The sequence below is a fragment of the Micromonospora sp. DT233 genome (genome assembly GCF_049841815.1).
Classification (GTDB): domain Bacteria; phylum Actinomycetota; class Actinomycetes; order Mycobacteriales; family Micromonosporaceae; genus Micromonospora.
On sequence record NZ_JBNCLB010000010.1, the window covers coordinates 99,380 to 193,286 of the forward strand.

At 73.9% G+C, this 93,907-nt stretch carries 77 protein-coding genes and 1 tRNA gene; 37 read left to right on the top strand and 41 right to left on the bottom strand.

Translation table 11 applies throughout. From position 1 onward, the window contains the following. Window positions 1-97 precede the first annotated feature (97 nt). The gene (locus ACLQ2V_RS20870) at window positions 98-277 is read right to left on the bottom strand and encodes a DUF4236 domain-containing protein (protein ID WP_425720212.1); all 180 of its coding nucleotides are present in this window, start codon (window positions 275-277) and stop codon (window positions 98-100) included. A 252-nt stretch (window positions 278-529) separates the two neighbouring features. On the opposite strand from ACLQ2V_RS20870, the gene ACLQ2V_RS20875 reads away from it, so the two are divergent. Further along, window positions 530-1,276 carry a flavin reductase family protein gene (locus tag ACLQ2V_RS20875; RefSeq protein WP_425720213.1) on the top strand — a complete coding sequence of 249 codons (747 nt, stop codon included), beginning with the start codon at window positions 530-532 and terminating at the stop codon, window positions 1,274-1,276. On the opposite strand, the gene ACLQ2V_RS20880 is transcribed toward ACLQ2V_RS20875, so the two are convergent. Both ACLQ2V_RS20880 and ACLQ2V_RS20885 read right to left on the bottom strand, forming a co-directional pair. Next, window positions 1,209-1,664, bottom strand: coding sequence for an RrF2 family transcriptional regulator (locus tag ACLQ2V_RS20880; protein ID WP_425720214.1), 456 nt, complete (start codon window positions 1,662-1,664; stop codon window positions 1,209-1,211). The two genes, ACLQ2V_RS20875 and ACLQ2V_RS20880, sit on opposite strands and share 68 nt — an antisense overlap. Window positions 1,665-1,798: 134 nt before the next feature. Beyond that, window positions 1,799-2,995 carry a helix-turn-helix domain-containing protein gene (locus ACLQ2V_RS20885; RefSeq protein ID WP_425720215.1) on the bottom strand — a complete coding sequence of 399 codons (1,197 nt, stop codon included), beginning with the start codon at window positions 2,993-2,995 and terminating at the stop codon, window positions 1,799-1,801. A gap of 214 nt (window positions 2,996-3,209) precedes the next feature. Here ACLQ2V_RS20885 and ACLQ2V_RS20890 point away from each other — a divergent pair, with 214 nt between their 5' ends. Beyond that, entirely contained in the window at window positions 3,210-3,986 is a 777-nt protein-coding gene (locus ACLQ2V_RS20890; RefSeq protein ID WP_425720216.1) for a glucose 1-dehydrogenase, read from the top strand. A gap of 95 nt (window positions 3,987-4,081) precedes the next feature. Here the strand turns inward: ACLQ2V_RS20890 and ACLQ2V_RS20895 are convergent, their stop codons facing one another. Next, entirely contained in the window at window positions 4,082-4,513 is a 432-nt protein-coding gene (locus ACLQ2V_RS20895; RefSeq protein WP_425720217.1) for an SsgA family sporulation/cell division regulator, read from the bottom strand. Window positions 4,514-4,787: 274 nt separating this feature from the next. On the opposite strand from ACLQ2V_RS20895, the gene ACLQ2V_RS20900 reads away from it, so the two are divergent. After that, complete coding sequence (locus ACLQ2V_RS20900) at window positions 4,788-5,363, top strand: TIGR02611 family protein (protein WP_425720218.1); 576 nt, start codon at window positions 4,788-4,790, stop codon at window positions 5,361-5,363. Window positions 5,364-5,449: 86 nt separating this feature from the next. Next, a tRNA-Val gene (locus tag ACLQ2V_RS20905) sits at window positions 5,450-5,521 on the top strand. A 126-nt stretch (window positions 5,522-5,647) separates the two neighbouring features. On the opposite strand, the gene ACLQ2V_RS20910 is transcribed toward ACLQ2V_RS20905, so the two are convergent. The 3 genes from ACLQ2V_RS20910 to ACLQ2V_RS20920 form a co-directional block, all read right to left on the bottom strand. Continuing rightward, window positions 5,648-6,118, bottom strand: a complete 471-nt coding sequence (locus ACLQ2V_RS20910; RefSeq protein WP_425720219.1) for a tyrosine-type recombinase/integrase — start codon at window positions 6,116-6,118, stop codon at window positions 5,648-5,650. Window positions 6,119-6,585: 467 nt separating this feature from the next. Further along, window positions 6,586-7,782, bottom strand: coding sequence for a hypothetical protein (locus ACLQ2V_RS20915; RefSeq protein ID WP_425720220.1), 1,197 nt, complete (start codon window positions 7,780-7,782; stop codon window positions 6,586-6,588). Window positions 7,783-8,141: 359 nt separating this feature from the next. After that, on the bottom strand, window positions 8,142-9,221 hold the full coding sequence (locus ACLQ2V_RS20920) for a helix-turn-helix domain-containing protein (protein WP_425720292.1): 1,080 nt from the start codon (window positions 9,219-9,221) through the stop codon (window positions 8,142-8,144). A gap of 174 nt (window positions 9,222-9,395) precedes the next feature. Here ACLQ2V_RS20920 and ACLQ2V_RS20925 point away from each other — a divergent pair, with 174 nt between their 5' ends. From ACLQ2V_RS20925 to ACLQ2V_RS20940, 4 genes are all read left to right on the top strand, one after another. Then, entirely contained in the window at window positions 9,396-10,565 is a 1,170-nt protein-coding gene (locus ACLQ2V_RS20925) for a helix-turn-helix domain-containing protein (protein ID WP_425720221.1), read from the top strand. Window positions 10,566-10,751: 186 nt separating this feature from the next. Beyond that, a complete protein-coding gene (locus tag ACLQ2V_RS20930) occupies window positions 10,752-10,916 on the top strand; it encodes a hypothetical protein (protein ID WP_425720222.1) in 165 nt (54 codons plus the stop codon). Between the two features lie 10 nt (window positions 10,917-10,926). Beyond that, the gene (locus tag ACLQ2V_RS20935; protein ID WP_425720223.1) at window positions 10,927-12,102 is read left to right on the top strand and encodes a helix-turn-helix domain-containing protein; all 1,176 of its coding nucleotides are present in this window, start codon (window positions 10,927-10,929) and stop codon (window positions 12,100-12,102) included. A gap of 2 nt (window positions 12,103-12,104) precedes the next feature. Continuing rightward, complete coding sequence (locus ACLQ2V_RS20940; RefSeq protein ID WP_425720224.1) at window positions 12,105-12,284, top strand: hypothetical protein; 180 nt, start codon at window positions 12,105-12,107, stop codon at window positions 12,282-12,284. 14 nt (window positions 12,285-12,298) lie between these two features. Here ACLQ2V_RS20940 and ACLQ2V_RS20945 read toward each other — a convergent pair whose 3' ends face one another. After that, window positions 12,299-13,402: an FUSC family protein gene (locus ACLQ2V_RS20945; protein ID WP_425720225.1), complete on the bottom strand. Its 1,104-nt coding sequence runs from the start codon at window positions 13,400-13,402 to the stop codon at window positions 12,299-12,301. A gap of 229 nt (window positions 13,403-13,631) precedes the next feature. Here ACLQ2V_RS20945 and ACLQ2V_RS20950 point away from each other — a divergent pair, with 229 nt between their 5' ends. The 5 genes from ACLQ2V_RS20950 to ACLQ2V_RS20970 all read left to right on the top strand — a co-directional run bounded on the left by ACLQ2V_RS20950 (window position 13,632) and on the right by ACLQ2V_RS20970 (window position 17,159). Next, complete coding sequence (locus ACLQ2V_RS20950) at window positions 13,632-14,318, top strand: Type 1 glutamine amidotransferase-like domain-containing protein (RefSeq protein ID WP_425720226.1); 687 nt, start codon at window positions 13,632-13,634, stop codon at window positions 14,316-14,318. 158 nt (window positions 14,319-14,476) lie between these two features. Beyond that, window positions 14,477-14,671, top strand: coding sequence for a DNA-binding protein (locus tag ACLQ2V_RS20955; protein ID WP_425720227.1), 195 nt, complete (start codon window positions 14,477-14,479; stop codon window positions 14,669-14,671). A gap of 156 nt (window positions 14,672-14,827) precedes the next feature. Further along, on the top strand, window positions 14,828-14,971 hold the full coding sequence (locus ACLQ2V_RS20960; protein ID WP_425720228.1) for a hypothetical protein: 144 nt from the start codon (window positions 14,828-14,830) through the stop codon (window positions 14,969-14,971). Between the two features lie 139 nt (window positions 14,972-15,110). After that, complete coding sequence (locus tag ACLQ2V_RS20965) at window positions 15,111-16,406, top strand: cellulose binding domain-containing protein (protein WP_425720229.1); 1,296 nt, start codon at window positions 15,111-15,113, stop codon at window positions 16,404-16,406. A 78-nt stretch (window positions 16,407-16,484) separates the two neighbouring features. Continuing rightward, complete coding sequence (locus tag ACLQ2V_RS20970; RefSeq protein ID WP_425720230.1) at window positions 16,485-17,159, top strand: HNH endonuclease family protein; 675 nt, start codon at window positions 16,485-16,487, stop codon at window positions 17,157-17,159. A gap of 30 nt (window positions 17,160-17,189) precedes the next feature. On the opposite strand, the gene ACLQ2V_RS20975 is transcribed toward ACLQ2V_RS20970, so the two are convergent. Then, window positions 17,190-18,140 (bottom strand): DMT family transporter, encoded by a 951-nt coding sequence (locus tag ACLQ2V_RS20975; RefSeq protein WP_425720231.1) that lies wholly within the window; start codon window positions 18,138-18,140, stop codon window positions 17,190-17,192. A gap of 215 nt (window positions 18,141-18,355) precedes the next feature. On the opposite strand from ACLQ2V_RS20975, the gene alr reads away from it, so the two are divergent. From alr to ACLQ2V_RS21000, 5 genes are all read left to right on the top strand, one after another. Beyond that, the gene (alr, locus tag ACLQ2V_RS20980; RefSeq protein WP_425720232.1) at window positions 18,356-19,504 is read left to right on the top strand and encodes an alanine racemase; all 1,149 of its coding nucleotides are present in this window, start codon (window positions 18,356-18,358) and stop codon (window positions 19,502-19,504) included. Window positions 19,505-19,618: 114 nt separating this feature from the next. Then, entirely contained in the window at window positions 19,619-20,281 is a 663-nt protein-coding gene (locus ACLQ2V_RS20985; protein WP_425720293.1) for a M23 family metallopeptidase, read from the top strand. Window positions 20,282-20,442: 161 nt separating this feature from the next. Then, window positions 20,443-20,763, top strand: coding sequence for a putative quinol monooxygenase (locus ACLQ2V_RS20990; protein ID WP_425720233.1), 321 nt, complete (start codon window positions 20,443-20,445; stop codon window positions 20,761-20,763). Then, a complete protein-coding gene (locus ACLQ2V_RS20995; RefSeq protein WP_425720234.1) occupies window positions 20,760-21,986 on the top strand; it encodes a cytochrome P450 family protein in 1,227 nt (408 codons plus the stop codon). The genes ACLQ2V_RS20990 and ACLQ2V_RS20995 overlap by 4 nt, the downstream gene beginning before the upstream one ends. 53 nt (window positions 21,987-22,039) lie before the next feature. Continuing rightward, window positions 22,040-22,723 carry a TcmI family type II polyketide cyclase gene (locus ACLQ2V_RS21000; protein WP_425720235.1) on the top strand — a complete coding sequence of 228 codons (684 nt, stop codon included), beginning with the start codon at window positions 22,040-22,042 and terminating at the stop codon, window positions 22,721-22,723. Window positions 22,724-22,807: 84 nt separating this feature from the next. On the opposite strand, the gene ACLQ2V_RS21005 is transcribed toward ACLQ2V_RS21000, so the two are convergent. Further along, window positions 22,808-23,956, bottom strand: a complete 1,149-nt coding sequence (locus ACLQ2V_RS21005; RefSeq protein ID WP_425720236.1) for an NB-ARC domain-containing protein — start codon at window positions 23,954-23,956, stop codon at window positions 22,808-22,810. Between the two features lie 195 nt (window positions 23,957-24,151). Here ACLQ2V_RS21005 and ACLQ2V_RS21010 point away from each other — a divergent pair, with 195 nt between their 5' ends. Both ACLQ2V_RS21010 and ACLQ2V_RS21015 read left to right on the top strand, forming a co-directional pair. Next, complete coding sequence (locus ACLQ2V_RS21010; protein ID WP_425720237.1) at window positions 24,152-25,183, top strand: hypothetical protein; 1,032 nt, start codon at window positions 24,152-24,154, stop codon at window positions 25,181-25,183. A gap of 142 nt (window positions 25,184-25,325) precedes the next feature. Then, window positions 25,326-25,559: a hypothetical protein gene (locus ACLQ2V_RS21015; protein ID WP_425720238.1), complete on the top strand. Its 234-nt coding sequence runs from the start codon at window positions 25,326-25,328 to the stop codon at window positions 25,557-25,559. A 32-nt stretch (window positions 25,560-25,591) separates the two neighbouring features. On the opposite strand, the gene ACLQ2V_RS21020 is transcribed toward ACLQ2V_RS21015, so the two are convergent. From ACLQ2V_RS21020 to ACLQ2V_RS21030, 3 genes are read right to left on the bottom strand one after another with little or no spacing between them, the layout of a single operon-like run. Continuing rightward, the gene (locus ACLQ2V_RS21020) at window positions 25,592-26,161 is read right to left on the bottom strand and encodes a DUF3105 domain-containing protein (RefSeq protein ID WP_425720239.1); all 570 of its coding nucleotides are present in this window, start codon (window positions 26,159-26,161) and stop codon (window positions 25,592-25,594) included. Beyond that, window positions 26,158-27,381, bottom strand: coding sequence for a hypothetical protein (locus ACLQ2V_RS21025; protein ID WP_425720240.1), 1,224 nt, complete (start codon window positions 27,379-27,381; stop codon window positions 26,158-26,160). Before ACLQ2V_RS21025 ends, ACLQ2V_RS21020 begins: the two co-directional genes overlap by 4 nt. After that, window positions 27,378-28,481, bottom strand: a complete 1,104-nt coding sequence (locus ACLQ2V_RS21030) for a HesA/MoeB/ThiF family protein (RefSeq protein WP_425720241.1) — start codon at window positions 28,479-28,481, stop codon at window positions 27,378-27,380. Before ACLQ2V_RS21030 ends, ACLQ2V_RS21025 begins: the two co-directional genes overlap by 4 nt. Window positions 28,482-29,286: 805 nt before the next feature. Between ACLQ2V_RS21030 and ACLQ2V_RS21035 the strand changes: the two genes are divergently transcribed. From ACLQ2V_RS21035 to ACLQ2V_RS21065, 7 genes are all read left to right on the top strand, one after another. Then, the gene (locus tag ACLQ2V_RS21035) at window positions 29,287-30,588 is read left to right on the top strand and encodes a hypothetical protein (RefSeq protein WP_425720242.1); all 1,302 of its coding nucleotides are present in this window, start codon (window positions 29,287-29,289) and stop codon (window positions 30,586-30,588) included. 26 nt (window positions 30,589-30,614) lie between these two features. Beyond that, entirely contained in the window at window positions 30,615-31,706 is a 1,092-nt protein-coding gene (locus ACLQ2V_RS21040) for a transporter substrate-binding domain-containing protein (protein WP_425720243.1), read from the top strand. Between the two features lie 11 nt (window positions 31,707-31,717). Continuing rightward, on the top strand, window positions 31,718-32,926 hold the full coding sequence (locus ACLQ2V_RS21045; RefSeq protein WP_425720244.1) for a hypothetical protein: 1,209 nt from the start codon (window positions 31,718-31,720) through the stop codon (window positions 32,924-32,926). Continuing rightward, entirely contained in the window at window positions 32,923-35,181 is a 2,259-nt protein-coding gene (locus ACLQ2V_RS21050) for a tetratricopeptide repeat protein (RefSeq protein ID WP_425720245.1), read from the top strand. The genes ACLQ2V_RS21045 and ACLQ2V_RS21050 overlap by 4 nt, the downstream gene beginning before the upstream one ends. A 34-nt stretch (window positions 35,182-35,215) precedes the next feature. Then, on the top strand, window positions 35,216-36,688 hold the full coding sequence (locus tag ACLQ2V_RS21055) for a VWA domain-containing protein (protein WP_425720246.1): 1,473 nt from the start codon (window positions 35,216-35,218) through the stop codon (window positions 36,686-36,688). Window positions 36,689-36,700: 12 nt separating this feature from the next. After that, window positions 36,701-37,510 carry a TetR/AcrR family transcriptional regulator gene (locus tag ACLQ2V_RS21060; RefSeq protein WP_425720247.1) on the top strand — a complete coding sequence of 270 codons (810 nt, stop codon included), beginning with the start codon at window positions 36,701-36,703 and terminating at the stop codon, window positions 37,508-37,510. Between the two features lie 123 nt (window positions 37,511-37,633). Further along, window positions 37,634-38,503 carry a S1 family peptidase gene (locus ACLQ2V_RS21065; protein WP_425720248.1) on the top strand — a complete coding sequence of 290 codons (870 nt, stop codon included), beginning with the start codon at window positions 37,634-37,636 and terminating at the stop codon, window positions 38,501-38,503. Between the two features lie 19 nt (window positions 38,504-38,522). Here the strand turns inward: ACLQ2V_RS21065 and ACLQ2V_RS21070 are convergent, their stop codons facing one another. The 8 genes from ACLQ2V_RS21070 to ACLQ2V_RS21105 form a co-directional block, all read right to left on the bottom strand. Beyond that, the gene (locus tag ACLQ2V_RS21070; protein ID WP_425720249.1) at window positions 38,523-39,485 is read right to left on the bottom strand and encodes an anti-sigma factor RsbA family regulatory protein; all 963 of its coding nucleotides are present in this window, start codon (window positions 39,483-39,485) and stop codon (window positions 38,523-38,525) included. Further along, on the bottom strand, window positions 39,482-40,321 hold the full coding sequence (locus ACLQ2V_RS21075; protein WP_425720250.1) for an MEDS domain-containing protein: 840 nt from the start codon (window positions 40,319-40,321) through the stop codon (window positions 39,482-39,484). The genes ACLQ2V_RS21070 and ACLQ2V_RS21075 overlap by 4 nt, the downstream gene beginning before the upstream one ends. A 49-nt stretch (window positions 40,322-40,370) precedes the next feature. Beyond that, window positions 40,371-41,417 (bottom strand): TAXI family TRAP transporter solute-binding subunit, encoded by a 1,047-nt coding sequence (locus tag ACLQ2V_RS21080; protein ID WP_425720251.1) that lies wholly within the window; start codon window positions 41,415-41,417, stop codon window positions 40,371-40,373. Continuing rightward, on the bottom strand, window positions 41,414-41,806 hold the full coding sequence (locus tag ACLQ2V_RS21085) for a roadblock/LC7 domain-containing protein (RefSeq protein ID WP_425720252.1): 393 nt from the start codon (window positions 41,804-41,806) through the stop codon (window positions 41,414-41,416). The genes ACLQ2V_RS21080 and ACLQ2V_RS21085 overlap by 4 nt, the downstream gene beginning before the upstream one ends. Next, window positions 41,803-44,613, bottom strand: coding sequence for a nitrate- and nitrite sensing domain-containing protein (locus tag ACLQ2V_RS21090; protein WP_425720253.1), 2,811 nt, complete (start codon window positions 44,611-44,613; stop codon window positions 41,803-41,805). The genes ACLQ2V_RS21085 and ACLQ2V_RS21090 overlap by 4 nt, the downstream gene beginning before the upstream one ends. Window positions 44,614-44,666: 53 nt before the next feature. Continuing rightward, complete coding sequence (locus ACLQ2V_RS21095; protein WP_425720254.1) at window positions 44,667-45,686, bottom strand: TAXI family TRAP transporter solute-binding subunit; 1,020 nt, start codon at window positions 45,684-45,686, stop codon at window positions 44,667-44,669. Next, a complete protein-coding gene (locus ACLQ2V_RS21100; RefSeq protein ID WP_425720255.1) occupies window positions 45,683-47,953 on the bottom strand; it encodes a TRAP transporter permease in 2,271 nt (756 codons plus the stop codon). The genes ACLQ2V_RS21095 and ACLQ2V_RS21100 overlap by 4 nt, the downstream gene beginning before the upstream one ends. Before the next feature lie 1,133 nt (window positions 47,954-49,086). Beyond that, window positions 49,087-49,845: a thioesterase II family protein gene (locus ACLQ2V_RS21105; RefSeq protein WP_425720256.1), complete on the bottom strand. Its 759-nt coding sequence runs from the start codon at window positions 49,843-49,845 to the stop codon at window positions 49,087-49,089. 383 nt (window positions 49,846-50,228) lie between these two features. Here ACLQ2V_RS21105 and ACLQ2V_RS21110 point away from each other — a divergent pair, with 383 nt between their 5' ends. After that, window positions 50,229-54,101: a ricin-type beta-trefoil lectin domain protein gene (locus ACLQ2V_RS21110; RefSeq protein WP_425720257.1), complete on the top strand. Its 3,873-nt coding sequence runs from the start codon at window positions 50,229-50,231 to the stop codon at window positions 54,099-54,101. A 218-nt stretch (window positions 54,102-54,319) separates the two neighbouring features. Here the strand turns inward: ACLQ2V_RS21110 and ACLQ2V_RS21115 are convergent, their stop codons facing one another. Further along, on the bottom strand, window positions 54,320-57,229 hold the full coding sequence (locus tag ACLQ2V_RS21115) for an AAA family ATPase (RefSeq protein ID WP_425720258.1): 2,910 nt from the start codon (window positions 57,227-57,229) through the stop codon (window positions 54,320-54,322). A 511-nt stretch (window positions 57,230-57,740) separates the two neighbouring features. Continuing rightward, on the bottom strand, window positions 57,741-60,584 hold the full coding sequence (locus ACLQ2V_RS21120) for an AAA family ATPase (protein ID WP_425720259.1): 2,844 nt from the start codon (window positions 60,582-60,584) through the stop codon (window positions 57,741-57,743). 1,389 nt (window positions 60,585-61,973) lie between these two features. Between ACLQ2V_RS21120 and ACLQ2V_RS21125 the strand changes: the two genes are divergently transcribed. Continuing rightward, entirely contained in the window at window positions 61,974-63,383 is a 1,410-nt protein-coding gene (locus ACLQ2V_RS21125; protein ID WP_425720260.1) for an AMP-binding protein, read from the top strand. A 15-nt stretch (window positions 63,384-63,398) separates the two neighbouring features. On the opposite strand, the gene ACLQ2V_RS21130 is transcribed toward ACLQ2V_RS21125, so the two are convergent. Next, window positions 63,399-63,857: a cold-shock protein gene (locus ACLQ2V_RS21130; RefSeq protein WP_425720261.1), complete on the bottom strand. Its 459-nt coding sequence runs from the start codon at window positions 63,855-63,857 to the stop codon at window positions 63,399-63,401. Window positions 63,858-64,027: 170 nt separating this feature from the next. Between ACLQ2V_RS21130 and ACLQ2V_RS21135 the strand changes: the two genes are divergently transcribed. Beyond that, a complete protein-coding gene (locus ACLQ2V_RS21135) occupies window positions 64,028-64,690 on the top strand; it encodes a 4'-phosphopantetheinyl transferase family protein (protein ID WP_425720262.1) in 663 nt (220 codons plus the stop codon). Between the two features lie 48 nt (window positions 64,691-64,738). Here ACLQ2V_RS21135 and ACLQ2V_RS21140 read toward each other — a convergent pair whose 3' ends face one another. Together ACLQ2V_RS21140 and recD2 are read right to left on the bottom strand one after the other, a co-directional pair. Further along, the gene (locus ACLQ2V_RS21140; protein ID WP_425720263.1) at window positions 64,739-66,145 is read right to left on the bottom strand and encodes an acyl-CoA synthetase; all 1,407 of its coding nucleotides are present in this window, start codon (window positions 66,143-66,145) and stop codon (window positions 64,739-64,741) included. 67 nt (window positions 66,146-66,212) lie between these two features. Then, window positions 66,213-68,471 (bottom strand): SF1B family DNA helicase RecD2, encoded by a 2,259-nt coding sequence (gene recD2 / locus ACLQ2V_RS21145; protein WP_425720264.1) that lies wholly within the window; start codon window positions 68,469-68,471, stop codon window positions 66,213-66,215. Between the two features lie 101 nt (window positions 68,472-68,572). On the opposite strand from recD2, the gene ACLQ2V_RS21150 reads away from it, so the two are divergent. Next, window positions 68,573-69,082, top strand: a complete 510-nt coding sequence (locus tag ACLQ2V_RS21150; protein ID WP_425720265.1) for a mycothiol transferase — start codon at window positions 68,573-68,575, stop codon at window positions 69,080-69,082. Window positions 69,083-69,157: 75 nt separating this feature from the next. Here ACLQ2V_RS21150 and ACLQ2V_RS21155 read toward each other — a convergent pair whose 3' ends face one another. The 3 genes from ACLQ2V_RS21155 to ACLQ2V_RS21165 are packed head-to-tail and all read right to left on the bottom strand — an operon-like array spanning window position 69,158 to window position 71,494. Next, window positions 69,158-70,207, bottom strand: a complete 1,050-nt coding sequence (locus ACLQ2V_RS21155; RefSeq protein ID WP_425720266.1) for an NAD(P)-dependent alcohol dehydrogenase — start codon at window positions 70,205-70,207, stop codon at window positions 69,158-69,160. A gap of 48 nt (window positions 70,208-70,255) precedes the next feature. Further along, complete coding sequence (locus ACLQ2V_RS21160; protein WP_425720267.1) at window positions 70,256-70,936, bottom strand: Pr6Pr family membrane protein; 681 nt, start codon at window positions 70,934-70,936, stop codon at window positions 70,256-70,258. 54 nt (window positions 70,937-70,990) lie between these two features. Continuing rightward, a complete protein-coding gene (locus tag ACLQ2V_RS21165; RefSeq protein WP_425720268.1) occupies window positions 70,991-71,494 on the bottom strand; it encodes a DinB family protein in 504 nt (167 codons plus the stop codon). A gap of 138 nt (window positions 71,495-71,632) precedes the next feature. Here ACLQ2V_RS21165 and ACLQ2V_RS21170 point away from each other — a divergent pair, with 138 nt between their 5' ends. Both ACLQ2V_RS21170 and ACLQ2V_RS21175 read left to right on the top strand, forming a co-directional pair. Then, complete coding sequence (locus tag ACLQ2V_RS21170) at window positions 71,633-72,550, top strand: DUF72 domain-containing protein (RefSeq protein WP_425720269.1); 918 nt, start codon at window positions 71,633-71,635, stop codon at window positions 72,548-72,550. Window positions 72,551-72,648: 98 nt separating this feature from the next. Continuing rightward, complete coding sequence (locus ACLQ2V_RS21175; protein ID WP_425720270.1) at window positions 72,649-72,846, top strand: GTPase activator; 198 nt, start codon at window positions 72,649-72,651, stop codon at window positions 72,844-72,846. A 358-nt stretch (window positions 72,847-73,204) separates the two neighbouring features. On the opposite strand, the gene ACLQ2V_RS21180 is transcribed toward ACLQ2V_RS21175, so the two are convergent. From ACLQ2V_RS21180 to ACLQ2V_RS21200, 5 genes are all read right to left on the bottom strand, one after another. Further along, window positions 73,205-74,446 (bottom strand): cytochrome P450, encoded by a 1,242-nt coding sequence (locus tag ACLQ2V_RS21180; protein WP_425720271.1) that lies wholly within the window; start codon window positions 74,444-74,446, stop codon window positions 73,205-73,207. A gap of 143 nt (window positions 74,447-74,589) precedes the next feature. Further along, window positions 74,590-75,210 (bottom strand): hypothetical protein, encoded by a 621-nt coding sequence (locus ACLQ2V_RS21185; protein WP_425720272.1) that lies wholly within the window; start codon window positions 75,208-75,210, stop codon window positions 74,590-74,592. Window positions 75,211-75,300: 90 nt separating this feature from the next. Then, window positions 75,301-76,185 (bottom strand): alpha/beta fold hydrolase, encoded by an 885-nt coding sequence (locus ACLQ2V_RS21190; protein WP_425720273.1) that lies wholly within the window; start codon window positions 76,183-76,185, stop codon window positions 75,301-75,303. Between the two features lie 67 nt (window positions 76,186-76,252). After that, window positions 76,253-77,476, bottom strand: a complete 1,224-nt coding sequence (locus ACLQ2V_RS21195; protein WP_425720274.1) for a glycosyltransferase — start codon at window positions 77,474-77,476, stop codon at window positions 76,253-76,255. Window positions 77,477-77,712: 236 nt separating this feature from the next. Further along, on the bottom strand, window positions 77,713-78,969 hold the full coding sequence (locus ACLQ2V_RS21200; protein ID WP_425720275.1) for a hypothetical protein: 1,257 nt from the start codon (window positions 78,967-78,969) through the stop codon (window positions 77,713-77,715). A gap of 218 nt (window positions 78,970-79,187) precedes the next feature. Between ACLQ2V_RS21200 and ACLQ2V_RS21205 the strand changes: the two genes are divergently transcribed. After that, window positions 79,188-81,287, top strand: a complete 2,100-nt coding sequence (locus ACLQ2V_RS21205) for a DNA gyrase/topoisomerase IV subunit B (RefSeq protein WP_425720276.1) — start codon at window positions 79,188-79,190, stop codon at window positions 81,285-81,287. A 50-nt stretch (window positions 81,288-81,337) separates the two neighbouring features. Continuing rightward, window positions 81,338-83,827 carry a DNA gyrase/topoisomerase IV subunit A gene (locus tag ACLQ2V_RS21210; protein WP_425720277.1) on the top strand — a complete coding sequence of 830 codons (2,490 nt, stop codon included), beginning with the start codon at window positions 81,338-81,340 and terminating at the stop codon, window positions 83,825-83,827. A 560-nt stretch (window positions 83,828-84,387) separates the two neighbouring features. On the opposite strand, the gene ACLQ2V_RS21215 is transcribed toward ACLQ2V_RS21210, so the two are convergent. From ACLQ2V_RS21215 to ACLQ2V_RS21225, 3 genes are all read right to left on the bottom strand, one after another. Next, the gene (locus ACLQ2V_RS21215; protein ID WP_425720278.1) at window positions 84,388-85,026 is read right to left on the bottom strand and encodes an alpha-ketoglutarate-dependent dioxygenase AlkB; all 639 of its coding nucleotides are present in this window, start codon (window positions 85,024-85,026) and stop codon (window positions 84,388-84,390) included. A 9-nt stretch (window positions 85,027-85,035) separates the two neighbouring features. Further along, complete coding sequence (locus tag ACLQ2V_RS21220) at window positions 85,036-86,109, bottom strand: PseG/SpsG family protein (protein ID WP_425720294.1); 1,074 nt, start codon at window positions 86,107-86,109, stop codon at window positions 85,036-85,038. A 192-nt stretch (window positions 86,110-86,301) separates the two neighbouring features. Beyond that, window positions 86,302-87,627 (bottom strand): polysaccharide pyruvyl transferase family protein, encoded by a 1,326-nt coding sequence (locus ACLQ2V_RS21225; RefSeq protein ID WP_425720279.1) that lies wholly within the window; start codon window positions 87,625-87,627, stop codon window positions 86,302-86,304. Window positions 87,628-88,000: 373 nt separating this feature from the next. Between ACLQ2V_RS21225 and ACLQ2V_RS21230 the strand changes: the two genes are divergently transcribed. Then, a complete protein-coding gene (locus ACLQ2V_RS21230) occupies window positions 88,001-89,218 on the top strand; it encodes an acyltransferase family protein (protein WP_425720280.1) in 1,218 nt (405 codons plus the stop codon). A gap of 164 nt (window positions 89,219-89,382) precedes the next feature. Next, on the top strand, window positions 89,383-90,174 hold the full coding sequence (locus ACLQ2V_RS21235; protein WP_425720281.1) for a hypothetical protein: 792 nt from the start codon (window positions 89,383-89,385) through the stop codon (window positions 90,172-90,174). 123 nt (window positions 90,175-90,297) lie between these two features. Here ACLQ2V_RS21235 and ACLQ2V_RS21240 read toward each other — a convergent pair whose 3' ends face one another. Genes ACLQ2V_RS21240 through ACLQ2V_RS21255 form a run of 4 tightly spaced genes read right to left on the bottom strand, consistent with a single transcriptional unit; the run spans window position 90,298 to window position 93,750 of the window. After that, window positions 90,298-91,008: an ABC transporter permease subunit gene (locus ACLQ2V_RS21240; protein WP_425720282.1), complete on the bottom strand. Its 711-nt coding sequence runs from the start codon at window positions 91,006-91,008 to the stop codon at window positions 90,298-90,300. A 3-nt stretch (window positions 91,009-91,011) separates the two neighbouring features. Beyond that, entirely contained in the window at window positions 91,012-91,971 is a 960-nt protein-coding gene (locus tag ACLQ2V_RS21245; RefSeq protein WP_425720283.1) for an ABC transporter ATP-binding protein, read from the bottom strand. Next, window positions 91,968-92,843 (bottom strand): ABC transporter permease, encoded by an 876-nt coding sequence (locus tag ACLQ2V_RS21250; protein WP_425720284.1) that lies wholly within the window; start codon window positions 92,841-92,843, stop codon window positions 91,968-91,970. The genes ACLQ2V_RS21245 and ACLQ2V_RS21250 overlap by 4 nt, the downstream gene beginning before the upstream one ends. Continuing rightward, the gene (locus ACLQ2V_RS21255; RefSeq protein ID WP_425720285.1) at window positions 92,836-93,750 is read right to left on the bottom strand and encodes an ABC transporter ATP-binding protein; all 915 of its coding nucleotides are present in this window, start codon (window positions 93,748-93,750) and stop codon (window positions 92,836-92,838) included. The genes ACLQ2V_RS21250 and ACLQ2V_RS21255 overlap by 8 nt, the downstream gene beginning before the upstream one ends. Window positions 93,751-93,907: the final 157 nt, after the last annotated feature.

Genomic DNA, 93,907 nt, shown 5'->3' on the forward strand with positions numbered 1-93,907 from the left:
TTGGGGGGGGGGGGGGGGGGGGGGGGTGGGGGTGGGGGGGGGGGGGGGGGGGGGGGGGGCCCGCCCCCCCCCCCCCCCCCCCCCCCACTCCCGGAGGTCACGCCCGGGACTTGTCCTGCTTCCACGACAGCGGGCCGGGCAGGTCGACGCGGTGTGCCTTGGCCTTGGAGTTCCACGACCAACGGCCGATCTTGATGCTCCACGAGGAGAAGCCGTTCTCGGTGAAGTTGAGGATCAGCGGACCGTACTTCTTGCGCTTGCGGAACATCAGGCCCATCGCGGGCCTCCCTTCATCGTCGTTACCTGCCCTGTCGCGAATGAACATGCCCGAACCGCCGATTCGCGAAACCCCGTCACCGTCCGGACTGGACCGCGCGGCTGGCCGGGCCGTGCAATCTCCACCAAACGGGTGGGTGATGTGGGGGCGTGATCCGCTGGTGAACGCCGTGTCTACACCCGTCGGATGACTGTCTTCCCAGCAGGTGGAAGATCGTTGACCGGCCGCGCGGCGCGCGGGCAGCATGAGTCCATGTCGCAGCGGGACGAGCTTCGCCGCACGGTGCGCTCGCACGTGGAGCTGGCCCGCCCACCGCAGCGGCGCGGCGACGGGGTGCCCACCATGGACCGGTCGACGGCCGGGGCCATCGAGCTGCGCCCGGTCGACACCGACCTGCTCGGGGCCCTGCTGCGCCGCCGTGCGGGCACCGTCACCGTCGTCACCGCCCCGGGGCTTCCCGTCCGCCGAGGCCGCGCCTCACTGGCACCGGCCGGCTGCACCGCCACCTCGTTCACCTCGGCGTCGTCGGATCCGCCGCTGGTGTCGTTCTGCCTCGACCGGGCCTCGTCGAGCCGTCCGACGATCGAGCGCACCGAGCACCTGGCCGTGCACCTGCTGCCCTCCGGCCAGCGTGAGGCCGCCCGCGCCTTCGCCGCCGAGGTCGACCGCGCCTTTGTCGACGCCGCCGAGGCCGCCCGCGTCTTCGCCGCCGCCGATGCCGGCCGGCGCGCGGGGCGTCCGGGTTGGACCGTCGGCCCGTTCGGGGTGCCGCTGCTCGACGCGGCGCTGGCCGTGCTGCTCTGCCGGGTGGTGCACCGGGTGACGGCCGGCGCCCACACCGTCGTCATCGCCGAACCGCTGGCCCTCGGGGCGGGGCAGGGCGGCCCGGGTCACCGGGCCCAGGCGGGCGCGCGGTGCCGGCGGGCCGACGTCAGCGGGGCTGCCAGGCATCCGGGCGGGCGATCAGCCGCCGCACGTGACTCGGCAACCGGCCACTGATCATCTCCGCCAGGCTGACCTCGTCGACCACCTGCCGCACCGCCGCCCGGACGGCCACCCAGAGCCGGGGCAGGTTCTCCGCCGCCCCCTCGTAGCTGGTCTCCTCGGGGCGCATCCCGCGCACCCCGGCCAGCGGGCCGTCGACCGCGCGCAGGATCGCGCCGATGCTGACCTCCTTCGGCGGTCGGGCCAGCGTGTAGCCGCCCTCCGCGCCCCGCTGGGCCCGGACCAGCCCGGCCCGGCGCAGGTCGGCCAGGACCGCCTCCAGGAACTTGCGCGGCATGTCCTGCTCCGCCGCGATGGCCTGGGTGGAAAGCAGGGAAGGGTACGCGGTGGCCAGGCTCAGGGCCGCCCGTACCGCGTAGTCGCCGCGCGCGGAGATCTGCACCCCCTCATCATGCCCGCCCCGACCGGCCCGGCGGGGCGGTGGGCGGCGGGGGGCCGTACCGCCGGGCCCGCCGCCTTGTCCTGCCACCCCGTCGCCGTAGGCGGCCGGTCACGGCCGTTGCGGTACGGCGCCGATCATGGCCGTTGCGGTACGGCGGCCGCCCGCGGTCGTGGCGCCACGGTGGCCGGCCGCGACTGCCCCGGGGCGGTGGCCGGGCGCGACTGCGCCGGGGCGGTGGCCGGCTGCGGCTGCGCCGGCCCGGGGGCCGTTGCCGTTCGCGGGGCCGGTCGGCCCCGGGCCGCCCGGAACGCGCCCGGACTGACACCCGCCTCGCGAGTGAAGAAGCGGCCGAAGTTGGTCGGCTCGGGGAAGCCGAGCCGGCGGCCGATCTGGGCGATCGGCTCGTCGGTGGCGGCCAGCAGCCGGCTGGCCTCCAGGGCCACCCGCTCGTCGATCACCTGCTTCGCGCTGCGCCCGGTCACCGCCAGGCAGGCCCGGGTGAGGGTACGCACCGAGCAACCGATCAGCGCCGCGTAGTCCTCCACCCGGCGGGTGTGCCGGTAACCACGCTCGACCGCGTGGCAGAGCTGCTGGAAGGTCCGATTCTCGGCACGCGACCGCCCGGCCCCCGTGGTGTCAACTGCCCCCGTGCCGTCCGGCGCGGTGGGGATAGTGGCGTCCGGGGCGGCGCGGGCCGTGGCGTTCGGCGCGGTGGGGGAGAGCAACGTGAGGCGTAGGAGCAGCACGGCGAGGCGGTGGCGCAGCAGGGCGCGGGCGGCGGGCACGTCCGGTTGCCGGCGCACGTCCACCGCCAGCCGGGTCACCTCGTCCAGCATCTCGTGCCCGTCCTCGCCGGTGAGCTGCCGGTACGTCGGCACGACGCCGTCGTCGTCGACGTCGAGGGCCGGATCTCGGGGCAGGGCGGCGGGCGTCCAGCGCAGCACCACCGCGTCGAGCGCAGCCCCGAGGCAGCGCAGCACCTGGCCGGGGCGGGTCCGCAGCAGCGTGCCGGGTCGGCAGGGCAGCGGCCGGAAATCCACCTCGACGGTCCCGTGGCCGCCGGTGACCAGGACGAGGAGTTCCGTGTCGAGCAGGACGGGACGCCGCCACTGCGGATCCGGGGTCAGGTCGCCGAGCGCGAGGGCGGCGATGCCGACGGCACGGGCGGCGGCGGCAGGCTCGGCGGCTGGGGCGGTCGCGGGGGCGGGGCCGGCGGTGTCGGTCCCGGGCGCGGGCGCGGGCGCGGGCGCGGGCCGGAGTTTCGCCAGGCCAGAGCGGGGCGTCGACTGGTCGGCGGGGCTTGCCGGGGAGGATTGACCGGAGGGGACCATCGCCTGCGACGGTAGCCCGCGTCCGAGGCGGTCGCATCCCGACGCCAACCGGCGTCGGCCGCGCTCGGTGGGGGCGCGGTCTCGGGCTGGCGCGCGGGCTGCGGCGGTTCGCCCCTCGGTGCTTGTCGGCGGTGCGGCGGCGGATTAGGTTACCGATCGGTAGCGCCTTGGTCCGGCGGACCACCGGCGGCCCCGCGACGGCGATGGGATGGGCATGACGGATCTGTTCTCGGTCGAAGGCAAGACTGTGCTGGTCACGGGGGGCTCACGGGGCATCGGGCTGATGATCGCGCGGGGCTTCGTGCGGGCCGGCGCGGACGTGATCATCTCCTCCCGGAAGGCGGACGTCTGCGCGGCGGTGGCCAAGGAGCTCTCCGCCGAGGGTCGCTGCGCGGCGATCCCCGCCGACCTCGGCCACGACGAGGGGGCCGAGGGGCTGGCCGCGGCAGTCCGGGAGCGGGTGGAACGGCTCGACGTGCTGGTCAACAACGCCGGGGCCACCTGGGGTGCGCCGCTGGAGTCGTATCCGCCGGCCGCGTTCGACAAGCTCTGGGCGGTCAACGTCAAGGCCGTCTTCCGGCTCACCACCGCACTGCTGCCGGCGCTGCGCGCGGCGGCCAGCGAGGACGACCCGGCCCGGGTGATCAACATCGGCTCGGTCGACGGCATCCGGGTGCCGGCGATGGAGGTGTACGCGTACTCCGCGACCAAGGCGGCCGTGCACATGCTCACCCGCAGCCTCGCCCACCAGCTCGCCGGCGAGCGGATCACGGTCAACGCGATCGCGCCGGGGCCGTTCGAGAGCAAGATGATGGCCTTCGCCCTGGACGACCCGGACTCCCGGGCGGCCGTCGCGCAGCAGGTCCCGCTGGGCCGGATCGGGCGCCCCGACGACATGGCGGGCACCGCCATCTACCTGTCGTCGAGGGCCGGGGCGTACCTCACCGGCGCGGTCATCCCGGTCGACGGCGGGCTGACGACGCACGGCTGAGGGCGCACGGCGGGGCGCTGTGGGCGTACCACCGGGTTGAGAAGGTCGGAGCCGCGCGGACTCGGCAGATCCGCGCGGCTCCGGCTCGGTGCTGGTCAGCGGCCGGCGAGCAGCCGGTTCACCGCCGTGTCGACGTCCAGGTGGTCGGCCTCCCGGCCGCGCGGGACGACGACGTACGTCCGCCGCAGGAAGCGCACCAGGACGCTGCGCGGCACCTCGAACAGGGCGTTGCCGTCGGGCGACGACAGCGCCAGCGCGACGAAGTCGCCGCGCGGGGTGGCCCACGGCCAGACCCGGACGTCGCCGATACCGGCCGGCTCGTCCAGGCCGGTGACCAGCAGCTCGCGGGCGAAGGACCAGCTCACCGCCTCGCCGCCGGCAGACTCGGCGTGGAACAGGACATGGACCGCATACGGATCAGCAGGGTCGTAACGCAGGCTGGCACGCACCGGCAAGGCGGTGGCGTCAGGCGCGACGAGCCTTAGCGACGTCTCGACCTCTACGGTCGTCGGTCGAATGACACTCATGGACGTTCTCCCCCCGGCACCGCTGCGGAACGCGCGTGTCCCGCTTTTCCCATACTCAGGTGCTACTCCTGGCTACGCTCCGCCATACGCTGACTTCACCCAGTGGTGGGAAGGGGGTCGGAAACGCCGCTAGAATGTGAAAATTCTTGTACGATATCCGGTTTTGCCCAGTGGTTGATCCCGCCCGGTGTCGGGGTTGTTCAGACGTCGACTTACTCCGGTAACGTCCAGTGGTCCGATGGAGTGACGGGCCGGGGCGGCACTGGGAGACGAAATGGTCACGAACCGTTCCTCAGTGGATGCCTCGGCCCGGCCCGGCCCTCCGAACGGAGGGCTCCGCGCAGCCGAAAGGCGGAGGTGCGCAGTGCCCGAGGAAGAGCATGGCCGGGGTGGCCCGGACGGCACCGACAGCCCGGCGGTCGGCGGCGGGACGGCGGTCGCCGAACGCCGCCGGGGACGCCTGCGGCAACGGGTGCACACCACCCTCGACCTGATCCGGTCCAACCCCACCGGCCGCGTCACCCTCAAGATCGCCGTCTCCGTCGCCGGGGCGCTCGTCGTCGCCGTCGGCATCGCCCTGATCCCGCTGCCCGGCCCCGGTTGGCTGCTGGTGATCGCCGGGCTGGGCATCTGGGCCGTGGAGTTCCACTGGGCCCGCCGGCTGCTCGCATTCACCCGAGGGCACGTGCAGCGCTGGACCCGGTGGGTCACCCGCCAGTCGCTGCCGGTGCGGTTCGTCCTGGGCGCCGTGGGCCTGGTCTTCGTCTCCGTGGTGGTCTGGCTCTCGCTCAAGTACAGCCTGGGCATCGACCTGGTGGCCCGGGTGCTGCACTACCTCGCGACGCACTGACCGAGGCGCGGGCCGGCGCACCGGCCGGGGTGCCGACCCCGGATTCGCGGTCCGGTGACCCGATCGGGTAGAGTCAACGGCGCTGAGGGCGATTAGCTCAGTGGGAGAGCGCTTCGTTCACACCGAAGAGGTCGCTGGTTCGATACCAGCATCGCCCACTCTCAGTTCCGCAGGTCAGAGGCCGCTTCCCGGGTTCGGGAGGTGGCCTTTCTGCTGGTGTCCAACAGCGCAGTACGGCAACGGTGTCAGCGACCGAGCGAGTCGCCCAGACGCTTGAGGGCTTCTCAGATCGCCTTAGACGAGGCATGGGTGTAGATCTCCAACGTCACGGAGAATCGGGCATGCCGGAGGATCTGCATGGCGACTCTCGGGTAAACGTCGAGGTCGGCGAGCAGCGTTTCGCCGGTGCGGCGGGCGTCGTAGACGGTGATCGACTTGACTCCCGCCCTGTCGCACCGGGTCTGCCAGGAGCGTTGGAGGTTACGCGGCTCGATGGGTATGCCATAACGGGTGGTGAATACGAGGTCGGATTCCTGCCATGAGTTTCGGCGGCCTGTCGTGCCCCGTCGCGTTGTTCGCTTCGCAGTTTGAGTGCGGTCACCAGATGTTGGGAAACGAGGGCGTCGGATGCCTGGGTCTTGGTGTCGCGGTGGAGCAGCTTCCCCCGGATGCGTTGTAGCTGCCGGCCGATGGTCAACTTTCTGGCGTCGAGGTCGATGTCTTCCCAGGTCAGCCCCAGCGTCTCGCCCATTCAAGCTTGCGTCAAGCCGTCTTGGTGCGGCGGACCGGAAGGCGGCACGCCCTCAACCGAGCGGGTCAATGGCAGACGGGACGGCGGCGCATTATGCGGCTGCCTGGGTTCAACGGCCGATAGGACGCTGGCCGGATTGGGCACCGCATGATCCGCAGGCGTAGAGATGCTCAGAAACCCCGGTCCAGTATTGGTTACAGCCGCAGCTTTCGCACCACCCCTCAGTCTCGACATCCTGAGCGAAGAGCGGACGGGCCGAGGGGTGACCACGCAGGCTCCCGCAACCCTGGCACTCGTACACGAGTTCATCAAGTTCAGCGTGTCGAGTGCTTCCCATGCACCCCTGGCAGAAGGCCGGCACGTAATTCACTCCGTGACCCTACCGCGCTGGAGCGAGCGACCATCTGGGTGACGACGGGTGCGATCGGTAAGGGATGACCACGGACATCGGTGGCCGACTGGCGACTGTACCTAAATCGCTCCTCGGCGGTAGTAGGTCGGCGATTTCAGGCAGAGCTGGCAGGCGAGAACCAGTGGTTGCCCAGCACGCCCAGGCGGCTTCTCGCCGCAGCACAGGGATAGGTTCTCCACCTCGGGCGAGTCACCCTGGGCCATGGCCCTTCCGTACCGGCGCTCGCAGGCTCGTTTACTTGTCCCGTCGCGACGCGGGGCACTTCCACTCTCGGCCAATTCCACGGTTCCGCCCCGCTCGGCGACGACCTCAGGATGGTCGCCGGCCGGGATCCAGTTGACGCGGTCGCGGTGCCGGTACGGTAGCCAGGAGCCGTGCAGGATGCCCTCCAGCAGATGGTCGAGGTGAGGGCGCGGACCACACGGGAACACGGCGGTCGTGGCGGCTTTCTGGCGACTGTAGCTGCGGGGGTTCAACGTCGGGTAGAGGTGCAAGCGCCCGCACGGTACGGCCTTTCGGGTGACTGGGCAGCGACTCGTGCCAGTCCAGAGGTCCGCCCACCCACACCTCTGCGTCTCGAACGTGATGGCACCTGTGCCGATCTCTAGCCGGGGCGCGGCCAGGTATAGGCGGTAATCGCCGAGGGCAGGCACAGACAGGTGCGGTACCGGGTGCAGGAACGTGATGTCGTCGGCGCCACGGTCCGTGGTCCACACCACACGATCGCCGGTCTTGTGGAGTGCCCGTTGTCGGGCCTGGATGGTGCGCGGGGTCTCCTTGGAGTGCTGGATTTCGCCGGCCACGGTCAGCGCGGGGCCGACGGCCAGGACGTCCGGGCGGCGACGGGCGCGTGGCCGCCAAACCTCGACCTCCACTGTGCCGCCGGAGGACTCCCACGTGCGGGCCTTGCGCTCCTTGAGCGCCTTGTGGGTGTCGGTTTCGGGCTGATGTTCCGGGTGCGGCGAGCGGCCATCCTCATGGCGAAATATCGGGCCGTACCGTCCCTCTACGAAAGTCAGCCAGACCGGTGCACGAGGAAGTCGTTGTTGGGCCTGATAGCGCATGCAGAGCAGGCAGAGCAACTTTTTACCGCCGATCCCATGAGGGCGATCTTTGACAAGGCGGTCGCGAAGATCAGGCTCGTCGGGGTGCCCCCAGGCGGGCTGGCGTGGCTGCAACTCAATCATGGCGGACACGTAGAACACGCCGTCGTTGTAGGCGAGCGGGTCGAGTTGTTGCCAGACAGGTTGGGTCACTGGTCCCCCAAAGCGGCGGAGCTTCTGATTGCTCAGCCGAGTGAATCGGCAGAGCTGCATAGGTTGTCCTCCGAGGGTAACGGTCATGTCTGACAGTTCTCGCGAAGTACTACGCCATCTGAGCACGACCCAGGTCGCAGCCTGAAAACTTAAACCGCAGGTCGGTCCTCCTGGCTCGTGGCTGGTGAGCAGGTATCGGGGCGCTGTGGAAGCTGCCGACAGCAACGGTGACAGCGAGAGCCGGGACGAGGAGATCGCCGGCGGTCTGACCCAGACAAGCGCTCGAGGTTGCGATCATCGAGAGCATGCCGAACAGAGTTCGTAGAAGTTGCAAGCGATGGGTCTGTGTTCCTGTTGAGTCAGTGGGACCGGCGTGCGGCTTGTTCGACTTCTCGTAGGACGAGGCTGAGGGTCTGTGAGCGGCGGTCTGCGGGGAGCGTGGCCCATGCTCGTCGGGCGTGTGTGAGTCCGCCGGGGCGGTCGCCTGCTTTGGTCATCATGAGTGCGCGGTGTAGTTCGATGTGGGTGGCGAATCGGGTGAGCGTTGCGGGTCGGAGTCGGTCGGCGTCTGTCTGGGCTTGCTCGCCGGGGCGGACCATGCCGAGTCGGGCGTAGAGCATCGATCGGAAGGTGGCCATGCGCCAGGCCGGCACGGCGGCGTCGGAGATTTCGTCGTCCGGTGAGCCGGTGAGGTCGAAGACGCGTCGGGCGTCCTGGTCGGCGGCGATGGCTGCGGCGGTGTCGCCCCGGGCGGCGGCGACGTGTGCGCGGGCCATCAGCGCCTGAAGTCGGCCGAGGGAGGGGCGGTCGGAGAGGGCGAGTGCTTCGTCTGCGTACCGCTGGGCGGTGGGGAGGGCCGCGCCTTCGTAGGCCAGGGCGATGGCGGCCCGGCCGCGTACCCAGACTCGGACGGCCAGGTCGTCGGAGCGGTCGGCGGCGATGCGGGCGGTGTCGTACCAGCCGATGGCCTCTGCCGGGTCCTTGGTGGTCTTGCCGTAGGTGGTGAGTGCGCGGGCGGCAACGGCCCACATCGTCGGGGTGTCGAGTTGTTGTTGCAGGACGACGAGGTCGCCGGCGAGGCGGGTCTGTAGGGAGTCGGCCCCGATTTCCATGTAGTCGCGGCCGTACTGGTCGACGCGGTCTCGCCAGCGGTCCTCGTCGTCTCGTTGTCCGGCCAGGGCGGCGGTGAAGCCGGAGCGGATGAGTTCGTTGGCGGCGATCGGGCCGATGGTGGCGGCGGCGAGGAGGTCTCTGCGTTTCACGTCCGGGTCTCCCAACGCTCGCGCGTAGGCGAGCACGATGTCCGGCGTCGCGGTCCGGCGTCCCGCTTCGACGTTGCTCAGGTGCGAGGCGGAGTAGCAGGTGCGGGCCGCGATGGAGGCCAGCGTAACTCTCGCCTCAATGCGAGCCTGCCTCAGTTGTGCGCCGAGGTCATCCATCGGTCCCCTGCTGAAAGCGTCCGGAAGCATCGAAGCAATTCCACATCGTAGTCGTGCCATCGCCCCAGCGTTCGACTTCACCTAGGTCACGATCTATCATTTCCCATGCACTGTCGGTAGTGGTTGTCTGCTGATGAGAGCTGGTGCGGTCGTCCTTCCTCTAGTGGGAGCGTCGTGGTGTCGTACGTCGATCCGCGGTTCGGGGCCCGGTTGCGGGCGCTGCGCGCCGACCGGGGTCTGTCGCTGCGGGCGCTCGGGCAGCTCGCGCACCGGGGCAAGAGTCACGTGCACGATCTGGAGACGTCCACCAAGGCCCCGACGCCCGAGACGGCCCGTCATCTTGATGAGGTCCTTCGGGCCGGCGGTGCGCTCGCGCGGCTCGTCGGTCAGCCTGTCGACCATGACGCCGAGGCCGATGACCTGCCCGCCCGCGTGCGGGCCAGCGACGTCAGCGCCGAGACGCTCGCCCGGATCGAGGCGAGCGTCGACGACCTGGCCAGCGCGTACGCGACGACCCGGCCGGTGGACCTGCTCCCGCAGGTGCGGACGCACCTGGCGTATGTGGGCCGGCTGCTCGACGGTCGGGGGACGCTGACGCAGCGGCGGCGGCTGATCATCGCCGGCGGCTGGCTGACGGTGCTGCGGGCGACGGTGCACATCGATCTTCAGCAGCGGTCTGCGGCAGGTGCGCACCTAGTCGCCGCCGCCACCCTCGCCGACCATGCCGAACACGCGGAGATTCAGGCGTGGTGCCTGGAGACCCGGGCGTGGGACCTGCTCACCCAGGGCGAGCATCGGCAGGCGATCGGCCTGTCTCAGCAGGCCCAGCGGGTGGCACCTCGGGGGAGCTCGGCGCAGATCCAGGCGACGGCCCAGGAGGCGCGGGCGTGGGCGCGGGTGGGTGACGTGCGGCGGACCCGTGACGCGCTGGACCGCCTGGAACGGCTTACCGCGAACCTGCCCGTGCCGGAGCGGGCCGAGCACCATTACCGGTACGACCCGACGAAGGCGCTGGCATACACGGCGACGACGCTGTCGTGGGCGGGCGACCCGGCTGCCGAGCAGGTGGCCCGGGTGGCGTTGGCGGAGTTGGACCCGCGCGGGGACGGGGGCGACCGGCCGAGGCGGTCCGCCTCTGCCCGACTCGACCTGGCGTTGGCGCTGGTGGCCGCCGGCCAGCCCGACGAGGCCGGCGCGGTGGCCGCCGAGGCGATCCGGTCCGGGCGGGTGGCCCCGTCGAACTGGTGGCGGGCGCGCGAGGTGCTCCGGCGGGTCGAGCAGACCGGCACGGCGGAGGCGTCGGTGCTGCGCGAGGTGTACCAGGCGTACCGACCCGCCGACTGATAGAGGACAGCCGCCCTGGCCAGCGGACACCCAGCACCTTTGCGTGACCGTCTGATCGCTCGATGCTGTGTTCGAGGGTGGGATCAGCGCACACCAGGTGGCCGCGACCCGCTCGGAGCCGGGCGCGGTGGTGTCGGTCCTTCCAAGAGCACGCCGCCGCGCCCTCACACAGTGGAGGTGGGGCAGATGGGTGACGCCGAGCCGGTCGATGACCGGGGCGAGCAGGTCCAGGCGGCGGAGCGGGAGGCCGCACGGCAGCGCATCCTCGCGCAGGCTGAGGCGGAGCGGATACCGGTGGAGGAGACAACCCGGGCGGTACCCGATCGGCGGTGGCGTCGTGGGCAGCGGTGAGGTGTTGCCCGTGGGTAGGCGGGTGGCGTACTGGCGGGGGCGGCGGAAGTTGTCGCAGCAGGTCTTCGCCGATCGGTTGGGCAAGTCGAAGAGCTGGGTGGACAAGGTCGAGCGGGGGGTGCGGTCGCTGGACAAGGTGTCGACGCTGCGCGACATCGCCACCGTCCTGCGGATCGACACGGCGGTGCTGCTCGGCCGGGACGCTCAGCCCGCCGACGTGAGCGAGCGGGTCGAGGGCGTGGAGCGGATCCGGGAGGCGCTGTCGACGTACGAGATCGCCCTTGGTCGGCCGGCGGGCCGCCGTGTCGTGCCGGTGGGGCGGTTGGTGCGGGACGTGGAGCATGCGTGGGTGTTGTTCCAGCACGCCCGGTATCCGCAGGTGATCGCCGTGGTGCCGGGCCTGCTGGCCGGCGCGCAGCGCGTCCACGCCGACAGCCCGCACGCGGGTCGGGGGCTGTTGGTGGGGGTGTACCGGGTGACGGCGGCGCTGCTGGTCAAGCTCGGGGAGGCGGACCTGGCGTGGTTGGCCGCAGACCGCGCGATGACCACCGCCACCGGCAATCCGGTCCTCGTGGCGACTGCCACCGTTCAGCTCGGTCAGGCGCTGCGCGCGGGCGGGAGGACGCGGGCGGCGAAGTCGGCGGCGCTGGCCGCCGCGTACCGGATCGCCCCGCCCGACCCCGGCGCGGGTGGCCCCGCGGAGGTGTCGCTGTGCGGGACGCTGCTGGTGCAGGCCGCGTTGGCGGCGGCCCGGAGCGGCGACGACCACAGCGCCGCCGATCTGCTCGACGAGGCCGCCGACATGGCCGCCCGCGTCGGCGAGGGCCACGACCATCACCGGACCGCGTTCGGGCCCACGGCGGTGGACCTGGCGCGGGTCGCCGCCGCCCTCGAGCTCGGCAACGCGGCCGAGGCGGTGGCCTGGCACGAGAAGACCACCGGGCGGGACGCCTGGCGGTGGCTGCCCGTCGAACACCGCGCCGCCCACCTCATCGACGCCGCCCGCGCCTACCTGCACACCGACGACCCCGCCACCGCCGGCCGCAGGCTGCTCGACGCCGAGCGGACCGCGCCGTCCGAGATCCGCCACCGCCCCGCCGGGCGGGGCGTCCTCGCCCAGGTGGTCCGCGACCCGGCCGCACCCGCCGCGACCGTCCGGCTTGCCGCCGAACTCGGGATCACCTGAGCATGACCGGACCGTTTTTGACCCTGGCGCAGATCCGCAACCGACTGATCCTCACCGCCCGAACGGTCCTGCGCCAGCACCGGCCCGGACCCGACGGCCGCTGCCGGGTCTGCCGCATCCAGGACTGCCCGGTGGCCACCGCCGCCCGCAACCTGCTGCTCGGCCTTTCGCGGCAGCCGTGAGGAGCGTCCGGGGGTCACGCCCGGCTCAGACCGAGCGCCTCGTCCACCCGGTCCAGCACTGTCACGTCGTCGTGGCCGACGCCGCGCAGCAGGTCGATCGCGGTCGCCCGGATCTGCCCGACGATCATGGTGACCGGCAGGGGTGGGTCGGTCCGCAGCAGGCCAGCGGCGATCCGTACCGCCTCCAGGGCCGCCGCGTCGGCCCGCTGCGCGTGCCGGTCGGCGTCGGTGCCGCTGAGGTCGCGGGCCAGGGCCTCCCCGGCGGACCGTACGGCGGTGGTCAGCGCGTCGATCGAGGCGCCCAGCTCCGGCGGCGTGGCGGTGTGCCGGCGGGTCAGGGTCGAGCCGGCCCGGGCCAGCACCCGGATGTTGCGGGCGGCATAGTCGAGCTGCCGCAGCGTCGCCTCCACCTCGACGAGCTTGCCCAGGTGCCTGCGGCGCAGCCCCAACCGCAGCGTCTCACCGGTGGCGAGTACGGCGGCCTGTAGCTGGGCGACGCAGTCGTCCACCTGCCGGGCCTGGTCCAGCGCGGCGCGGGCGGCATCCTCGTCGCAGTCCCGCAGCGCCACGTTCACCTGGGCCAGCAGGTCGGCCAGGTCGGTGTAGCTGCTCCGGGCCTGCGCCACCAGCGGCGCCAGCGGGTCGCGGGCGGCCATCAGCTGGCTGGCGGCCAGCGCCACCGCACCGCCGATGAGCGCGTCGACGAAGCGGAACGGCATCAGCGTCCCGCTCGGGGCGGCGACCACGACCAGGTACATGGCCGAGACGGTGGCCTGCACGACCAGGGCACGGCGGGCCCCTATCGCCACGAGCGTCGTGGTGGTCAGCAACAGCACCAGCAGGACCGTCCCGGAGCCCGGGCCCAGGGCGTACACCAGCACCTCCGCGACGAGCACGGCGGCGGCCACGGCGAGCAGGATCTCGACGGTCTGCCGCAGCCGTCGCCCGCGGGACTCGCCGAGCACGACGAGCGCGGCGGTCGGGGCGAAGAACGGGTCCGGGTGACCGATCACCACCGCCGCCACGAGCCAGGCGACCACCGCAGCGGCGGTCAGCTCGACCACGGTCATCCCGTCGCCCCGCAGCCGCGCGACGGCGTTGCGCCTCCAGGTCCGCACCGGCGGCACCCCCATCCCCGGGCGGACCGGGACCGGCCGCCGATTGATCTTCCGCGAGGAGGGCCACTACCCTGGCCGTGACCTGCCCAACCGCTCGGGTGGCGGACGGCACGCGAGCGTTTGAGCAGGTCACGGCCACAGTCGCCGGCCCTGCGTTGGCGAGCCGGGACGTTGGTGCCGATGGGTAACATGATGGCCGTCCTGCGGTGGCCTCAGGAGAGCGGATTTGATGAAGTTCCTTCTCACGTCGGGGGGCGTCTGCAACCCGAGCATCTCCGACGCGCTCGTCGACCTGCTGGGCAAGCCGATCGCCGAGGCCACGGCCCTGTTCGTGCCCACCGCTGTCCACCCCTTCCCCGGCGGGGGCGAGAGGGCGTGGAAGGCGATCCACGGCCAGGCTTCGATCCCGCTGACCCAGCTCGGTTGGAAGTCCCTGGGGCTGTTGGAGCTCAGCGCGCTGCCGACCATCCGAGAAGAGAACTGGGTCCCGGCGGTCCGGGAGGCCGATGCCCTGCTGGTCTGGGGCGGCGATGTGCTGTACCTGACCTACTGGCTGCGCCAGTCGGGCCTGGCCGACCTCCTGCCGTCGCTGAGTGACACGGTCTATGTGGGGGTCAGCGCCGGGAGCATCGCGGTCACCCAGTACAACTGCGACGCCGAATTCGACCTTCAATTCGTCCCCGACGACAGCGACATGGCGCAGGGTGCCGACCGGGCGTTGGGGCTGGTCGATTTCACGCTGTATCCCCACCTCAATCATCCGACCATGGAGGACACCGACCTGTCCGACATCCAGAAGTGGGCGTCCGGAATCCCGGTCCCGACCTACGCCATCGACGACAACACCGCCATCAAGGTGGTCGACGGCACCGTCGAGGTCGTCTCCGAAGGTGACTGGCAACGGATCAACCCCTGACCGAGCCGTCCCTACAGCCGGGCCAGCCCTGCACAGGGCGGCGGGTCCACAACGACGAACGGCGGCAGCGGCACGGTACGGCGGCCAGGTAGGTGATCGGCGGGGCGAACGGCGTCGTCGACCGGGTCGGGTCGCAGGTTTCGCCTAAAATCAGCGGCGTGAATTCGCCCCTGGACACCCTGCCGAAGATCGGTGCGCCGGCGACGCGCGCCCTGAACAACGCCGGCTATTCGGCGCTGCGGGACCTTGTCGGGGTGCCGCGCGCGGAGTTGGCCAAGCTGCACGGCATGGGGCCGAGAGCGCTCGGGATCATCCAGAGCGCGCTGGAGCAGCAGAATCTGAGCCTGGAATAGGCGCGAGGAGTGCACCATCGCCGTGAGGGCAGGCCGAGGCTGCCCGAGGTATGCCAAACGTCACCGGCTGCTAGCGTTCGCCGCCTTTGGAACCCTTTTTTCGCCAGCGTCGTCGATCACCGACCGGTTCGTGAGGTACGGGTCGAGCCGTTCCTGATGGCCCGACACCCGCTGCCGGTCGCGCAGGTCCGGCACCCGTGGCAGGGCTGCGACGAGTGGTTGCTGCTGCTCTCCGCCGTCCGGTACGAGCATTCCCAGTTCACGGCGGTACGTCCGGTCGCGCCCTTGCCGACCCGGTAGCCGCACGCCGCATGGCACCGAAGCCATTGACGCTCTTCGTTGTAGCGGTGATAGTGACTGCAGAGAGAACTCCCGTCGGATCGCCCACCTGCCTACCGCCACGGCGGGGAGCGCCAGCGGGACACCGCTGGAGGGGTCGATGAAGAGAAAACCGAAGATCTACGCGGCACTGGTGGCCGCCATCGTCCCGGCCGCCGCCGTGATCATGGCACTCGGCGCGACGCCGGCCGACGCCGCGGTCGGCGGTTCCGGCCCTTACCCCGCCGACTACGAAACCTCGGCCACCCTGGCCAACCACACCATCTTCCGGCCGCAGACGCTTCCGGCGGAGCGCCTGCCCATCGTCGTCTGGGGCAACGGTGGCTGCTCGGCCAACGGCCTCTCGCAGGGCAACTTCCTCCGCGAGATCGCCTCCCACGGCTTCCTCGCCATCGCCAACGGAGCGCCGAACGGATCCGGCTCCACCAACGCCCAGATGCTCACCCAGTCCATCGACTGGGCGGTTGCCGAGAACTCCCGGCAGGGCAGCAAGTACTACGGCAAGCTCGACACGACGAAGATCGCCGTCGCGGGATTCTCCTGCGGAGGGCTGGAGGCATACGCCGTCTCCAACGACCCCCGCGTCACCACGACCGGCATCTTCAGCAGCGGCCTGTTGAACGATGCCGATGACTACCAGCTCAGGAGGCTGACCAAGCCGATCGCCTACTTCGTCGGCGGGCCCAGCGACATCGCGTACCCGAATGCCATGGACGACTGGGGCAAGCTGCCGGCCGGGCTGCCCGCCTTCATGGGCAACCTGAACGTCGGGCACGGCGGCACCTACGACCAGCCCAACGGCGGCGAGTTCGGCCGCGTGGCGGTGCTCTACCTGAAGTGGCGCCTGAAGGGGGACACCACCGCCGGGGCCAACTTCGTCGGCCCCGACTGCGGGCTGTGCCGCAGCCAGTGGACGGTCCAGCAGAAGAACCTGACCCTCGACGGCGACCCGCCGCCCACCAGCCCGCCGCCGACCAGCCCGCCGCCGACCAGCCCGCCGCCGACCAGCCCGCCGCCGACCAGCCCGCCGCCGACCAGCCCGCCGCCCACCAGCCCGCCGCCGACCAGTCCGCCGCCGACCAGTCCGCCGCCTACCGGGGCCCCCGCCTGCACCGCGGTCTATTCCGTGCAGGACCAGTGGAACGGGGGATTCGTCGCCACCGTCAGCGTCACCGCCGGAACCACCGCGCTCACCGGCTGGCGGGTCACCCTCAACCTGGGCAGCGGCGTGTCGGTCAGCTCGTTGTGGAACGGCGTTGCCAGCGGCACCAGCGGCACCATCACCGTCGTGAACCAGGGCTACAACGGGTCGTTGGCTGCGGGGCAGGCCACGAGTTTCGGCTTCCAGGGCACGGGGAGTGGCGGCGCAGCCACCGTCACCTGCACCGGAAGCTGAGGCGGCCCAGACAATCATCGATTGACATGATCGTCACTGGACGGTTACCGTCCACCTTCTGACGAAAGGTCCCCGCTCATGTCGGTCGTACCGTCTGTCGCTTTCCGTCCCCGGGCCCCGCGTCGCGTCGCCGCGGTCGCCGTCGCCGCCCTCGCCGGGATCAGCCTGGCCGTGGTGAACGCCCAGCCGGCCTCGGCCGGCCCGCCGGGCATTCCGTCGAAGGCGACGGCGCAGTCGCAGCTCAACGCCCTGACCGTGGCGGCGCAGGGCTCCTCCAGTGGCTACTCCCGTGATCTCTTTCCGCACTGGATCACGGTCAGCGGCAGCTGCAACACCCGCGAGCAGGTCCTCAAGCGCGACGGCACCTCCGTGGTGACCGACAGCTCGTGCGCCGCCACCTCCGGCCGCTGGTACAGCCCGTACGACGGGGCGAGCTGGTCGGCGGCCTCCGACGTCGACATCGACCACGTCGTGCCGCTGGCCGAGGCCTGGCGCTCCGGCGCCAGCTCCTGGACGACCAGCCGCCGGCAGAGCTTCGCCAACGACCTCACCCGTCCGCAGTTGATCGCGGTGACCGACAACGTCAACCAGGCCAAGGGCGACCAGGACCCTTCCACGTGGCAGCCGCCCCTGTCGTCGTACCGGTGCGCCTACAGCAAGATGTGGATCACGGTGAAGTACAACTGGGGCCTGACCCTGCAGTCCTCGGAGAAGTCCGCGTTGCAGACCATGCTCAACACCTGCTCCTACTGACGCCGGAGGGCTGAAGAGCCCGGCGCGGCCTCAGCGGCGCTCTCCGCTGCTGGCCGTCGCCGGGGCCTCGGCCCGTCCCGGGGGCGCCACGGCGGCCAGCTTGGCCACCTGCGAGGCGCCGACGCAGAGCAGCACCAGGACGGCCGCGACGAGGGTGACGGCGTCCACGGCCTGGCCGAGCAGAAGGCCGGCCCAGCCCACCGTGAGCAGGGGTTGAAAGAGTTGCAGTTGGCTGCCCTTGGCGATGCCGACCAAGGCGAGCCCCGGATACCAGGCGCAGAAGCCGATGAACATCGAGAATACGGAGACGTAGGCGAAGCCGATCCATCCGGCCCTCGACACCTCGCCTGCGGGGCTGAGCAGGATGGCGGCGATCGTCGCGGGCAGTGAGACGGGCAGCGTGATCAGCAGCGCCCAGGAGATGACCTGCCACCCCGGCACCGCCTTGGCCAGCCTTCCCCCTTCCGCATAGCCGAGCCCACCGGTCACCAGCGCCGCGACCAGGAAGAGGTCCCAGGGGCCGATGCCGTCGAATCCGTGCCGGAAGGTGAATACGGTGATCACGACTGCGCCGGCCGCGCAGGCAATCCAGAACAGCGCGTTCGGGCGTTCCTGACCGTGCAGTCTGCCGAAGATGGCCGTCGCCATCGGCAGCAACCCGATGACCACCGCGGCATGCGCGGAATCGGTGCCCCGCAGGGCGAGTGCCGTGAAGATCGGGAAACCGAGAACGACACCGAATCCGACGATCGAGAGGCTGCGGAGGTGTTGCCGACCGGGAAAGGGCGCCCGCGCCACCAGGAGGCAGGCCCCGGCCAGCACCGCAGCCACCACCGCCCGGCCGATCCCGACCGTCCAGGCGCTCAGATCCGCCACGGCGAGCTGGGTGGCGGGAAGCGTCAGCGAGAAGATGAGGACGCCCGCCCCGGCGAGAAGCAGCCCGGGGGCCCGCGACCCAGTTTTGTTCTCCACGGTCGACATTCGGAGATCCCCTCGCCGCCCAACCTGGACTCCGCGCGAGTCTAGGTGAATTCCGTCGATGCGCGGGGCAGGCGACAGCCGCGACCGCGCCGCGCAATCCCCGCATTCCGCAAATGACACGCTGATACCCTGGCCCCGAGTCGACGCTGCCGCCCGCGCGGGCGGGCACATCGACTCGGGCGGAGACGTCGAATCGCGCCGGGGGGCCTGTCACCGTGACCGTTGCCGCGCCCGACGCCGTCGACTCCCCGAACGAGGCCCGCATCGACCTGCGCGCCCTGGCCCACAACGTGCGTACCCTCCAGGACCGGGTGGGCGGCGCGGCGGTGATGGCGGTCGTGAAGGCCGACGCGTACGGGCACGGCATGGTGCCCTGCGCCGTCGCGGCGCGCGCGGCCGGCGCGCAGTGGCTGGGCGCGGCCCTGCCCACCGAGGCCCTCGAGCTGCGCGCGGCCGGCGTGCCGGGGCGGATCCTGACCTGGCTCTGGACGGTGAATGCCGACCTGACGCCGGTCGTCGCCGCCGACATCGACATCTCGGTCAGCGCGCGGTGGGCGCTGGACGTGGTCGTGGCGGCGGTCCGGCGCGCGGGCCGCCCCGCCCGCATCCACCTGAAGGCCGACACCGGCCTGAGCCGCAACGGCGCCAGCAGCGCCGAGTGGGGGCCGCTGGTCGACGCGGCGCTGGCCGCCCAGGCGGCCGGCGCGGTCGACGTGGTGGGGGTCTGGTCGCATCTGGCCTGCGCCGACGAGCCACGGCACCCGTCGGTGGCGGCCCAGCTCACGGCCTTCCGGCAGGCCGTGTCGGTCGCGGAGCGGGCCGGGGCCCGCCTCGAGGTGCGGCACCTGGCGAACTCCCCGGCGACCCTGCTGCTGCCGCAGTCGCACTTCGACCTGGTCCGGGTGGGGGTGGCGCTGTACGGGTTGTCGCCCGCCACCGCGCACGGCAGCTCGGCCGACTTCGACCTGCGGCCGGTGATGTCGCTGGCGGCGCGGCTGGCGGCGGTGCGGCAGGTGCCGGCGGGGACCGGGGTGAGCTACGGCCACCGGCACCGCACGTCGACGCCGACCACCCTGGGGCTGGTGCCGCTGGGCTACGCCGACGGCATTCCCCGGCACGCCAGCGGCCGGGGTCAGGTGCTCGTGGGTGCACACCGTCGGCCGGTCTGCGGCGTCGTCGCGATGGACCAGTTCGTCGTCGACCTCGGCGGGTCGGCCGCCGCGCCCGGCGACGAGGTGCTGGTCTTCGGGCCGGGCGACCGGGGCGAGCCCACCGCCCAGGACTGGGCGGAGGCGGCCGGGACGATCTCCTACGAGATCGTCACCCGGATCGGGGCGCGGGTGCCCCGGACGTACGCCCGCTGAGGCCGCGCCGGGCCCGGACCGCGCGGTGCGCACGGTCCGCGCCGCGCCGGGGCCGGACCGCGCGGTGGGCGCGGTCCGCAGGGCGCGCGGTGGGCGCGGGTGCCGGCACCTGTCATGCTCGGCAAGGTGAACACCGGCCACCCGAGAGGGCACCGCGTCAACCGTCCCGCCCGGCGCTGGATCGTCGGCGGTGTCGCCCTGCTCGCCCTGGCCGCCGCGCTGCTGGCCGTCGCCGTGCTCGTGGTGCCGCTGCTGCGGCCGCCGGGCCCGCGCCCACCGTTCCAGCTCCCCGTCGCCTGCGGTGAGACCTGGCAGCTCGGCACCTATCCCGGCCACGGCGAGTACGACGTCGACCTCTTCCCCACCAAGGGGGAGGCGTGGGGGCGGCCGGTGCTGGCCTCCGCCGACGGCGAGGTCACCGAGGCGGGGATCAACGGCGCGCTGGGCGGCCGTACGCCACAGGACCCGGACGGCCCGCGCGGCCGGGGCGGCGGTTACTGGGTGAAGATCGACCACGGCGGCCGGTGGGAGACGCAGTACCTGCACCTGCTCGAACCGCCGCCGGTGCGGGTCGGCCAGCGGGTCGTCCGGGGCGAGCAGATCGGGCGGGTCGGCAGCACCGGCGACTCGGGCGCCCCGCACCTGCACTACGAGCAGCGCCGGGGCTGGGAGAAGGTCGAGACCCACTTCGACGGGAAACCGTCCGGCATCACCGTCGACGACCGGGAGTACACGGTGCGGCGCAAGAGCAACAACTGCGCCCCCGGCCGGTCGTAGCCGTCGCCTGCACGGCCGGTGTCACCGGGGTGTCACCGGCCGCCCACACCGGTTGGCCTCCGGTGACGCCGGGGTGACGCCGGGCCGCAGAGACTTCGCTGGCATCACGTCGGCGAAGGAGAGCTCATGAGCGGAATGCGTCAGGCCCGGGAAGTGGCCCGATGACCACGGTACGCACGGTGTTGGCGATGCGGACCCGGCCGGGCTGTGAGCAGCGGTTCGAGGCGGCGTGGCGCTTCGCCGCCGAGCAGATCAGCACCCTCGACGGCTGCCTGCACCAGGATCTCGTCCGCGACGCCGACGACCCCCGCAGCTACCTGATCATCAGCGACTGGGCCGACCGCGAACGGCTGGACGCCTTCGGCCGCAGCGAACACCGCGACCACCTGCTGCGCGCGGTCCGCGACCTGCGCGAGTCCGCGCAGCGACACACCTATCAGGTCCTGTACGTCGTGCGCGGCGAGACCGGGGAGTCGCGATGACCGAGCAGCCCGTCCCCGCGTCGGAGCTCTACACCGACGCGTTCGCCGCCGACCCCTATCCCACCTTCGCCCGGCTGCGGGCGCACGCCCCGGTCTGCCCGGTCAGTTCGCCCCGGTTCGACTCGTACCTGATCACGGGGTTCGACGACGCGCGGGCGGCGCTGACCGACCCCCGGCTCTCCAAGGACCTCTACGGCCCCGACCGGCACTACCTGCGGCTCTTCGGGCCGAACTCCGAGGGCCTGAACAAGAACATGCTCAACTCGGACCCGCCGGAGCACACCAGGCTGCGCCGGATCGTGTCGCAGGCGTTCGCCCCGCGCCGGATCGAGGCGCTGCGGCCCCGGGTGGCGCAGCTGGTGGAGGCCCTGCTCGACAAGATCGCCCCCCGGGGCGAGGCGGAGCTGATGGGGGAGTTCGCCATCCCGCTGCCGATGATGGTCATCAGCGACCTGCTCGGTATCCCGGAGACCGACCACGAGCGGGTGCTCGACTGGACGCAGGTGATCAGGACGTCCGGGTCGGCCCACCGCAGCCCGCAGGAGGAACGGGCGGCGGTGCAGGAGGCGCAACTGCGGCTGCACCACTACCTCGCCGACCTGGTGCGCGCCCGCCGCGACCACCCGGCGGAGGACCTGATCAGCGCCCTGATCGCCGCCTGCGACCGGGACGGGGCGCTCTCCGAGGCCGAACTCGTCACCACCACGTTCCTGCTGCTCTTCGCCGGGCACCAGACCACCGCGGACTTCCTCGGCAACGCCGTGGTCGCCCTGCTGACCCACCCCGACCAGCTCGACGCGCTGCGGGCCCGGCCGGAGCTGCTGCCCGCGGCGATCGAGGAGCTGCTGCGCTTCGACGGCCCGCTGCCGGTGGCCAGCCCCCGGGTCGCCGCCGAGGACGTCGAGTACCGCGACGTACGCATCCCGCGCGGGTCGATCGTCGGCGTGGTGCTCAACTCCGCCAACCACGACCCGGCGCACTTCGCCGACCCGGACCGCCTCGACCTGGGCCGCGAGCGCGGCCCGCACCTCGGCTTCGGCCACGGCGTGCACTACTGCCTCGGGGTGTCGCTGGCCCGGATGGAGGCGCAACTCGCCCTCGGGGCCCTGCTGCGCCGGCTGCCGGGGCTGCGGCTGGCGGTGCCGGCGGGGCAGCTACGCCGGCTGCCGGCGGCGTCGCCGTTCCGGGGCCTGCTGGAGCTTCCGGTCCGGTTCGACCCGTGACGCCGGCAGCACCGTCCATTCGGTCAACGTCCAATCCATCGACAGGAGCAGCAATGGTCTTCCGATCCGTGATCGTGTGTCACATCGTGCCCGGCAGCGAGGGCACCGTCGGCGACGTCTTCGGCTACTACGACAAGACGACCCGACCGCAGGACCTCGGCGTGATCGGCCGCAGGCTGCTCTCCCTGGACGACCTCTACATCCACGTCATCGAGCGGAACATCGACCCGAGGACGTCGCTGGGCAAGGCCCGGGGGCTGCCCGCGTTCCAGCAGATCGCCGAGGCCATCGCCCCGTACGTCACCCCGTACCCGAAGGACTGGCAGAACCCGTCCGACTCCGTGGCGAAGGAGTTCTACAGCTGGGTGCCGGACGAGGAGGCGGCCCCGGCGGCGGAGGCCGGTGACGGGAACCTGACGGTCATCGTCGCCCGGATCAAGCCCGGCGCCGAACCCCACGTCGCGCGGGTCTTCGGCGAGTCCGACGCGGGGACCCTGCCGATCGAGCTGGGCGTCACCGGGCGCTGGCTCTACTCGATCGACGACGTCTACCTGCACCTGCTGGAACGCACCGACGCGGCGTTCGGCCAGGCCATGCGGGACAGCCACGACAAGCCGGCGTTCGCGCAGATCATGGCGGACCTGAACGCGTTCATCACGCCGTACGACCCGGAGACCTGGCGCGGCCCGGCCGACGCCGTGGCCAAGGAGTTCTACCGCTGGCGGGCCGAGGACTGAGCCCCGCCCCCCGGCGGCGGTGACGCCTCGTCGGTGGCCCGGCCGTGACGTCTCGCCGGTGGCCCGGCGGCCGGCGCGTGGCGGTCAGCCGACCGGCAGCCGGGGCATGTCGACGGGGTGGTGCACCAGCGCCGCCCGGCCCCGGTCCCGCTCGGCCGGTGCGCTCGGCCGGTGCGCTGTGGCGCTCGCCTCGACCAGGGCGGCCAGGCCGGGCACGTCCTGGGCGGTCGCCCGCTCCGCGGCGATCCGCAGGGCCAGCGGCCGTCCGCCGCAGCGGCGAACCAGCTCGTACGCCGCCCCGGGCTCCGCGTCGACCAGGTCGCCGACCAGCCCGCGCAGCAGCTCGACCCCGGCCTCGGTGCTCAGCGGACCCAGCACCAGCCGGCGTGCGCCGTGCCGCACGACCAGCTCGGCGAGGCTGTCCCCGCTGGTCACCAGCACCAGGCAGCCGGGCGAGGCGGGCAGCAGCGGGCGGATCTGCTCGGTGGTGTCCGCGTTGTCCAGCAGCACCAGGACGCGCCGGCCGGCCAACCGGGTGCGGTAGCGGGCGGCCAGGGCGGCGGGGGTGCCGGGCAGGTCGGCGGTGGCGACGCCGAGGGCGTTGAGGAAGGCGGTGAGCGTCTCCGTCGGAGACGGCGCCCGCCCCGGGCCGTCGCCGCGCAGGTCGACGTAGAGCTGCCCGTCCGGGAAGCGGGCGGCCACCCGGTGCGCCCAGTGCACGGCCAGCGCCGACTTGCCGATCCCGCACGCGCCGCTGATCAGCACGGTCGTCATCGCCTGTCGGGCCGCGCCCTCGGTCAGCAGGCCGTCGAGGACCTTGCGGGCCTGGCCCCGCCCGGTGAACGGCAACACGTCCGGGGGCAGCTCGCGGGGCACGGGGCCGATCATGACGGGCGCCCACGGCACCGTGGCGACCGGCTCCCCCTCGTCCTGGAACTGGCAGCGGCGGGCCTGCCGCCACAGCACCGCGAAGGCGTCGACGTCGCCGCCGAGCGCCCGCACGATCTCGCCCACCACCTCCCACCGGGCCGGGCGAGGGCGGACGAAGGCCGCGTGGATCGAGGTCGGGTTGATCCCTGCGGGCCGACCCGGCGCGCGGGTCAGCTGTTGCAGCCGGCGCAGACTCGGCTGGCCGGCGGCGAGGTGGAGCTCGTGCAGCTGCTCGTAGAAATCGGCCAGAGGACCCGTTGGTACGAGCGGACGGGTGAGCCGGCCCATCGGCGTTCTCCCCACATAATCGACGCTGGTCCGGAACTGATACCGACCTTCTATCACCCTTTGCGGTTGGTCAAGCACGATGCGTCATGTCACCGACACACTGTTAGCGACAGAATTAACGCCCCGGACCCGTTTCGGTCCTGTTGAGCTGGCCCTCATGCTGTGCTGGCGCTTCGACAAGCGCCAATGCACTTCGTGAAGGGAGAACGAATGCACTATCCGGACATTCGGCGGGCGGTCACCGTCACCGCGTCCGCCGCGCTCGTCGCGGCGATGACCCTGGTCGGGGCCGGCGCCGCGCAGGCCGCCCCCGACGAGCGCGCCGCCGGCGCGGCGACGGTCAGCACGGCGACGGCGGGCGTCTCCGCCGCCGCCCGCAGCGGGCAGGGCGTGGCCGACCAGGCCAGCAACTACTGGACCCCCGAGCGGATGCGGACCGCGATCTCGGCGGACACGCTGGTCGAGAAGGCCGACTCCACGTCCGCCACGGCCCTGGGCCCGAACGGCCCGGCCCGCTCCGTGCCGGCCGCCGCCCCCACCGTGTCGCGCAAGGCCGTGGACAAGAAGGCCGGCAGCGGCATGGGCACCAACGTCAACGCCTCCGCGACGGTCGGCAAGGTCTTCTTCTACAACCCGTCCAACGGCGGGAACTACGTCTGCTCGGCGGGCACGGTGAACAGCGGCTCCAAGCGGCTCGTGATGACCGCCGGGCACTGCGTGCACGGCGGCGCGGGCGGCACGTGGATGCAGAACTGGGTTTTCGTTCCCTACTACAACTACGGATCCGCGCCGTACGGCCAGTGGTCGGCGAAGTCCCTGACCACCTTCAATGCGTGGATCAACAGCAGCGACCTCAGCCGGGACGTCGCCTGGGTCGTCACGTGGCCGAACGCCTCCAACCAGTTGCTGGTCAACGTGGTCGGTGGTAACGGGATCATGGCGAATTACCCGTACCAGCAGTTCATCACCATTCTCGCCTATCCGGCGGCGCCGCCGTTCGACGGCGGGTGGCAGCAGTACTGCCAGGGCAACTCGTACCAGTCCGGCAACAAGATGGCGATGAACTGTGGCTTCACGGGAGGTTCCAGCGGATCGCCCTGGTTGCAGGGGTACAGCGACGCGACGACCCTGGGCAACATCGACGGGATCATGAGCACACTGGACGGCGCCGGGGTGAACCGGAGTTCGTACTTCGACACCGCCGTCTGGGACGCCTACAACTCGCTGGCGAACGTCACCTGATTCACCCGTTCGGGTAATCCCCGCCCCCGACCGCGATCCGCTGGATCCGGTCGGGGGCGGGGCGCGTCCAACCAACGGGTCGTCCGGCCGGGCGGCCGAGGACCGGGCCCGCTGGGGCCGGGCCCACGGAGAGGAGCCGACGATGAGGCGAAGCTGGGGCGTGGCGGTCGGGGCCGCCGTCGCCGTGCTGGTGGTGGCCGTGGTGGTGGCCGGGGTGGCGGCCCGCCGTTCCGGGCCGGCGCAGTCACCGGCGGGGCCGGCGGGCACCGGGGGCGACGTCGGCACGAGCAGCACGCGGCTGCCCACCCCGGACGGCTCGTACTGGGACCAGGGCCGGATGAGCAGCGCCGCGCCGGCCCCGATGCCCACCGGCTGACGCGACCGGGGAAGAGCACGGCCGTCAGGCCGTCAGGCCGGCACGCAGTCCGTCGCCCCGTGCTGCCAGGAGTGGTCGTAGCGGCCGGCGACCTTCGTGACGAAGTCGCCGATCGCCGCGACGTCGAGGCCGTCGAGGCGCTGCCAGCGCTGCCAGCCGCTGAGCCCGATGCCGTGCCCGAGCGCCGGGTAGGGGGCCACCACCACGTCACGGGGGTGCCGGCGGCCGAGGCGCTCCAGGGCGTCGACGTCGGCGGCGGAGGTGTCCGGGGCGTACTGGACCAGGACGTGCCCGTGCTCCAGGGCGTGCACCTGCAACTCCGCCGACACCGGCTCCCGGTAGACGCCCGGGGTGACGACGCGGGGGGAGTGCGGGCCCGACGTCGGCGGCACCGTGCGATAGGGGGCGTGCGGGGCGCCGTCGTACGCCACGTGCCGGTTGCCCTCGAACGCCGCCGGTGTGCCCGGCACCTGGTCGCAGCCCAGCGCGACGGTGTCGTCGGCCAGGCCGAGCGCCACCCCGAGCCCCAGGCTGGACATGGTGAGCACGCTCAGGGTGGTGACCACGACGCTGACCACCGTCCCCAGCCAGCGGCGGCTCACGCGGCGGCCCTGCGCGTCTGGATCCGGTTGCGCACGACCACCCCGAGGGGCAGCAGCACGTTGACCGCGGTGAAGAGCAACAGGGCGATCCCCTCCCACCAGTAGGAGCTGGCGAACGGCGCCCCCACGAGCACCCCCGCCGCCCAACCGAACGTGACCTTGGCGCTGGGCCAGAGGAAGTGCAGCAGGAACCAGGCCATCCAGATCAGCCCGGCCAGGTAGAGCAGCCGGTACCAGCGCGACACCCGCAGGTCCCGGGCGTGCGCGTCGCGCAGGATCGCCGCCTCCTGCGGGTCGAGCCGGCGCACCAGGCGCTTGAGCGACAGCCGGGTCACCTGGTGCAGGTTGCGGCAGCCGGTCGCGGTCGCCATCACCAGGTACATGTCGGTGCGCAGGTACGCCAGGGTCTGGAAGGCCAGCTTCACCGCCTGGCTGAACACCACCATGGCGAGGAAGCGGACCAGGCCCGGGGGCAGGTCGATCCAGCCGCGCGACCAGGCGAACCGGGGCGCGACCGCGCAGAACAGCAGCACGCCGTCGATCGCCATGCCGGCGAGGAACGGGCCGTAGCGGCGCTGCGGCGGCAACGCCCAGAGTCCCGACAGGTCGGTCTCCAGCACCGGGAAGATGCCCCGCCGCTCGACGCGCAGCCGCGACGGCACGCCGACGGCGGCCCCGGCCAGGGCGTGCCAGACCTCGTGCACGATCGTCAGGGCGATCACCACGACGTTGGTGATCAGCAGGCTGAGCACGATGTCGGGGAAGATGAAGGTGTCCTCGTACGTGGGCAGCAGCGACGGCTCGGCGGCGAACATGGCGGCGGTGGCGACGAGACAGCCGACGTAGAACGTCCAGGCGACCCGGCCGAAGAGCGGCCGGACCAGGCGGGCGGGCAGCCGCGAGACCGACCAGTACCGGCCCGCGCGGGGCGCGGCCGGCGCGCCGTCGCCGCTCGCGCTGCCGTCGATGATGCCGGCCTCGACGAGCACCTCGACGAAGTCGAGGGCGTCGACCGCCTCCCCGGTCTCGCGCTCCACCTCGGCGGCGGCCTCGGCGACGCTGCGCCCGGCGGCCAGCAGCCGCACCAGCCGGGCCCCGACCTCGGGTACGACCACGAAGGTGCCGCTGACCGGGTCGCCCACCACGTACTCGTCGGCGTCCTCCGCGCGGACGACGAGGTGGTCGACCCGGGGTCGGCTGTCGGCGTCCAGGGTGATCATCGTTCCTCCCCGAGCCAGCCGCAGGTGTCGCACTTGTGCCCGGGGGTCGGGTGCACCACGTAGTGGTAGGTCAGGTCGGTCAGGCTCAGGTGGTACATCCGGCCGAGCGTGCTGGCCGGGATGCCGCCGAGGTGGTGCACCGCGTCGAGGGCGGCCAGGTGACCGGTGAGGTTGGCCGACGGCGCGATCACCGCGTGGCCGGTGAACGCGAACAACTCCTCCGGCTCGACGCCGTGCCGGTCGCGGAGCCGGTCGTTGACGCTGGGCAGGCAGTCCTGGCAGCAGGTGCGGCCCGGCACGAAGAGCCCGACGACGGCCATCGGGCCGGCGTACTGGGCGATCATCCACGGGGTGCCGGTGCGCAGGGCGGCGGTGTTGGTCCACTCGCGGATGGTGTGCAGCGGCTGGTCGGCGCAGAGCACGAGCAGGTCGGCGTCGCGCATCAGCGCCACCATCGACTCGGTGGAGTCGACCCGGATCTCCTCCCCGGTGACCGTCACGTAGGAGTTCATCCGGCGCAGCCGCTCCACCGCCACGGCGAGCTTCGGGGCGCCGATGTCGTCCTCGGTGTAGAGGAGCTGGCGGGTCAGGTTGCCCGACTCGACCACGTCGAAATCGACGCAGTGCACCGCGCCCACCCCGGCGGCGACGAGCGAGGAGGCCACGGCCGAGCCGGTGCCGCCCAGGCCCACCACGACCACGCGGCTGGCCTTCAGCCGGGCCTGCACGTCGAAGCGGGACGCACGCGGGGTCAGGTCGACCCACGCGTGGTAGGTGAACGCCCGCTCGTAGCGCTCGACCTCGGCCGGGCTCAGGCTCGGCGGGGGCGGCGCGGCGGCGTCCTCGACGTACCCGGCGTCGATGATCGTCTCCAGCGCGTCGACCGCCTCTTCGGCGGTCAGCTCGGGGCGCTCGGCGGTCAGCGCCGCGACGATCTCGTCCCGGCTGCGGGTGCCGTCCATCAGGCGCAACAGCGCCCACAGGGACCCGTCCTCGTCGTCGATCTCCGCCCCGATGCCCACCTGCCGGCCGCCGATGTTGATCAGCGTCGGGGCCAGGCGTACCGGCTTGTGGATGCCCTTGATCCGTGGTCGCCGCATGCCCGCAGACCTCCCTGGTCGCGAAAAGGCGGCCGGGGCGCGGTGATCCGCGCCCCGGCCCTTGTTGGATCAGCCGCAGATGTCGTTGCGGCAGCCCGGGTCGATGATCGCGACCGTGGTCTCGAGCTTCTCGAGCTTGCGCACGACGACCTTGGCGGGCTTGCGCTTCATCTCGATCTTGTTGTCCATGGCGGCCTCCATCGAATTGAGCGGGATTGACGCGGCGTGCCCGCTCGCGTCGCCATAATTAGAGCACCGGTAATTGGTGGTGACAATAATTATCTGCGACTCAAAAAGATGTGTGGACATGCGGCGAATTCATTGTCTGGGGATGTCTTCGGGCAATAATCAGGTAAAGGCCGTGCGCGGGACGGTGTCGGCCGTAAAGATCCATTTCGGGGCGGTCGTCCAGGTAGGAGGGTGATCGCCCCCCGGCGAAAACAACGCGAACGGGGCACCGCACCCCGGATTCCTGGGCTCCGCGACCGGCTCGGCAATCTGGCCCGGACGGCGATTTCTGCAACGGCCCGGCCGGCCACCCGGGACACCATTTCGCGCCCGCCGGCGACAATGCTCCAATCGCATCGACGCGCCCGGACGTTCGTCTTCAGGTGTCGTCCAAGGGGATGAGGCGAGCGGGTCCGTCGGCGGTTGCCTGCCGTCGGATTCCAGACACGGTTGCGGCCATCGGGCCGCGTCTCTGCCATCCTGACCGTTCCCTGTCAGTGCCGGACCCGCGCCGACCAGGCCCCGTGCCGGCGAGCGGAACCGGGCGGGGGGAACGGGGGTTCGGATGACCGGACGTATGGAAACAGACCGCCGGGTCGAGGCGTCGTCGGCGGCGCTGACCCGCGGCGTGTCGCGCCCGGAGCAGGTCGGCTCGGCCCGGTGGCGGGAATCGCTGCGCACCACCCCGGCCAGGATCATCGGCGCCGGGCTGCTCCTGGCGGTCCTCCTCGTCGCCACCGCCGTGGTGGCCCTGGGTGCCCGCATGCCGGCGAGCACCCTGGGCGAAGCGGCCGCCGGCGTCGCCGCCCGGACCGGCACGAGCGCCCGCCAGATCTACGTCGGGCTGGCCGACGCCGACGCCGCCGCCGGCGCCGCGTTCCTGCTGCCGCCCGGCGAGGAGCTGTCGACCCGGCTGCGGGCCGACTACCGGCAGAAGATCAACGAGGTCGAGCACGCGCTGAACGTGTCGATGGGCGCGGCGGCCGACGACCCACGCCGCCTGGCTCGGCTGGCCACGATCGCCGCCCGGCTGCAACGGTACGAGGGGATCATCGCCGACGCCCTGGCGGTGGCAAAGCCGAGTGACGCGGTCAGCAACGAGCAGGTGCTCGCCGCCGCGTACGCCCGGGAGGCCTCCCACTACCTCTCCGCCCACCTGCTCCCCGCCGCCCAGGCGCTCTGGGACTACGACACCAGGCTGCTGCGCGAGGCCCGGGGGGAGGCCCGTTGGTGGGCGGCGGCCTCCCTGCTGATGCCGGCGCTGACGCTGGCGGCGCTGGTCGCCGTGCAGTGGTGGCTGTGGCAGCGCACCCGGCGTCGGCTCAACGTCGGCCTGCTGGTCGCCTCCCTCGGCGTGGTCGCCGTGCTGGCCATGGCGGTCGCCTCGTGGTCACACTGGCCGACCGCCGCCAAACGGTTCCCCGTCCTGGAGACGGCGATCGACGACCAGAGCGCCACCCAACAGCGGCTCGGCGCGTTGCTGTCGGGGCGCGCCGACATCTACCTCGGGCTCGGGGCGAGTGTGGACCCGGCCGGGCACCGCCGGGACTTCGACGACCGGCGGCTCTGCGACCCCCCGGACGGGGTCGACTGCACGACCCTCGCCCTCGTCTGGACCGCCCGGCAGAGCTCGCAGCCGGGCGCGTTCCGCTTGGCCGTGAACGCCGTGCTGGAGGGGGGCAGAGCCGGGGAGTCCTTCGACACCGCGACCGACACCCTGACCCAACGGCTCGACAGGGGCGACAAGTGGGTCGCGGCGGAGGTGACGAACCTGGAGACGGCACCGCGCCAGTACGGCGGGGAGGCGGCCTGGGTGGTGCTGCTCGCCGGCGTCGCGGCCCTCCTCGGGCTGCGACAACGACTGATCGAGTACCGGTGAGGGGCGCGGCGATGACGACGCGGGCGATGACAACAGTGGTGGGCCGGCGCACCCGGCGGAGCGGGTCGGCGCCGCTCCGGGCCGGGCTGGTCGGGGCGCTGCTGCTGGTCCCGGCGGCCTGCACGGCGGCCCCGCCGTCCCCGGCGGTCGCCCCGAGCGCCGTGCCGTCGGCCGTGTCGTCGGCCACGACCAGCGACAAGGCTTCCAACGACATCTGCACGGTGCGCAGCAGCTACCCGCCGAGCGAGACCCCGCCGGGCGGCGTCCACGAGCGAGGGCTGGTGGTGGGCGTCGACCCGTCCGACGCCACGATGAGCTACTGGAACGCCAAGGAGCAACAGTTCGAGGGCTTCAACATCGACCTGGTGGTGGCGCTGGCGGAGCTCATCTGGCCGAAGGAGGACCCGCGCAAGCGGATCACCTTCAAGATGGTGCCGCCCGGCGGGGGTGCCTTCGCGATGCTGGAGGCGGACCACCCGGACCGGGTCGACTTCATCGCGACCTCCCTGACGGCGTCCTGCGCGCGCGCCGAGCAGGTGCTCTTCTCCAACGACTACCTCGACTCCGGCCAGACGGCGCTGGTCCGCCGCCGGGGCGGCGACTTCACCGGCGCCCCGGAGTACGCGGGGATGGACCAACTCGGCGGCCGGAAGGTCTGCGCGGCGGCGCAGACCACCTCCCTGGCGGCGATCGCCGGTTACCGCACGGCGGGCGGCGAGCGGCTGGTGCCGGTGCAGGCCGCCCACCCGATCGACTGCCTGGTCATGCTGCGCCAGGGCCAGGTCGACGCGGTCAGCACGGACGAGAACATTTTGCTCGGCTTCGCCCGGATGGCCCCCGACACCGTGCTGGTGACCGAGCCGCCCCGGGACAACACCCCGTTCTGCCGGTACCACAACGGCAAGTCGCCGTGCACCTGGTTCACCGACGAGCCGCACGCCTTCGCGTTTGCCCGGGGCAACCCGGAGAGCCTGGAGCTGCTGCGCTTCGTCAACCACGCCCTGGAGTCCACCCGGGCCTCCGTGTGGGCGACGGCGCACCAGCGGTGGCTCAAGGGCCACCCCGACCGGGGCATGCCGAGTCCGGGCCCGGCGGTGACGTCGTGGCCGCCGGGCTGAGGGGCAGCCTGATGTCGGGAGGCGAGCGGATCGACGCGGTGCGGGCCGCGCGCGCTCTGACGTCCGATTGGCTGCTGGAGGCGCAGGAGCTGATCACCGGGGAGTTCGGCTCCCCGCTCACCGGCGTCACCGCCGGCACCGAACAGGCGGCAACCGACGAGCTGCACGTCCTCGGCTGCCTGTCGCTGGCCCTCGCCCCGGCCGACGACGCGACCGGTGCGGCGCACGTCGGGCCCGGACCGGGCGGTGCCGGTGCGGCGCACGTCGGGCCCGGACCGGGCGGTGCCGGTGCGGCGCACGTCGGGCCCGGACCGGGCGAGGGTGGGGCCGGAGCGGGGGCGGGACGGGCCGGCCACGACCGGCTGCTCACCGACCCGATCGAGGTGACGTTTCCCCCCGCCCCGGGCGGATCGCCCCGGGTGGAGTGGCTCACCCTCGACGAGATCGTCGCGGCGGCCCGGGAACGCCGGGGCACGATCCGGCGGTTGGTCGACGCGTACCGGGTGGCCATGCGGTTCGTGGATGCCGACCTCGACCGGCTGCGCCGGGAGATCGGGGAGCTGCGGCACCGGGCCGCGCTGGCCGGCGGGGACCCGGCGCTGCTGGACGGCCCCGCGACGCGGCTCGCCGGGTTGGCGCGGGAGGCGGTGGCGGACCCGGTGGGGTGCGGTCGCCCCGGCCCCTGGCGGGACGGCCTGGCCGGGCTGGCGGAGGAGTTGGCCGCGGTGCGCCGGGAGGTCGTCCCGGTCGCGGAGGACCCGGACCGGCTGCCGGCCCTGCAGCGGCGGCTGCGCTCGTCGGTGCGGCGCCTGCGCCGGCTCGCGGACGAGGCCGCCCGGGAAGGGCTGGGCGACGGCGGGGACCCGGTGGCCTCGCTCGACATCGACGGGCTGCTGGCGCGGGTCGCGGCGGCCCGGTCGGCGTCGCCCGCCGGCGGCACGCCGGTCGACGGCGAAGAGCTGGTCGCCGCCCTCGACCGGGCCATCGACCTGGTCGACGCCGCCCGGCGGCGGCTGCGCGGCCGGTGCCACCTGGAACTCAACGGACGCTTGGCGGCGTACCGGCAGCGTGCCGCCGACGAGGGCCGGGCCGAGCACCCCGACCTCGACCAGAGCTACCGCGACGCGCGGGACCGGCTGCGTCCCGACGGCTTCGCCGTGACCGCCGCGAGCCAGGCGGTCCGCGCCTACCAGCAGGCCGTGAACGAGGTGAGGCCATGACGTCCACGATGCGTTCCTGCGCGGAGCGCAACTGCTCCGGCACGACGGACCGGGACGGCTTCTGCCGGCTGTGGGGCCACCCGTGCCAGGGCCAGGTGTCGGCGGTGGGGTCACCGCCGGCACCGGTCGAGCCGCAACCGGCGGGCCCCGGCGACCCGGCCCCGTCGGCGGGCCCCGGCGACCCGTTCGTGTCGGCCGGCTCCGGCGGCTCGGCGGCCCCCGGCCACCCGGCGTCGCGCGATCCGTGGCGGTCCCGGTCCCGGCCGTGGGAGAACCCGGTGCTGATCCCGCCGCCCCGGGCGAGGGACCCGCTGGAGGCGGTGCTCGCCGAGCCGGTGGTGCCCGAGCAGGCCCGCTACTGCCCCCGGACCACCTGTCGCCGCCGGGTGCCCCGGGTCAGCGGATACTGCCCCAACTGCGGTGCCCGCTACTCGTTCACCCCGCCGCTGGCCAGGGGCGACGTGCGCGCCGGGCGGTACCGGATCGAGGGCTGCCTCGGCCACGGCGGCGTGGGCTGGGTCTTCCTCGCCCACGACGAGGACATGGACGGCAGTTGGCGGGTGCTGAAGGGGCAGCGCAACCCCGCCGACCGGGAGGCCGCGGCGGCGTTCGTCGCGGAACGGCAGGCGCTGATCGCGCTCAACCACCCCGGCATCGTCACCATCACGCACGCGCTGCGCCCCGAGGCCGACACCGACGTGGGCTACCTGGTGATGGAGTTCGTCAACGGCGGCACGCTGGAGGACGCCCGCCGCGCCATCGGCCCGCACGGGGGGCCGGCCGCCGTCGACGTGGCGCAGGCGCTGGGGTACGCCGTGCAGATCCTCGACGCCTTCGCGTACCTGCACGACCAGGGCTGGCTCTACTGCGACCTCAAGCCCGAGAACGTCATGCTGGTCGGCGGGGCCGGCGGGGTCGGCCCACTGAAGCTCGTCGACTTCGGCGCGGCCCGCCGCATCGACAACACCGTCAGCCCGCCCTGGGGAACGGCCGGCTTCGAGGCGCCCGAGGTGCAACGGCTCGGCCCGGCGGGGCCGAGCGTCCGCTCCGACATCTACACGGTCGGCCGTACCCTCGCCGCGTTGACCCTGACGGTCAGCTCGGCGGACCTGCGCCCCCTGCCGGCGGGGCAGGGCCTGCTGCGGCTGCCGCTGCCCGCCCGGCTCGACCCCTTCGCGCGGCTGCTGGCGCGGGCCACCGCCGTCGAGCCCGAGGAGCGCTTCGACTCCGCCGCGCAGATGCGCGAACAGGTCCGGGGGGTACGGCGGCAGGTGCGCTCGGCGGCCGACGGCATCCCCCGGCCCACCCGGTCCACGCTGTTCAGCCCGGCGGCCTGCGCGTTCGCGCTGCACGCCGACGCCGGCGCCCTCGACGCGGTGGAGGTCGCGCTCGGCCTGCCGACGCCGCTGGTCGACGGCGGCGACCCGGCGGCCGGCTTCCTCGCCTCGCTCGGCCCGGCGGAGCCCGCCGAGCTGATCACCCTCCTCGGCACCGCGCCGCAGCACACGGCCGCGGTCACCTTCCGGATGGTGCGGGCCTACCTGGCCGCCGGCCGGGGCGACGAGGCGGGGCCGCTGCTCGCCGGCTTCCCCGACGACCTGCGGGACTGGTCGCTGTGGTGGCACCGGGGCCTGGTGGCCCTGGTGGGCGGCGACAGCGAGGCCGCCCGGGACCACTTCGCCCGGGTGTACGGGTGGCTGCCCGGCGAGGTCTCCGCCCGCCTGGCGTACGCGGTGGCCTGCGAGTTCGCCGGCGACCACCGCACCGCCGCCGCGCACCACCGGGGAGTGTGGGAGACCGATCAGGGCGTGGTCGCCTCGGCCTTCGGGCTGGCCCGCTGCCTCTTCGTCAACGAGGGCCCGCGCGCGGCGGCAGCCGTCCTGCTCAGCGTGCCGGAGTCCGCCCGCGCCTGCGCGGTGGCGGTGACCTGCGCGGTGCGGATGCTGCTCGACGCCCCGGAGGACGGTCACCGGCTCGACGCCGCGCTCGACGCCGCCGCCGTGGTGGAGAAGCTGCCCGCGTTCGGCGAACGCGAACTGGTCGAGGCGTACATCCTGCGGATCGCCCTCGACAGCAGCCTCGACGATTCCCGACACGCCGACCGGCGGCTCTTCGGCCACCGGCTGGCCACCGGCCCGCTGAGCCGCGCCTTCGAACGCACCTGCCGCTCGCTGGCCGGGCGCACCGGCGACCGGCGGGAACGCATCGCGCTGGTCGACCTCGCCAACGCGCAGCGGCCGGTGACCTGGTGGTGACCCCGGCCGACGAACACGACGAAAGGAGCCCCGCGTGAGCACACCGGACGGGCTGCGCCTCGACCTGACCGCACACCACAGCGAGTACCTGCCGGCCGACGGCGGGATCGTCGACGTGGTGGCCGCCGTCCGGGCCGGGCCGGACGGCGGCCGTTCGCGGCACGACGGCCTCGCCGAGGTGATCCTGCTCGACTGCTCCGGCTCGATGGGGGCGCCGCAGGCCAAGATGCGGGCTGCCCGCCGGGCCACCCTCGCGGCAGTCGACGCGCTGCCCGACGGGGTGGCGTTCGCCGTGGTGGAGGGGACCAGCCAGGCCACGATGATCTACCCCAAGCAGCGGCGGCTCGCGGTGGCCGACGAGGACACCCGCGCCGGGGCCCGGCAGGCGGTGAGCCGCACCTCGCCGCACGGCGGCACCGCCATCGGCCGGTGGCTGCTGCTGGCCCGGGACCTGCTCGGCGCCCGGCCCGACGCGATCGGGCACGTCATCCTGCTCACCGACGGCCGCAACGAGTCCCAGCAGCCCGCCGAGCTGAAGGCGGCGGTGGAGGCCTGCGTGGGCCGGTTCACCGTGGACTGCCGGGCCATCGGCACGGCCAACGGGATGCACGACTGGGACGGCCCGGAGCTGCTCGTCATCGCCGACGCGCTCGGAGCGAACCCCGTCGTGCCGGTGGAGGACCTGGACCTGCTGGCCGGCGAGTTCGCCGCCGTGCTCGACCGCGCGCTGACCCGCCGCACCGCCGACGCCCAGCTGCGGGTACGCACCAGCGCGCTGGCCCGGATCCGCTTCGTCAAGCAGGTGTATCCGACCATCGCCGACCTCACCGTCCGGGGTGTCGCCGTCGGGGACCGCACCATAGACTTCCCGCTCGGCGCGTGGAGCCCGGCCGACCGGCGCGACTACCACGTGGCGTTGGAGCTCGACGCGATGAACCCGCAGGCGCGGCGGCGGGCCGGCTGGCTCAGCGTGCGGGTCGACGAGGCCGTGCCCGGCGACGAGACGCCCGTCGACGTGGAGTGGACCGACGAGATCGAACTCTTCTCCCAGGTGCACGAGACCGTGGCGCACTACACCCACCAGCAGGGGTACGCCGACGAGGTGCGGCTGGCCCTGGCCGCAGCCGGCGAGGGCCGGCTCAGCGACGCCGAGCGGCACCTCGGCCGGGCGGTGGCGCTGGCCCACGCCGGTGGCCACGAGGACAAGCTGCGGCAGCTCGAACGGCTCGTGGACATCATCGACGCCGCCGTCGGCGTGGTGCGCCTCAAGCCCGGCTTCGACCTGAAGCAGTGGCAGCCCTCGGCGGTGTCGGCGCCGCAGACGTCGGGCTGGGTGCCTGGCGGGCCGCCGGCCGGGTCGGGCCGTTCGGCGCCCGCGCCACACCCGGCCCCCGAGCAGCGGGTGCCCCCGTGGGAGCACTGCGGCCAGACCCACACCAGCCCGTACTGCGCAGAGTGCGGGGCGCACCACGAGTCGCCCGACGGGCCGCCGCCCGACGGGTCGTAGGATTGGCGCACCATGCCCAGTGAGCGCCGCGGAAAGCCGGACCCCGCCCGCAGCCTGGCCCTGCTCTGGCGCACCGGCGAGCCGACCGGCCGCGGTGCGGGCCCCGGGCTGAGCGTGGACCGGATCGTCCGGGCGGCCATCGACCTCGCCGACGCGGCGGGCATCGACGCGCTGACCATGCGCCGGGTCGCCGAGGCGCTGGGCGTCGCCACGATGTCGGTCTACACCTACGTTCCCGGCAAGGCCGAACTGCTCGACGTCATGATCGACACCCTGTACGGCGTGATGAGCCGACCGGCCGAGTCCCCCGAGGGCTGGCGGTCCCGGCTGGAGCGCATCGCCCGGGAGAACCTGGCGCTCTACCGCGCCCACCCGTGGCTGCTGCGCGCCGAGACGTCCCGCCCGGTGCTCGGCCCGAACAGCATGGCCAAGTACGACTACGAGCTGGGCGCCCTGACCGGCCTCGGCCTCACCGACGTGGAGATGGATGCGGTGCTCACCCTCGTGCTCGGTCACGTCCGCAGCGCGGCGCGGGCCGCCCTCGACGCGGTCAACCTGGAGCGCGAGACCGGGATGACCGACGCGCAGTGGTGGCAGGCGCACGCCCCCTGGCTGGAGCGCCTCGTCGCCCCGGGTCGCTACCCGACCGCCGCCCGGGTGGGCACCGCGGCCGGACAGGCGCACGGCACGGCCCACGACCCGGGTTACGCCTTCGAGTTCGGCCTCCAACGCGTGCTCGACGGCGTCGCGGTGGTGGTCGGCGAGCGCGTCGGCGGGGCCGCCGTGGTGGTCGACGAGCGCGGGGCCGACGTCGGCCGCTGACCGCCGCGCCGTCGCAGATCCGTCACCGCCGACCGGCCTGGCCCCCGTTCGGCGTATTGAACCGGGCGGGCGCGGGGCGGATGCTGTATTGCATCCATGTTCACCGATGTGTGGAGGCTTCGGATGCGTCGTTCCGCCCTGCTCGCCCTCCTGCTCGCCGTCCCCCTGCTGGCCCCACCGGCGGTCGCCCACGCCGCCGCGCCGGGCACCCCATCCGCTGCCGCCGCGCCGGACATCGCGCCCGCCCTCGCCCCCGTCGCCGGGCCGGTCGGCACCGCGTGGACCGTCGACCCGGCCACCGGCGTCAGCACCGTCGCCGTGGACGACACGGTCAGCGACAGCGCCCTGGCCGGGCTGCGTACCCGGCTGGCCGGCACCGGCGCGGTGGTCCACCGCGAACCGGGCCGGCTACGCACCCTGATCGCCGCCGGGCAGGGCATCCACGGCGGCGGCGGCCGCTGCTCGCTGGGCGCCAACGTCCGCAGCGGCAGCACCTACTACTTCGTCACCGCCGGGCACTGCACGTCGTTCGCCGCCACCTGGTACGCCGACGCCGCCGGCACCACGCTGCTCGGCTCCCGCACCGGCACCAGCTTCCCCGGCAACGACTACGGGATCGTGCGCTACGCCTCCTCGACGATCCCCCACCCGAGCGCCGTCTACACGTACCCGGGGTCGTTGCCCGTCACCGGCGTCGGCACGCCGGTCATCGGCCTGGCCGTCTGCCGCAGCGGCTCCACCACGGGCGTGCGGTGCGGCACCATCACCGGCCTCAACGCCACCGTCAACTACGCCGAGGGCTCCGTCGCCGGCCTGATCCGCACCAACGTCTGCGCCGAGCCCGGCGACAGCGGCGGCCCGCTCTACGTCGCCGCCACCGGCAGGATCCTCGGCATCCTCTCCGGCGGAACCGGCAACTGCACCTCCGGCGGCACCACCTACTACCAGCCGATCATCGAGATCCTGGCCGCCTACGGGGTGAGCATCCCCTGACCCGGTGGGTCGGGCGGCCTCAGGCGACGAAGTGCGGGTTCCCCGCCGTCAGCCGCAGCGTGTAGCCGCCCGGCCCGCGCTGGGAGGTGACGTGGTTGCAGGACTGGTGGGTGATCCAGAGGCCGAGCCCGCCCTCCGTGCCCTCGGTGATCGGCAGCAGCCCCGCGAACGGGGCCTTCGGCCCCTCGCCGCAGTCGGAGACCGTCACCACCATGCGGTCCGGCCCGGCCCAGAGCCGCAGGCAGACCGGCGACTGACCGTGGCGCAGCGCGTTGGTCACCGTCTCGCTGACCGCCACCACCAGATCCTCGATGTCGTCGCCAGGCAGCAGCCCCCGGTCGGCGGCGTAGACGGCGGCGCGCGCCTGCGCGGCCGTGGGCTGGGCCAACTCGATCGTCGGGGGCGTCGACTGGAGCGGGTCGGGCAGCAGCGGCCGGTCCTCCCGCAGGTACTCCGTCGGCTCCGTGTAGGTGGGGCTCGGCACGTGCCGGCCGTCCGGGGTGACGTGTCGGGGATGGGTGCGGGCCACGTCGTCCAGCACCGTCGAGGGCGTGACCCGGGTGTCGTACGCGCACATGCTCCAGAGCGGGAACTCGTCGTACGCGACGTTTATCGCCGACTCGTACCGCGCCCACCAGTCCCAGGTGACCCCGAGCGTGGTCCGGGGCAGCTCGCCGACGATGCGGATCTGCTGCGCCCCGGCGGCGACGTATCCGGCGAGCAGCTCCCGGTAGGCCCGGATGGCGCCGGCGGGCCGGGCGTAGACGTTCCCGCCGGCGAGGAAGGTGACGCCGCTGTCGGCCGGCAGGGCCCGGCGGAGCAGGGCGGTGTTGCGCTCGCCGAAGGAGACCACCGTCGGCTCGCCGGCGGCGACCCCGCCGAGCAGGAACGGCATGGTGATCGCCAGCAGCTCCTCGTCGGAGCCGTAGCAGGCCGCCTCGTGGAAGTAACCGCAATGGCCGGCGGCGGCGCCGGTCCTCATCGGGCCGCCTCCACCCGCAGGTCGGGTAGGTCGAGCAGGTCGACGAGGCGGGCCGTGGCGGCCCGGTTCGTGCGCAGCACCGCCACCGCGCCCAGGCCGCGGGCGTGCTCACCCAGGCGCAGCAGGGAGCGGTGGTCGACGAAGCGCAGGTGCGTCGCGTCGATCACCAACCGGCCGTCGACCGGCCGCAGGTCGGCCCGGTCCAGCGCGGTGGCCAGCAGGTCGTGGGTGGACTGGTCCAGCTCGCCGGCCAGGCCGGCCCGATCCTGGTCGGCGGCGTAGAGCCGGAACAGCACGTCGTCGGCGTTGCTGCGCGGGTGCAGGCAGGCCAGCTCCGCGACCGCCCCGGCGGCCAACTCCTGCGGGTCGTAGACGCACATCGCCGAGAAGGGGTGGGCTCGCATGTACCGGTCGATGAGGTGCTCGTAGCGGGTGAACGCCTCCCGCTGCCCGGGGGTGCGGACCAGCCCGGTGGCCTCCGCGACCACCCGCAGCCCGGTGTGACCGGCGGCCAGGGCCGCCTCGGTCGCCTCCGCGTAGGCCCGGACCTGGGCGGCCGGGTCGGCGACCCGGTCGTCGACGTAGGTGGCGTCCAGCGCCACGAGCCGGGCGGCCCCGTCGCGCAGGGCGTCGGTGAACCCGGGGACGGCGGCCAGCCAGACCAGCGCGGCGGCCGGGTCCCGCTGCGCCACGTACCACACCTGCTCGCCGGCGGCGAGGCCGGCGGAGAGGAACGCCCGGGCGGCGGCCTGGAAGGCGGCCGGGTCGTCGCGTCGCCAACAGACGTGGCCGGCGGGCGGCACGGGGCGCGCGTCGGCGTTCATGTACAGCCCCATGCCGTCATTGTAAGCCCACCGTCGGCCCGTCGGTCGAGGGTAGTGCCGGTCACCCGCGCTGGTAGAACCGGGACGCGCCGGGGTGCAGTGGGATCGGGTCGGTGTTGGCCGCGCCGCCCCGGTTGAAGTTGCGCCCCTCCGGGTGCACCGCACCCAACTCGGTCTGGTGGGCGAAGAGCAGCGCGGTCAGGTCGTACGCCAACTGGTCCGGCATGTCGGCGCTGACCAGGATCATGTTCGCCACCGTCACCGTCGGCACCGCCTTCGACGTCCCGTACGCCTTCGCGGGCAGGTCGGCGGTGGTGTAGACGGGCCCGTACACGGCGGTCAGCGGCTCGACCAGGTTGGCGATCGGCAGGAACCGGAACTTCCCCGGCGCGGCGGCCAACAGGTCGGCGATGCCCGGCGTGGGGAGCCCGCCGGAGAAGAACAGCGCGTCGAGGGTGCCGGCCCGCATCCGGGCGACGGTCTCCGGCAGGGAGAGCCGGGCCCGCTTCACGTCGCGCTCCGGGTCCACCCCGGCGGCGGCCAGCAGCCGGCTGGCGATGACGTCCGTGCCGGAGCGGGGAGAGCCGGTGGAGACGCGCTTGCCGCGCAGGTCGGAGAGGCCCTTGATCCTGGCGTCGGCGCGCACCAGCACGTGCGTGTAGTTGCTGTAGACCCGGGCCAACGCGCGGATCGGTTGGGGCCGGCCCTGGAACGCGTCCCGCCCGGCCGTGGCGTCCGCAGCGGTGTCCGCCAGGCTGAACGCGATCTCCATGTCGCCGCTGGTGACCCGGGTGATGTTCTCGCCCGAGGCACCGGTCGGCTCGGCGCGGGCCTCGTAGCCGGGCAGGTACCGGCTGATCAGGTCGGCGTACCCGCCGCCGAGCTGGTAGTAGACGCCGGTGGTGTTGCCGGTGGCGAGGAAGATGCGCCCCTCGTGCCAGGGCGTCGGCGGTGCCGCGGAGTCGGAGCCGCAGCCGGTCGCCAGCAGGACGGCCAGCATCGAGACCAGCGCGGTGACCACCCGCCGGGAGCGCCCGGGGGAGCGCGGCGAAGCCGTCGCCGCCGGTACGGCCCGCGCCGGGCGGGACGGGGTGCGGCGGGCGGTCACGACCGGGCCGCCGGTTCGAGGGCCTCGGCCACCCGTTGCACCAGCATCGCCGTCTCGTAGCCGATCTGGCCGAGGTCGCAGCCGGGCGCGGCCAGCACGCCGATCAGCGCCCGGTCGCCGACCGACATGACCAGCAGCACCCCGCCGTCCATGTCGACGATCTGCTGGCGTACCCGACCGGCGTGCATGAACCGGGCGGCGCCGATGGTGAGGCTCGCCAGGCCGCTGATCACGGCGGCGAGGTGGTCGACCTGGTCGGGGGTCAGGCCGGGGGAGGCGGCCAGCTTGAGGCCGTCCCCGGAGACGGCGAGGGCGTGGGCGACGTCGGGAACCTGGGTGGCGAAGCTGGCCAACAGCCAGTCCAGACCGCTGCTCGGCTGCGGATTCATGTGGTTCTCCTGGTGAGGTCGCTCTGCTGGCCCCGGCGCATCGCGGTCGCGACGCCCTCGGCCAGCGCGGAGAGTCGGGCCCGGACGAGTTCCGGGTCCAGCAGGTCGTCCGACTGCCGCGCGGCCGGCGGTGCGTCGGGCAGCGAGGGCGCGAGCTGGCTGCCCCGCACGCGCTGCGGCAGCGCCCCGCCGCCCGCCGCGCGCCCCGCCGCCGAGCCGCCGGCGGCCCCGCCGCTCGGGGTCGCGTAGGCGGACGTCCCGTGGCCCGCCCCCGCGCCGTTCGAGACCCCGTGGGCCGGCGTCGCCTGCCCCGGCGGCGTGCCCGGCGTGCCGTGCTGCCGTGCCGCGCCGGGTGGCGTGCCGTGCTGCCGTGCCGCGCCGGGCGGCGTGCCCGGCGTCCCGTATTGCCCTGCCGCGCCGCCTGCCGCGCCGCCGCCTGCCGTGGCGGCCGGGCCCGTGCGGGTGCGCCAGGCCGCGCCGTCGCTCCACGTCGGCCCGACGTTCCAGGCCGCACCGCCGCCGACCGGCAGCCCGGCGGGCGCGGCCGGCCCGGACTGCGCCCGCGCCCCCAGCACGGGCAGCGTCACCGTCGGGGAGTGCGGGGAGTGCGGGGAGTGCGCCGGCTCGGGGCCCGCCGTCAGCTCTCCGGCGACCGGCGTCGGCGGCCAGGCCGGCGGGGCTGCGGCGGACGTACGCGTGGGGGAGAACCAGGTCCCCGTCATCGACGGCCGCTGCGGCGTCGCCGGCACCGACGCCCGCTCCGCCGGTCGGACGGCGGGGGCCGCCCCGGCCCGGCTGACCACCCGCTCCGTCGGGGTGAGGGCGCTCTCCGGGAGCTCGACGGTGGCCATGGTGCCCGCGCCGGAGCTGAACAGCGCGACCCGGATGCGATGCCGGGCGGCCAGGTGCGCCACCACGTGCAGCCCCATGCTGCCCGCCGCGGCGCTGGAGAGCGTGCCCGGCGTGCGGAGCCGCTCGTTGATCTCCGCGAGCCGGCTCGCGCTGATCCCGATGCCCCGGTCGTGCACCCGCAGCAGCAGCCCGTCGAGCGTGCGCCGGCCGTCGACCCGCACCGGCGCGTGCGGCGGCGAGTAGGCGGTGGCGTTCTCCAGCAGCTCGGCCAGCAGGTGCACCAGGTTGCCCACGACCATCGCGTCGACGGCCACCGGCGGCAGGTCCGACTCGACCCGGGTGTAGTCCTCGATCTCGGCGGCGGCGGCCGTCACCACGTCGGCGATCAGATGCGCGCCGTGCTGCCCGCGTCCGGGTTCGCCGCCGGCCAGCACCAGCAGGTTCTCCCCGTTGCGCCGCAGCCGGGCCGCGAGGTGGTCGAGGGCGAAGAGCCGGGCCAGCGCGTCCGGGTCGGTCTCGTCGCGTTCGAAGTCGTCGAGCAGCCGCAGCTGCCGGGTGATCAGGGTACGGATCCGCCGGGCCAGCGCCTCCGCCATCCGGGTCATGTCGACCCGCAGCTCCGCCTGCTGCCCCGCCAGGCGCAACGCCGCCCGGTTGACGGTGTCGAAGGCGTCGGCCACCTGGGCGATCTCGTCGCGCCCCCGGGCGATGCCGGCGGTCAGGGCGAGGGCGGAGCCCTCCTCGTCCGCCTGGGCGTCGGCGGCACCCAGCGGCCTGCCGGGGCCGCCGCCGGCCGAGATGGCGGTGATCCGCTCCGGCAACTCCCGGTGGGCCATGGTCAGCGCGGCCGCCCGCAGCCGGCGCAACCGGCGGCTGGTACGCACCGCGAGCAGACCCGCGGCGACGAAGGCGAGCACGGCCACGGCCACGGTCACCCCGGCGCTGAGCCCGGCGTCGCGCCGGGCGTCGCCGGCCAGCTCGGCCGCCTGCCGGTCGAGTTGTTCGGACAGGCCCCGGCCCACCAGGTTGTACCGGCGGATCACCCCGCTCTGCGCCACGTACCAGGCGTCGCCGTCGGTGACCAGCGCCTCCGGGTTCTGCTCCGCGTTCAGGGCGCCGTCGCGCAGCCGGCGGGCGGTGGCGACGTCCTGGCCGTCGAGCAGCCGGTTGTAGATGGCCGACGAGTCGGGGCTGGCGATCCGGGAGAACTCCGCCTGCCGCTGCTCCTGCCCCCCGCGCAGCTGGGCCACCCGGGCCAGCTCGCCCGGTTCCAGCGCGCCCCGGGAGAAGATCGCCCGCAGCAGGTCCCGTTCCAGCGCGGCGAAGTGCTCCTGGGCGGCGACGGCGGCCACCTCGCGGGCCGCGTTCGCCAGGTCCGTGTCGCGCAGCTGGGCGGGGAGCGCGTCGGCGACGGCCAGCAGCGTCTCGACCAGGGTCACGTAGAGCTGGTCGGCGGGGCGGGGGCCGAGCGCCGACTCCCTTGCCTCGTCGAGCTGGGCGAGTTGGCCGTCCGCGCCGTCCAGCGGCCCGACCAGCGCCGGTGCCGCCCGCCGGGCGTCGTCGCGGGCCCCGCCGTACCGCTGCACCGCCGTGTCGACCCGTTGGCGCTGCGCGTTGACCAGCTCCCGGCCGGACGCGCCGCCGCGCTGGCGCAGCGCGACCGTCTCGGCCAGCTCCCGCTCCAGCTCGTGCACGAGTCGTACGGTCGCGGTGGCCGTGCCGGCGAGCACCCGGGCCCGCTCGGCGTCGGCGGTGGCGGCCAGGGCCGTGCGGGTCTGCAGGGTGCCGAGCACCAGCAGACCGACCGTGGCGATCAGGATCGGCGCGACCAGTTGGGTCCGCACCGACCACAACCGGTTGGTCCGGTCCGTGGGCCGGTGGTGCCGGCGTACGTCGGCGGTGCCTGGCTGCGGCACGCGGGCCTCCGGGGCGGTGGGTGGTGGGGTGGTGGTCATGGGGTGCCGCCGGGCCCGGCGTGGTGGCCGGGCCCGGCGGTGGTCGGCTCGGCTCAGCTCGCGCCGAGCGCGCTCAACGCGTTGGCGGCGCCCCGGTGCAGCGGCACCGGGTCGGTGCGGCGGGCGGTGTCCAGGCTGATCCCGGCGGCGGCCGGGCTGGCCTGGGCCAGGGCGTCCTTCTTCTCGAAGAGCACCTTGGTCACCGCGCAGGCGACGTTGGCGTCCAGGTTCTTGCGCACCAGCAGCACGTTCGGCACCACGATGGTCGGGGTGTCGGCGCCCGTCTTGTAGGTGTCCTTGGCGATGGTGCCCGCCTGGTACGCCGGGTTCAGCTCCGCCAGCTTCGGCAGCAGCGGGCTGATGTCGATGAACTTCACCTTCTCCCCGGCGGTGGTGAACAGGTCGGTGAGCCCGCCCGTGGGCACCCCGCCGGACCAGAACAGCCCGTCGATGCTGCCGTCCTTGATCCCGTCGACGGTCTTGGTGAGGTCCAGCCGCTGCGCCTGGACGTCCTTGGCCGGGTCGAGGCCGGCGGCGGTGAGCAGCCGCTCGGCGATGACCTCGGTGCCGGACTTCGGCGAGCCGGTGGAGATCCGCTTGCCCTTCATGTCGGCGACCGAGTTGATCCCCGAGTCCGCCCGCACCACGACCTGCGTGTAGTTGTCGTAGATCCGGGCCAGCGCCTCGACCGGCTGCGGCGCGGCGAAGCTGCCCTTGCCCTGCGCGGCGTTGACGGCGGTGTCGAAGAGCGAGAACGCGACGTCGTAGTTGCCCGCGACGAGCTGCTCGATGTTCTGCACCGACGCGCCGGTCTCGGCGGCGGTGCCGCTCAGCTTGCCGCCGGTGGCCGGCGAGAGCTGGTTGGCCAGGGCGTTGCCGACGACGTAGTAGACGCCCGTGGCGTTGCCGGTGGCGATGCCGATCCGGGTGTCCTTGTCGACGGAGCAGGTGATCTCGTTGGACGCGTCGTCCTGGGCGGCCCCGTCCTGCTTGCCGCCGCAGCCGCTGGTGCCGGCCGCGACGAGTGCGAGCGTGCTCGCGACGGCCGCGAGTCGTGCGCTGGTGCGCCTCACGTTGGTTCCTCCCTCAGTTCAGCCGGTCTCCCGGCCCGCGGTTCGCCGGACTGTGCGGCGATCCCGCGTCGGAACAGACAACCCGTCACGGTGGCGGCGGCAAGCGCGACGCCGACCGCGACGGGGACAGGTTCGAGCCAGAGCAGCGTCAGCCCGGCGATCGCGCCGAGGATCCGTTCGGGCCCACCGGCCCGGCCGACTCCGGGCAGCCAGCCGCCGGCGGCGACGGCGAGCAGTGCGACACCGAGTGCGGACGCGGCCGTGGCGAAGGCGATCCGCCCCGGGCCGCCGGTGGCCAGCAGTCCCAGCCCGTTCGGCGTGACCACGAACGCGATCGGCGCCAGGTACGCCGGTAGCGCGTACCGCAGGGCCTGCCACATGGTGCCGACCAGCCGGCCGCCGGTGACCGCGGCGGCGGCGACCGCGGCGAGCGCGGTCGGCGGGGAGACCTCCGAGAGCACGGCGAAGTAGAAGACGAACATCGCGGCGGCGGGGGCGGCGACCCCGAGGTCCAGCAGCGCCGGCCCGATGATCACCCAGCCGATGACGAAGGAGGCGGTGACCGGGACGGCCAGGCCGAGCAGGGTCAGCGCCACCGCCGCGAGCACGGCGGTGAGCAGGATGACGATGGTCGGATCGGTGCTGACCGCCTTCGCGCCGCCGACCAGCAGCGCGGCGGCCTGCGGCCCGAGGCCGGTCTTGGTGGTGGTGGCGGTGATGATGCCGGCCGCCGCGCAGACCGCCGCCACGGCGAGCACCCCGCGTACCCCGGCGACCGCGGCGGTGACCAGCCGGGCCGGGGTGAGCCGGTGGGTGCGGTCCAGGAAGGACAAACCCACCGCGACCAGGGTCGCGATGACCACCGCGCGGGTGGCCGAGAGCCCCACCGCCAGGCCGCCGATGATGACGAAGAGCGAGGCGAAGTGGTACCCGGAGCGGGCCAGCAGCCGCTTCGCCGAGGCCACCTCGATGGTGACCGGCCGGGCCCCGAACCGCCGGGCGTCGATCTCGACGGAGAGCAGGATGCCCAGGTAGTACAGGACCGTCGGGATGGTGGCCCAGGCCAGCACCCGCAGGTACGACACGCCCAGGTACTCGGCGATGATGAACGCGGCGGCCCCGAGGGTCGGCGGGGAGAGGATCGCCCCGACCCCCGCCGCCGCCAGCATCCCGCCGGCCCGCTCGGCCGGGTATCCGGCGCGGCGCAGGATCGGCCAGGTCACCGCGCCGATGCTGACCGTGGTGGCCGCCCCGGAGCCGGAGACCGTGCCGAGCAGGAACCCCGACGCCACGGCGGTGCGCCCGGCGGCGGTGCGGGAGCGGCGGAACGCGCCGGCGGAGAGCTCGACGAAGAACCGGCCCGCGCCCGAGAGGTCCAGCACCGCGCCGTAGATGGTGAAGAGCACGATGTACGAGGCGGCGACGTCCAACGGGGTGCCGTAGAAGCCGCTGTCGGAGTTGTAGAACGCGTCGACGAGTTGGGTGAAGTCCAGCCCCGCGTGGGCCACCGGCCAGGACTGGGGCAGCAGCCCGCCGTAGTAGCCGTAGCCGAGGAAGACCAGGCAGACCACGGGCAGCACCCAGCCGGTCGCCCGCCGGCACGCCTCCAGCAGCAGCAGGAGCAGCACCGTGCCCAGCACCACGTCGATCGGGGCGAGCAGGCCCTGCCGGTCGAGGAAGGCGTCGTACCCGCCGCCCCCGCCGCCCATCGCCAGCGGCAGCACCGGGTACAGGCAGACCACCAGGGCCAGCGCGGCGAGCGCCCAGTCCAGCCGGCTGGGCGACCCGCCGGCCGCCCCACCGCTGGCCACCGCGTCGGGCGTCGTCCCGTTGGGCGTCGTCCCGTTGGGCGTCGTCGCGTCGGATGTCGTCGCGTCGGGCGTCGCGTCGGGCGTCGCGTCGGGCGTCGCGTCCGTGGACGGGCGGCGCAGGGGCCAGGGGGTGCGCAGCCCGGCGGGGTACGCCAGGAAGACCAGTGGCAGCACGCCGGCGAGGAAGATGATCAGGTAGAACTTGCTGCCCTGGGACAGCGGTCGGAAGACCTGCCAGAGGCTGAGCAGCGCGACGGCCAGCGCGGCGGCGCTGAGCAGCACCCCGACCGGCCCCTTGAGCTGCCGGCCGGGCCGGTCCTCCTCGAACTGGGCGGCCAGCTCCTGGGCCTCGCGGGTGGCCCGCGCCACCTGCTCGCCGCTGATCCGGTGGGTGGTCTCCCCACCGGGGGAGTGGGAGGCGGTGCCTGCCCGTGGCGGGGGGACGGGCCAGTCCACCGTGTCGACCGCAAGGCGACTCGGGGCGTCGGAGGGCTCGGGACCGGTCGGCTCGGTCCCGTCGAATGATCGGTCAGACGATGACACGAAGCGGCACGTTACGCCTACTCGGCGGCAATAAGAACATAGCCTTCGATATTTTATGAGGGTTTTTTCGGGGGGCCCCGGCGGGGCGGCCGGGCGACCGTCTTTGCAACGTTTACCTTTTGGAAAACCTTAAGGAATCCATAAATTCGTCCGCCGAAGATTCGGCGGTCGGGCGCGCGCGTGGCGGGAACGCGCGAGCGCGGCGGGTCGCCCCGGAGGTGCCCCGCCCCCCACAGTGGAGGGCGCGGAGGGCCGCAGCGCGCGTGCCGTGACGTGCGCGTGGCGCGCGGCGATGCGGCCGCCCGAACGGGGCAACGCGGATGCGCCGGATACGGCACACTGGTCCGGCGAGTCCACAGTGCGCCGAATCAGCGCCTGGGACACGTCCGGCTGAGGCGCGTGGATCGGGTGGCGCGCGGGTCCGTGGTGCGCCGATTTCGCCGCATCTGGTTCGGTGATTCTCGGATTGGCCGCTGCGGATCCATACTGGGCCGGTTGGCCGGCGCGCGGATCCGTGTCGCCCCAATCAAGCGGCGCGTGCATTCATGCTGCCCGAATGACGCGACGCGTGGATTCGTCGCGCGCTGATCGGACACCCATGAATTGCTGACACCGGCTTGGTCGCCCGTGAGGTCCGGGGCCTCCGAGCGGCCGCCCCCCCGCACGACCCCCCCGCACGACCCCACCCCGACGGACGACCCCACCCCGCCGACCCCGAAACCCCTCCACAGCCCCAAGATCCGCGCATTTTCCCTGAAAATGCTGCCTCGATGGGGCGTCCAGCCAGCATTTTCCCCGAAGATGCGCGGATCTTGACCCCTCCGGGGAGGGGTGATGCCCCGCGACCGCGCCGGCCGCGACCGCGCCGGCCGCGACCGCGCCGGCCGTCAGCCGCGAACACGAGGGGCGGCAGCGGGTTCCGGGCGCGCAGGTGGTGGACCACCGCGCCGATCAGCTGGAGGATCAGGCCCACCCGCTGCGGCGATCCCGGGCGGCGCACTTGCTGCGTGGAAGGTGATGGCCCCGGCCGGCTCGCCGAGGAGGGGTCAGCGGAGCGGGGTGCGGGCCAGGGTCGTCGACACGGTACGCAGGACCGCCGGCTGGTGCTCCGTCAGGAAGAAGTGCCCACCCGGGAGGACCTGGAGGTCGAACGGGCCGGTGGTGTGCCGCTCCCACGCCTTGGCCTCGTCGACCGTCGTCCTCGGGTCGGCGTCACCGGTGAAGACCGTCACCGGGCAGGTCAGCCTCGGCCCCGGCACGTACTCGTAGGTCTCGGCCGCCCGGTAGTCGCTGCGGATCGCCGGCAGCACGGCGCGCAGCAGCTCGGCGTCGTCGAGCACCGCCGAGAGCGCGCCACTGAGCCTGCGTACGTCGGCCAGCAGGCCCTCGTCGTCGAGCAGGTGCACCGTCTCGTGCCGGGCGACCGACGGGGCCCGCCGCCCCGAGGCGAACAGGTGCGCGGCCGGGGTGCCGTGCTCGGCCTCCATCAGCCGGGCCAGCTCGAAGCCGACGCTCGCGCCCAGGCTGTGCCCGAAGATCGCCAGCGGCTCGTCCAGCCAGGGTCGGAGCGCCGCGAACACCCGGCGGGCCAGCTCGGGGACGCTCTCGACGCACGGCTCGTGGCCACGGTCCTGCCGCCCCGGATACTGGATCGCGAGGACCTCGACGGCCGGCGACAGCGCGCGGGAGACCGGGAAGTAGAAGCTGGCGGACCCACCGGCGTGCGGCAGGCACACCAACCGCCGGGCCCCGGCCGACGCCGGATGGAACCGGCGGACCCACTGGGCGTCGTCTGAGTCGGTCATCGAGACGCGATCCTTCCAGCGCTGGTGGTGCCGCGATTGCGGCGACCCGGGTGCGATCAGGACCCGGACGGTAGTCGCCCGCCCCCGCTCCCGGCCACCCTGGCGACTGCCATCCAGCGCTGCCGCAGGTCACGGCCGGGAGTTGAGGCGTCCCGACGGCGGGGCCGGGGGCCTGCGGCAGCGCGACGGCCGGACCGGCTCAACCTCGATCTTGCGCAGGACGTGAACCCGGGCCGGCCGTCGCCCGTATCGATGCGGGAAGTGTCCTACTTCCCGGGTGGTCGGCCGTAGTAGGACCTTGCTCCCGGCTCGTCCGGACGCGGGCCGGTCTGACCACTTCGTACGGTAAATGATCACCACCCTCGATCGGGAGAAGCGCCTGCATGAAACGTCTCCGAAAGCCGGGCATCGCGCCGCGGCACCGTCTCCTGCCGCTGGCCGGCGGGCTGCTGGTGCTCCCGCTGCTGGCCCTGACCGCCGCGGCGGTCACGCCGCGCCTGCTCGACCCGGACACCTCCTCGGCGGCCAGCCGGGCCGGTGAGCCCTCGGCCGCCCAGGCGCCCACCGGCCAGCCGGCCGCCCCCGCCCCGGCGCAGCGCGCGGACGCCGCACCCGCAGCCGTGCCGGTCGCCGCCGGACGACCCGCCGCAGGGCAGCCCACGACCGGGCAGCCCGCCGCCACGGCCAGTGCCGCGAAGGCCACCACCCCGCCCGGGACAGTGAAGGGCGTCGCTGCGCGAGCCGGTACGGAGATCTCCGGTAGCTACCTCGTCACCGTCGAAGCCGACGAGGCCGCCCGGATCCGCTCGGACGCGCGTGACCTGGCCGCCGACTACTCGGGCCGGCTCGGCGACGTCTGGACCGCAGCGCTGCACGGCTTCTCCGTACGGCTGTCGGCCGCCGACGCCGAGCGGCTCGCGCACGACCCGCGCGTGGCGTCCGTCCGGCCGGACCTCGTGGTCGCCGCCGCCGGCACCCAGGTCGGCCCCTCCTGGAGCCTGGACCGGGTCGACCAGCCCGGCCGCCCCCTCAGCGGCACCTACGACTACGACAACGACGGCGCCGGCGCGCACGTCTACGTCTTCGACACCGGCGTGCGCACCACGCACACCGAGTTCACCGGCCGGATCGGGGCCAGCATCCCCGGCACCGACCACGAGGACTGCGGCGGGCACGGCACCGCCGTGGCCAGCGCGGCCGCCGGCACCACCTACGGCGTGGCGAAGAAGTCGACCGTGCACCCCGTACGCGTGCTCGGGTGCGACGGCGCCGGTGCGGCCGCCGACGCGCTGACCGCGATCGACTGGGTCACCGCCAGCGCGCCCCGCCCGGCCGTGGTGAACATGAGCTGGTCCACCGGCGCGCAGGACGCGCTGGACAACGCGATCCGCGCGTCGGTCGCCGCCGGCGTCACGTACGTCATCGCGGCGGGCAACTCGAACAACGGCGCGTGCGAGACCTCGCCGCAGCGCGTGGCCGAGGCGATCGTGGTCGGCGCGACCGACGACCGGGACCGTCGCGCGGGCTTCTCGAACTACGGCTCCTGCGTCGACATCTTCGCCCCCGGCACCGACATCAGGACCGGTGCCTGGACGGCCGACGACGCGACGACGACCTCCGGCGGCACGTCGCTGGCCTCGCCGATCGTGGCCGGGGCCGCCGCCGCGTACCTGGCCGGGCACCCGTCGGCCACCCCCGCGCAGGTCCGCGACGCGCTGGTCGGCTGCGCCACCACCGGGCTGATCTCCGACCCGGGGGCCAACTCGCCGGACCGGCTGCTCAACGCGCGCTGCGGCACCCCCGCCATCACGAACCCGGGCGCGCAGTTCACGGCGGTCGGCCAGGCGGTGACGCTGCGGAAGATCAGCGCGCCGAGCGCGGTCCGCTTCGCCGCCACCGGGCTGCCCGCCGGCCTGTCGATCAACACCACGACCGGCGTGATCAGCGGCACCAGCACCACCGGCGGCACCAGCACCGTGCTGGTCACCGCCACCACCGCGGCCGGCGTCAGCACCAGCACGTCGTTCCGCTGGAACGTGATCCTGGGCCGGGGCGCGCTCGGCGGGCCGGGCTCGCTCTGCGTGGACAACACCAGCAGCAACACCACGGACGGCAACCCGCTGCAGCTCTTCCCCTGCGGGGCCAACAACAACGCGCAGATCTTCACCGCGCACGCCGACGGCCGCTTCGAGGTGCAGGGCAAGTGCATGACCGCCGGTTCCCCGGTGGTGCTGCGCACCTGTGCCGGTGCCACGACGCAGCTCTGGACCGCGCGCAGCAACGGCCAGGTGGTCAACCCGGCCACCGGTAGGTGCCTGACCGCCGCGTCCGCCGACTGGAACGCGCTGCTGTCGCTGACCACCTGCGGCACCGGAGCGCTCCAGGTGTTCCGGGCGCCGTCGGGCCTGGGCACGGACGTGGTCTCGGTGGAGAACCCCAACTTCCAGGGCACGGTCCGGGGCACCACGATCCGCAAGGCCGTCTTCGCCTCCAACCTGGACAGCACGCAGCGGCTCACCTGGTCGGCGACCCGGCTGCCCACCGGGCTGTCGATCAATGCCACGACCGGGATGATCAGCGGTACGGCCAGCACGATCGGGACGTACGCCGTCACCCTCACCGTGACCACCGAGGCCGGCCGGACCGGCACCGCCTCCTTCACCTGGCAGGTCGGCCACGGCCGGATCCTCGGCGTCAACGGCCGCTGCGCGGACCTGCCCAACGCCGACAACACGAACGGCCGCCAGATCCAGCTGCACGACTGCAACACCAGCACCGCGCAACTCTGGACGGCGCGCTCCGACGGCCGCCTCGAGGTGTTCGGCAAGTGCATCACCATCGCGGCCGACGGCGTCTCCGTCGTGCTGAGTGACTGCGGCACCGCGGCGGCGCAGGTCTGGGCCGTCTCCGGCGGCACGCTGCGGCACACCGCGACCGGGAAGTGCCTCACGGCCCCGGGCGGGGACAACGACGTCAAGCTCACGATCGACACCTGTGCCACCCGCGCCGGTCAGGTCTGGAACCTGCCGACCGCCCCGGTCGTGCTCGGCGGCATCGCCAAGCAGGAGTGGGCGACCACCAACGCGCCGACGCTCGCCGTCAGCGCGAAGTCGGCGCAGCCCATCAGCCGGTACGCGGCCACCGGCCTGCCGCCCGGCCTGACCCTGAACGCGGCGACCGGCGTGCTCTCCGGCACGCCCGCCACCATCGGATTCAACGAGGCGATCGTCACGGTCACCGACTCGGCCGGCGGCATCGGCGCCACGGCGTTCCAGTGGGTCGTCTTCCACGGCCAGATCCGCAATTCGAGCGGCTGGTGCCTGGACAACTCGCGCGGCGGGACCACGGACGGCAACCCGATCCTGGTCTGGTGGTGCAGCGACAGCGGCACCCAGCAGTGGGTGGTCCGCCCGGACGGCGCGCTGCAGGTGCAGGACGGCTGCCTGACCGCCGCCGCGCTCGTCACCCGCCGCACCTGCGACGGGGCGGTCGACAAGGTCTGGCAGGCGACCGCCAACGGCGAACTGCGCAACCCGGCCTCCGGCAAGTGCCTGACCGCGCCGTCGCTGGCGTACGACGTGCAGTTCACGATCGCGAACTGTGCGGCGACGGAGCTGCAGATGTGGGCGCTGCCCACCGCACCGCGCATCACCACGCCGATCCCGCAGCAGTCCGTCACCGGCAGGGCGGTGTCGCTGGCGCTCGGCGTCACGTCCAGCGGCGGGACGCCGACGGTCACCGCGACCGGCCTGCCGGCCGGCATGACCGTCTCCGGCACCACGCTCACCGGCACGCCGACCACCACGGGCCGGTACGCGGTGTCGGTGCGCGCCCAGTCGACGTCCGGCGTGGCCACCGCGTCGTTCGTCTGGCTGATCGTCGCGCCGGGCCAGGCCGGGCTGATCATCCACCCGGCCGGCTACTGCGTCGACGGTGGGGGCCCGAACCGCAGCCTGTGGCTGTACGGGTGCAACTACACCGGCGCGCAGCTCTGGACGATGCGCGCCGACGGCCGCATCGCGGCCGGGGACAGCTGCGTCATGCCGCTCGGCGGCGGCACGGCGTCCGGCACGCAGGTGGGCACCGCCACGTGCAGCAGCACGAACGCGGCGCAGGTCTGGACGGTCGAGTCCGGCAACGCGGTGAAGCACACCGCCTCCGGCCTCTGCCTGACCGCGCCCAGCCCGAACGACCTGGCCGGCCTCTACCTGGGGGCCTGCTCGGGTAGCGGGTGGACGCTGCCGGTCCGAGCCTGACAAGCGTCGGCCGGGCCGCAGCACGCGGCCCGGCCGACCGCCGCCCGGAACGTCCTGCGCGCCGCCGAGCAGGAGCAGCAGCAACCCGGCTGCTTCCGCCGCGCCTCCGGGTGCGTTTCATGTCGCCAGGGCAGCAACGACTGCACCCCAAGAGCTTTGCCTCGTACGCGATGAGGGGCGTCGCGGTGGGCGACCACCGCGACGCCCCCTCGGCCGGGTCAGGACGCGGCGCCCTGGGGCTGCTCCGTGACCGGCTCCGCGTACGCGACGAGCCGGGCCGGCAGGTCGGTGCGCCGCTTCACGTCGAGCTTGCGGTAGACCCGGGTCAGGTGCTGCTCCACCGTGCTCACCGTGATGAAGAGCTTGCTGGAGATCTGCCGGTTGGTGTGGCCCTGGACGGCCAGCGCGGCCACCCGGCGTTCGGCCTCACTGAGCCCGTCGTCGGGCTCCTGCCCCTCGGGGCTCACCGCGAACGCCGGGGGCAGCGGGTCGCCCGGCTCCCGCCGGATCAGCCGCTGGGCCAGCACCGAGGCGCCGCAGTCCTGCGCGAGCTGGTAGGCCCGGCGCACCAGCAACCGGGCCCGCGCCGAGTCGCCGGCCCGTTGCAGGCTCTGCCCGGTGTCGCCGAGGGCCCGCACCAGCTCCAGCCGGTCGCCGCAGCTCTGCAGCAGGTTGACCGACTCGGAGAGCAGCTTGCGCCGGTGCTCCGGGGCGGCGGTGCCGGCCAGCAGCCGCAGCGCCCGGCCCCGGGTCCGCTCGTCGACCCCGTGCGGCAGGCGGAGCTGCTCCTGCAGCAGTTGGGTGGCGTGCGTCTTGTTGCCGACGCTGAGCTGCACCCGGGCCAGCTCCAGCCGCCACGGCACCAGCCCGGCCACGTCGAGGCGCCAGGCGCGCATCAGCTCGCCGCACCGGCGCAGGTCGGCGTTTGCCGCGTGCGGCCGGCCCGCCGCCAGGTGATGCCGGCCCCGCGCGGCCAGGTAGTGCAGGCCCAGCGGGGTGCGGAACATCCCGTCCGGCACCGGATGGGCCAGCCAGCGGTCGGCCTCGGTGAACCGGCCCGCCTCCGTCGCGGCGGCGATCAGCGTGGCCAGCGGGGCGGCGATCGCCACGCCCCAGGCCGGGGCGGGGACGTCCGCCAGCGCCGCCCGCGCGTGCTGCTCCGCGCCGGGCAGGTCGCCGAGGCGCAGGGCCGCCTCCGCCCGTGCCGCCCGGACGACGGCACGCCAGACCGGGGCGTGCCGCACCGCCACCCGGTCGAGCAGCAGATCGCTCCAGGCCGCCACCCGGTCCGGGCGGCCCGCCCAGAGCAGCGCCAACAGCGGGGCCGTGAGCAGCCCGAGCGCGCCGTCGTCGGTGTGGTGCCGGTGCAGCAGTTGCTCGGCGGCGGCCACCGGGTCGTTCTCACCCGTCGGCATCAGCACCGCGCCGAGCACCGTCACCGCCTGAAGCTGCGGGCTGATCGTGGTCGGCGCGATCCCCACCCGGCTCCAGGTGCTCGGGGTCTGGCGTACGGAGGCCAACTGGTCGGGGTGGGAGAGGGAGACCAGCAGCTGCATGGCCCGCAACCGACCGGCGACGTTGGCGGTGGGCCCGTGGCCGCCCTCGGGGGAGAACCCGCTGACCGCCTCGGTGGCCTCCTCCGTGCGCCCCTGCCAGAGCAGGTACGGCACGGCGGAGAGCGCCGCGTCGGTGGACCAGCCGTCGGCGCGGGCGGCGTCCACCAGTTCGGTCAGGTGCCCGTCCACGGCCAACGGGTTGACCTGCCAGCGGGCGTTGACCAGCATCGCGGTCGTCGCCGCGCGCTGCTGCTCGTCGACCTCGACGCGGCCCACGAGCCGCAGGCAGGCCGATGCCATGTCCGGCCGGCCCGACGCCAGGGCGTGCGCGGCGGCGGTGGAGAGCACCGGCACCGCCCAGGCCGCCTCGGCCCATCCGGCGGCGATGAGGTGCTCGGCGACCACGCCGGCCTCGACGCCGTGCTCGTGCAGCACCTCTGCGGCCCGCCGATGCAGGCCGCGGGCCTCGGCGGAGGACATGTCGGCGAGGATCGCGCGGGTGATGCGAGGGTGGCGCAGTTGCTCGGCGTCCATCAGCCCGGAGGAACGCAGCACCCGCACCGCCGGGGCGGCGGACTCCGGCACCATGTCGAGCAGGTGACCGAGCAGTTCCGTGGGGGCGGGGCGGTTCAGCACGGCCAGCGCCTGCGCCACCCGGCGGACCGCCGGCTCGTGCCGGTAGAGGCAGCCGAGCACGGCCTGGTCGAACGCGTCGCCGTCGGACGGGCCGCCGTCGAGCGCGGTGCCGTCGAGTGCGGTGCCGTCGGACGGGCCGCCGTCGAACGCGGTGCCGTCGAGTGCGGCGGGGGTCGGGTCGTCGCCCGCCCCGGCTCGGCAGCGCTCGCCGATCAGCGCCCGGACGAGCAGCGGATTGCCGCCGGTCATCCGCAGGCAGCGCTCGGCGGCCCGCAGGGCGGTGGCCCCACCGTTCTCGTCGATCAGCCGGGCGACCCCGTCCAGGGTCAGCGGCGGCAGGCCGATCCGCGAGAAGTACGGCTGGCTGAGCAGCTCGGCGCGGAACTGCGGGTGCGGCGGTCGCTGCGTCGCGGCCTCGGCCAGCAACACCATGATCCGGGCGTGGCGCAGCCGGCGGGTGACGTAGAGCAGGCAGTGCAGTGACGCCGGGTCGGCGTGGTGCACGTCGTCCACGGCCAGCACCAGCGGCCCGGCGTCGGCGAGGTCGAGCAGTGCGGTGAAGAGGCCGTGCAACAGGGGCGCCCACCCCTGATCGCCGCCGACGTGCGGCCCGCCGGCCAGATCGCCGCCGGACTCCGACAGGGCGTGGGCGGTGTCGCGCATCAGGCCCTGAACCCGGCTCGCCACCTCGGGGTCGAGCCGGGCGCTGTGGAACAGCTGCCCCAGCAGCCCCAGGTGCAGGCCCCGCTCCGCCCGGGAACCCGCGGCGCAGAGCACCCTCCCGCCGGCGGTTGCCGCCCACTCGCCGAACGTCTCCAACAGGCTCGTCTTGCCGCTGCCCACCGCGCCGGTCACCAGCACGACGTGCCCGCGCGTCTGCTCCTGACAGGCCAGGAACGCCTCCCGGAGGCGGTTGAGCTGTTCCTCTCGCTGCACCAGCACCACTCGTGTCAGCCCTTCTCGTACGCGACGTCGAACCGGCGTCACCGCAACTGGCCGACGCCGCCCCCCAAAGCCGGACCGCCGCCCCTTCGCCACCGCACGCCCCACGGGCGGATGGCAGAGCGCACCGGGCGCCTGCCGGGTGGATCCGGACGATCCCCTGCCGAACCGCGCTCCCCAGCGAGCGATTCGACGTCCAAGCGAGTCTGGCACCGGGCCGGGGGTGCGACAACGGGCGCGAGACCCCATCGTTTCGCGGTCAAACCTGTGGGTGCGGGCGACGATTAGGGGTTGCCAAAAGCCCCAACAGGGGAGTCGGATCCGACCGGGTGGCCACCAGCACCGACCATCATGGACGGTGGGGGAGCGACGATCGGGATGACCGTGTCCTCCGGTCGGTGTCGCGCCGGGACCGGATCGCTCGTCCCGCCGTCGGACCCGACAGCGCCGAAGACACGGTAGGGCCGCCGACGACACCGGGCCGCCGACGGGACAGGGGCGCCGATCAGATCGGCCGGCCGCCGTCCGGGCCCGGGTGGGCGCGGGCGGTGCCCCGTCGGTCGGCCGGCGTCCCGGCGGGCCGGTTCAGCCGCAGCCGGGCGGAGAGCTCGTGTCGGGAGTTGACGTCGAGCTTGCGGTAGATCCGGGTCAACCGCTGCTCGATGGCGCTGACCGTCAGGAAGAGCTGCTTGGCGATCTCCCGGTTGGTGTGGCCCTGCGCCGCCAGGACAGCCACCTGGGTCTCGGTGTCGTTGAGCCCCGCCATCGGGATCGGCACGTCGACGCCGTCCTCGCTCGACCCGGGGCGGGCGACGGTGAGGCCGGGCTCCAAGGACGGGATGCCGCACTCCTGCGCCAGCGTCCGGGCGGCCCGCGTGACCTTGCGGGCCTGGTGAAGGTCACCGGCCTGCTGGTAGGCGTGCCCCAGGTCGGTGAGGCTGTGCGCCAGCTCGCTGCGGTCGCCGCACTGGCGCAGCAGCAGCACCGAGCTGCGCAGGTGGGGGATCGGGTCCCTGCCGTCCTGCGCCGCGGCCAACACCCGCAGGGCGACGGCCCGGGGCCGAAGGTGGGTGGGGGACATCCGGTGCAGCTCCTCCTGGACCAACTTCTCGGCCTGCCGGTGCCGGCCGAGCTGGAGCAGGGCCCGGGCCGCCTCGGTCCGCCAGGAGATCAGGGCCGGCAGGTCCAGCCCCCACGAGGTCATCAGCTGCCCACAGAGCTGGAAGTCGGCCAGGGCGCTCTCCGGGCTGCCGGACGCGAGCGCGTGCAGGCCACGGGCGTGCAGGTAGTGCAGCCCGAAGGGGGTTTCGAAGAGCCTCGGCGGCACCGGCACCTGCAGGCAGGCCGCCGCCGCGTCGAGCTCGCCCATCAGGGTCAGCGCGTGCAGCCGGATGGCCAGCGGTATCCCGATCACCACGCCCCAGCCCTTCGGGGAGAGCTGACTCAGGGCCTTCTCGGCCATCTGCTGGGCCCGGGGCAGGTCCCCGCGCCGGCCGGCGATCCCGGCGTCGAGGGCGGCGAGCATCGCCGCCGGGGTGGGCTGCCGGTTCGCGGTCGCGCGGTGCTCCAACCGGCCGCACCAGTCGCCGGCCAGGTCCAGCCGATCGGCGTAGATCATCGTGATCAGGGCGCAGACGGCGGTCCACATGTCCCGTTCGTCGTCGAGCCTGATCGTGGCCAGGGCCCGCTCGGCGCGCTCGACGGCGCCGACGTTGCCGCGTTGCAGGACCGAGGCGACCATGGTGATGCCCTGGAGCCGACGTTTGATCTTGGCGATGGTGAGTGGGTTGCGGCCGGCCAGGGCGAGCGTCGACCGGTCGACGCTGACGCCGGGGTAGAGGCTGGTGATCCAGCCGGTGGTGACGAGCAGTTCGGCGGCGGAACGCGGATCGTTGCTGTCGGAGCGGTCGCCGAGGTGGTGGACCAGCTCCAGGGCCCGGTCGAGCTCCCCGTGCCAGAGCAGGTAGTGGATCGGCCCTGCGGCGAGTCGGGTGCTCAGGTGCCCGGCCCGGACGGCGCTGGCCACGCCGATCAGGTGCGGGACCACGGCCTGCGGGTCGAGCCGCCACTCGGCGCGGGCCAGCGCGGAGCGGATCCGCGCCCGTACGTGGTCGTCGGCGCAGTTGCGGTTGGCGCGCCGCAGGAAGCGCAGCGCGCTGTCCACCTCCCCGTCGAGCAACGCCTGCTCACCGGCGTCGAGCAGCACCTGGGCCATCCAGGGCTCGCTGAGGTCGTCGGTGCGGGCCAGGTGCCGGGCGATGCGGCCCGGTGGCTCGCCGTCCTCGTGCAGCAGACAGGCGGCCGTGCGGTGCAGCCGGGCGCGCTCCTGCGCGGTCATGCCGTCGAGCACCGCGCGGCCGACCACCGGGTGCAGCCCGTTCTCGCCGATCAGACCGGCGCTGGTCGACTCGTCGATCGCCCGCAGGCTCGACTCCGAGCGGACGTCGATGAGCTGGGGCAGCAGGGTGCCGTGCCGGGGCTCCTCGGTCACCGCGAGCACCCGGGCGGCCTTGAGCACCAGGTACTCGCAGCGGTAGAGGCAGCTCAGCACGGCCTCCCGGAACGCCTCGCCGACCTCCGGCCGCTCCGTGCGGCGGGGGGCGGCCGCCAGGTGGTCGTCGGCGAGCGCCCGCAGCAGCAGGGGATTGCCGCCGCTGAGGCGGTGCGACTCGTCGGCGACGGTGCGGGCCGCCGGAATGCCGAGCCGGTCGGCCAGCACCTGGTACGTCCCGTCCCGGGTGAGCAGGGGGAGCCGGATCCGGTGCAGCCGCGCGGGTTGCAGCAGCTCGGCGTAGACCTCGGGGTGCCAGGGGCGGGTCCGGGGGGCCTCGGTCAGCACGATCAGCACGGGCAGGCCGGAGACGCGCCGGGCCAGGTAGTCGAGGCAGCGCAGCGACGGCACGTCGGCGTGGTGGACGTCGTCGACCGCGATGATGATCGGCCCTCGCGCGGCCAGCTCCAGCAGGGCGCCACCGATCGTCGCGGTGATCCGGGCCGGTCCGTCCAGGTCGTCGTCGGCCAGCTCGGCGCAGGCGAGAGCGGCCTCGTCGAGCAGCCGCCAGAGGCGGGTGCGTTCGTCGGCGTCCAGCGGTGCCGCCCGGATGAGTTGCCGGACGACCTCCAGGCCGACGGTGCGCTCGGCGCGGGAGGCGTTCGCCGCGAGAAGACGGACCCCGGACGCGACGGCCCGCCGGGCGAGGGCCTGCAGCAGGGCGGTCTTGCCGGCGCCGACACAGCCGGTCAGCACGGTGACCGGGCGGTCCTCGGCGAGCGGGTCGACGGGACGGAGCAGGCCGGCGAGCCGCTGCTCCAGAAGGCCGACCTGATCGGAGCGTTCGGTCAGCTCCATGGGCGTGGCCTCGGCTGGGGCGTGTGGTTCGCCGTCACCGGGTGCGCCGCCTTCCTTGGTCTGTCATCGCGCCGGGCCATGCTCGGAGACCGGCAATTCACTATCCGATCCGGTATTAGCAATATAGACAAACGTCATAAGGTAACCCGGATGCCATAGATTAACTTGAGTGACTGCGGCTTCCGTGCCGAGGCGCTACCGGCACCTTCGGCAATTCCCGGCACCTCGGGCCGCGTCCCTCCCGTCATCGACAGATGTGCATGATGGGAGTATGGCATTCTCCGAAATGGGCGGCAAGCGGAAGCTGCGTAAAGGATAGGCAACATCGGCGGACCGCCGTCGACCCCGCCGAGCGTCGACGAAACTGACAGCGCACCGTTGCCGGACCATTTCACAACGTAATACGCGAACTTTTCTCCGGTCGGTTGACGCCCTTCTTCGGCCTGCCGACAAATGCGCAGAAAGGTGCATGAGTCCGAAGTTGGCCGCCCCGGCCACCGCGCGGCGGCGGAGCGGGGCGGCGGTGCCCCGGCGGGGGCGGCGCGGTGCCCTGCCGGGGGCGCGGCGCGATGCCCGGCGGGACGGGCGCGGCGGGGCGTCGTGGCTGGCGGTGAGCCTGCGCCGCAGGCGTCCCGGCCCGTGCGGCGGGCGCGAACCGGGCGGTGGCCGTCCGCTCTCGGGCGCGAACCGGGCGGTCGCCGTCGGCTCGTGGGCGCGGTTCGGGCGGTGGCCGCCGGCTCGCCGCCGCGGGCGGGAGGGCGGCGACGGCGTACCCCCTGCGACGGCGTCGGCCACCCCTGGCCGATTCGGGTACTTGCCTAAAACTTGGAGGTTAACGGTAGATTACCCGTCATCCCGGCATGATCGACCGGGGTGCCGGGCGGAATATCCACGATAATCTGTTGAATGCACCAGGATTCCCCGGCGGATGATTGACAATTACCAGGGTGTCCGTGTCCGGGCGTCGGGACGACATCGCGACGGCCGGGCCGGTCGGGGATGTGGCGGCGGTGCGCTGATCGACGGAGCCCGGGGCCAGTCGGGCTGGGTTTTCGTCCGGCGCGTCCCCCGGAATTGAGGAAGCCCCCGGCGCTCCGGCCGCAGGCGGGGCCACGGGGCCGGCCCGGGCCCGATATGGGCGCGTCACGGGTCCGGCGCGAGCCGCAGGCGCGCTCCGCGAGGCCCGGAAACACCCCGTGCCCAGAGGGCGCGGCGCGGCGGCTAGGGGTTGTGCCCGGCGATGGTGCCGCTTAATTTCGGGTCACCCCGCAGCCTGCGGGCTGGCCGCCAGTTGGGGCCACCCGCACCCACGACACGAAGGGTTCCGTTGGCCCCGATGCCCCAGCCACTGCCGGGACTCGTCGACGCCCTCGACGAAGGTTAGGGCGGATGAGACTGCTGCGGGCGCTGGCGGGGGCCGGACCGGACCGGCCCGAGGCGGTCCGGGTGGCCGGGCGGGGGCTGTCCAGCGAAGCCCTGGTGGGCTGCGTCAACGCGGTCGCCGACCGGATCCGGGGCGCCGGGGTGGTGGCAGTCGACGCGACACCCACCCTGGAGACGGTGGTCGGCATGGCGGGCGTCGTCCAGGCCGGCGTGCCGCTGGTGCCCCTGCCGCCCCGGGCCGACCGCCGCGAGCGTGCTCGACTGCTGCGGGAGTCCGGGGCGACCGTGCTGCTCGGCCACGACACCGCGACCGGCCTGCCCACCGTCCCGGTCGACCTGAGCCAGCGCTGCTGGACCCACCAGCCGGAGCCGCCCCCGCACGCCGACGCGGTGATCCTCTACACCGGAGGCGTCACCGGCCCGCCGCGCGGGGTGCGGATCTCCCGCCGGGCCATCGCCGTCGACCTGGATCTGCTGGCCGAGGCGTGGCACTGGGACCGGGAGGACGTGCTGGTCCAGGGCGCCCCGCTGTTCCGGGCGTACGGGCTGGTGGTCGGCCTGCTCGGCGCGCTGCGCACGGGCTGCCGCTTCGTACACCGGGACCGGGACGCCGCCGGGGGCCCACCCGGCACCATGTACCTGGCCCTGCCCGGCCAGTGGGCCCGGATCGCGCGGGACCGCTCGCGGGCCCGCGCGCTGGCCGGGGCGCGGATCCTGGTCTCCGCCGACGCCTTGCTGCCCGCCACCCTGATCGAACGGCTCCGGCTGCTCACCACGCACTCCCTGATCCAGGGGTACGGCACGACCGAGACCCTCATCGCGTTGGCGGGACGGGTGGACGCGCCGCCCGCCGCCGGGGTCGCCGGGACGCCCCTGCCCGGCGTCGAGACCCGGGTCCTCGACCGGCAGGGCTGGCCGGTGCCGGCCGACGGGGAGTCGACCGGCGAGCTGAGCATCCGGGGCCCGACGCTGTTCAGCGGGTACGTCGACGGCTGTCGGCAGCCGGCGGACACCGGTTGGCACGCCACCGGCGACCTGGTGACCGTCGCGCCCGACGGGTCGTACCGGATCATCGGGCGGCGACGGACCGACGTGGTGCACGGGCGCACCCGCCGGGTGCACGCCGGTCAGGTCGAGGAGGCGCTGCTGAGCCACCCCGGGGTTCGGGAGGCGGCCGTCGTCGGCACCTCGCACGGCCGGGCGGACGAGCAGGTCACCGCGTTCGTCGTCGCCGCCGAGGGGCTCACCGCCCAGGTGCTCATCGACCACGTGGGGCGGTACCTGTCGGCCGGCCAACGGCCACGCCTGGTGCACTTCGTCGACGAGTTGCCGCGCAGCGCTCAGGGCCGGATCAGGAAGTCACTGCTCATCGCCGCCGCCGGGGCCTGGCCCGCGGCGGCCGCGAGGTTCGCGTGAGCGGTGCCGGGACGCTCAGCCCTCCACCCAACCGTGCCGCCGGGCGAGGGCCAGCATCCGCGCCCGCACCGCCACGATCTGCGCGCCGGTGAGGTCGGGCACCGCGGTCAGCAGCGCCTCCGTCGTCTCGGCGAAGAACGACCGCTCGGAGAGCACGTCGCAGAGGCCCTCCTCGTCGTCCGCCCCGCCCGGTGCCTCCCGGCCGCGCCCGGCGGTCGACGTCGCGCCCGGGGCGACCCGGGCCGGCGCGATCCGCTCGCCCGCCGGGGCGGGCCCGAGCACGCGCACCGTCAGGGCCTTGGGGCCGCGGTCGTTCTCCACCGCCTCGTATTCCACCGGGACGCCGGGGGCCAACGCCCACTTGTCGCCGTCGACCGTGTTCGCGTGCACGAACACGTCGTCGCCGCCGTCGTCCGGGGTGATGAAGCCGTAGCCCCGCACCTCGTCGAACCGCACCACTTTGCCAGTCAACATCGCTGTCCCGCATCCGTCAGCCGCTGTTCGCTCCCGACCGACCAGGCCGGGGCGCCCCTCAGATTGGCACCCGCACCCGTCGCCCTCCACCCGTACCGCACCCCTATCGCTGCGGTCGCGCGCCGGCGACGGGGCGGCGCGCGTCGCCGAAGCACCTAGCATCGGCGGACGTGATCGAGCAGATTCTACCCCCCGCCGTGGTGGTCGCCGAATCCTTCACCGACCCCCCCGGTCTGACCCTCTTCCCCGAGGAACAGCGGCTGATCGCCAACGCGGTGGAGAAGCGCCGCCGGGAGTTCACCACCGTGCGGCACTGCGCCCGCCGGGCGCTCGGGGAACTGGGCCTCGCCCCGGCGCCCATCCTGCGGGGCGAGCGCGGCGCTCCCGTGTGGCCCGCCGAGGTGGTGGGGAGCATGACGCACTGCGAGGGCTACCGGGCGGCCGTCGTCGCCCGGGTCACGACGTTCGCCACCGTCGGGGTGGACGCCGAGCCGCACGCGCCGCTGCCCGAGGGGGTGCTCGACGCGATCGCCCTGCCGGGCGAGCGGGACCGGACCGCCGCGCTGGCCGCCGCCCGCCCCACCGTCTGCTGGGACCGCCTGCTGTTCAGCGCCAAGGAGTCGGTCTACAAGGCGTGGTTCCCGCTGACCGCCAAGTGGTTGGACTTCGCGGAGGCGGACATCGTGGTCGATCCCGCCGGGACCTTCGTCGCGCACCTGTTGGTGCCGGGCCCGGTCCTCGGCGGCGCACCGGTGACGGCCTTCCGGGGCCGGTTCCTCGTGGACCGGGGGCTGGTCGTCACCGCCATCGCCATCCCGGTGGCCACCGCCTGAGCGGGCCGCCGGGCCGGGCGGCGGCCGCCGGGAACCCGACAGGCCGGCTCACTCCGCCGTCAGCCGCGTCTTCTGCACCTTGCCCAGGGCGTTGCGGGGCAACGCGTCCACCAGCCGCACCTCGCGGGGCCGCTTGTGCGCCGACAGGTGCCGGGCCACGAAGTCGATCAACTCCGCCCCGGTCACCCCGTCGCCGACCACGTAAGCGGTGACCTGCTGGCCGAGGTCCGGGTGCGGGGTGCCGACCACGGCGGCCTCGCGCACCCCGGGGTGGGCCAGCAGGGCGTCCTCCACCTCGCCGGCCCCGATCCGGTACCCGCCGCTCTTGATCAGGTCGGTGGCGGCCCGCCCGACGATCCGGTGCCACCCGTCGGGATCGACCGTGGCGACGTCCCCGGTGCGGAACCAGCCGTCCGGGGTCCGGGTGGCCGCGTCGGCGTCCGGCCGGTTCAGGTACCCGTCGAAGAGGGTCGGGCCGGTGACCTGCAACTCGCCCATCGTCGTCCCGCCGGGAGGCAGCGCCTCACCGCGCTCGTCGACCAGCCGGGTCCGCACCCCGGGCAGCGGCACCCCCACCGTGCCCGGCCGGCGCGGCCCGTCGGCCCGCGCGCTGACCGTGATCAGGGTCTCCGTCATCCCGTACCGCTCGACGACCCGGTGGCCGGTGAGCGTGGCGAGGTCCGCGTAGGCCGCCGCAGGCAGGGCGGCGCTGCCCGAGACGAGCAGCCGCGCCGGGCGCAGCGCCCGCGCCGAGTCCGGGTCCGCGGCGATCCGGGACCAGATCGTGGGTACGCCGAAGTAGAGCGAGCCACCGGCGGCGGCGTACCGCTCGGGGCGGGGTCGGCCCACGTGGTGCAGCCGGCTGCCCACGCGCAGCGGGCCGAGCACCCCCAGCACCAGGCCGTGCACGTGGAACAGGGGCAGCCCGTGCACCAGCAGGTCGTCGGGTGTCCACGCCCACGCCTGCGCGAGCCCGTCCAGGCAGGCCGCGACGGCCCGCCGGGAGACGACCGCGCCCTTCGGTGCCCCGGTCGTGCCGCTGGTGTAGAGGATCAGCGCGGTGGCGCCCGGGTCCGGCTCCGGGTGGACGGTGTCCGAGCGCCGGGTCAGGTCGACCGGGACCACCGTGGGCCCGTCGGCGGCCGGCCGGTCGCCGCCGGCCGCGACGAGCAGGGCGCCCACGGCGGCGTCGCGCAGGATGTGGTCGCGCTCCATCGGCCCGGCGTCCGGCGGCACCGGTACGACCGCAGCGCCGGCCAGCAGCGCGCCCACCACCCCGACCACGGTCTCCAGGGTCGGCGTCGCCTCGACGGCCACCCGGTCGACGCCGTGCAGGTCGTCGGCCACGGCCGAGGCGAGGCGGCGCAGCTGCGCCCCGGACACCGCCCGGTCGTCGACCCGGATCGCCTCCGGGCGCTCGTCGGCGGACTCGGACAGCCAGCTCAGCAGCGACATGTGGGCGACCTCTCCAAACGGCTCGGACCCCGATCGCCCCGACCGTAGTCGGGTGCCCCCTGGCCGGCTACCCCGGACTCAGCCGGTGGGTCAGCGCCGTGTGCCGCCGGCCGGTGCCGGCCGTGCGGACCGCGATGGCCAGCGCCCGGCGCGAGCCGGCCAGCACGACCAGCCTCCGGGCCCGGGTGACGGCGGTGTAGAGCAGGTTGCGCTGCAACATCGTGTACGCCCCCATGGTCACCGGCACCACCACCGCCGGGTACTCGCTGCCCTGCGACCGGTGCACCGTGATGGCGTACGCGTGCTGCAACTCGTCGAGCTCGTGGAACTCGTAGCCGACGTCCTCGTCCTCGTCGGTGCGCACGACCAGGGTCTGCTCGTCGAGGTCCAGGGCGGTGACCACGCCGACGGTGCCGTTGAACACCCCGGCGGTGCCCTTGTCGTAGTTGTTGCGGACCTGGATCACCTTGTCGCCGACGCGGAACACCCGCCCGCCGTGCCGCCGCTCCGGCACGCCCTCGCGGTGCGGGGCGATGGCCTGTTGCAGCAGGGTGTTCAGGTTCCCCGCGCCGGCCGGCCCGCGCAGCATCGGGGTGAGCACCTGCACGTCGCGGGGGCGCAGCCCGAAGCGGCGCGGGATCCGCCGGGCCACGATGTCGACCACCTGCTCGGCGGTGACCTCCGGTTCGTCACTGGGGAAGAGGAAGAAGTCGGGGTGCTCGCCGAAGACGGGGGCCTGCCCGGCGTTGATCCGGTGCGCGTTGACCACCACCCCCGACTCCTGCGCCTGCCGGAAGATCCGGGTCAGCCGCACCCGGGGCACGGCCTCGGCGGCCAGCACGTCGCGCAGCACCTCGCCGGCACCCACCGAGGGGAGCTGGTCGACGTCGCCGACCAGCAGCAGGTGCGCCCCCGGCGGGACGGCCTTCACCAGCTTGTTGGCCAGGATCAGGTCGAGCATCGACGCCTCGTCGACCACCATCAGGTCCGCGTCGAGCGGGTTGTCGCGGTCGAAGGTGGCGTCCCCGCCGGGGCGCAGCTGCAACAGGCGGTGCACGGTGGTGGCCGGGTGACCGGTCAGCTCGGTGAGCCGCTTCGCCGCCCGGCCGGTCGGCGCGGCCAGCACGATCTTCGCCTGCTTCGCCGCCGCCAGCTCGATGATCGACCGTACGGTGAACGACTTCCCGCAGCCCGGCCCGCCGGTCAGCACCGCCACCCGGGAGGTCAGCGCCAGCCGTACCGCCTGCTCCTGCTCCGCCGCCAGCTCCGCGCCGGTGCGGGCCCGCAGCCAGGCCAGCGCGCGGGGCCAGTTCACGTCGGCGAAGGCCGGCATCCGGTCCACCGGGTCGCGCAGCAGCCGGACCAGGCTCGCCGCGAGCGCCGACTCGGCCCGGTGGAACGGCACCAGGTAGACCGCCGGGATGACGGCGTCGGGGTTGCTGCGGTTCGGCACCGCCTCGGCGACCACCCCCTCGGAGGTGGCCACCAGCTCCGCCAGGCCGGCGGCGACCAGCGCCGTGGGCACCTCCAGGATCGCCGCGGCGTCGGCCACCAGGTTCGGCTCCGGCAGGTAGCAGTGCCCGCCGTCGGCGGCCTCGGAGAGCGTGTGCCGGATGCCCGCGCGGACCCGCTGCGGGCTGTCGTGCGGGATGCCCACGGCCTTGGCGATGCTGTCGGCCGTGCGGAAGCCGATGCCCCAGACGTCGGCGGCGAGCCGGTACGGGTCGTCGCGGACCACCGCGATGGACTCGTCGCCGTACTGCTTGAAGATCCGCACCGCGTGCGAGGTGGAGACGCCGACGCCCTGGAGGAAGATCATCACCTCCTTGATGGCCTTCTGCTCCTGCCAGGCCACGCCGATCGCGGCGGTGCGCTTCTTGCCCAGGCCGTGCACCTCGACCAGCCGGGCGGGCTCCTCCTCGATGATCCGCAGCGTCTCCACGCCGAAGGCGGCGACGATCCGGGCCGCCATCTTCGGGCCGATCCCCTTGATCAACCCGGAGCCCAGGTAGCGCTCGATGCCCTGGATCGTCGCCGGCAGCACCGTGGTGCAGCCGTGCACCTCGAACTGCCGCCCGTACTTCGGGTGCGAACCCCACCGGCCGACCAGCCGCAGCCGCTCGCCGGGCTGCGCGCCGGGCAGGGCGCCGACCACGGTGAGCAGGTCGTCGCCGGAGCGCTCCGTGGCGACCCGGGCGATGGTGTAACCGGTCTCCTCGTTGGCGTACGTGATTCGTTCCAGCACCGCCTCGAGCACGACGCCGCGCGCGGGCGCGTCGGGGCTCGCCGGCGGGCCGGCGACCGGCGCTGACGGGTTCGCGGACATCGTGACGATGATGGCAGAGCCGGCGGGCCGGCGGGTGCGGGAGGTTTGCCGGGGCGGGCCTGCGGTACTGGTCGGGAAGGAACCGGACCGAGGAGGAGCGCGTGGACGTCGGCGACGTGTTGATCGAGACCTACGGTCGGCTGCCCGGCCTCGTCCGCGCGGCCGTGGAGGGGCTGTCGCCGGAGCAGCTGCGCCGCGCTCCCGCGCCCGGCGCCAACCCGATCGGCTGGCTGGTGTGGCACCTGACCCGGGTGCAGGACCACCACGTCGCCGACGTGCTCGGCGCGGAGCAGATCTGGGTCACCGGGGACTGGGCGGGCCGCTTCGGGTTGACCGCCGACCCGGACGACATCGGCTACGGGCACACCCCCGAGCAGGTCGCCGCCGTAGCGCCGCAGAGCGCGCAGGCGCTGCTCGACTACTTCGACGCGGTCGCCCGGCGGACCCGCGACTACCTGGCCGGGCTGCGCCCGGCCGACCTGGACCGGGTGGTCGACGAGTCGTGGGACCCGCCGGTGACCCTCGGCGTGCGGCTGGTCAGCGTCGCCGACGACGACCTGCAGCACGCCGGCCAGGCCGCCTACGTCCGCGGCCTCCTCGACGTCGATTGACCGGGCCCGGCCCCGCCGCCCGCAGACCGGGGCCGACTCACCGCCCGTAGACCGGGCCCGCCCGGCCCGTCGTCGTCACGGCACGATGACGGCGCGGCCCTCCAGCGACCCCTGCCGCATCTCCCGGTACGCGATCGGCGCGTCCTCCAGGTCGAACCGGGTGATCTTCGGCCGGACCAGGCCCCGGGCGCCCAGTTCGAGCACCTCGGCCAGCTCGGGCCGGCTGCCCCAGTACGTGGTCTGGACGCTCAGCTCGTACGGCACGGAGAAGAAGCTGACCGGCAGGGTTCCCCCGGCGATGCCGACGACGGTGAGGTCCCCGACGGTGCGGGCGGCGGCCAGGCCGAGCGCCATCGTGACGTCTGCGCCCACGAAGTCGAGCACCACGTCCGCACCCCGGCCGCCCGGGGTGGCCTTGCGGATCTCCTCGGCGGTGCGCGGGCCGGAGAGCAGGGTCAGCTCCGCGCCGTACCCCTCGGCGAGCTTCAGCGCCTCCTCGCGGGTGTCCACGGCGATCACCCGCGCGGCCGTGGTGGCCTTGAGGATCTGCACGCCGACGTGCCCGAGCCCGCCGACGCCGATCACCACGGCGGTGCTGCCCGGGGGCAGTTTGGCCCAGGAGCGGCGGATCGCGTGGTACGGGGTGAGCCCGGCGTCGGTCAGCGGGGCGGCCAGCACCGGGTCCAACCCGTCGGGCAGCGGCACGAGGTGCCGGGCGTCGGGGACCAGTTCGTACTCCGCCATGCCGCCGTCGAGGCCGAGCCCGCCGCCCCCGCCGGGCGCGGGCGCCCCGGCCAGGTTCTCGCAGTACGGGTCGACACCCACCCGGCAGCGTTCGCAGGTGCCGCACCCCCACGGGCCGTAGACCGCCACCGGCTGGCCGACCGCCAGGCCGGTCACCCCGGTGCCGAGCGTGTGCACCCAGCCGGCGTTCTCGTGGCCGAGGGTGAACGGCGGGTTCCAGGGCGCCGACCCGTTCTCGAAGTCGTCCATCAGATGCAGGTCGGAGTGGCAGGCGCCGGCCCCGCCGATCTTCACCACCACCTCGCCGGGGCCGGGCGTGGGCTCGTCCACCTCGACCACCTCGGGCTCCGACTTCCAGTTCGGCAACCGCAACGCGCGCATCTGCGTCTCCTGTCCGGTTCGGCTCCGCTTCCCCGGCTGGCTCCCCGTTCACCGCACGGGCAAACGGTCCGGTGCCCTCCCCTCGGCGTCCACGCGGGGCCGGGTCAGGCGGGCCAGGCCCCGGTCCGCACCCACGAGCAGCAGCCCCAGCAGCCAGAACGCCGACGCGAAGAGCAGCGAGGTGAGCGCCACCCCGTCGTAGCCCAGCTCCCCGGCGTCGACGAACGGGTACGGGTACTCGTGCACGACCAGCCCTCGCAGCAGCGCGAACCCCAGGTACGCCAGCGGGAAGGCCAGCCACCAGGCCGCGTGCCGGGGCCGGAGCCGACCGCGCGGGTCGAACAGCGCCCAGTCGGCGACGGCCAGCAGCGGCACGACGGTGTGCAGGAACTGGTTGCCCAGCGCCTCGCCGAGCGCCCGGTCCGGCTGGGCGGCGGCGAACGGGCTGGCCGGGTTGGCCAGCACCAGGTGGTACACGACCCCGGTGATGGTGATGTAGAGGACGACCGCGCCCTTGACCGCCGACGGCGGGTCGGGCCGGCCCCGCCACGCCTGCCGGGCGGCGTATCCGGCGAGGAGCCCGACGGCGATGTTGCTCTGGATCGTGAAGTACGGCAGCAGCCCGGTGACCGTGGCCGGGCCGAGGGCGGTGAGCACCACCCCGGCCAGCACGCTGGACACAATCACCAGGCGGAAGGCGACCGCCGCAGGTGGACACCGCAGTCTCATCGACGCACGCTATCAGCCGAGGTGGGCTGCCCAGCCCACCGTCTCGTGGCCCGCTCAGCCCATCGTCTTGTGGCCGTCGATCGCCTCGCGCAGGATGTCGGCGTGCCCGGCGTGCTGGGCCGTCTCGCCGATCAGGTGCAGCAGCACCTGACGCACCGACCAGCCCGCTCCCGGCGCGAACCAGGGGGCCGGCGGCAACGGGTGGGGGAGGTCGAGGTCGAGGGTGGCCACCAGGTCGTCGGTCACGGCGGCGACCCGGGAGTAGTCGTCGAGCAGCTCGGAGAGCGTCTTCCCGTCAGCCATCCGGAACTGCCCGGCCCAGTCGGAGGAGGCGTCCGGCATTGCCTCCGCCCCACCCACGGCGAATTGCATCCAACCCTGCTCGATGAGCGCGACGTGCTTGATCAGACCACCGGGGCAGAGCTCGCTGACGGTGCTGCGCCCGGCGGCCTGCGCGTCGGTGAGCCCGTCGACGGTCTGCCGCAGGAACGCGCGGCGTTGGCGCAGGGCTTCCAACAGCTGGGCCCGCTCGCCGTCGAGGTGATCGGTACTGGTCATGCCACCGTCCTTACTGATGTCGACTCCACTCCCGACGCTAACCCCACCCCCCGACACCCCCCGTCCCCATGATGACGACGCGGGGGGTGCAGTGGGTTGGAGTTGCCGAGCGGGGCGGGGCGCGGTGGACTGATCAACATGGGTGAGATCATGGTGGGCACGTCGTCGTGGGCGGACCAGATGCTGCTGCGATCCGGCTGGTATCCCCGCTCGGTGCAGACCCCGGCCGACCGCCTTGGCTGGTACGCGCAGCAATTCCGACTGGTCGAGGTGGACACCTCGTACTACGCGGTGCCGGTGCCGCAGACCACGGCCGGCTGGGTGGCCGCCACCCCGCCCGGGTTCACCTTCGACGTCAAGGCGTTCAGCCTCTTCACCGGGCATCCCACGCCGGTCTCGGTGCTGCCGAAGGACCTGCGGCCGGCCGGCGGCCCGTCGCGGATCCGGTGGCGGGACCTGCCCGCCGGGGCGTACGACGAGCTGTGGCGTCGGTTCCGCGCGGCGCTGGAGCCGATCGCGGCGGCCGACCGGCTCGGCGCGGTGCTGTTGCAGTTCCCGCCGTGGCTGGCCCGCAGCGCCGCCGCCGAGCGGCGCATCGTCGAGGTGGCCGAGCGGCTGCGGCCGTGGCGGGTGAGCGTGGAGCTGCGGCACGGCTCGTGGTTCACCGAGGACGCCGTCCTGCACACGCTGGGCCTGCTGCGCGAGCACGACCTCAGCTACGTCTGCGTCGACATGCCCCAGGGCTTCGCCTCGTCGGTGCCGCCGATCATGGTCGCCACCGCGCAGCCGGCCGTGGTGCGCTTCCACGGCCACAGCGCCGCCTGGGAGAGCGGCGACAAGCAGGACAAGTTCCGGTACGCCTACGGCGAGCGCGAGCTGCGCCGCTGGTCGGAGCTGCTGGTCGAGTTGGCCGAGGGCGGCGAAGAGCTGCACGTGCTGTTCAACAACTGCTGCGGCGACCAGGCCCAGCGCGACGCGGCCCGCCTGGTCGAGCTCCTCGCCGAGGCGGGCGTGCCGGCCGGGCCGCATCCCGCCGTGCGGGCCGACCACCGCTGACCGTCCACCCCGTCCCTCCGGGCGGCGACCGCTGAATCGGTTTTCCGGCGGGCTGTCCGGGTACCGCCCGGAGCAGGACAGACGGAGGGGAGTGCCCGATGAGCGAGCAGCAAGGCGACGACCGGCCTGACGAGGCGGCCGGCGGGGTGCCGCAGGACCCGGCGGCCCGGCGTACCCGGGAGGCGCAGGAGGCGCACGGCGGCAGCATGGCCCCGGGCCTGGTCGACGAGACCGGCCGCCCCGTCGCCGAGCCGCCGTCGCCCCCCGGCGCGGGGGCGGGCGGCACCGGCTCCTGAGCCGGAAGAAGCCCTCGCGCTGCGGAGCGAAAGCGCCGCCGCGCTCCTAACTCAAGGCGCCGCCGCGCGACCGGGTCGGTCGCGCGGCGGCGCTCTCGACACCAGGGCCGGCACCCTCGCCGGGCCGGGCGTCGGCCGGGCGTCGGTCAGGCGTCGGTCGGGCGTCGGTCGGGCGTGTCGGTGGGGCCGGCGCGTGTCGGTGGGCGGAACCCCAGGGGCGACCTCCCCTTCGTTCCGGGCCCTATGGAGCTGAGTCGTTTACGACATCGCCCGAATGAGTCGTCTACGACATCAGCTCCAAAGGACGCGCAAGAGAAGTCCCCGCCGGCACGGACGCCCCTGCCGCGCGGAGGAAGGGTCAACCCGGGCGGTCGACCTCGATGACCACGCCGCTGACCGGCCGGGTGGGGATGCGCTCCAGCGGGATGGCCAGGTTCTGCTCCGGCACCCGGTAGTCCAGGCGGGCCAGCCGCACGACCAGCTCATTCAGCACGGCCACGGTGATCTGCTCGCCGGGGCAGCGGTGCCCGGTGCGGGGGTCGCCGCCGCCCTGCGGGATCAGGTCGAACTCGCCCAGCTCCCGGCCCAGGAAGCGGTCGGGGTGGAAGCGGTACGGGTCGGGCCAGAACCGGGGGTCGTGGTGCTGCCCGTAGATGTCGAGCAGCACCATCGCCCCGGTGGGGATCCGGACGCCGGCGAACTCCAGGTCGGCGACCGCCTTGCCGCCGACGAAGGGCGCGAACGGATAGAACCGCCGCACCTCGTGCGCGAACGCCTCGGCGAAGGCGGGCTCGCCGTCGCGCAGCCGGCTGCGGTGCTCCGGCCAGCGGTGCAGGGCGTGCCCGGCGAACGCGACGAACCAGGTCACCGCCACGGTCGGCCGCAGCACGTTGAGCAGCTCCACGGCGGCGGTGCGGGCGTCGAGTCGTCGCCCGTCGGCGTCCCGATGGTGGGCCACGGCGGCCACGGCAGAGCCCTCGGGCACGGCCACCGTCCCGGCGCGGACGCCGTCGATCAGGCCGGCGAGCCACGCCTCGCGGCGGTTGCGGGCGCGGCGGGCCCGCCAGTGCGCCGGGCCGGGGGTGCCGAAGCCGTCCACCAGCGCCACCAGGTCGGCGGCGGTGTCGGCCTCCTCGTCGCGGGCCAGCGGCACCCCCGCCCAGTCGCAGACGGCCCGGGTGAGCACCTGCGCGGCTGCCTCGAAGAGCACCACCGAGGGTCGGGCGGCCCAGTCGCGGGCCGCGTCGTCCCAGGCCACGCCGACCCGGGCCACCAGCCCGTCGATGTCCCCGCTCATCAGCAGCCCGGTGAAGAGCGCCTTGCGGACCCGGTGCGCCTCGCCGTCGAGGGTGTGCACCGCGCCGTGCCCGAACAGGGTGCTCTGCACCGGGCCGGGAATGGCGCCGTGCCGCCGCACGTGCCGTTCGTCGTAGAAGAAGCGGGCCGCCTCGGGGCCGTGCAACGCCACCGCGCGCCGGCCGATCAGCCGGGTGGCGAACGCGTCGCCGCCGCAGCGGCGCAACCGGTTGGGCAGCCAGGCGTACCCCTGCAGGGCCAGGGTCAGCGTGTCGTCGAGGATCGGGTGAGGTTGACCGGACATGGTCCTACCGTGCCCCCGGCACCGCCGGGCAAACGTGGCGGCGTGACGGGCCGGCCCACGCCCGAGCCGCCGGCCCACGCCGTCGCCAGAGCGCGCCGCCCGGGCCCGTCGATCGAGCGGGCCCGGGCGGCACACCGCCGGCGTCAGTGACCGGACATGGCCAGGTGTCGCCGGAGCGCCTCCATCGAGGCCATGTTCCCCGCCATCCGGTGGGCGTTGCCGGAGCGGCCCAGGATTCCCCGGAACACCTGCCCCGGCTTCTGCTGCTCGCCCATGTACGCCGTGACCACCACCATCGCGCCGGTGAGCACGGGAATGGCCCATTGCAGCAGCTTGAGCTGCCGCTGGCAGCTGGCCACGTTGGCCGGCGTCTGCGGGTTCGGCTCGGTCGTCCCCTCGACGGACGGGCCGCCGGCGTTCTGCAACCGCATCCCGAGCAGCCGGCTGTAGCCGGTGACCGCGAGCGCGCCGACCGTGAGGGCCGTCTTGACCACGCTCGTCCGGGCCACCCCGGACTGGGCCACCACCCGGGGGCTCTCGGTCACCAGCTCGCCGACGGCGCCGATCAGGTGCGCGCCGATCGCCGCCGCGTTGACCGGGGTCCACCGGGCCCACCCCGCCGAGGCGGTGGGGAGTCGTTGGGTCGAGTCGTTGATCTGTGCCGCCGCGCCGTTGACGCCGAGCGCTCCCATCAGCGAGCCGCCGAACCAGGCGGCCAGGCCCAGGTCGTGCATCGAGCGCAGTGCGGTATGCCGTTCGGACATCGGATCCCCTTTCACCGGTACGGGCAGTGCGGCATACCCGCCGATCGCGGTAGTAGGCACCCATGCCAGGTCAGGGGCGGTGGCGACGCCTCAGGCGAGGCGATCCGGGTGGCGGGAGCCCGGCAGGCCGGCGGCGAACGCGGCGACCCGCGCGGCGATCGGCGCGCCGGCGCGTACCCAGCGGAAGTGGTCCAGGTCGGTCCCGGCCTGCGCGGTCGTGTACCGCTCGCGCACGACGGTGGCGGCGGCGAGCTTGGCGCAGAGGCGGTCCAGGGTGTCGTGCGGGGTGTACTGGTCGTCGTCGACGCTCACCGCGAGCACGGGCAGGTCGAGCGCGCGCAGCGCCGCCTCGGCGTCGACCCCGTCGAGGGTGGGGAAGCGTCCGGTGCGCGCCGTGTGGGCCCAGTCCCGGATCACCCCGCGCGCCTGCCGGCCACCGAAGCCCCACCCCGGCCAGACGCCGAGCAGCCGGGCCGTGGCGGCGATCCCCTGGGTGTACGGCAGCACCCCGTACCGACGGGGGGCCGCGAAGTCGCGCCAGTAGGGCACGCCGACGGCGACCAGGGCCAGCCCGTCCACCGCGTCCGTGCCGTGCAGGGCCAGGTGCAGCAGCGCCGCCTGACCGCCCAGCGAGTGCCCGAGCAGGATCGTCGGCCGGCCGTCGAGGCGGGGCTTCAGCGCGGCCAGCACCGCGCCGACGTCGCCGGCCAGCTCCGGGTAGCCGTACCGGCTGGCCCGGCTCGGCGCGGGCGTGCTCGCGCCGGTGCCCCGCAGGTCGGCGACGATCACGGCGAGGCCGGCGGCCCGCAGCGCGGCGGCGAACGGGCGGTAGTACCGGGCCCGCACCCCCATCGCCGGCCAGATCACCACCACCGGGGCGTCGGCGGGCCCGGCGGGCTCCGGGTACACCTGGACCCCGAGCCGGGCGCCATCGACGTCGACGAACTCCTGCGTGTACTCCTCGGCCGCGCTCACCGGCCCAGGGTACGGCCGCAAGCTACCGCCGGGTAGCAAGGGGCGGGTGCAGCGGGCGGGCCGGGGATCAGGCCGCCGCCGAGGCCGACACCGGGCGGGCGGCGGTGGTGACCGCCTCGTAGAGCACGCCGAGCTGCTCGGCGCAGCGCTGCCACGAGTAACGGCTGCGGATCCGGTCCAGCGCCGCCGTCGCGTACGCGAAGCGGCGCACGTTGTCGCCGAGCAGCCGGCGGATCGCCAGGCCCAGCGCCCGGGGGTCGCGCGGTGGCACCAGGTCCCCGGTGAGCCCGTCGACGACGCTGTCGGCGATGCCACCGACGTTGGTGCCGATCACCGGGACGCCGCACGCCATCCCCTCCAGCGCGGTCAGGCCGAACGGTGCGTGCCGGGGGGCGGCCACCAGCACGTCGGCGGAGCGGTACCAGGCGGCCAACTCCTCGCGGGGCACCGCGTCGACCAGCCGCACCCGATCGGCCACCCCGCACGAGCGGGCCAGCGCGTCGAGCCGCCGGGCGAAGCCGTCGGCGGCCGACCGGTCGCCGACCCGCTCGCCGAGCACCACGCACTCGGCCCCCGGCACCGCGGCCATGGCCCGTACGACGTCCTGCACCCCGCTGTTCTCCGCCCACCGGCCCGCGGTCAGCACGCGGGGGCGGGCCGGGTCGCGCGGGGCGACCGGCCCCTCCGGGTGGAACAGCTGCTCGTTGACCCCGGAGGGCACCAGCGCCAGCTGGGACCGGGGCACCCCCAGGCGGATCAGCTCGCCGACCTCCTCCTGACACTGCACCACCACCAGGTCGACCGCCCGGCCGAGCGCGCGCTCGTAGCCGATGCGGCCCGGCGGGCCGGTGTCCCGGCCGGCGCGCTCCCGCCGCTGCGCCGTGCCGAGGGAGTGGTACGTCAGCACCACCGGCACCCCGGCCCGCCGGCCGGCGTGCACCGAGGCCAGCCCGCTCATCCAGAAGTGCGCGTGCGCCACGTCGGGGCGCCAGGCCCCGTCGCGCCACTGGCCGGCCAGCCAACGACCGAACTCCCCGGCGTACGGCAGCAGGTCGTCGGTGGGCAGCGGGCGCGCCGGCCCGGCCGGCACGTGCCGCACCTGGTAGCCGGCGGCGGCGGTGACGGTGTCCGGCCGGGCGGGGGAGTCGCGGCGGGTGTAGACGCGCACGTCGTGGCCCTGCCCGACCAGCTCCGCCGCGAGCTCCGCGACGTGTGTGCCCTGCCCGTCGGCGTCGTCGGCGTCCAGGGTGGTCAGTGGGCTGGCCTGCTCCGAGATCATGGCGATCCGCATGGTTCCTCCTCGATCCGCCCGTCCCGGCCGGCGGGACCCAGCGAGCCGGCGGGCTTGCCGGACGGGCATGCAAGGTCCCCTACCCCCGACCCTGCCTCCTAACCTCCCCGCGTCGAACCGTCGATCCCGCCACCCGGCCCGTGCTCCGGCCCCACGGTCGTCCCCGCTGCTCAGCGCCGGTAGGGCAGCCAAAAGGGGCCCCCGAGAACAGGGGCCCCTGATGATCGGTCGACGGGTCAGCTGACCCTGATCGTCCCGTCCGTCGCCCGCACGCAGGCCACCGTCCGGGCGGCGGCGGTGACGGCCCCGCTCAGGCAGCGGCCCAGCACCTGGTGCCCGGCCACGTTGGGGTGCCACGACTCCTGGCAGGTCTGGAAGTAGCTCACGCAGGTGTTGGCGATCCGCTGGATGTCGAGCTTGTCCTTGCCGGCGAGGCTGGTGACGAAGGTGCCGCTCGCGCCGTCCTGGAGCCGGATCGGCGTGGCCAGCGCGCCGGACGGGCTGGTCGGCTGCTCGCAGAGCCGGGCCCCGTCGAAGGCCCGCTGCACGTTGAGGTGGACCAGGTCGGCGGCGGGGAACTCGGCGGCCAGCGTGCCGCGCACCGCACCGACCAGGGTGCCCAGCCCGGAGGAGAAGCGGTGCCCCGGCAGCAGGCTGGCCCGGTGGATGGGGCAGCCGGCCGCGTACCGCTCGGCGCCCAGGTCGCGGAACTTGTCCCGGGTGTCGTCGCGGCCGTCCTCCTCCCAGTAGTTCGCGGCGAGCTCGGTCGGCAGCGGGTTGGTGTAGTCCTGGAACACGATCCGGTGCTGGCCGTCGGCGTCGATCTGGTCGAGGGTGGTGAGGATCTGCCGCACCGCCGCCGTGGTCTCGGCCGTGGCGGCGCTGAACTGCGCCGCAGTGGCCAGGTCGGCGTCGCCGCACGGCTCCTGCGGCACCGGCCCGCCGAGGTACGCCCAGAACTCCCACCACCCGGTCCACGCGTCGGCGATGAACCGGTTGGCGCACTTCTCCGCGACGCTGCCGAAGGTGAACGAGCTGTTGTTGGAGCCCAGCCCGACGAGCACCACGTCGATGTCGTGGGTCCGCCCCACGGCGCGGAGCTGGTCGAGCTGGGAGGCGACCGCGCGCCCCTTGGCCCGGTCGACCGAGGCGTTGGCGATGTCGTGGGGCTGCCCGCCGGAGCAGGCCAGGTTGAACCGGGCCTGGATGCCCGGCAGGGTGGCCTGGAAGAGCGAGGCGTTGGGGGAGCGGTGGCAGAAGTAGGCGTTGCTGTTCGGCGCGCTCCAGCCGGGGAAGCCCTGGCTGACGCCGTTGGAGTCGACGACCGGGGAATAGGAACCGGCCCCCTCGCCGCTGATGAAGCTGTCGCCCAGCGCCACGGCGGCGGTGGGGAGGGCGGCCACCGCCGGGGCGGGCGGCGCGACGGCGCTCGACAGCGCCGCCGCCGCGACGGCCAGCACCGCCGCCAACGCGGTACGACGGAACACGGACATGCGCGCCTCCAGTGATCGAGCAATGTGAAAGTTTCTTTGAGACGGCGATCACATCACGGGCGTGTGACGAACGTCAACGCCCGCAATTCCGTTGCGTGGAGCGCTCAGGGAAGCCACGACGGCGACGGCGGCGCGGTCCCCGCGCTGCGGGGTGCCGACGTCCTGTCCCACCTCCCGGTTAGGCTCCCTGCGGCGCGCCGCGCGAGGTGATCGATCCGGTGAGCGGCACCACCACCGCCGAGACCTGGGAGTACGACCAGTTGACCGCACAGCCTGAGACGCTCTACGGGGCCGACGACCTGACGCACCTGGAGGGCCTCGACGCCGTCCGGAAGCGTCCCGGCATGTACATCGGCTCCACCGACAGCCGTGGCGTGGGTCACCTCGTCAACGAGATCATCGACAACTCCACCGACGAGGGCGTGGCGGGCCACGCGACCCGGGTCGCGGTGATCCTGCACGCCGACGGCTCGGTGCAGGTCGACGACGACGGCCGGGGCATCCCGACCGACGTGCACGCCAAGTCCGGCATCTCCGGCGTCGAGCTGGTGCTCACCCGGCTGCACGCCGGCGGCAAGTTCGGCGGCTCGGGCTACAAGACCTCCGGCGGCCTGCACGGCGTCGGCGCCTCCGCCGTCAACGCCCTGTCCCGGCGCTTCGACGTCACCGTCCGGCGCGCCGGCAAGGTGCACGCCATGTCGTTCCGGCACGGCGTGCCCGGTGTCTTCGACGGCCCCGCCCCCGACGCCCCCTTCACCCCCGGCCCCGGCCTGCAGGTCGTCGGGTCGATGAAGCGCGGTGAGCCCACCGGCACCTCGATCCGCTACTGGCACGACCCGCGCTACTTCGAGACCGGCGCGGTGCTGGACGTCGCCGCCGTCCGGCTCAAGCTGCGCAACACCGCGTTCCTCGTCCCCGGCGTGACCTTCCTGCTGCGCGACCACAGCGGCGAGGAGCCGGTCGAGGAGACCTTCCACTTCCCCGACGGCCTCACCGACATGGTGGAGTTCCTCGCCCCGGCCGGCGACCGGCCCGTCTCCGGCACCCTGCTGGTCACCGGCGAGGGCACCTACCGGGAGAACGCCGCCGACGCCAACGGCGTCATGCAGTCCAACGTGCAGCGCCGCGCCGAGGTCGAGGTGGCGTTCCGCTGGGGCACCGGCTACGAGCGCACCGTCGAGTGCTTCACCAACACCATCCGCAACGCCCACGGCGGCACCCACCGCAAGGGCTTCGAGCGCGCCCTCGCCCGTACCCTGGCCGAGGCCGCCCGCAACGCGCGCGGCCTGCTGCGGCCCAAGGAGGACGCCCCCACCCTGGACGACGTCCTGGAGGGGATGACCGCCGTGGTGCACGTGCGGCTGCCCGAGCCGCAGTTCACCTCCCAGACCAAGGACGAGCTCTCCACCGCCGGCATCACGAAGGTGCTCCAGGGGCTGATCGAGGCGCACCTGAAGGCGTGGCTGGATGATCGCCGCACCAAGGCCGAGGCCCGCACGGTGCTGCAGAAGATCGTCGACGCGGCCCGGGTCCGGCTGACCCAGAAGCAGCAGAAGGACGCCGCCCGGCGCAAGACCGCCCTGGAGGGCGCGTCGATGCCGCCCAAGCTGGTCGACTGCCGCGCCTCGGGCATCGACAGAAGTGAATTGTTCATCGTGGAGGGGGACAGCGCCCTCGGGACAGGCCGATTGGCCCGTTCCGCGGAATATCAGGCGATCTTCCCGATCCGGGGCAAGATCCTCAACGTCCAGAAAGCCAACCTCCAGCAGGTGCTGGACAACGTCGAGTGCGCCGCGATCGTGCAGGTGCTCGGCGCGGGCTCCGGCCGCACCTTCGACCTCTCGGCGATGCGGTACGGCCGCGTGCTGATCATGGCCGACGCGGACGTGGACGGCGCGCACATCCGGACCCTGCTGATCACCCTCTTCGCCCGCTACATGCGCCCGCTGATCGAGGCCGGCCGGCTCTACGCCGCGATGCCGCCCCTGCACAAGATCACCACGAAGGGCCGCAGCCCGCAGACCGTCTACACCTACACCCAGGCGGAGATGGAGACGACGGTCCGCAAGCTGGAGAAGGCCGGCAAGCAGATCGTCACCCCGATCCCCCGCTTCAAGGGGCTCGGCGAGATGGACGCCGACGAGCTCTGGGACACCACGATGAACCCGGCCACCCGGGCGGTGCGCCGGATCACCCTCGACGACGTCGACGCCGCCGAGCGGATCCTGGAGCTGCTGATGGGGGAGAAGGTCGAGCCGCGCCGCAACTGGCTGATCGACTCCGCCGGCCGGGTCGACCGCGACGCGATCGACGCATGAGCCCGACCCGCCGCCGCCCGTCCGCCGCCCGCCGAGCAGAGAGCTGAGCCATGGCACGCCGTAAGAACACCGGTCCCCGGGCGGACCTGGCCGCCTTCGACCAGGCCGGCGCCCGGGTCTACGACAACCCGCTGGTCACCGAGGTCTCCGACTCCTACCTGGAGTACGCCTTCTCGGTCATCCACTCCCGCGCGCTGCCCGACGCCCGCGACGGCCTCAAGCCGGTGCACCGGCGCATCCTCTACTCGATGCACGAGGCGGGGCACCGCCCCGACCGGGCGCACGTGAAGTCCGCCCGGGTGGTCGGCGACGTGATGGGCCGGTACCACCCGCACGGCGACACCGCGATCTACGACGCGATGGTCCGACTGGCCCAGGACTTCTCGCTCAACGCCCCACTCATCGACGGGCATGGAAATTTTGGGAGCCCGGACGATGGCCCGGCTGCGGCCCGCTACACCGAAGCCCGGATGTCCCGGCAGGCGATGCTGCTCGTCGGCGAGCTGGGCGAGGACACCGTCGACGTCGAGCCGAACTACGACGGCTCGCTGACCCAGCCCACCGTGCTCCCGGCGGCGTTCCCCAACCTGCTGGTCAACGGCGCGTCCGGGATCGCGGTCGGGATGGCGACCAACATGATCCCGCACAACCTGGGCGAGGTCGTCTCCGCCGCCCGCTGGTTGATCAACCACCCGGACGCCGACCTGGACCGGCTGATGGAGTTCGTCCCCGGCCCGGACCTGCCGACCGGCGGGCTGCTGCTCGGCCTGGACGAGGTGCGCCGGGCGTACGAGACCGGGCGCGGCGTGGTGCGGATGCGCGGCCGGGTCGAGATCGGCCCGCTGGAGGGCAGCCGGGGCCGGCAGGCGATCACCGTCGTGGAGCTGCCCTACGGGGTGGGCGCGGAGAAGGTCATCGCCGCGATCACCCACGAGGTCAACAAGACCAAGCGGCTCACCGGCATCGCCGACGTCAAGGACCTCACCGACCGGGAGAACGGCACCCGGCTCGTCGTGGAGTGCAAGGTCGGGGTCAACCCGCAGGCGCTGCTGGCCGACCTCTACCGGCTCACCCCGCTGGAGCAGTCCTTCGGCGTGAACAACCTGGTCCTGGTGGACGGCCAACCCCGTACCCTCGGGCTCAAGGCGCTGCTGGAGGTCTTCCTGCGGCACCGCTACGAGGTGGTGACCCGGCGCACCGCATACCGGCGGCGCAAGCGCGAGGAGCGGCTGCACCTGGTCGACGGCCTACTCATCGCCCTGCTGGACATCGACAAGGTGGTCCGGTTGATCCGGGCCAGCGACGACGCCGCCGCCGCCAAGGACGGGCTGATGCGCCAGTTCGGGCTCTCCGAGATCCAGGCCGGCTACATCCTGGACACCCCGCTGCGCCGGCTGACGAAGTTCGACCGCATCGAGCTGGAGGCCGAGCAGGAGCAGCTCCGCTCCGAGATCGCCGCGCTGTCGGCCATCCTCGACGACGACAAGGTGCTGCGGAAGGTCGTCTCCGACGAGCTGGCCGCCGTGGTGAAGCAGTTCGGCACCGAGCGGCACACCACCCTGGTCGACGGCGACCTCAAGGAGGTGCTGGCCGCCTCCGCGCCGGCCGGACCCCTCGAGGTGGCCGACGACCCGTGCCAGGTGCTCCTCTCCGCCAGCGGGCTGGTCGCCCGGACCGCGGCCGAGTCGGAGGAGGCCGCCGAGGGGCGTCGCCGCAGCGGCCGGGTCAAGCACGACGCCGTACGCGCCGTCGCGCACTCCACCGCCCGGGGCCGGGTGCTCCTGGTGACCAGCGCCGGCCGGGCGTTCAAGATCGACGTGTTGCCGCTGCCGGTGCTCCCCGAGCAGGCGGGGACGGTGTCGCTGCGCGGCGGCATGTCCGCCGCCGAGCTGGTGCCGCTGGAACCCGGCGAGACGGTGGTCGGCCTGGCGCCGCTCGGCTCGCCGGCCGAGGGCTCGCCGGGGCTGGCCCTGGGCACCCGGCAGGGCGTGGTCAAGGTCTGCGCCCCGGACTGGCCGGTCCGCTCCGACGAGTTCGAGGTGATCGCCCTGCGCGAGGGCGACGCGGTGGTCGGGGCGACCTGGCTCGCCGACGGCGCCGAGACGCTGGCGTTCGTCTCGTCCGAGGCGGCGCTGCTGCGCTTCGCCGCGTCGCTGGTGCGCCCGCAGGGGCCGAAGGGCGGCGGCATGGCCGGCATGAACCTCCCCGCCGGGGCCCGGGTGGTGTTCTTCGGCGCGATCCGCACCGACGATCCGGGGCACGGCGAGCCGATGGTGGTCACCTCCACCGGCGCGACGGTGAAGGTGACGCCGTTCGAGGCGTACCCGGCGAAGGGCCGGGCGACCGGCGGGGTGCGTGCGCAACGGCTGCTCAAGGGCGAGACGGACCTGGTGGTGGCCTGGATCGGCCCGCGCCCGGTCGGCGCGACCCCCACCGGCGACCCGGTGGAGCTGCCGCCGGCGGACCCGCGCCGCGACGGCAGCGGCTTCGCCGTCATGCTCGGCCCGTCGGTGATCGGCCACCAGATCCAACGCGACTGACGCGCTGGCGGGACGGGCACCCTCGGGCCGCCCGTCCCGCGCGCAACCTTGGACGCTTCACGTACCGGGTGAACGCGAAGCGTCCAAGGTCTGCCGACTCCACCTCCGCTGCGTGCGGCGGTGATGTGCAGGAGATCGCCGGCCCAAGGGAGTGGTACTACCCTGTCTGCCCTGAAGCACTCCCCTTGGGCCATACTGTCGAATCGTGGAGCTGCTTGGGTTGGATGAGATCCGGGACCTGCTTGGCGGGATCAGCAAGCAGCGCGCCACGATCATCGTGGGTCGCAAGGGGTTCCCTGACCCCCCTCGTCACCTTGAAGATGGGCCGCGTCTGGGATGGCGCAGCCGTCCGGGCCTGGATCGCCACGAACCGCCCCGGCCCATCCGACGAGGACTGACCGGAGCGCAGTCGACCGCTCACCAGACCCTGGACGTTTCGCGTTCACCGGCGACGTGAAGTGTCCAAGATTTCGCGAGTCCGACACCGCTGACGACTTCGCTGGCGTCGACTTCGAAGAATTGCGGCTGTTGTCGTGCCGCGCGACGCATGGATCGTGCGCTCAGGCGACGCCGGCGGGGCGGAACTGCACGCTGACCCGGGGACCGACCGGTCGGGCGGTCTTCGGGATCGCGTGCTCCCAGGTGCGCTGGCAGGCCCCGCCCATCACCACCAGATCGCCGTGCCCGAGCGGGAAGCGCAGGCTCACGCCGCCGCCGCCGCGTGGGCGCAGCAGCAGCGGCCGGGGCGAGCCGAACGACACGATGGCGACCATGGTGTCGGTGTGCGCCGAGCGCCCCTGGGTGTCGCCGTGCCAGGCGACGCTGTCGCGGCCGTCGCGGTAGAGGCACATCCCGGCGGTGGTGAACGGCTCGCCCAGCTCCGGGGCGTAGTGCGCGGTCAGCGCCGCCCGCGCCTCGGTGAGCACCGGGTGCGGCAGCGGGCGGTGGGCGGCGTACCAGCAGAGCAGCCGGGGGACCGCCACCTCGGCGTCGTACATGGTGCGGCGCTCGGCCCGCCAAGGCACCTCGGCGAGCAGGGTGTCGAGCACCCCGTCGGAGCCGAGGACCCAGCCGGGCAGGTGGTCGACCCAGGCGCCCCGGTCGAGGCGGTGCCGGCGCAGCCGCCCGGCCAGCGGGCCCAGCGCGGGACCGTCGACGGCGAGGTCGAGCATCGAGGGTTGGTAGGCGGCACCGGACATGGCTCGATCCTAGCCGGGCTTTCGTACACCCGTACGATTGGGTGGGTTGGTCAGCGCGAGCACCTCGTCGGCCACGCGGGCCCGGCCTCGCCCGTCGACGGTGGACCAGGCGCGGGCGGCGAGCGCGGCCCGGCGCTCGGGGGCGCCCAGCAGGGCGCGCAGCGTCCGCGCGGCGTGGGCGCGGGCCGTGCGGCCGGGCAGCCCGGCGGCGGTCAGCGCGGGCAGCTCACCCAGGCCGACGGCGATCCGGTCGGCCACCACCCGGCGGTACGACTCGCGCTGGTTGTCCACCACGCAGACCAGGGCGGCGGGCGCGCCCAGGCAGCACAGCTCCCACACCGAGGTGCCGGCCGCGCTGACCACCAGGTCGGCGGCGGTGATCAGGGTGGGCAGGTCGTCGGTGGGCGGGACGGGCCGCAGCGCCTGGCCCCGCTTCGGGTGCAGCGCCGCCAGCTCCGCGTCGACGTCGGCCCGGCCCACGACCACCGTCAGGTCCATCGGGTGCCCGGTGCCGAGCAGCGCGCGGGCCAGCACCGGCGCGGCGCCGAACGCGTCGGTGCCGCCGAAGAAGGCGAGCACCCGGGGCCGCGCGGTCCGGGCCGCCGGGCGCGGGGCCGCCGGCCGGGCCGCCAGCACGCTGTCGCGCAGCAGCGCGTACGTCGTTCCGGCGAGCAGCCGGCCGGGCAGCGGCCCGTGCGTCGCGCCCAGGTTCTGGTCCAGGTACACGTCGGCGTCCTGCCCCCGGGTGTCGCCGTCGACCACGGCGACGGTGAGCACCCCCGCCGCCCGCAGTGCCCCCGCCCCGGCCGGGTCCAGCTCGTAGGAGTCGAGCACCATCACGTCCAGGTCGTGCCGGCGGGCCGCCGCGACGAGGTCGGCCGGGCGGTCGGGGCCGGGGTGCAGCGGGATGCCCCGCTCGGCGAGCTGGCGGGCCGCCCAGCCGAGCCCGCCGACGCCGCCGAAGAACTCGACCGGCACCCCTCGGGCGAGGAACTCCTCGGCGAGGGCGAGGCAGCGCACCAGGTGCCCGACGCCGCGGGTCGGGCCGGCGTCGCAGCGCATCCCGACGCGTACCGTGCTCAGGGCTCCTCCAACCGCTCCGCCGCGCCGCTCCACAGCTCAGGTGCGGCGTACCCGTACGACGTTACGGCCCTGCGGCCCCGACCGGTGCCGATCCGGCGGCGCGGGCGGTGGAAGGTGCGCGCCGGGTTCGGGTGCGGTTGTTGTCGCCAGGGCGGCAACGACCGCACCCGTTGGGCGCGGGATGCCGCCGCGTCAGCGGTTGAGCATCTTGCGGACCCGGCCGCCGACCGCCGCGCGGACCCGGGTGCGCAGGCGCTGGGCCTGGAGCTCCTCGACGTTCTCCGTGAGCTCCCGGTGGCGGTCGCGCAGCCACTGGATCCGGTTGATCAACTCGGCCGGGTCGGTGGCGGACTGGGCGCGTACCGCCGGGGGGAAGCTGGTCTCGGCGACCTGCCGGTCGAATCGGGCGGCGCTGTCGCCGTCGGCGAAGGAGTTGCCCAGGTCGTGCTTGGCCAAAAACGCCGTCATCGTCTCGAAGCGGGCCCGGTGCCCGTCGTTCATGGCCGTGTAGTCGGCCTCGTCGTAGAGCGCGATGGCGTCCACGTCGCCCGAGACGTCCCCCATGATCCGGTGCGGGATGTCGAAGTACCGGGCCAGCTCCAGGGTGCGCGAGTCGTGGGCGAAGAGGTAACCCGGCGTCCCGGCGATCAGCGCGGTGATGGTGCCGTGGATGCGGGTGCCGAAGTTGAAGTCGAACCCGGAGAGGTATTCCATCCAGGTCCACGGGTCGACGAACATCCGCACCTTGTCCTCGACGAAGAGCGGGTGCGAGGTGTGGATCGGGATGGCGGCCTTCTTGCCCCGCTCCTCCGGCAGGTCACCGTAGAGCAGGGTGCCGAGGGTCTTCAGGTCCTGCGGGATGTAGCGCAGGTTCGGGTAGCGCCGGTGGTGCGAGGTGATCACCTTCGCCATCGACTTGACGTACGGGGAGACGGTCAGCGCCACCCGGTCGGTGACGGTGAGCGTCGCCTTGCGCTTGCGCACCCCGAGGGTGTCGCCGTGCAGGAACATCGAGGGGCAGCCGATCACGTCGACGGCGGAGAAGCCGAGGCTGCGCAGGTACCCCTCGGTGATCTCGCCGCGCACGCCGATGCTGTGCGACCGCTCGAGCACCGCCCGGGCGAACGCCTTCACCGCGTCGTCGATCGGCCGCAGGTACTCGTGGTCGCCCTTGACGTTCGTCTGCGCGCCGACGCCCAGCACCACCACCGGGATCTTCAGCCGCTCGATCAGCCGGGTCATGGTGACCAGCCGATGGGCGTAGCTGCGCCGGAACGCGTTGGCCAGCGGCACCACGAAGACGTCGTACTTCTCGTTGATCTCGTCGGCGTCGCGCGGGTTGGCCCGGAACGCCGTCGGGGTGATCTGCGCCGTCGACGTGCTCAGCAGCTTGTGCGCCGCGTGGCTGAACACGAGGTTGCCGGTGTTGTCGCCGATCCAGTTGTGCTCGAACGTCTCCTCGGGGGAGAGGACGTCGAACGGCCCCTTCTTGGCCCGCAACAGGATCCGCTGGTGCATCGATATGTCCCTCTCGTCGTGTCCGCCCCGTGGGGCGCGTCGTGCGGGGTGCGCGCCGACGAGCGTCGATGTCGGCCGGGGCGACCGGGCCCGACCGGCCCCGATCGTGCCCCGACCAGGGTCCGGGCGGCAACGCCCGTCGGCTGGAAACCGCGATACTAAGTCATCGCACCGCCGCCCTCAGCAGGCGTGTCATCGCGGGGGGAGTGGGCCACCGCACGGCCCGCGCAGCGGGGGCCGGGCGGTCGCAGCGGGTAGGGTGCCCGGCGGACGGCTCCCCACCGGCCCGCCACCGGTGCGGCCCCGGCCGTCCGGCGGGACCGAGGCGAGGAGGCGTGGTGCTGGTGACCCTGCGGACGGACGGACCGCCGGCATGACCAGCGCACCCACCGTCACGTCACCCGGGCCGCCGGCCCGGCTGCCCTCGCTGACCGGTCTACGCTGGATCGCCGCCCTGCTCGTCTTCGGCTACCACGTCGGCACCATGCGGATCGTCGCCGAGCCCGACTACCAGGCCGTCGTCGACTGGACGTTCAGCCTCGGGCTGTCGGGGGTGGAGTTCTTCTTCATCCTCAGCGGATTCGTGCTGGTCTGGTCGGCCCGCGACGGGGATCGCCGCCGCGACTTCTGGCGTCGGCGGATCGCCAAGATCTACCCCAATCATTTGCTGATGTGGGCGGTGGTGCTGGCCACCGGCGTCTGGGTCTTCGCCGACCCGGTGAACCTCCGCGCCGCCGTGGAGAACCTGTTCCTGCTCCAGGCCTGGGACCCGACGCCCGGCTACTTCTACAGCGTCAACTCGGTGAGCTGGTCGCTCTCCTGCGAGCTGTTCTTCTACTTCTGCCTGCCCTTCGCGCTGCCGCTGATCCGCCGGGCGCGCCCCGGGGCACTGTGGGCGGTGGTGGTCGCCGTGCCGCTGCTGATCGTGGCGCTCTGGCCCGGCCAGCACCTGCTGCCGACGGAGAGCACCTGGTGGTTCACCCAGGTCTTCCCGGTGACGCGGTCGCTGGAATTCTGGATGGGCGTGGCCGCCGCCGAGCTGCTGCGCCGGGGGCTCTGGCGGGGCCCCGGCCTCACCGCCGCCAGCGTGATCTTCGTGGTCACCTGGGTCGTCGCCGCGCAGTGGATCCCCGCCCAGCTCTGGGCGGCGCTGCTGGCGGCGGCGTACGTGCTGGTCATCGCCGCCGCCGCCGACGCGGACGTGCGCGGCGTGCGGACGCCGTGGCGGTCGCGGCCGATGGTCTGGCTCGGCGAGGTCTCCTTCGCCTTCTACCTGGTGCACGTCTTCGTGATGGTCACCGTGCTGCGGCTGGCCGGCCGGCTCGGGGTGGGGCTGCCCGGCTGGTGGGGGCCGCTGGCCGCGCTCGGCTTCCTGGCGGTGGGCCTGGGACTGGCCGCGCTGCTGCACCGCTGGGTGGAGATGCCGCTGACCCGCCGGCTCGGACCACCCCGCCGCCCCCGCCCCCCGGCCACCGGCCCCGGCCCTGCCGCCCCCGCCGCTGCGGCGTCGGGCGAGCCGACGGCGGTTCCCGGGCCGCGCCGTGCCCGGGAGCACGTGCCGGTCGCCGATCCGCGCCGAACGGTTGCCTGATCGCACGCGTGGTTCCGCGCGGGGAGCGGAGCGCCGGGGCGGCGCGACACGCCCGGCAGCGGTGCGCCGGTCGGCCGGTTTCGGTAGCGTGACCGCGTGCCGCCCGTCGGGGGTCACGACAACCCCGGTGCGGCCGTTCCGGCCCGGTCCCCGTAGGTGCTCCCATGGACGTCGTTCTTCACCAGTTTCTCGTCGAGGTGCCGCTGGCCGCCGCCATCTGGTCGATCCTGCTCGTGGTGGCGCTGAGCGTGCTCACCGTCCTGGTCGCCCGCCCGCAGCGGGACCGCCCGGCCGTCGAGCCCGCCCCGCCCGCCGTCGAGCCGCCGGGGCAGGATGCCGCGCAGCAGGCCGCCGACCTGCGCCGGTACGCCGAGGAGGTGGCGGTGGCCGCCGCCGGCGCCGCCCGGACGGCCCGGCGTCGCCGCGCCGCGTGGCTCGCCGCCCAGGACGCGCTCGAACGGGCCTGGCAGGCGTACGACGAGGCGGAGACCGCCGCCCGGCGGCTGCGCGGCACCCACGCCCTGCCGCCGCCGCGCACCCCGCGCACCCCCGCCGAGTACGCCGCCCGCGAGCGCTGGCTGCACCACGGCGCCACCGCCGCCCACCTGCGCGGTGAGCTCTCCATCCGGCAGCTCTGCGACGTCTTCGCGCGGCGGGGCGGCTGGGACCCCCGGCTGCACCCGGCCGAGCAGGAGGTCGTCCTGGCCCGTGCGGTGCGCGACGGCAAACAGGCCGGCTACCGGGCGGCCGTGGCCCGCGAGCGGGCGGCGTGGCGCGACGCCGAGCTGGCCGCCGAGGCCGCTCGCGCGTTGGCCGCCGAGGCGTACGCCGCCGCGTGGCGGGCCCGCCCGGTCCTGCGGCCCGCCGCCCGGCCGGCCACGGCGGCGGCCCGGCCGGCCGCGCGGGCGACCGCCCGGTGGCGGCCGGCCCGGTGGCGGCCGGCCCGCGTCGGCTGAACCCCGTCCCTGCCGGCCCCGCCTGCCGGCCCCGTCCCTGCCGGCCCCGCCTGCCGGCCCCTGCTCGGCCACCCGGCAGGGCGACCGAGCAGAGGCGGGGGTTGACTACTGCTGACACCTGGGTCAGCTCGTCTCGCCGGCCACGCTGAACGAGCGGAGCCGGTCGATCGCCAGCACGGTGAAGCCCACGCTGATCAGCGCGGTCATCACCGCCGCCACCGGCACCGACACGCCGCCCTCCAACAGCGCCGTGGGGGCGATCCGGTCGGCGAGAGCGATGACGTACTGCTGGATGGAGAGCACCTTGGTGCCGCTGACGACGCTGCCGAGCAGCCCCTCCCAGATCAGCACGTAGACCAGGCCGAGCAGCACCGGCCGGCGGGTGAGCAGGCTGAGCGCCAGGAAGAGCGCCGAGTACGCCAGCGCACCGACCGCCGACGCGGCGGCGAGGGCCAGGCCGAGGCGTACGGAGTCGGCCAGCGTGCCCGCGATGAGGAGCGGGACGGCGGCGGTGGCCCCGGTGACGACGGTGGCCACCGCCAGCTTGGGCAGCACGATCTGCCAGCGGGGCAGGGGCTTGGTCAGGATGTGCACGACGGTGCCGTCGTCGATCTCGGCGCCCAGCACGCCGGTGCCGACGATCAGGGCGACCACCGGGAGCACCACGGCCAGGCCGAGACCGACCAGCACCGGCGGGCCCCAGTCGTCGGCGTCCGCCCCGAGCGGCCCGGCGATCACGGCCAACAGCACCAGCAGCGCGGGCAGCGGCAGCAGCAGGAGGAACCGGCGACGGCCGAAGAGCCCGCGCAGGGTGATCCAGGAAACGGTAGACATGGGTCAGGCCTCCACCAGGTAGGAGAAGACGCTCTCCAGGGACTCGTCCTGGGGGATCAGTTGTCGCACCCGGATGCCCTCCCGCAGAGCGATCTTCGGCAGGACGCGGGTGAACGCGCCGTAGTCGCCGGCGCGCACGACCAGCCCGGCGCGGTCCAGCTCGACACCCGTCACCGACGCCTCGGCCATCAGCGCCACGGCGAGCGCCCGATCGTCGGTGGAGTGCACGGTGAACACGTGCGGCCGGTTGGTCATCAGCCGGCGGATGGTGCGGAAGTCGCCGGAGGCGGCCAGCCGGCCGGCGACCATCACCTGCACGGTGCCGGAGACCTGCTCGACCTCCTCCAGGATGTGCGAGCTGAACAGGATGGTGCGACCGGCGTCGCCGAGGCGGTGCAGCAGCTGCATCATGTGCAGCCGCTGGCGCGGGTCCATCCCGTTGAACGGCTCGTCGAGCAGCAGCACCTGCGGCTCGTGGACCAGCGCGGCGGCCACCCGGGCGCGCTGGCGCATCCCCTTGGAGTACGTGCCGATCCGACGGTCCTGCGCGCCCTCCATCTCGACCAGGGCGATCGCCCGGTGGGCCGCCGCCGCCGGGTCGGGCAACCGGTGCAGCTTCGCGCTGGCCAGCACGAACTCGTACGCGGTGAGGAAGGTGTGCACGGCCTCCCGCTCGCTGACCAGGCCGAGGCGGCGGTAGACGTCGGGGTTGCGCCAGGTGGGGCGGCCGTCGAGGCTGACCGCCCCGCGCGAGGGGGCCAGGAAGCCCGCCATCATGTGCAGCAGGGTCGTCTTGCCGGCCCCGTTCGGGCCGAGCAGCCCGGTGACGCCGGGGCCGAGGCTCATGCTGACGTCGTTGACCGCCACCACGTTGCCGTACCAGCGGGAGACGCCGGTGAGGTCGAGGGTGCTGGTGGCGGCGGTCGACGCCCCCGTCGCCTGGTCGGCGCTGATCGTGGTCATCGGGCGGCCACCTTCCGGTATCGCAGCAGCAGCAGGGCGACGCAGCCGGCGACGAGCAGCACGGCGGCGACCGCGTAGACGGGGCCGAAGTCGCCGATCGGGACGGGGGCCTGGGGCCCGAGCAGGTCACCGAGCGCCCACTCGCCCACGCCACCCACCAGCGTCGACGGCGAGGCGAGGAAGGCCAGCTCGTTGACCGCCTTGGCCGGCATGATCGACAGGGTGCCGACGATCGGCGTGGTCATCAGGAACACGGCCACGATGCCGCCGGCCCCGAACGCCCGCTTGCCGGTGAGGGAGGCGACCAGCAGCCCGATCGAGGCGAAGACCACCGCCCACAGCCCGGCGTAGAGCAGCCCCGGCAGCAGGTCGAGCAGCTCGTCCCAGACCCCGCGCATGCCGTCACCGACGGTGAAGGCGGCACCCAGGAACATCACCAGCTGCGGCCCGCCGAGCAGCAACCACAGCGCGGTGGTCAGCGCCGCCAGCTTGGCCAGTGGGTAGTCCGAGCGCGGCAGCGGCCGGGAGAAGTAGAGCGGCAGCACCCCGCTGTGCAGGTCCCGGCTGACCAGCTCGGGGGCGACCACCGCGACGAAGAAGATGACCAGCCAGCTCAGGTTGTCGGCGAACTGGGCGTACGTCATCACCACCTCGCCGAGCTGGCTGCGCACGGCGGTGACGACGACGGCGACCACCGTGACGATGCCCACCACCAGCCAGGGGAAGATCTTGGCCTTGGCGCTGCGGCCCAGCCCGAACGCCGTGCGCAGGCCGTGCAGGTAGAGCGCGCCGAAGACGGCCCGGCGGCCCAGCCGGGGGCCGGTGTAGCGCTGGTAGCCGATGTCGTGGATGACGCCGGTCGGCTCAGGCATGGCTGGGCTCCCTCGTGGCGAAGAGCTCGGAGACCCGGTGCCGGCGCTGGTCGAGCCGGTGCAGCGGCAGGTCCAGCTCGGCGACCGCGCCGAGGATCAGGTCGTAGGTGGCGTCGTCGACGAGCTCGACGAGCAGCAGCCGGCCGTCCCGGCGCACCGGCAGGTCGAGCGCCGTCAGCCGGACGGCCAGCTCCTCGGTGCCCTCGCTGACCTCGACGGCCAGCACGTCGGTGGCGGTGGTCATGGCGGAGATGTGGTCGGCGCGCAGCAGCCGCCCGCCGTCGATGGCGACGAGGGTGTCGCAGATCCGTTCCACCTCGCCGAGCAGGTGCGAGCAGACCAGCACGGAGATGCCGAACTCGGTGCCGATGCGGTGCACCAACGCCAGCATCGCGTCCCGGCCGGCCGGGTCGAGGCCGTTGGTCGGCTCGTCGAGCAGCAGCAGGTCGGGGTCGTGCACGAGGGCCTGGGCGAGCTTGACCCGCTGCTTCATGCCGGTGGAGTAGCCGCCGACGGGGCGGTAGCGCTCCTCGTAGAGCCCGACGTGGCGCAGCGCCTCGGAGGCCCGCTCGCGGGCGACCGTGCGCGGCAGGCCGCTGATCCGGCCGAGGTGGGTGACCAGCTCCGCGGCGGAGAGATCCGGTGGGAGGGCGTCGTGCTCGGGCATGTAGCCGACCCGGGCGCGGACCCGGGCGGAGTCGGTGGTCGGGTCGAGCCCGAGCACCCGGACCCGACCGCTGGTCGGGGCGAGGAGGCCGAGCAGGATCTTGATGAGGGTGGACTTGCCGGCGCCGTTCGCGCCGACCAGGCCGATGATCCCCGGCTCGACCGCGACGGTCAGGTCGGCCAACGCGGTGACCGTGCCCCCGTACGTCTTGGTCAGCGACTCGGTCGCGATGAGTGTCACGCCGTACAGCGTAGGGAGCCGGACGGCCCACGGGTGCCCGAGCGGCCCCGGCGGGTCCCTGATCTTTTTCGCCGGGTTCCCCTAATACTCCAGCAGGAGATCCGTTCTGACCTGCTGTGGCGGTGTGGTTTTGTCCGTGGTCATGGAGCAGCCACCG

Bases quoted from the DNA above. Each gene is read 5' to 3' on its own strand.
- ACLQ2V_RS21050 (WP_425720245.1), top strand. From the start codon at position 32,923: ATGACGTCCACGATGCGTTCCTGCGCGGAGCGCAACTGCTCCGGCACG.
- ACLQ2V_RS20975 (WP_425720231.1), bottom strand. From the start codon at position 18,140: ATGTCGACCGTGGAGAACAAAACTGGGTCGCGGGCCCCCGGGCTGCTT.
- ACLQ2V_RS20990 (WP_425720233.1), top strand. From the start codon at position 20,443: ATGACCACGGTACGCACGGTGTTGGCGATGCGGACCCGGCCGGGCTGT.
- ACLQ2V_RS20920 (WP_425720292.1), bottom strand. From the start codon at position 9,221: ATGGATGACCTCGGCGCACAACTGAGGCAGGCTCGCATTGAGGCGAGA.
- ACLQ2V_RS21180 (WP_425720271.1), bottom strand. From the start codon at position 74,446: ATGTCCGGTCAACCTCACCCGATCCTCGACGACACGCTGACCCTGGCC.
- ACLQ2V_RS20970 (WP_425720230.1), top strand. From the start codon at position 16,485: ATGTCGGTCGTACCGTCTGTCGCTTTCCGTCCCCGGGCCCCGCGTCGC.
- ACLQ2V_RS20870 (WP_425720212.1), bottom strand. From the start codon at position 277: ATGGGCCTGATGTTCCGCAAGCGCAAGAAGTACGGTCCGCTGATCCTC.
- ACLQ2V_RS21215 (WP_425720278.1), bottom strand. From the start codon at position 85,026: ATGTCCGGTGCCGCCTACCAACCCTCGATGCTCGACCTCGCCGTCGAC.
- ACLQ2V_RS21035 (WP_425720242.1), top strand. From the start codon at position 29,287: ATGGAAACAGACCGCCGGGTCGAGGCGTCGTCGGCGGCGCTGACCCGC.
- ACLQ2V_RS21030 (WP_425720241.1), bottom strand. From the start codon at position 28,481: ATGCGGCGACCACGGATCAAGGGCATCCACAAGCCGGTACGCCTGGCC.
- ACLQ2V_RS20960 (WP_425720228.1), top strand. From the start codon at position 14,828: ATGGCCCGACACCCGCTGCCGGTCGCGCAGGTCCGGCACCCGTGGCAG.
- ACLQ2V_RS21015 (WP_425720238.1), top strand. From the start codon at position 25,326: ATGAGGCGAAGCTGGGGCGTGGCGGTCGGGGCCGCCGTCGCCGTGCTG.
- ACLQ2V_RS21065 (WP_425720248.1), top strand. From the start codon at position 37,634: ATGCGTCGTTCCGCCCTGCTCGCCCTCCTGCTCGCCGTCCCCCTGCTG.
- ACLQ2V_RS21070 (WP_425720249.1), bottom strand. From the start codon at position 39,485: ATGAGGACCGGCGCCGCCGCCGGCCATTGCGGTTACTTCCACGAGGCG.
- ACLQ2V_RS20940 (WP_425720224.1), top strand. From the start codon at position 12,105: ATGACCGGACCGTTTTTGACCCTGGCGCAGATCCGCAACCGACTGATC.
- ACLQ2V_RS21010 (WP_425720237.1), top strand. From the start codon at position 24,152: ATGCACTATCCGGACATTCGGCGGGCGGTCACCGTCACCGCGTCCGCC.
- ACLQ2V_RS21245 (WP_425720283.1), bottom strand. From the start codon at position 91,971: ATGACCACGATCAGCGCCGACCAGGCGACGGGGGCGTCGACCGCCGCC.
- recD2 (WP_425720264.1), bottom strand. From the start codon at position 68,471: ATGTCCGCGAACCCGTCAGCGCCGGTCGCCGGCCCGCCGGCGAGCCCC.
- ACLQ2V_RS21235 (WP_425720281.1), top strand. From the start codon at position 89,383: ATGGACGTCGTTCTTCACCAGTTTCTCGTCGAGGTGCCGCTGGCCGCC.
- ACLQ2V_RS21000 (WP_425720235.1), top strand. From the start codon at position 22,040: ATGGTCTTCCGATCCGTGATCGTGTGTCACATCGTGCCCGGCAGCGAG.
- ACLQ2V_RS21110 (WP_425720257.1), top strand. From the start codon at position 50,229: ATGAAACGTCTCCGAAAGCCGGGCATCGCGCCGCGGCACCGTCTCCTG.
- ACLQ2V_RS21240 (WP_425720282.1), bottom strand. From the start codon at position 91,008: ATGTCTACCGTTTCCTGGATCACCCTGCGCGGGCTCTTCGGCCGTCGC.
- ACLQ2V_RS20895 (WP_425720217.1), bottom strand. From the start codon at position 4,513: ATGAGTGTCATTCGACCGACGACCGTAGAGGTCGAGACGTCGCTAAGG.
- ACLQ2V_RS21040 (WP_425720243.1), top strand. From the start codon at position 30,615: ATGACAACAGTGGTGGGCCGGCGCACCCGGCGGAGCGGGTCGGCGCCG.
- ACLQ2V_RS21165 (WP_425720268.1), bottom strand. From the start codon at position 71,494: ATGACCAGTACCGATCACCTCGACGGCGAGCGGGCCCAGCTGTTGGAA.
- ACLQ2V_RS21185 (WP_425720272.1), bottom strand. From the start codon at position 75,210: ATGTCCGAACGGCATACCGCACTGCGCTCGATGCACGACCTGGGCCTG.
- ACLQ2V_RS21045 (WP_425720244.1), top strand. From the start codon at position 31,718: ATGTCGGGAGGCGAGCGGATCGACGCGGTGCGGGCCGCGCGCGCTCTG.
- ACLQ2V_RS20890 (WP_425720216.1), top strand. From the start codon at position 3,210: ATGACGGATCTGTTCTCGGTCGAAGGCAAGACTGTGCTGGTCACGGGG.
- ACLQ2V_RS21060 (WP_425720247.1), top strand. From the start codon at position 36,701: ATGCCCAGTGAGCGCCGCGGAAAGCCGGACCCCGCCCGCAGCCTGGCC.
- ACLQ2V_RS21170 (WP_425720269.1), top strand. From the start codon at position 71,633: ATGGGTGAGATCATGGTGGGCACGTCGTCGTGGGCGGACCAGATGCTG.
- ACLQ2V_RS21210 (WP_425720277.1), top strand. From the start codon at position 81,338: ATGGCACGCCGTAAGAACACCGGTCCCCGGGCGGACCTGGCCGCCTTC.
- ACLQ2V_RS20900 (WP_425720218.1), top strand. From the start codon at position 4,788: ATGGTCACGAACCGTTCCTCAGTGGATGCCTCGGCCCGGCCCGGCCCT.
- ACLQ2V_RS21140 (WP_425720263.1), bottom strand. From the start codon at position 66,145: ATGTCGCTGCTGAGCTGGCTGTCCGAGTCCGCCGACGAGCGCCCGGAG.
- ACLQ2V_RS21085 (WP_425720252.1), bottom strand. From the start codon at position 41,806: ATGAATCCGCAGCCGAGCAGCGGTCTGGACTGGCTGTTGGCCAGCTTC.
- ACLQ2V_RS21025 (WP_425720240.1), bottom strand. From the start codon at position 27,381: ATGATCACCCTGGACGCCGACAGCCGACCCCGGGTCGACCACCTCGTC.
- ACLQ2V_RS20930 (WP_425720222.1), top strand. From the start codon at position 10,752: ATGGGTGACGCCGAGCCGGTCGATGACCGGGGCGAGCAGGTCCAGGCG.
- ACLQ2V_RS21250 (WP_425720284.1), bottom strand. From the start codon at position 92,843: ATGCCTGAGCCGACCGGCGTCATCCACGACATCGGCTACCAGCGCTAC.
- ACLQ2V_RS21200 (WP_425720275.1), bottom strand. From the start codon at position 78,969: ATGTCCGTGTTCCGTCGTACCGCGTTGGCGGCGGTGCTGGCCGTCGCG.
- ACLQ2V_RS21075 (WP_425720250.1), bottom strand. From the start codon at position 40,321: ATGGGGCTGTACATGAACGCCGACGCGCGCCCCGTGCCGCCCGCCGGC.
- ACLQ2V_RS21230 (WP_425720280.1), top strand. From the start codon at position 88,001: ATGACCAGCGCACCCACCGTCACGTCACCCGGGCCGCCGGCCCGGCTG.
- ACLQ2V_RS20950 (WP_425720226.1), top strand. From the start codon at position 13,632: ATGAAGTTCCTTCTCACGTCGGGGGGCGTCTGCAACCCGAGCATCTCC.
- ACLQ2V_RS20995 (WP_425720234.1), top strand. From the start codon at position 20,760: ATGACCGAGCAGCCCGTCCCCGCGTCGGAGCTCTACACCGACGCGTTC.
- ACLQ2V_RS20875 (WP_425720213.1), top strand. From the start codon at position 530: ATGTCGCAGCGGGACGAGCTTCGCCGCACGGTGCGCTCGCACGTGGAG.
- ACLQ2V_RS20885 (WP_425720215.1), bottom strand. From the start codon at position 2,995: ATGGTCCCCTCCGGTCAATCCTCCCCGGCAAGCCCCGCCGACCAGTCG.
- ACLQ2V_RS21155 (WP_425720266.1), bottom strand. From the start codon at position 70,207: ATGCGCGCGTTGCGGTTGCCGAACTGGAAGTCGGAGCCCGAGGTGGTC.
- ACLQ2V_RS21105 (WP_425720256.1), bottom strand. From the start codon at position 49,845: ATGACCGACTCAGACGACGCCCAGTGGGTCCGCCGGTTCCATCCGGCG.
- ACLQ2V_RS21130 (WP_425720261.1), bottom strand. From the start codon at position 63,857: ATGTTGACTGGCAAAGTGGTGCGGTTCGACGAGGTGCGGGGCTACGGC.
- ACLQ2V_RS20965 (WP_425720229.1), top strand. From the start codon at position 15,111: ATGAAGAGAAAACCGAAGATCTACGCGGCACTGGTGGCCGCCATCGTC.
- ACLQ2V_RS21160 (WP_425720267.1), bottom strand. From the start codon at position 70,936: ATGAGACTGCGGTGTCCACCTGCGGCGGTCGCCTTCCGCCTGGTGATT.
- ACLQ2V_RS21175 (WP_425720270.1), top strand. From the start codon at position 72,649: ATGAGCGAGCAGCAAGGCGACGACCGGCCTGACGAGGCGGCCGGCGGG.
- ACLQ2V_RS21120 (WP_425720259.1), bottom strand. From the start codon at position 60,584: ATGGAGCTGACCGAACGCTCCGATCAGGTCGGCCTTCTGGAGCAGCGG.
- ACLQ2V_RS21225 (WP_425720279.1), bottom strand. From the start codon at position 87,627: ATGCACCAGCGGATCCTGTTGCGGGCCAAGAAGGGGCCGTTCGACGTC.
- ACLQ2V_RS20985 (WP_425720293.1), top strand. From the start codon at position 19,619: ATGCTCGGCAAGGTGAACACCGGCCACCCGAGAGGGCACCGCGTCAAC.
- ACLQ2V_RS21090 (WP_425720253.1), bottom strand. From the start codon at position 44,613: ATGACCACCACCCCACCACCCACCGCCCCGGAGGCCCGCGTGCCGCAG.
- ACLQ2V_RS21195 (WP_425720274.1), bottom strand. From the start codon at position 77,476: ATGCGGATCGCCATGATCTCGGAGCAGGCCAGCCCACTGACCACCCTG.
- ACLQ2V_RS21125 (WP_425720260.1), top strand. From the start codon at position 61,974: ATGAGACTGCTGCGGGCGCTGGCGGGGGCCGGACCGGACCGGCCCGAG.